This is a genomic window from Pseudomonas sp. 20P_3.2_Bac5, assembly GCF_025466035.1.
Classification (GTDB): domain Bacteria; phylum Pseudomonadota; class Gammaproteobacteria; order Pseudomonadales; family Pseudomonadaceae; genus Aquipseudomonas.
Genome location: NZ_JANLOA010000095.1, coordinates 57,089 through 142,799, shown reverse-complemented (window position 1 = coordinate 142,799; position 85,711 = coordinate 57,089). Strand labels below are relative to the sequence as shown.

General features: G+C 61.0%; 87 protein-coding genes (1 of these 87 only partly in view). 67 read left to right on the top strand and 20 right to left on the bottom strand.

Annotation, left to right across the window (positions count from 1 at the left end):
• Window positions 1–97: 97 nt before the first annotated feature.
• From NTD88_RS17095 to pncA, 5 genes are all read right to left on the bottom strand, one after another.
• The gene (locus NTD88_RS17095) at window positions 98–508 is read right to left on the bottom strand and encodes a SufE family protein (RefSeq protein ID WP_262153566.1); all 411 of its coding nucleotides are present in this window, start codon (window positions 506–508) and stop codon (window positions 98–100) included.
• Entirely contained in the window at window positions 505–1,710 is a 1,206-nt protein-coding gene (locus NTD88_RS17090) for an aminotransferase class V-fold PLP-dependent enzyme (RefSeq protein WP_262153567.1), read from the bottom strand. The genes NTD88_RS17095 and NTD88_RS17090 overlap by 4 nt, the downstream gene beginning before the upstream one ends.
• Window positions 1,711–1,764: 54 nt before the next feature.
• Window positions 1,765–2,799, bottom strand: a complete 1,035-nt coding sequence (gene dapD, locus NTD88_RS17085) for a 2,3,4,5-tetrahydropyridine-2,6-dicarboxylate N-succinyltransferase (RefSeq protein ID WP_262129057.1) — start codon at window positions 2,797–2,799, stop codon at window positions 1,765–1,767.
• 39 nt (window positions 2,800–2,838) lie between these two features.
• Window positions 2,839–3,186 carry an ArsC family reductase gene (locus tag NTD88_RS17080; protein WP_095154103.1) on the bottom strand — a complete coding sequence of 116 codons (348 nt, stop codon included), beginning with the start codon at window positions 3,184–3,186 and terminating at the stop codon, window positions 2,839–2,841.
• Between the two features lie 129 nt (window positions 3,187–3,315).
• Window positions 3,316–3,966: a bifunctional nicotinamidase/pyrazinamidase gene (pncA, locus tag NTD88_RS17075; protein WP_262153568.1), complete on the bottom strand. Its 651-nt coding sequence runs from the start codon at window positions 3,964–3,966 to the stop codon at window positions 3,316–3,318.
• A 213-nt stretch (window positions 3,967–4,179) separates the two neighbouring features.
• Here pncA and NTD88_RS17070 point away from each other — a divergent pair, with 213 nt between their 5' ends.
• Entirely contained in the window at window positions 4,180–5,826 is a 1,647-nt protein-coding gene (locus NTD88_RS17070; protein ID WP_262129060.1) for a Na+/H+ antiporter, read from the top strand.
• Between the two features lie 51 nt (window positions 5,827–5,877).
• Here the strand turns inward: NTD88_RS17070 and NTD88_RS17065 are convergent, their stop codons facing one another.
• Window positions 5,878–6,495, bottom strand: coding sequence for a type II secretion system protein GspJ (locus NTD88_RS17065; protein ID WP_262153569.1), 618 nt, complete (start codon window positions 6,493–6,495; stop codon window positions 5,878–5,880).
• On the bottom strand, window positions 6,492–6,953 hold the full coding sequence (gene gspH, locus NTD88_RS17060; protein WP_262153570.1) for a type II secretion system minor pseudopilin GspH: 462 nt from the start codon (window positions 6,951–6,953) through the stop codon (window positions 6,492–6,494). Before gspH ends, NTD88_RS17065 begins: the two co-directional genes overlap by 4 nt.
• A 67-nt stretch (window positions 6,954–7,020) precedes the next feature.
• On the opposite strand from gspH, the gene NTD88_RS17055 reads away from it, so the two are divergent.
• A complete protein-coding gene (locus NTD88_RS17055; RefSeq protein ID WP_262153602.1) occupies window positions 7,021–7,452 on the top strand; it encodes a general secretion pathway protein GspC in 432 nt (143 codons plus the stop codon).
• Window positions 7,453–7,466: 14 nt separating this feature from the next.
• Here NTD88_RS17055 and gspI read toward each other — a convergent pair whose 3' ends face one another.
• The gene (gspI, locus tag NTD88_RS17050) at window positions 7,467–7,844 is read right to left on the bottom strand and encodes a type II secretion system minor pseudopilin GspI (RefSeq protein WP_262153571.1); all 378 of its coding nucleotides are present in this window, start codon (window positions 7,842–7,844) and stop codon (window positions 7,467–7,469) included.
• 146 nt (window positions 7,845–7,990) lie between these two features.
• Between gspI and gspG the strand changes: the two genes are divergently transcribed.
• Genes gspG through gspF form a run of 7 tightly spaced genes read left to right on the top strand, consistent with a single transcriptional unit; the run spans window position 7,991 to window position 16,107 of the window.
• Window positions 7,991–8,440: a type II secretion system major pseudopilin GspG gene (gspG, locus tag NTD88_RS17045; protein ID WP_262153572.1), complete on the top strand. Its 450-nt coding sequence runs from the start codon at window positions 7,991–7,993 to the stop codon at window positions 8,438–8,440.
• Window positions 8,441–8,448: 8 nt separating this feature from the next.
• The gene (gene gspK / locus NTD88_RS17040; protein ID WP_262153573.1) at window positions 8,449–9,435 is read left to right on the top strand and encodes a type II secretion system minor pseudopilin GspK; all 987 of its coding nucleotides are present in this window, start codon (window positions 8,449–8,451) and stop codon (window positions 9,433–9,435) included.
• Window positions 9,432–10,604 carry a type II secretion system protein GspL gene (gene gspL, locus NTD88_RS17035; protein WP_262153574.1) on the top strand — a complete coding sequence of 391 codons (1,173 nt, stop codon included), beginning with the start codon at window positions 9,432–9,434 and terminating at the stop codon, window positions 10,602–10,604. The genes gspK and gspL overlap by 4 nt, the downstream gene beginning before the upstream one ends.
• Entirely contained in the window at window positions 10,597–11,145 is a 549-nt protein-coding gene (locus NTD88_RS17030) for a type II secretion system protein M (RefSeq protein ID WP_262153575.1), read from the top strand. Before gspL ends, NTD88_RS17030 begins: the two co-directional genes overlap by 8 nt.
• Window positions 11,142–13,493: a type II secretion system secretin GspD gene (gene gspD, locus NTD88_RS17025; RefSeq protein WP_262153576.1), complete on the top strand. Its 2,352-nt coding sequence runs from the start codon at window positions 11,142–11,144 to the stop codon at window positions 13,491–13,493. The genes NTD88_RS17030 and gspD overlap by 4 nt, the downstream gene beginning before the upstream one ends.
• A complete protein-coding gene (gene gspE, locus NTD88_RS17020) occupies window positions 13,490–14,896 on the top strand; it encodes a type II secretion system ATPase GspE (protein ID WP_262153577.1) in 1,407 nt (468 codons plus the stop codon). Before gspD ends, gspE begins: the two co-directional genes overlap by 4 nt.
• On the top strand, window positions 14,896–16,107 hold the full coding sequence (gene gspF / locus NTD88_RS17015) for a type II secretion system inner membrane protein GspF (protein WP_262129064.1): 1,212 nt from the start codon (window positions 14,896–14,898) through the stop codon (window positions 16,105–16,107). Before gspE ends, gspF begins: the two co-directional genes overlap by 1 nt.
• 91 nt (window positions 16,108–16,198) lie before the next feature.
• Here gspF and dapC read toward each other — a convergent pair whose 3' ends face one another.
• Genes dapC through map form a run of 3 tightly spaced genes read right to left on the bottom strand, consistent with a single transcriptional unit; the run spans window position 16,199 to window position 20,923 of the window.
• Window positions 16,199–17,395, bottom strand: a complete 1,197-nt coding sequence (gene dapC / locus NTD88_RS17010) for a succinyldiaminopimelate transaminase (protein ID WP_262129065.1) — start codon at window positions 17,393–17,395, stop codon at window positions 16,199–16,201.
• Window positions 17,396–17,418: 23 nt separating this feature from the next.
• Complete coding sequence (locus NTD88_RS17005) at window positions 17,419–20,121, bottom strand: [protein-PII] uridylyltransferase (RefSeq protein WP_262153578.1); 2,703 nt, start codon at window positions 20,119–20,121, stop codon at window positions 17,419–17,421.
• Between the two features lie 19 nt (window positions 20,122–20,140).
• Window positions 20,141–20,923 (bottom strand): type I methionyl aminopeptidase, encoded by a 783-nt coding sequence (gene map / locus NTD88_RS17000; protein WP_095154087.1) that lies wholly within the window; start codon window positions 20,921–20,923, stop codon window positions 20,141–20,143.
• Between the two features lie 340 nt (window positions 20,924–21,263).
• Here map and rpsB point away from each other — a divergent pair, with 340 nt between their 5' ends.
• The 23 genes from rpsB (at window position 21,264) to ispD (ending at window position 47,222) form a co-directional block, all read left to right on the top strand.
• Window positions 21,264–21,995 carry a 30S ribosomal protein S2 gene (rpsB, locus tag NTD88_RS16995; RefSeq protein ID WP_095154086.1) on the top strand — a complete coding sequence of 244 codons (732 nt, stop codon included), beginning with the start codon at window positions 21,264–21,266 and terminating at the stop codon, window positions 21,993–21,995.
• 184 nt (window positions 21,996–22,179) lie between these two features.
• The gene (tsf, locus tag NTD88_RS16990; RefSeq protein WP_095154085.1) at window positions 22,180–23,046 is read left to right on the top strand and encodes a translation elongation factor Ts; all 867 of its coding nucleotides are present in this window, start codon (window positions 22,180–22,182) and stop codon (window positions 23,044–23,046) included.
• A 182-nt stretch (window positions 23,047–23,228) separates the two neighbouring features.
• Entirely contained in the window at window positions 23,229–23,972 is a 744-nt protein-coding gene (gene pyrH, locus NTD88_RS16985; RefSeq protein ID WP_095154084.1) for a UMP kinase, read from the top strand.
• Entirely contained in the window at window positions 23,969–24,526 is a 558-nt protein-coding gene (gene frr / locus NTD88_RS16980) for a ribosome recycling factor (RefSeq protein ID WP_095154083.1), read from the top strand. The genes pyrH and frr overlap by 4 nt, the downstream gene beginning before the upstream one ends.
• A 17-nt stretch (window positions 24,527–24,543) precedes the next feature.
• Entirely contained in the window at window positions 24,544–25,299 is a 756-nt protein-coding gene (uppS, locus tag NTD88_RS16975; RefSeq protein WP_095154082.1) for a polyprenyl diphosphate synthase, read from the top strand.
• Window positions 25,299–26,114 (top strand): phosphatidate cytidylyltransferase, encoded by an 816-nt coding sequence (locus NTD88_RS16970; RefSeq protein ID WP_262153579.1) that lies wholly within the window; start codon window positions 25,299–25,301, stop codon window positions 26,112–26,114. The genes uppS and NTD88_RS16970 overlap by 1 nt, the downstream gene beginning before the upstream one ends.
• Complete coding sequence (gene ispC, locus NTD88_RS16965; RefSeq protein WP_262153580.1) at window positions 26,111–27,301, top strand: 1-deoxy-D-xylulose-5-phosphate reductoisomerase; 1,191 nt, start codon at window positions 26,111–26,113, stop codon at window positions 27,299–27,301. Before NTD88_RS16970 ends, ispC begins: the two co-directional genes overlap by 4 nt.
• A 57-nt stretch (window positions 27,302–27,358) precedes the next feature.
• Window positions 27,359–28,711 carry an RIP metalloprotease RseP gene (gene rseP / locus NTD88_RS16960; RefSeq protein WP_175651249.1) on the top strand — a complete coding sequence of 451 codons (1,353 nt, stop codon included), beginning with the start codon at window positions 27,359–27,361 and terminating at the stop codon, window positions 28,709–28,711.
• 74 nt (window positions 28,712–28,785) lie between these two features.
• Entirely contained in the window at window positions 28,786–31,137 is a 2,352-nt protein-coding gene (bamA, locus tag NTD88_RS16955; RefSeq protein ID WP_262153581.1) for an outer membrane protein assembly factor BamA, read from the top strand.
• A gap of 45 nt (window positions 31,138–31,182) precedes the next feature.
• Window positions 31,183–31,686 (top strand): OmpH family outer membrane protein, encoded by a 504-nt coding sequence (locus NTD88_RS16950; protein ID WP_095154077.1) that lies wholly within the window; start codon window positions 31,183–31,185, stop codon window positions 31,684–31,686.
• A 1-nt stretch (window position 31,687) separates the two neighbouring features.
• Window positions 31,688–32,743 (top strand): UDP-3-O-(3-hydroxymyristoyl)glucosamine N-acyltransferase, encoded by a 1,056-nt coding sequence (lpxD, locus tag NTD88_RS16945; RefSeq protein WP_175651250.1) that lies wholly within the window; start codon window positions 31,688–31,690, stop codon window positions 32,741–32,743.
• Between the two features lie 110 nt (window positions 32,744–32,853).
• Window positions 32,854–33,294 (top strand): 3-hydroxyacyl-ACP dehydratase FabZ, encoded by a 441-nt coding sequence (gene fabZ / locus NTD88_RS16940; protein ID WP_095154075.1) that lies wholly within the window; start codon window positions 32,854–32,856, stop codon window positions 33,292–33,294.
• Window positions 33,291–34,067, top strand: a complete 777-nt coding sequence (gene lpxA / locus NTD88_RS16935) for an acyl-ACP--UDP-N-acetylglucosamine O-acyltransferase (protein ID WP_095154074.1) — start codon at window positions 33,291–33,293, stop codon at window positions 34,065–34,067. The genes fabZ and lpxA overlap by 4 nt, the downstream gene beginning before the upstream one ends.
• A 1-nt stretch (window position 34,068) precedes the next feature.
• The gene (gene lpxB / locus NTD88_RS16930) at window positions 34,069–35,196 is read left to right on the top strand and encodes a lipid-A-disaccharide synthase (RefSeq protein WP_262153582.1); all 1,128 of its coding nucleotides are present in this window, start codon (window positions 34,069–34,071) and stop codon (window positions 35,194–35,196) included.
• Window positions 35,197–35,826 carry a ribonuclease HII gene (gene rnhB / locus NTD88_RS16925; protein ID WP_175651253.1) on the top strand — a complete coding sequence of 210 codons (630 nt, stop codon included), beginning with the start codon at window positions 35,197–35,199 and terminating at the stop codon, window positions 35,824–35,826.
• 105 nt (window positions 35,827–35,931) lie between these two features.
• A complete protein-coding gene (dnaE, locus tag NTD88_RS16920; RefSeq protein ID WP_262129067.1) occupies window positions 35,932–39,453 on the top strand; it encodes a DNA polymerase III subunit alpha in 3,522 nt (1,173 codons plus the stop codon).
• 98 nt (window positions 39,454–39,551) lie between these two features.
• Window positions 39,552–40,499, top strand: a complete 948-nt coding sequence (locus NTD88_RS16915) for an acetyl-CoA carboxylase carboxyltransferase subunit alpha (protein ID WP_095154070.1) — start codon at window positions 39,552–39,554, stop codon at window positions 40,497–40,499.
• Window positions 40,500–40,592: 93 nt separating this feature from the next.
• Window positions 40,593–41,900 (top strand): tRNA lysidine(34) synthetase TilS, encoded by a 1,308-nt coding sequence (gene tilS, locus NTD88_RS16910; protein ID WP_262153583.1) that lies wholly within the window; start codon window positions 40,593–40,595, stop codon window positions 41,898–41,900.
• Window positions 41,901–42,172: 272 nt separating this feature from the next.
• Window positions 42,173–43,801, top strand: a complete 1,629-nt coding sequence (locus NTD88_RS16905) for a CTP synthase (protein ID WP_095154068.1) — start codon at window positions 42,173–42,175, stop codon at window positions 43,799–43,801.
• A 3-nt stretch (window positions 43,802–43,804) separates the two neighbouring features.
• On the top strand, window positions 43,805–44,650 hold the full coding sequence (kdsA, locus tag NTD88_RS16900; protein ID WP_175651256.1) for a 3-deoxy-8-phosphooctulonate synthase: 846 nt from the start codon (window positions 43,805–43,807) through the stop codon (window positions 44,648–44,650).
• 142 nt (window positions 44,651–44,792) lie between these two features.
• Window positions 44,793–46,082 carry a phosphopyruvate hydratase gene (eno, locus tag NTD88_RS16895; RefSeq protein WP_095154066.1) on the top strand — a complete coding sequence of 430 codons (1,290 nt, stop codon included), beginning with the start codon at window positions 44,793–44,795 and terminating at the stop codon, window positions 46,080–46,082.
• 157 nt (window positions 46,083–46,239) lie between these two features.
• The gene (gene ftsB, locus NTD88_RS16890; RefSeq protein ID WP_095154065.1) at window positions 46,240–46,518 is read left to right on the top strand and encodes a cell division protein FtsB; all 279 of its coding nucleotides are present in this window, start codon (window positions 46,240–46,242) and stop codon (window positions 46,516–46,518) included.
• A complete protein-coding gene (gene ispD, locus NTD88_RS16885) occupies window positions 46,515–47,222 on the top strand; it encodes a 2-C-methyl-D-erythritol 4-phosphate cytidylyltransferase (protein WP_175651257.1) in 708 nt (235 codons plus the stop codon). Before ftsB ends, ispD begins: the two co-directional genes overlap by 4 nt.
• A 4-nt stretch (window positions 47,223–47,226) precedes the next feature.
• On the opposite strand, the gene NTD88_RS16880 is transcribed toward ispD, so the two are convergent.
• Window positions 47,227–48,123, bottom strand: coding sequence for a LysR substrate-binding domain-containing protein (locus tag NTD88_RS16880; protein WP_262153584.1), 897 nt, complete (start codon window positions 48,121–48,123; stop codon window positions 47,227–47,229).
• Window positions 48,124–48,229: 106 nt separating this feature from the next.
• On the opposite strand from NTD88_RS16880, the gene NTD88_RS16875 reads away from it, so the two are divergent.
• From NTD88_RS16875 to rpoS, 8 genes are all read left to right on the top strand, one after another.
• Window positions 48,230–49,342 carry an S-(hydroxymethyl)glutathione dehydrogenase/class III alcohol dehydrogenase gene (locus tag NTD88_RS16875; protein ID WP_095154062.1) on the top strand — a complete coding sequence of 371 codons (1,113 nt, stop codon included), beginning with the start codon at window positions 48,230–48,232 and terminating at the stop codon, window positions 49,340–49,342.
• Window positions 49,343–49,349: 7 nt separating this feature from the next.
• Window positions 49,350–50,204 (top strand): S-formylglutathione hydrolase, encoded by an 855-nt coding sequence (gene fghA, locus NTD88_RS16870; protein ID WP_410017288.1) that lies wholly within the window; start codon window positions 49,350–49,352, stop codon window positions 50,202–50,204.
• A gap of 71 nt (window positions 50,205–50,275) precedes the next feature.
• Complete coding sequence (gene ispF / locus NTD88_RS16865) at window positions 50,276–50,749, top strand: 2-C-methyl-D-erythritol 2,4-cyclodiphosphate synthase (RefSeq protein WP_262153586.1); 474 nt, start codon at window positions 50,276–50,278, stop codon at window positions 50,747–50,749.
• Window positions 50,746–51,804 (top strand): tRNA pseudouridine(13) synthase TruD, encoded by a 1,059-nt coding sequence (truD, locus tag NTD88_RS16860; RefSeq protein ID WP_262153587.1) that lies wholly within the window; start codon window positions 50,746–50,748, stop codon window positions 51,802–51,804. Before ispF ends, truD begins: the two co-directional genes overlap by 4 nt.
• Window positions 51,792–52,541 carry a 5'/3'-nucleotidase SurE gene (gene surE, locus NTD88_RS16855; RefSeq protein WP_095154058.1) on the top strand — a complete coding sequence of 250 codons (750 nt, stop codon included), beginning with the start codon at window positions 51,792–51,794 and terminating at the stop codon, window positions 52,539–52,541. The genes truD and surE overlap by 13 nt, the downstream gene beginning before the upstream one ends.
• Before the next feature lie 38 nt (window positions 52,542–52,579).
• On the top strand, window positions 52,580–53,218 hold the full coding sequence (locus NTD88_RS16850) for a protein-L-isoaspartate(D-aspartate) O-methyltransferase (RefSeq protein ID WP_175651925.1): 639 nt from the start codon (window positions 52,580–52,582) through the stop codon (window positions 53,216–53,218).
• A gap of 186 nt (window positions 53,219–53,404) precedes the next feature.
• The gene (locus NTD88_RS16845) at window positions 53,405–54,265 is read left to right on the top strand and encodes a peptidoglycan DD-metalloendopeptidase family protein (protein ID WP_095154056.1); all 861 of its coding nucleotides are present in this window, start codon (window positions 53,405–53,407) and stop codon (window positions 54,263–54,265) included.
• A gap of 107 nt (window positions 54,266–54,372) precedes the next feature.
• Window positions 54,373–55,380, top strand: a complete 1,008-nt coding sequence (rpoS, locus tag NTD88_RS16840) for an RNA polymerase sigma factor RpoS (RefSeq protein ID WP_262129073.1) — start codon at window positions 54,373–54,375, stop codon at window positions 55,378–55,380.
• Between the two features lie 489 nt (window positions 55,381–55,869).
• Here rpoS and fdxA read toward each other — a convergent pair whose 3' ends face one another.
• Entirely contained in the window at window positions 55,870–56,193 is a 324-nt protein-coding gene (gene fdxA, locus NTD88_RS16835) for a ferredoxin FdxA (protein ID WP_095154054.1), read from the bottom strand.
• 140 nt (window positions 56,194–56,333) lie between these two features.
• Entirely contained in the window at window positions 56,334–58,907 is a 2,574-nt protein-coding gene (gene mutS, locus NTD88_RS16830; RefSeq protein ID WP_095154053.1) for a DNA mismatch repair protein MutS, read from the bottom strand.
• 180 nt (window positions 58,908–59,087) lie between these two features.
• On the opposite strand from mutS, the gene NTD88_RS16825 reads away from it, so the two are divergent.
• From NTD88_RS16825 to recX, 22 genes are all read left to right on the top strand, one after another.
• Complete coding sequence (locus tag NTD88_RS16825) at window positions 59,088–59,831, top strand: helix-turn-helix transcriptional regulator (RefSeq protein ID WP_095154352.1); 744 nt, start codon at window positions 59,088–59,090, stop codon at window positions 59,829–59,831.
• Window positions 59,832–60,302: 471 nt separating this feature from the next.
• On the top strand, window positions 60,303–60,659 hold the full coding sequence (locus NTD88_RS16820; protein ID WP_095154052.1) for a phage holin family protein: 357 nt from the start codon (window positions 60,303–60,305) through the stop codon (window positions 60,657–60,659).
• The gene (locus NTD88_RS16815) at window positions 60,656–61,168 is read left to right on the top strand and encodes a hypothetical protein (RefSeq protein ID WP_262129074.1); all 513 of its coding nucleotides are present in this window, start codon (window positions 60,656–60,658) and stop codon (window positions 61,166–61,168) included. Before NTD88_RS16820 ends, NTD88_RS16815 begins: the two co-directional genes overlap by 4 nt.
• The gene (locus NTD88_RS16810; protein ID WP_262129075.1) at window positions 61,165–61,725 is read left to right on the top strand and encodes a phage baseplate assembly protein V; all 561 of its coding nucleotides are present in this window, start codon (window positions 61,165–61,167) and stop codon (window positions 61,723–61,725) included. The genes NTD88_RS16815 and NTD88_RS16810 overlap by 4 nt, the downstream gene beginning before the upstream one ends.
• 132 nt (window positions 61,726–61,857) lie before the next feature.
• On the top strand, window positions 61,858–62,184 hold the full coding sequence (locus NTD88_RS16805) for a GPW/gp25 family protein (protein ID WP_095154049.1): 327 nt from the start codon (window positions 61,858–61,860) through the stop codon (window positions 62,182–62,184).
• On the top strand, window positions 62,181–63,062 hold the full coding sequence (locus tag NTD88_RS16800; RefSeq protein WP_262129076.1) for a baseplate J/gp47 family protein: 882 nt from the start codon (window positions 62,181–62,183) through the stop codon (window positions 63,060–63,062). The genes NTD88_RS16805 and NTD88_RS16800 overlap by 4 nt, the downstream gene beginning before the upstream one ends.
• Window position 63,063: 1 nt before the next feature.
• The gene (locus NTD88_RS16795) at window positions 63,064–63,669 is read left to right on the top strand and encodes a phage tail protein I (RefSeq protein WP_262129077.1); all 606 of its coding nucleotides are present in this window, start codon (window positions 63,064–63,066) and stop codon (window positions 63,667–63,669) included.
• Complete coding sequence (locus tag NTD88_RS16790; RefSeq protein WP_262153588.1) at window positions 63,666–65,426, top strand: phage tail protein; 1,761 nt, start codon at window positions 63,666–63,668, stop codon at window positions 65,424–65,426. The genes NTD88_RS16795 and NTD88_RS16790 overlap by 4 nt, the downstream gene beginning before the upstream one ends.
• Window positions 65,427–65,429: 3 nt before the next feature.
• Window positions 65,430–65,858, top strand: coding sequence for a phage tail assembly chaperone (locus NTD88_RS16785; RefSeq protein ID WP_262153589.1), 429 nt, complete (start codon window positions 65,430–65,432; stop codon window positions 65,856–65,858).
• A gap of 411 nt (window positions 65,859–66,269) precedes the next feature.
• On the top strand, window positions 66,270–67,811 hold the full coding sequence (locus tag NTD88_RS16780) for a hypothetical protein (RefSeq protein WP_262153590.1): 1,542 nt from the start codon (window positions 66,270–66,272) through the stop codon (window positions 67,809–67,811).
• A gap of 111 nt (window positions 67,812–67,922) precedes the next feature.
• Window positions 67,923–69,089 carry a phage tail sheath family protein gene (locus NTD88_RS16775; RefSeq protein ID WP_262153591.1) on the top strand — a complete coding sequence of 389 codons (1,167 nt, stop codon included), beginning with the start codon at window positions 67,923–67,925 and terminating at the stop codon, window positions 69,087–69,089.
• A 12-nt stretch (window positions 69,090–69,101) separates the two neighbouring features.
• Window positions 69,102–69,611, top strand: a complete 510-nt coding sequence (locus NTD88_RS16770) for a phage major tail tube protein (RefSeq protein WP_262153592.1) — start codon at window positions 69,102–69,104, stop codon at window positions 69,609–69,611.
• Between the two features lie 17 nt (window positions 69,612–69,628).
• The gene (locus tag NTD88_RS16765) at window positions 69,629–69,928 is read left to right on the top strand and encodes a phage tail assembly protein (RefSeq protein ID WP_095154044.1); all 300 of its coding nucleotides are present in this window, start codon (window positions 69,629–69,631) and stop codon (window positions 69,926–69,928) included.
• A 139-nt stretch (window positions 69,929–70,067) separates the two neighbouring features.
• Window positions 70,068–72,350 carry a hypothetical protein gene (locus tag NTD88_RS16760; RefSeq protein ID WP_262153593.1) on the top strand — a complete coding sequence of 761 codons (2,283 nt, stop codon included), beginning with the start codon at window positions 70,068–70,070 and terminating at the stop codon, window positions 72,348–72,350.
• A 9-nt stretch (window positions 72,351–72,359) separates the two neighbouring features.
• Entirely contained in the window at window positions 72,360–73,205 is an 846-nt protein-coding gene (locus NTD88_RS16755; protein ID WP_262129084.1) for a phage tail protein, read from the top strand.
• Window positions 73,180–73,386 carry a tail protein X gene (locus tag NTD88_RS16750; RefSeq protein ID WP_095154041.1) on the top strand — a complete coding sequence of 69 codons (207 nt, stop codon included), beginning with the start codon at window positions 73,180–73,182 and terminating at the stop codon, window positions 73,384–73,386. The genes NTD88_RS16755 and NTD88_RS16750 overlap by 26 nt, the downstream gene beginning before the upstream one ends.
• Window positions 73,387–73,448: 62 nt before the next feature.
• Complete coding sequence (locus NTD88_RS16745) at window positions 73,449–74,504, top strand: phage late control D family protein (RefSeq protein WP_262153594.1); 1,056 nt, start codon at window positions 73,449–73,451, stop codon at window positions 74,502–74,504.
• Window positions 74,501–75,052, top strand: coding sequence for a glycoside hydrolase family 19 protein (locus NTD88_RS16740; protein WP_095154039.1), 552 nt, complete (start codon window positions 74,501–74,503; stop codon window positions 75,050–75,052). The genes NTD88_RS16745 and NTD88_RS16740 overlap by 4 nt, the downstream gene beginning before the upstream one ends.
• Complete coding sequence (locus tag NTD88_RS16735) at window positions 75,049–75,543, top strand: lysis system i-spanin subunit Rz (protein WP_410017287.1); 495 nt, start codon at window positions 75,049–75,051, stop codon at window positions 75,541–75,543. Before NTD88_RS16740 ends, NTD88_RS16735 begins: the two co-directional genes overlap by 4 nt.
• 40 nt (window positions 75,544–75,583) lie before the next feature.
• Window positions 75,584–76,066, top strand: a complete 483-nt coding sequence (locus tag NTD88_RS16730) for a CinA family protein (protein WP_262153596.1) — start codon at window positions 75,584–75,586, stop codon at window positions 76,064–76,066.
• A 104-nt stretch (window positions 76,067–76,170) separates the two neighbouring features.
• On the top strand, window positions 76,171–77,238 hold the full coding sequence (gene recA, locus NTD88_RS16725; RefSeq protein ID WP_110968359.1) for a recombinase RecA: 1,068 nt from the start codon (window positions 76,171–76,173) through the stop codon (window positions 77,236–77,238).
• A 10-nt stretch (window positions 77,239–77,248) separates the two neighbouring features.
• Window positions 77,249–77,716 carry a recombination regulator RecX gene (gene recX / locus NTD88_RS16720; RefSeq protein WP_095154035.1) on the top strand — a complete coding sequence of 156 codons (468 nt, stop codon included), beginning with the start codon at window positions 77,249–77,251 and terminating at the stop codon, window positions 77,714–77,716.
• Window positions 77,717–77,722: 6 nt separating this feature from the next.
• On the opposite strand, the gene NTD88_RS16715 is transcribed toward recX, so the two are convergent.
• On the bottom strand, window positions 77,723–78,844 hold the full coding sequence (locus NTD88_RS16715; RefSeq protein ID WP_095154034.1) for an LOG family protein: 1,122 nt from the start codon (window positions 78,842–78,844) through the stop codon (window positions 77,723–77,725).
• Between the two features lie 417 nt (window positions 78,845–79,261).
• Between NTD88_RS16715 and NTD88_RS16710 the strand changes: the two genes are divergently transcribed.
• A complete protein-coding gene (locus tag NTD88_RS16710; RefSeq protein WP_095154033.1) occupies window positions 79,262–79,471 on the top strand; it encodes a hypothetical protein in 210 nt (69 codons plus the stop codon).
• A gap of 86 nt (window positions 79,472–79,557) precedes the next feature.
• Here the strand turns inward: NTD88_RS16710 and NTD88_RS16705 are convergent, their stop codons facing one another.
• Window positions 79,558–79,980: a quorum-sensing-regulated virulence factor family protein gene (locus NTD88_RS16705; protein WP_095154032.1), complete on the bottom strand. Its 423-nt coding sequence runs from the start codon at window positions 79,978–79,980 to the stop codon at window positions 79,558–79,560.
• A gap of 216 nt (window positions 79,981–80,196) precedes the next feature.
• Here NTD88_RS16705 and NTD88_RS16700 point away from each other — a divergent pair, with 216 nt between their 5' ends.
• The 3 genes from NTD88_RS16700 (at window position 80,197) to NTD88_RS16690 (ending at window position 82,247) form a co-directional block, all read left to right on the top strand.
• On the top strand, window positions 80,197–80,907 hold the full coding sequence (locus NTD88_RS16700) for a tRNA-uridine aminocarboxypropyltransferase (protein ID WP_262153598.1): 711 nt from the start codon (window positions 80,197–80,199) through the stop codon (window positions 80,905–80,907).
• A gap of 250 nt (window positions 80,908–81,157) precedes the next feature.
• On the top strand, window positions 81,158–81,808 hold the full coding sequence (erdR, locus tag NTD88_RS16695; RefSeq protein ID WP_095154030.1) for a response regulator transcription factor ErdR: 651 nt from the start codon (window positions 81,158–81,160) through the stop codon (window positions 81,806–81,808).
• Between the two features lie 76 nt (window positions 81,809–81,884).
• Window positions 81,885–82,247 carry a diacylglycerol kinase gene (locus NTD88_RS16690; protein WP_095154029.1) on the top strand — a complete coding sequence of 121 codons (363 nt, stop codon included), beginning with the start codon at window positions 81,885–81,887 and terminating at the stop codon, window positions 82,245–82,247.
• On the opposite strand, the gene NTD88_RS16685 is transcribed toward NTD88_RS16690, so the two are convergent.
• Window positions 82,244–83,170, bottom strand: a complete 927-nt coding sequence (locus NTD88_RS16685) for a LysR family transcriptional regulator (RefSeq protein WP_262153599.1) — start codon at window positions 83,168–83,170, stop codon at window positions 82,244–82,246. The two genes, NTD88_RS16690 and NTD88_RS16685, sit on opposite strands and share 4 nt — an antisense overlap.
• A gap of 120 nt (window positions 83,171–83,290) precedes the next feature.
• Between NTD88_RS16685 and fpr the strand changes: the two genes are divergently transcribed.
• Window positions 83,291–84,070 (top strand): ferredoxin-NADP reductase, encoded by a 780-nt coding sequence (fpr, locus tag NTD88_RS16680; protein ID WP_095154027.1) that lies wholly within the window; start codon window positions 83,291–83,293, stop codon window positions 84,068–84,070.
• A 68-nt stretch (window positions 84,071–84,138) separates the two neighbouring features.
• Here fpr and tsaA read toward each other — a convergent pair whose 3' ends face one another.
• The 3 genes in view from tsaA to NTD88_RS16665 are tightly spaced (at most 41 nt apart) and all read right to left on the bottom strand, a layout consistent with a single transcriptional unit that may run on beyond the window.
• A complete protein-coding gene (tsaA, locus tag NTD88_RS16675) occupies window positions 84,139–84,831 on the bottom strand; it encodes a tRNA (N6-threonylcarbamoyladenosine(37)-N6)-methyltransferase TrmO (RefSeq protein WP_262153600.1) in 693 nt (230 codons plus the stop codon).
• Between the two features lie 4 nt (window positions 84,832–84,835).
• Window positions 84,836–85,297 (bottom strand): DUF1456 family protein, encoded by a 462-nt coding sequence (locus tag NTD88_RS16670; RefSeq protein ID WP_095154025.1) that lies wholly within the window; start codon window positions 85,295–85,297, stop codon window positions 84,836–84,838.
• A gap of 41 nt (window positions 85,298–85,338) precedes the next feature.
• A protein-coding gene (locus NTD88_RS16665; protein WP_095154024.1) for an rRNA pseudouridine synthase crosses the window boundary here: on the bottom strand, window positions 85,339–85,711 show its 3' portion. The gene runs 338 nt beyond the window's last position; 373 of the gene's 711 nt are visible here — the last part of the coding sequence; the start codon falls outside the window, past its right edge; it ends in the stop codon at window positions 85,339–85,341.

Below are 85,711 nucleotides of genomic sequence, written 5' to 3'. Positions count from 1 at the left end.
TTTGGGGGGGGGGGGGGGGGGGGTGGTGGGGGGGCGGGGGGGGGGGGGGGGCGCGGGGGGGCCCCCCCCCCCCCCCCCCGGCCGAGCGCAAAAAGGCTCAGCCGCCCGAAGCGAGCTGAGCCATGCGTTGCAGCACGGCGTTCAGACCGTTGCTGCGCGAAGGGGAGAGCTGCCGGCCGAGGCCGAGCTGATTGAACCAGTCGGGCAGGTCCAGCGTGCGCAGTTCGGCGCTGGACAAGCCCTCGACCCGCACCAGCAACAACGCCAGCAAGCCGCGAATCAAGCGCGCATCGCTGCCCGCGGCGAAACGCCAGCGGCCGTCTGCTTCATGGGCCACCAGCCACACCTGGCTTTCACAGCCATGGACGCGATTGGCGTCGGACTTTTCCTCATCACTCAGCGGCGCCAGCCGTTCGCCCCACTGCATCAGCAGGCGGGCGCGCTGTTCCCAGCCCGCCGCGGCGTTGAAGCTGTCGAGTGCCTCTTGTGCACCGGGGGCGAGGCTCATCGCAGCAACTCCAGGGCTTGGTCCAGCGCGTTGAAGAAGTGCAGCAGGTCGTCCGAATCGTTGTACAGCGCCAGCGACACGCGGATCGCGCCGTCGAGCCCGAGGCGATTGACCAGTGGCATGGCGCAGTGATGGCCGGCGCGCACGGCGACACCCTGCTCGGTCAGCAGGTGCGATACATCGGCGTTGTGCACGCCATCCACCACGAAGCTGGCCAGGGCCGCCTGCGGAGCGCCGAGCAGGCGAACGCCTTCGCGATCCTGCAGGCCGCGCAGCAGATGGCGGTGCAGCGCGGCTTCATGTTCGGTGACGGCGTTCTGGTCGAGGCTGGCCAAGTAGTCGAGGGTCGCGCCGAGGCCGATCACGCTGGCGATCGGCGGCGTACCGGCTTCGAAGCCAAGTGGGGCGGGGCGGAAGCTCGACTCTTCGTAACCGGCCAGTTGCACCATTTCGCCGCCGAACTGCCAGTGGCGCAGCAGGGCCAATGCCTCGTGGCGCCCGTAGAGCACGCCGAGGCCGTCCGGGCCGTAGAGCTTGTGGCTGGAAAAGACGTAGAAATCACAACCCAGCCGGGCAACGTCGTGCCGGCCGTGGACCACGCCTTGTGCACCGTCGACCACAGTCAGCGCGCCTTGGGCGCGGGCATGGTCGAGCAACGGCTGCAACGGCTGCCAGGTGCCAAGGACATTGGAGAGCTGGCTGACCGCCAGCAAGCGAGTGCGCGGGCCGATGAGTTGCAGGGCGGCGTCGAGGTCGATCTGGCCGCGCCCGTCCAGCGGCAGGATCACCAGCTTCAGGCCGCGGCGCTTGGCCAGTTGCTGCCACGGCAACAGGTTGGCGTGGTGTTCGAGGGCGCTGACAGCGATTTCCTCACCGGCCTCGAAACGTCCTTCGAGGGCATAGGCCAGCAGGTTCAGTGCCGAGGTGGCGCCGTGGGTGAAGACGATTTGTCCGCTGGCACTGGCATTGAGCCAGAGCGCGACTTTTTCCCGGCTGGCCTCGAAGGCCTGGGTCGCCAGGGCGCCCGGCAGGTGCTGGGCACGGTGCACATTGGCTGCGCCATGGGCGTAGTAATGGCTCAGCGCATCGAGCAGGGCTTGGGGTTTCTGGGTGGTTGCCGCGCTGTCCAGATAGGTCTGGTGCTGGCGTTGCAGGGCGGCGATGGCGGGAAAATCCGCGCGCCAGGGAGAGGGTTGGAACATGATCGTAGGGCCTGAATATCGGGTCTGGCGAAAGGCCAGACCCGATCGTACCACTTAGTTGTGGGCGTGCAGCGCTTCGTTCAGCTCGATGGCCGACTTGTGCGTCTTGCACTCGACAGCGCCGGAAACCGAGTTGCGGCGGAACAGCAGGTCGGTCTGGCCGGCCAGGTCGCGGGCCTTGACCACTTTGACCAGTTGGTTCTGCTCGTCGAGCAGTTGCACCTTGGTGCCCGCAGTGATGTACAGGCCGGCTTCGACGGTGTTGCGGTCGCCCAGCGGGATGCCGATACCGGCGTTGGCGCCGATCAGGCAGCCTTCGCCCACTTTGATGATGATGTTGCCGCCACCGGACAGGGTGCCCATGGTCGAGCAACCGCCGCCCAGGTCCGAACCCTTGCCGACGAAGACGCCCGCGGAAACGCGGCCTTCAATCATGCCCGGGCCTTCGGTGCCGGCGTTAAAGTTGACGAAGCCTTCGTGCATGATCGTGGTGCCTTCGCCGATGTAGGCGCCCAGGCGGACACGGGCGCTGTCGGCGATACGCACGCCGGTCGGCACGACGTAGTCGGTCATCTTCGGGAATTTGTCTACCGAGAACACTTCCAGCAGCTCGCCTTTCAGGCGCGCTTCCAGTTGCTGCTCGGCCAGTTCGGCCAGGTCGATGGCGCCCTGGCTGGTCCAGGCGACGTTCGGCAGCAGCGGGAAGATGCCGGCCAGGCTCAGGCCGTGCGGCTTGACCAGGCGGTGGGAGAGCAGGTGCAGCTTGAGGTACGCCTCGGGCGTCGAGCTCAGGGTGGCGTCTTCGGCCAGCAGCGTGGCGACCAGCGGCTTGCTGCTTTCAGCAAGGCGGGTCAGCAGGGCGGATTGCAGCGGATCGACAGCCTTGATCGCTTCGGCCAGTTGCGCGGCCTGGGACGTGGTGAAGGTGATGGCCTGGTTGCCGCCTTCATAACCCAGCAATGGGGCGACGGCGGCGACCAGTTCGGCGGCCGGGTTGAGCAGTGGCTGGGCGTAGAAGACTTCCAGCCAAGCGCCTTGGCGGTTCTGGGTGCCGACACCGAAGGCCAGGCTGAACAGGGAAGTGGACATGCAGTTACCTCGTACTGAAATTGATGAAAAGCGTGCGGCTCACTTCAGCGCGGCCGCGTACAGGTCCGGTTTGAAACCCACCAGGGTCTTGTCGCCCAGGTCGAGTACCGGGCGCTTGATCATCGACGGTTGGGCGAGCATCAGTTCGACGGCCTTGGCCTGGTCGATGTCGGCCTTCTGGGCGTCATCGAGCTTGCGGAAGGTGGTGCCGGCGCGGTTCAGGATCACGTTCCAGCCGTGCTCGTCGCACCAGCGGTTGAGGCTGTCCCGGTCGATGCCCTGGGTTTTGTAATCGTGGAAGGCGTAGTCGATGGCTTGTTCTTCGAGCCAGCTACGTGCCTTTTTCATCGTGTCACAGGCTTTGATGCCGTAAAGAGTGTAAGCCATTGAACATTAAGGGTTGTCGGGCGTTCCCGCAGCAACCCCGCGACTCCTCGGAATTTTGGGTGGGCTGGATTATGCGGCAACAACGGGCACGGCGCCACGGCTGTGGCGCCGGCATCGGACATGCGTGTATCAGGGTGCGACGAGTAACTGCCGGGACTCGATGAAAATCACCCCGGCTTCCTGCATCTCCGCCATTGCCCGCTCCAGCGAGCCGTCGCTGTCGATGGCCCGGCAGGCGTCCAGCACCACATAAGTGACGAAACCCTTGCCCCGGGCATGCAGCGCCGTCCAGGCGACGCAGAAGTCCAGCGCCAGGCCGACCACGTAGACGGTGGAAATACCCTTTTCCTGCAAGTAGCCGGCGAGGCCCGTGGTGGTCTTCTGGTCGGCTTCGGTGAATGCCGAGTAACTGTCCACCGCCGGATTGCCGCCTTTGCGCACGATCAACTGGGTATGGGGGATGTTCAGCAACGGGTGAAACAGCGCGCCCTCGCTGCCCTGGATGCAGTGATCGGGCCACAGCACCTGCGGCCCGTACGGCAATTCGATGACCTCGAACGGCTTGCGGCCGGGATGGCTTGAGGCAAACGAGGCGTGACCGGCGGGGTGCCAGTCCTGGGCCTGGACCACATTGCGAAAACCGCCGGCGATGCGGTTGATCAGCGGCACGATCTGGTCGCCGCCGGTCACCGGCAGGGCACCGCCGGGAATGAAGTCGTTCTGCACGTCGATGACGAGCAGGGCGCGATCGGGGCTATCGTTGTTCAGGTCTGGGGCCATCGGACGCTCTTCCTTGTAATCACGGTATGGGAGGGTAAAACCGATGCAGCAGGATAAAAGTCTTGTGTAGCATGGTGTTACACATTCTCCGCCGACCTGCGACTTATGTTCAGCGGTCGCTCGGTGGTCGAGGTCGTTACTATATGTGTCCAATGGCACTCGGCTGTCCAGCGTGCCAGGGAATGCTTTCGAATCGAACAGGAAACACGCCGTATGCAGTCAGCCTATACCGTCCTCATCCTGCTGATGCTGGTCAGTGTCTCCAAGCTGGTGGGGCGAATGATCCCGCTGCCGTTGCCGCTGGTGCAGATCGCCGCCGGTGCCTTGCTGGCCTGGCCGACCCTGGGTTTGCATGTGGCGCTGGACCCTGAACTGTTTCTCTTCCTGTTCCTGCCGCCGCTGCTGTTCTCCGATGGCTGGCGCATGCCCAAGCGCGAACTGTGGCGCTTGCGCGGGCCGATCCTCACGCTCGCGGTGGGGTTGGTGCTGTTTACCGTGGTTGGCGCCGGTTACTTCATCCACTGGATCATTCCGTCCATTCCGCTGCCCGTGGCCTTCGCGCTTGCCGCGGTGCTGTCGCCGACCGATGCCGTGGCGGTGTCGGCCATCACCCAGGACCGCCTGCCGACGCCGTTGATGCACATGCTGCAAGGCGAAGCGCTGATGAACGACGCGTCGGGCCTGGTGACTTTCAAGTTCGCCCTGGCGGCAGCCATCACCGGGGTGTTTTCCCTGGCCGAGGCCAGCCTGACCTTCGTCCTGGTGGCGCTCGGCGGCCTGGCCATCGGCGTTGCCTTGAGCTGGCTGGTGGGCCGCCTGCGCACCTGGATGATCGCTCGCGGCTGGGACGACCCGGCTACCCACGTGGTGTTCATGTTGCTCCTGCCGTTCGCCGCTTATGTACTGGCCGAGCGCCTGGGCGCTTCGGGCATTCTCTCGGCCGTGGCGGCGGGAATGATGCAGAGCTGGCTCGACCTGCTGCCGCGGCAGACCAGTACCCGACTGCTCAACCGCAGTGTCTGGTCGCTGCTGGAATTCGCTTTCAATGGCCTGATCTTCCTGCTGCTGGGCCTGCAATTGCCGGACATCATCAAGGCGGTGACCAGCCACGAAGCCTCGCTCTGGCCGACCCTGGCCTGGCGCTGCCTGGAGGTGGTGGCGATCTTCGGCGTGTTGCTGCTGCTGCGCTATGTCTGGGTGCAGAGCATCTGGCGACTGATCGGCATGGTGCGTCGCTGGCGGGGCAAGGGCGAGTTGGTACTCGGCCCGAATGCGCGCTCCTGCTGGCTGCTGACCGTGGGTGGCGTGCGCGGGGCGGTGACCTTGGCGGGTGTGATGTCGGTGCCGCTTCTGATCAGTGCCGGCAAGGATTTCCCGGAACGCGACCTGCTGATTTTCATCGCCGCCGGGGTGATCCTGCTGTCGCTGGTGTCGGCCTGCATTGCCTTGCCGCTGTTGCTGCGCGGCGTCGAGAAAAGCGCGGACGACGCCCTGCAACAGGAAGCTGATGAAGCCTGGCGCCGCACTGCCGAGGCGGCGATTCACGCGCTGGAAGCAGAAGAAACCGCCGAACCTGGCGCACAGCAGGATGCTTCGCAGGCGGCACTGGCGGCTGAACTGAAAGCGCGCCTGATGGCCGAGTATCGCCAGCAACTCGATGCCTATAACGACAGCGCCGAGGCCCGCGCGCTGGCCGAACAGATGGATCAACTGGAGCGCCGCTTGCGTTTGCGTGCGCTGCGGGCGCAGCGTCTGGAGCTGTATCGGCTGCACCGTCATCACGAGATCGGCGACGATGTGGTGCGCAGGGTGCTGGGGGAACTGGATTTGAGCGAGGCCAACCTGGGGCAGGTGAAGTGAACCCGGCTTACGCTGCCCTTGAGCTCCATCGGTATGTAGAGGGTCAGCGAGTCAATTCAGTGGGCCCAGCACCTGTCGAAAACGCTCCTCACCCTGGGGCGTTTCCCGGGTCAATCGGATTTCCAGGCCTCGCGGGCCGTTTTTACGATTGCCGTTCAACTGGCGCCAGCCTGCGCCGGGCTCCCAGATACGCACCTGCAGGCTGGTGATATTACCCAGTACCGCCACGCCGTCGCGAGACGTGGGCGTCGGCAAGGGGAAGCGATCCCGGGCAGCAGCGCTGGCACGGTACAGCGTGTCCCCCTCCAGCCACCAGCGAACACGCTGCAAGCCACTGTCCGAAGTTGCCGCGCTGCGGATCACGTCGAGACGGAAGCTGTTGTTGTCGGTACTGCGGACGCTGATGACCTTCGACTTCGCGGCGTGTTGGGGGTCGTTGTTGTTCAGGTCCGGCGCCTGCAACTCGACGTTCGCCCGCAAAGCCACATCTCGCTCCAGTTGGTGCAGGGTGTGCAGGACCTCCCGGTTTTGTTCTGCGTCCCTCTGCAAATGACTGTCGGTGCGCGTCACGCTGTCCAGACCACGCCACGCAATCAGACTGACGATTGCCATCAGCAGAATCGCCACCATGACCTCGATCAGGGTAAGGCCGCCCTGTCTGCGCTTCATGGCTCGTTCACTACCCTGATTTGCCCGTCGGCCGTCCGCTGCACGGCGAGGGTGTTGCGACCGTCGGAGAGTGCCAGTTGCATGGGCGGGTTGAACCACTCCCCATTCAAGATCACTCGCTGTTTCGGTGTGACGCTTATCTTGAGGTCCGGCGTTTCCCAGGTGCGCGGATACAGGTGTGAATCCTGGGTGAAATGATCGAAGCCGAACCCCTGGTCACTGCGACGGCTGAAATGAAAACCCTTGCCATCGGATTCCAAGGTGATCGGGCGCCCATCGACTTGCGCCTCGGCCTGGGCAATTTGCAGCAACTGGACCAGCCGATTGGCATCCTTGCGCAAGCGTTGTTGCGGATCTGGCTTGATGCTGATGCTGACGGCCGCGCTGGCGATTCCAACAATGATGAGCACCACCATCAGTTCGATCAGGGTAAAACCCTTTTGTCCGTATTGGGGCATGGCCAACGTTCCGTCGTTGTTTATCGGTCCTGTAGACTGCAACACCAGACAACAGGGAGGTTTTGTCTTGGCATTCACTTTTCGTGTAGCGGCGCCGCACATTCTGCAAGGCGCGGCCCTGATCGCGGCGCTGGCGGGCGTGTTGGTCTGGTCAGCGCTGTTGCTGACGTCGGCCGAATCCAATGCACCGGCGGCAACGCGCCCTGATCCAGAGGCCCGCGCCGACACACCCGCATTGCGATGGTTTTCCAGCCAGCCTGTGATGATGGACATCAAGGTGTCCGGGGTGATGGCCGGTGCGCAAGGCGCGGTGGCCATCATCAGCCTCAACAACGGCCCGCCCCGCAGCTTTCTCACCGGTGACCGCCTGGCCAACGGTTTGCGCCTGCTGGCGATAGAAGGGGATGCGGTCATCGTCGAGCGAGGTTCGGAGCAGAGCCGATTCAAAGTCAGCACGCTGCCGGACTCCCCTGTATTACCTCGATTGACTCGTCCATGAACACGCTCCTGGCGTTATTCCATTGTCTGGCTGAGGAGCGTGTCGAGCCGAGCCAGCGGCGGTGCCTCGCGCAGGCCATCTGAAACCAGGACCGTGACGTGCATCAGCCGCCCATCGGCGCTTGGAGCAATGGTCTGCTCACAACGAAGTTGCAACCTTCCCTGATCACATTCAAAACGCTTCAGGCCCGCGGAAAAGCGTCCTTCAAGTCGTAGCTCGGCGATCTGGCTTTGCGCCGCCAGCAGCGCCATCGAGCGATCACGCAGCCGTTCGTTGATTTGAGTCATCAGGCCCGCGATGCGAACGGCCGCCGACATCGCAATGGCAATGATCGTCAAGGCCACAAGGACCTCGATCAAGGTGAATCCACGCTCCTTGCGCAACGTCTCCATGAATGACTCTTGGCTGAAAACAGGGGCGCAGAATAGCACCCGGGCCCGAGGAAATGGCGAGGCGCCCCAGGTGGTATTTGTATTTTTCATCGGACCGGTTTTGTTACACTGCGCGCCGAATCGCAACCAAGCCAAGGAAGGTGGAAATGGATTTCGCGCGCGCCAAATATCAGTCCGCAAACCGTCGCGGTCAACGTGGGTTCACGCTGATAGAAATCATGGTAGTCGTGGTTATCCTCGGTATCCTCGCGGCCATGGTCGTACCCAAGGTGCTCGATCGTCCTGACCAGGCCAGGGCCACGGCGGCGAGGCAAGACGTCGCGGGGCTGATGCAGGCGCTGAAGCTTTATCGTCTCGACCACGGTAGCTACCCCAGCATGAATCAGGGGCTCAAGGTGCTGGTGGAGCGTCCGGCCGACGCGAAAAATACCCACTGGCGTTCCTATCTGGAGCGCCTGCCCAATGACCCTTGGGGTCATCCGTATCACTACTTGAATCCCGGCGCCAATGGCGAAGTCGACATCTTTTCTCTGGGGGCCGACGGCCAGCCGGATGGCGAAGGCGCGAATGCCGATATCGGCTCCTGGCAGCTCTAAGCGCCGCCATGAAATCGTATTCGCGGACATTGCCCAGGCAGAGGGGCATGGCGATCATCAGCGCCTTGTTGATCGCGGCGGTAGTGGCGGTGATTGCCGCCGGCATGCTGACCCGCCAGAGTGTACTCACGCGGTCACTTGAGGCAGAACAGTGTCGCGTGCAGAGCCATGCGGTACTCCTGGGGGGGCTGGAAGTCAGCCGGTACGTCCTTCTGGATTCTCGCAAGCGAGATCGGCTGACCCGACCTGACCAGCCATGGGCACAACTCATTCAGACCGTCGTTCCGACCCCCCGGATGGGACCGTTCGAAGGTCGATTGGTCGATCAGCAAGGCAAGTTCAACCTGCGCAACTTGCTGGCTAATGAGCGCGTTGATGCCGATCAGGTGCGCAGTTTCGAGCGGTTATGCGAAATAATTGGCATCGATGCCGGTCTCGCGCAGCGTATCAGTCAACGGGTCATTGCTTCCTATCCGCGAGTTCCCGGGCCACAAGTGTCGGAGCAATCTGCTACCCAGAACAGCTTCGCCAGTGGTCGCTCCACCTCTCCTGGCTACATTCACAAACCGCTGCCTGCTGCCCTGCCGATGTTGCGCAGCCTGGAAGGTTTGCGTGGCCTCGATGGCATGAACGAGGCGCTACTTGCCCGGCTGGATCAATTCGTCAGCATCATTCCGGTCAATGCCTGGGTCAACGCCAATACCGCCAGTGCGGAAGTCCTGGCCGCGATGGTGCCGGGGTTGTCTCTGACGCAGGCCAGAGCAGCCGTGGCGGAACGTGACAGCGGTCTCTGGTTCATAGACCGAGGCGATATCGGCAATCGTCTGCGCTTGCCGCAGTTGAGTATCGACGGGCTCAAAGTCGGCATTAGCAGCGAGTGGTTCCTGCTTCATGGCCAGACCCGCTGCGAGAAGCGTCGCGTCGGCATGGACGCGCTTCTGCATAGTCCGGAACAGGGCGTGCCCAAGGTGATCTGGTCGAGGCCGGGAGTATGACGCTGCTGAGAATCGCATTGCCGCCACTGGAGCACCTGACGGCAAACACCGAGCTTGAATTCGCTTGTCTGGAACACCGCGGCCGTGTCGGGCAGACCGGCGTCAGCACGCTCATGCAGATAGGACAGCAAACCGGGTCGCGAGCCGTCGAGTGCTTTCTTCATCCTGCGGACAGCGTAATGACCAGCATCGAACTGCCGCCGCTTTCTGCCGCGAGAGTGCGGGCTGCGGTGGGGTGCGCTGTACAGACGCTGATCCTTGGGGACAAGGACCGCCTGCATGTCGCCCATAGCGCCCGGGATGGCAACGGGCAGGTTCATGTGAGCTGGTTGGCCAAGGCTGAGCTGGATCGCCTCGCCCGGCTGTTGGCCCAGCATCGATTGACCTTGCGTGGCCTTTATCCCGCGCCTTACAGGCTTGCCTTGCCGCCTGCCGGACACATAAGCGCCTGCTTGCTGGACGACCACTTGCTGTTACGCCAGAGCGCTGAGCAAGGGGCCGTGGAGCCATTGATGGAAGACCGCCTGGATGACTTGCTGGCGGATGGCGACAGGGTGAATTGGATTGGCCAAGGCGCTCGCGGCGAGAGCCTCGACGAAAAGCCTGCAGCGCTTTATTGGTCAGGTATTGCGCCGAATTGGGGGCTTCACGGAGGTGTTCGGCAAGCGGATACCGGGCGGCGAAGCTGGGGGCGGGCGCTCGCTTGCTGCGCAGTGGCATTGGCTGTCTGGGGGATCGGGTTGAATCTGTACGCCGCCCGTGAAGCCCTCCAGGGCCAGCAGCTCAAGGCGCAAATGACACAGCGGGTGAAGCAGGCGTTCCCCGAATTGCCGGTGATCCTCAATCCGCTGCAACAGGCCCGGCAGCAACTCACTGCCCGCCAGCAAGGCACGGCGGACGATCCCGCCCAAGGCTTCAATCGTCTGGTGTTGCAGGCTGGCAGCAGCATGCCGTTCATGAGGGGCAGCGTACAGCGGCTGGTGTTCGCCGACGGTGCGTTGCAACTGAGCCTGCTGGCCGAGGCCAGCCGATCGGACAACGACAAGGGCTGGCAAGGTGCACTGGCTCAGGCGGGCATCAGCGTCAGTGCCACTGATGACGGCTGGGTTTTGCGCCCGGCAGCCGAGGTGATCTCCACCGACGACAGCAGCGGAGCAGAGGATGAATAACCCAATCCTTGCCAGGCATCGGGCCGGGTGGCGGCGCCTGAACGTTCGATTGCAGACCGGTTGGCAGGCATTGACCCTGCGGGAAAAGCGCATGGTCGGCGGTATGGCGGTGCTGCTGCTGGGGCTGTTTTTCTGGGTGGCATTGATCCAGCCGCCGCTTGCGAAGATCGCTTATTGGCAAGCCGAGGCACCGAAACTGCGCGCCCAGACCGAAGCACTGGACGTGCTGCTGCGGGACGTCAGCCCCCGGCCCGACGGACAAAACCTCGAACACGCGCTGCAACAGACCTTGCAGGCCGGCGGGCTGGGCGGCCACTACCAGTTGCAGGCTGCACCGTCCGGGGGCTGGCAGTTGACCTTCGATGCCGCACCCGCCGATGCGGTGCTCGACTGGCTGCTGAGCCGCCCACGGCAATTTTCGCTGCAAGTGGTCGAGGCCCGTCTGCAACGTGCAGGCGGCGCTGCGACCGATGATACCGCCGGCACTCTGTCAGGCACTGTACGCATGGATCAGGCGCTGGGCGCTAAGGAAGCTTCATGAAGGGGTCAGGTTTCAACCCGGTGCGCAAGGCATTGCCAATGCTGTTGATGGCGTTGAGTGCGTGCAGTAGCACCACACCGCAAAACCAGCCGCCGTTGCTGGTGGACAGCGAGCTCGGCCGGCCCTTGGCCAATACCCAGCGCAGTGGCGACGCGGTGCTGGATCGCGAGCGGATGCAGGCCCAGGCCAGGCCCGTCCCCAAGCAACGGCACAACATCACCGAACGGCCCCGCACTGCTTCTACGCCACACGCGGCGGTCAATCCGCTGGGCGACCAGTTGGTGACCCTGAACTTCGTGGAGGCCGATATTCAGGCAGTGGTGCGGGCACTGTCCCGCTCCACCGGCCAGCAGTTTCTGGTCGATCCGCGGGTCAAAGGCAACCTGACGCTTGTGTCCGAGGGCCAGGTGCCGGCGCGCCAGGCTTACGAAATGCTGTTGGCGGTGCTGCGCATGCAGGGCTTCAGCGTGGTGGATGTCGGTGGCGTGGCCCATGTGGTGCCGGAAGTCGACGCCAAATTTCTTGGCGGACCGGTCTACAGCGCCGACAAGCCGGCCGGCAATGGCATGCTCACCCGCACTTTCCGCCTGCAGTACGAAAATGCAGTCAACCTGATCCCGGTGCTGCGGCCGATCGTCTCGCCGAACAATCCGATCAACTCCTATCCCGGCAACAATACCCTGGTGGTCACCGACTACGCTGCCAACCTTGAGCGGGTCGCAGAGCTGATCGCCACCATCGATATCCCGAGTGCCATCGACACCGACGTGGTACCGATCCACAACGGCATCGCCGCCGACATCGCGCCGATGGTGGCCGATCTGCTGGAGACATCGGGCAACGATCTGACCCAGAAAATCGTGGTGATCGGCGATCCGCGCTCCAATACCATCATCATCCGCGCCGGCAGCCCCGAGCGCACCGAGCTGGCCCGCAACCTGATCTACAAGCTCGACAACGCCCAAAGCAACCCGAGCAACCTGCATGTGGTTTACCTGCGCAATGCCCAGGCCGGCAAGCTGGCTCAGACCTTGCGGGGTTTACTGACCGGCGAAAGCGACAGCAACACCAGCGATAGCGCGCGCTCGGCACTCAGTGCCATGGGCGGCAATTCGAGCGGGCAGGGCAGCCAGAGTGGTATGCAAACCAACGGCACCGCTTCAACGGCCCATAACGGCAGCTCGGGCGGCAACTATGCCCAGGGCAGCAGCGGCGGCAGCAATGCGCAGGACAGTGAACAGAACGTCGCGTTCAGCGCGGGTGGCGTGACCATCCAGGCCGACGCCACCACCAACACATTGTTGATTTCGGCAGCGGAACCGCTGTACCGCAACCTGCGGGAAGTCATCGATCTGCTCGACCAGCGCCGTGCGCAAGTGATGATCGAAAGCCTGATCGTCGAGGTCGGCGAAGACGATGCCAGTGAATTCGGCGTGCAATGGCAGACCGGCAATCTCGGTGGCAAGGGTGTGATCGGCGGCGCCAATCTGGGCGGCTCCGGAATCAACCTCAACGGCAAGACCAGTCTAGATGTTCTGCCCCAAGGGCTGAATCTCGGCTACGTGAATGGCAGTGTCGACATCCCCGGCATCGGCAAAATCCTCGATTTGAAAGTCCTGGCCCGGGCCTTGAAGAGCAAAGGCGGCACCAACGTGCTGTCGACACCGAACCTGCTGACCCTGGATAACGAAGCCGCGAGCATTTTCGTCGGCCAGACCATTCCGTTCGTCAGCGGCAGTTACGTTACCGGTGGCGGCGGAACCAGCAACAACCCGTTCCAGACCGTGACCCGTGAAGAGGTCGGGTTGAAGCTCAACGTGCGACCGCAGATTTCCGAGGGCGGCACGGTCAAGCTCGATATCTATCAGGAAGTCAGCAGCATCGACGAGCGGGCATCGGCCTCCGCTACGTCGGCGGGGGTCGTCACCAGCAAGCGTGCGATCGACACCAGCATCCTGCTCGACGACGGCCAGATCATGGTGCTCGGCGGTCTGTTGCAGGACGGCTACAGCCAGAGCAACGAAGCGGTGCCATGGCTCGGCAGCCTGCCGGGGATCGGCGCGCTGTTTCGTAACGAACGCCGCTCGATCAACAAGACAAATCTGATGGTATTCCTGCGCCCGTACATCATTCGCGACAGCGCGGCGGGGCGCAGCATCACCCTCAATCGTTACGACTTCATGCGTCGCGCCCAGGGCGGATTGCAACCGGAGCGCAACTGGGCGATGCCAGACATGCAGGCTCCGCAGCTGCCGACCGCAGCGCAGGGCGTCCCGGCTCCGGGGGCAGTTTCAGCGCCGAGGGCGACCATCAGGGCGGTGCCGCTGGATGGAGGCCCGAACCTGTGAGCGCACTGCCCTACGCCTGGGCCAAGGCCCAGCGCATTCTGTTGCGTGAAGGGGTGCTGACGGTGTGCCCGTCGACACCGGGTTGGTCGATCAGCGAGGTGCGTCGCCAGTTCGGCCCGGCCAGGCTGGAGCGGGTGCGCGATGACGAACTCGACGGTCTGCTGGCCACGGCCTACGCCGATACCGGCAGCGCGGCGGCAGTGGTCGGTGCGGCAGAGAACGAAGTCGACCTCGACCGCCTGATGCAGGACATGCCGGAAATCACCGACCTGCTCGACACACAGGACGGCGCGCCGGTGATTCGCATGATCAACGCCTTGCTCACCCAGGCGGCGCGTGACGAGGCCAGCGACATCCATATCGAACCCTTCGAAACCCATTCGGTGGTGCGCTACCGGGTCGACGGCACCCTGCGCGACGTGGTCTCGCCGCGCAAGGCACTGCATGGCGCGCTGGTGTCACGGATCAAGATCATGGCCCTGCTCGACATCGCTGAAAAGCGCTTGCCCCAGGACGGTCGTATCACCTTGCGCGTGGCCGGGCGGCCGATCGACATCCGCGTCTCGACCGTGCCCACCGGTCATGGCGAACGGGTGGTGATGCGCCTGCTCGACAAACAGGCTGGGCGATTGCATCTGGAAACGCTCGGCATGGACGCGCAGGTGCTGGCCAGGCTCGACCAACTGATCTGCCAGCCCCACGGCATCGTGCTGGTCACCGGCCCGACCGGCAGCGGCAAGACCACCAGTCTCTATGCGGCACTGGCGCGGCTCGACGCCAGCACCAGCAATATCCTCACCGTGGAGGACCCGGTGGAATATGACCTGCCGGGCATCAGCCAGATCCAGGTCAACGCCAAGATCGACATGACCTTCGCCCTGGCCCTGCGGGCGATTCTCCGGCAAGACCCGGACATCATCATGATCGGCGAGATTCGTGATCTCGAAACCGCGCAGATCGCCGTGCAGGCTTCGTTGACCGGTCACCTGGTGCTGGCGACCCTGCACACCAACGATGCCGTGTCGGCGGTCAACCGGTTGGTCGACATGGGCGTCGAACCGTTTCTGTTGGCGTCGTCGATGCTCGGCGTGCTGGCGCAACGACTGGTGCGGCGCCTGTGTTCGCAGTGCAGGCAGCAAGACCCGGCAACCCCCGGCACCTGGCGTCCAGTGGGCTGTGAGGCCTGCAACCACACGGGTTACAGCGGTCGTACCGGGATTCATGAGTTGTTCTGCATCGACGACGATATCCGCACCCTGATCCATCAAGGCGCCGGAGAGCAGGCCTTGCGGGCAGCCGCGCAGCAAGCCGGGATGCTCAGCTTGCGCGAGGACGGCGAGCGCTGGATCCGCAGCGGTGTCACGGCCCCTGAAGAAATCTTGCGTGTGACACGGGACACCTGATGAACCGCTACCGTTTTGAAGCTGCTGATGCCAGCGGCAAGATCGAGTCCGGACACCTCGAGGCCGATAGCCAGAGTGCGGCGCTAGGCGTGCTGCGCAGTCGGGGTCTGACGGCGCTGTCGGTGCAACAGGAGAATCCTGCGGCCCATTCCGGTTCCGACAGTCTGTTCAGCCCGCGGCTTTCGGACAACGACCTGGCCTGGGCCACCCGGCAACTGGCGAGCCTGCTCAGTGCCAGCCTGCCGCTGGAAGCTGCGCTGAGCGCTACGGTGGAGCAGTCCGAGAAAAAGCATATCGCCCACACCCTCAGTGGCGTGCGTGCCGATGTACGCAGCGGCATGCGCCTGGCCGAGGCGCTGGCGGCGCGGCCTCGGGATTTTCCCGAAATCTACCGGGCGTTGATCGCGGCGGGGGAGGAGTCCGGGGACCTGGCGCAGGTGATGGAGCGGCTGGCGGATTACATCGAGGAGCGCAACAACCTGCGCAGCAAGATACTCACGGCGTTCATTTATCCCGGCGTGGTCGGACTGGTGTCGATCGGGATCGTGATTTTCCTGCTCAGCTACGTGGTGCCGCAGGTGGTGAGTGCGTTTTCCCAGGCCCGTCAGGATTTGCCGTGGCTGACGCTTGCGATGCTCAATGCCAGTGACTTCATCCGCACCTGGGGCTGGTTATGCGCTGCCGTCATGACCGGTGCGTTTTGGAGCTGGCGACTTTATTTGCGCAACCCGACGGCGCGTTTGAGCTGGCACCATCGGGTGCTGAAGCTTCCCCTGATCGGTCGTTTTGTCCTGGGATTGAACACGGCAAGGTTCGCCTCCACGCTGGCGATTCTTGGCGGCGCCGGGGTGCCGCTCTTGCGGGCGCTGGAGGCGGCACGTCAGACCCTGTCCAACGAACGCCTGAGCCTGAGCGTCAGCGAGGCCACGGCCAGGGTACGAGAAGGCGCGAACCTGGCGGCGGCGCTCAAGGTGGAGAATGTGTTTCCGCCGCTGTTGATTCATTTGATTGCCAGCGGTGAGAAAACCGGGTCGCTGCCGCCGATGCTCGAGCGCGCTGCACAAACCTTGTCCCGCGACATCGAGCGCCGGGCCATGGGCATGACCGCGTTGCTTGAGCCGCTGATGATCGTGGTGATGGGCGGGGTGGTGCTGGTGATCGTCATGGCGGTGCTGTTACCGATCATCGAGATCAACCAACTGGTGCAATAGGATGAACAGCCCTCGTCGCCGAGCGCTATTTTGGGTGCACAACTGACAGAAACATCAGTTGTGCACCGGGCGGGATGCTAGCGCAGATTGTTCAACCTTCGATAAACGCCCGAATACGCTTCGCCGCTTCCACACACTCCGCCAGCGGTGCCACCAGCGCCATGCGCACGCGGCCGGCACCCGGGTTGACGCCGTCAACGTCACGGGACAGGTACGAGCCCGGCACCACGGTCACGTGCTGTTGCTCGAACAGGTCACGGCAGAACGCGGCATCGTCGTTGCCCGGGACTTTCGCCCAGAGGTAGAAGCCGCCATCCGGTTTTTGCACGTCCAGCACCGGGCCGAGGATGTCCAGTACGGCGTCGAACTTCTCGCGGTACAGGTCGCGGTTGTCGCGCACGTGGGCTTCGTCGTTCCAGGCAGCGATGCTCGCCAGTTGGGTCTGCACCGGCATCGCGCAGCCATGGTAGGTGCGGTACAGCAGGAAGCCCTTGAGGATGTCGGCGTCACCGGCAACGAAACCGGAACGCAGGCCCGGCAGGTTGGAGCGCTTGGACAGGCTGTGGAACACCACGCAACGCTTGAAGTCACTGCGGCCCAGTTCGGCGCAGGCGCTGAGCAGGCCCGGCGGCGGGGTTTGTTCGTCGAAGTACAGTTCGCTGTAGCACTCGTCGGCGGCGATGACGAAGTCGTATTGGTCGGCCAGGGCGATGAGTTTCTTCAGGGTTTCCAGCGGCACCAGGGCGCCGGTCGGGTTGCCGGGCGAGCAGAGGAAGAGGATCTGGCAGCGCTGCCAGACGTCCGCCGGCACCGCGTCGAAGTCCGGGTTGAAGCCGTTCTGGTCCAGGCATGGCAGGTAGTGCGGCTTGACGCCGGCCAGCAGCGCCGCGCCTTCGTAGATCTGATAGAACGGATTCGGGCTGATGATCAGGCCGTCATCGCTGCGATTGACTACGGCCTGGGTGAAGGAAAACAGCGCTTCACGGGTGCCATTGACCGGCAGCACATGGCGGGCGGCGTCGAGCCAGCCGGCCGGCACGCCGAAGCGGCGCTCGCACCAGTGGGCGATGGATTCGCGCAGGGCCGGCAGGCCGAGGGTGGTCGGGTACACCGCCATCTGGTCGAGATTGTCGGCCAGGGCCTTGGCCACGAAAGCCGGCGAGGTGTGCTTCGGCTCACCGATCGACAGGGCGATGGCGCGCTTGTCCGCCGCAGGGGTGACGCTGCCCAGCAGGGCGCGCAGTTTCTCGAACGGGTAGGGCTGAAGCTGGTTCAAAGCGGTGTTCATCGGCGCGGGTTCTCGTCAAAGCATTAAATGGTCAGGCGAAAGGGTTCATTGCCACTGGCCTGGTCGACGCGCAACTGTTCGACGATCGCGTCCTGCAGGCGGCTGCACAGTTGTGGGTCGGAAAGCGGTTGGTTGTCGGCGTCGGTAATGAAGAACACGTCTTCCACGCGCTCGCCGAGGGTGGCGATCTTGGCGTTCTGCAGCGACAGGTCGAAGTCCAGGAAGATCTTGCCGATCCGCGCCAGCAGGCCCGGGCGGTCGGGCGCGATGATTTCGAGGATGGTCACCGGGCGCTGGGCATCGTTGAGGATGGTCACCTGCGGCGCGAAGGAGAAGTGCTTGAGCTGGCGCGGCACCCGGCGATGGATGATGTTCGGGTAGTCGTCCGGGTTGCGCAGGGCTTCGGTCAGGCCGTCGCGGATCTGCTTGATGCGCTGCGGGTTGTCGCCGATCGAGCCGCCGTCGTTGTCGAGCACGATGTAGGTGTCGAGGGTGAACTGGCTGCTGGAGGTGATGATCCGCGCGTCATGGATGTTCAGGTTGAGCTGGTCCATCGCCGCCACGGTCACGGCGAAGAAATCATGCTGATCGGGTGCGTAGATGAAGATCTGCGTGCCGCCTTCGAATTCGCGCTGGGTGGTTTCCTTGATCAGCACCAGCGGGCCGCCATCGGCGGGCTGCTGGAGGATCGCGTCGGAGTGCCAGGCGACATCGGCGGCGGTGTGGCGCAGGAAATAGTCGTCGCCCAGTTGCGACCAAAGCTGTTCGACGTCGTCCTGGTCGGTGCCTTCGCGCACCAGAATGTCGAGGGCGGCGCTTTGCGTCTGGCGGATCTGCTCTTCACGGTCCAGCGGGTTTTCCAGGCCGCGGCGCAAGGCGCGCTTGGTCTCGGTATAGAGCTGGCGCAGCAGGCTGGCGCGCCACGAGTTCCACAGGCTGGGGTTGGTGGCGTTGATATCGGCCACGGTCAGCACGTAGAGGTAGTCCAGATGCACCTGGTCGCCGACCATCTGGGCGAAATCGTGGATCACCTGCGGGTCGGAAAGGTCTTTGCGCTGCGCGGTGGTGGACATCACCAGGTGGTTCTGCACCAGCCAGACGATCAGGCGGCTGTCCCAGGCCGGCAGTTGATGGCGCTCGCAGAAGGCTTGCGCGTCCACCGCGCCCAGCTCCGAGTGATCGCCCTGGCGGCCCTTGCCGATGTCGTGGTAGAGCCCGGCGAGATACGCCAGTTCCGGCTTGGGCAGCCGGCCCATGAGCTTGCTGGCCAGCGGAAACTTCTCCGACACCGGGGTGTACTGGAGTTTGCGCAGGTGCTTGATCAGGTTGAGGGTGTGGGCATCGACTGTATAGATGTGGAAAAGGTCGTGCTGCATCTGCCCGACGATCAGGCCGAACTCCGGCAGGTAGCGCCCGAGGATGCCGTAGCGATTCATTCGGCGCAGGTTACGGTGGATGCCGATCTCGCACTTGAACAGCTCGATGAACAGGCTGGTGTTGCGGATATCGTTGCGGAAACTGTCGTCGATCAGGTGACGGTTTTCCCGCAGCAGACGGATGGTGTCGGCGCGAACGCCCTTTATTTCCGGGTGCTGCGCCATCAGCACGAAGATTTCCAGCATGGCGAACGGCGTGCGCTTGAACACGTTCGGGCGCACGGCCTCGATATAGCCATCGTGCAACTGGAAGCGCGCGTTCAGCGGCTGGGTGGTGCTGCTGGAGTCGTCGGCGAGGATGACTTCCTCGAAGTGCTGGATGATCAGGTCGCTGAGCTCGGCAATGCTCATGACCACCCGGTAATACTGCTGCATGAACTGCTCGATGGCGCGTTTCGGGTTGTCATCCTTGAAGCCGAGCAGGGCAGCAATGCTGCGCTGGTGGTCGAACAGCAGGCGGTCTTCGGAGCGCCCGGCGAGCATGTGCAGGGCGTAGCGCACTTTCCAGAGGAATTCCTGGGACGAGGCCAGCAGCTTGTTCTCACTTTCCAGCAGGAAACCTTCGCCCGCGAGGGCGTGCAGGTTCAGGGTGCCGTATTGGCGACGGGCGACCCAGAGTACCGTCTGGATGTCGCGCAGGCCGCCGGGCGAGCCCTTCACGTTGGGTTCGAGGTTGTATTCGGTGTCGTTGTACTTGTGGTGACGGGCTTTCTGCTCGGCACGCTTGGCCAGGAAGAACTCCTTGCTCGGCCACATGTGCTCGGGGCTGGTGACCTCCAGCATGCGCAGGCGAAGGTGCTCGGGGCCGCTGATGGTGCGGCTTTCCATCAGGTTGGTGACCACCGTCAGGTCGGCGCGGGCCTGTTCGGCGCATTCATCGACGGAGCGCACGCTCTGGCCGACTTCCAGGCCGATATCCCAGAGCAGCGTCAGAAAACGCTCGATCGAGTCGCGGAAAATCTCATGATCGGCGCTGTCCAGCAGGATCAGCAGGTCGATGTCCGAGTGCGGGTGCAGCTCGCCGCGACCGTAGCCACCGACCGCGACCAGGGCGATATCGGCATCTTCGCTCCAGTCGAACTGGTTCCAGGCCTGTTGCAGGATGTTGTCGACGAACCAGGCGCGGTCCTCGATCAACCGGCGGATATCACGGCCCTGGCGAAACCGTTCATCGAGCACTTCGCCGGCACGACGAATGGCTTTCTTGAAGGCCGCGATCGGGCTTGACTTGAGGGCCAGTTCCGCCTGGAACTGGCCGCGGTCGAACAGCTCGGGATCCACCTGTGGCATCGAGTCGCGTCCTGTCTGGTCAGGCTGAAGTACGGGGAATGGTGTCGTCTTTGCGCAGGGTGAAGATTTCGTAGCCGGTCGCGGTGACCACCATGGTGTGCTCCCACTGGGCGGAAAGCTTGCGGTCCTTGGTGATGGCGGTCCAGCCGTCGCCCAGCACCTTGGTGTCGGCCTTGCCCTGGTTAATCATCGGCTCGATGGTGAAGGTCATGCCTTCCTTCAGTTCCATGCCGGTGCCGGCGCGGCCGTAGTGCACGATCTGCGGCTCTTCGTGGAACACCTTGCCGATGCCGTGGCCGCAGAACTCGCGGACGACCGAGAAGCCGTTCTTTTCTGCGTGCTTCTGGATCACTTCGCCGATATCGCCCAGGCGGCAGCCCGGTTTGACCAGCTCGATTGCCTTGTACAGGCATTCCTGGGTGACTCTCGACAGGCGCTCGGCCCAGACCGGCACTTCGCCGACATGGAACATGCGGCTGGTGTCACCGTGGTAGCCGTCCTTGATGACGGTCACGTCGATGTTCAGCGTGTCGCCGGCCTTGAGCGGCTTCTCGTTGGGGATGCCGTGGCAGACCACATGGTTGATCGAGGTGCAGATCGACTTGGGGAAGCCTTTATAGTTGAGCGGCGCCGGAATGGCCTGCTGCACGTTGACGATGTAGTCGTGGCAGAGGCGGTCCAGTTCTTCGGTGGTCACGCCGGGCTTGACGTGTTCTTCGATCATTTCCAGGACTTCGGCGGCAAGGCGGCCGGCGATGCGCATCTTTTCGATGTCTTCGGCGGTTTTGATGGTAACGGTCATTGCAGGCTCTCTACGGCGCGCAGCGGCGCTGGCAAACAGGAAAGGCGCGATTCTAGCAGAGCGTTGGCGGTTTCAGGGCCCCGCGCCACGGCTGGTGCCTCATGAATGCTGGCATTCTGGCGCGATTGCGCCCGGGGTGCAAAAGGCCGCTAAGGCGATGGTATTGCGGGTTTCGTTCATCGATCGAGTGTGGTATAAAATGCGCCGCTTTCCGGGGATAGCCCCGTCAAGCTCAAACCCACACACGTATCGACACGATGACCTGGGTGCTCCGATCGACAGATCGCGGGTTGGTCATTGGGATGCGTGGAGGCCCAACCCGACTTATCAAGGAACTATCATGTCCCAAGTCAACATGCGCGATATGCTGAAGGCCGGTGTGCACTTCGGCCACCAGACCCGTTACTGGAACCCGAAAATGGGCAAGTTCATTTTCGGCGCGCGCAACAAGATTCACATCATCAACCTGGAAAAAACCCTGCCAATGTTCAACGACGCTCTGAGCTTCGTAGAGCGCCTGGCCCAGGGCAAAAACAAGATCCTGTTCGTCGGCACCAAGCGTTCCGCTGGCAAGATCGTTGCTGAAGAAGCAGCACGTTGCGGTTCACCGTACGTCGACCATCGCTGGTTGGGCGGCATGCTGACCAACTACAAAACCATCCGCGCTTCGATCAAACGTCTGCGCGAGCTGGAAGTCCAGGCTGAAGACGGTACCTTCGCCAAACTGACCAAGAAAGAAGCGCTGATGCGCTCCCGTGATCTGGAAAAACTGGATCGCAGCCTGGGCGGTATCAAGGACATGGGCGGCTTGCCTGATGCACTGTTCGTGATCGACGTTGACCACGAGCGCATCGCTATCACCGAAGCCAACAAGCTGGGCATCCCGGTCATCGGCGTTGTCGATACCAACAGCAGCCCTGAAGGTGTTGACTACATCATCCCAGGCAACGATGACGCCATTCGCGCCATCCAGCTGTACATGGGTTCGATGGCTGACGCCGTCATCCGTGGTCGCAACAACGTTGCCGGCGGCACCGAAGTCTACGCTGAAGAAGCGCCAGCTGCCGAGTAAGTGACGCTTAGCGTCGACTTGGCACGCAAAAAGGGGGCTAGGCCCCCTTTTTGCCACCTTGAAATCCTCCTGTCGCCAAGTGTCCGCATTATCGACGCGCCGCATACAGGTAGTGGATTTCCAGAATTTAGCGCCCGTGAGTATCGGGTGGAATGGTTGAAAACCTATCCAAGAGGATTTTGAAATGGCAGAAATTACTGCAGCGTTGGTCAAGGAACTGCGTGAGCGTACTGGCGAAGGCATGATGGACTGCAAGAAAGCCCTCACCAAAGCCGGCGGCGATATCGAAAAAGCCATTGACGACATGCGCGCCTCGGGTGCCATCAAGGCTGCCAAAAAGGCTGGCAACGTTGCCGCCGAAGGCGCCATCGCCATCAAGGACGACGGCAAAGCCGCCGTTCTGCTGGAAGTCAACTCGCAGACCGACTTCCTGGCTCTGCAAGACGACTTCAAGGCATTCGTTACTGCCAGCGTCGAGAAAGCTTTCAATGACAAGCTGACCGATGTTGCTCCGCTGATCGAAGCTCAGGAAGAGGCTCGCCTTGCCCTGGTTTCCAAGGTTGGTGAAAACGTCAACATCCGTCGCCTGGTGCGCGTTGAGGGTGACGTTGTCGGTACCTACCTGCACGGTAACAAGATCGGTGTTGCTGTTGTCCTGAAAGGCGGTGACGTCGAGCTGGCCAAAGATGTTGCAATGCATGTTGCTGCCAGCAACCCTGAGTTCCTGCTGCCATCGGAAGTTTCCGCTGAAGCGATCGAGCGCGAGAAAGGCGTATTCCTGACGCTCAACGAAGACAAGATGAAAGGCAAGCCAGCTGAAATCGTCGAGAAGATGATTGCTGGTCGTATCACCAAGTTCCTGGCCGAGGCCTCGCTGGTCGAGCAAGCTTTCGTCAAGAACCCGGAAGTCACCGTTGGTGCTCTGGTCAAGAAAGCTGGTGCTGAAATCGTTTCCTTCACTTACTTCAAAGTAGGCGAAGGCATCGAGAAGAAAGAAGACAACTTCGCTGAAGAAGTTGCTGCTCAACTGGCTGCTGCCCAGAAGCAATAAGACGGATTCACATCTGTCGCCCCAAAGAGGCTGCCCGCTCACGCGCGCAGCCTCTTTGTCAAAGCGCGAGCGGTTTACAAGATCTGCTTTCGCTCTGGCGCTATTCAAGCGCCACGCTACAGTTGGCGCAGGCTGAAAACAGCCCGCCCGGAATTTTACAAACGCCGCAGGAGAGATTCGCAATGGCTCAGCAGGTGAGTGGTCGTCAACCTCGCTATAAACGCATTTTGCTCAAACTTAGCGGCGAGGCCCTGATGGGCTCGGAAGACTTCGGGATCGACCCGAAGGTGCTGGATCGCATGGCGCTGGAAGTGGGTCAGCTCGTTGGTATCGGTGTCCAGGTCGGCCTGGTTATCGGTGGTGGCAACCTCTTCCGTGGTGCGGCTCTTAGCGCGGCCGGCATGGATCGCGTCACCGGCGACCATATGGGTATGCTGGCGACCGTGATGAACGCCCTGGCCATGCGCGACGCGCTGGAGCGCTCGAATATCCCCGCCATCGTCATGTCGGCCATTTCCATGGTCGGTGTCACTGACCACTACGACCGCCGCAAAGGTGTTCGCCATCTGAACTCTGGCGACGTGGTGATCTTCGCTGCCGGTACCGGTAACCCGTTCTTCACCACCGACTCGGCCGCATGCCTGCGTGCCATCGAAATCGATGCTGACGTCGTGTTGAAGGCGACGAAGGTCGACGGCGTGTACACTGCCGATCCATTCAAGGATCCGCATGCCGAGAAATTCGACCGTCTGACGTACGATGAAGTACTCGACCGCAAGCTCGGCGTAATGGACCTGACCGCAATCTGCCTGTGCCGTGACCACAAGATGCCATTGCGGGTTTTCAACATGAACAAGCCTGGCGCCTTGCTGAACATCGTAGTGGGCGGCGCTGAAGGAACTCTGATCGAGGAAGGCGAACAATGATCAACGAAATCAAGAAAGACGCCCAGGAACGCATGGGCAAATCGCTGGAGTCGCTGCACCACGCTTTCGGTCGTATCCGTACCGGCGCCGCGAACCCGCAGATTCTGGCTGGCGTGATGGTGCCTTATTACGGCACCGATACGCCGATCAACCAAGTCGCCAGTGTCACGGTCAAGGATTCGCGTACCCTGCAAGTCGTGCCTTTCGAGCGCAGCATGCTGGGTGCCGTGGATAAAGCCATCCTCAACTCAGGCCTGGGCTTCAACCCGACCAACCTGGGTGAGCTGCTGCTGATCTCCATGCCGGCCCTGACCGAGGAAACCCGCAAGGGCTTCACCAAGCAGGCGCGTGATGCCGCTGAAGACGCTCGGGTTGCCGTGCGCAATATCCGCCGTGATGCCCTGAGCCAGCTCAAGGATCTGGTCAAGGAGAAGGAAATCAGCGAAGACGAAGAGCGTCGTGCCGCTGATGATGTTCAGAAGCTGACTGACAAGTTCGTTGCTGATATCGAAGTTGCCGTGAAAGCAAAAGAAAAGGACCTGATGGCCGTTTAAGGTCGGGGCTTTTTTTAATGGAAAAGAGCAAGCAGGGTGTGCCTCCATCGGTGCCGCGTCATGTCGCGATCATCATGGATGGAAATAATCGCTGGGCGAAGAAGCGCCTGTTGCCCGGCGTTGCCGGGCACAAGGCTGGCGTGGACGCGGTGCGGGCCGTTATCGAGGTCTGCGCCGAGGCCAAGGTCGAGGTGCTGACCCTGTTCGCCTTCTCCAGCGAAAACTGGCAACGCCCGGCCGAAGAGGTCGGTGCGTTGATGGAGCTGTTCTTCTCGGCCTTGCGCCGGGAAGCCAAGCGGCTCAATGAGAACAACATCAGTCTGCGGATCATCGGTGATCGCTCCCGCTTTCACCCTGAACTGCAGGCGGCCATGCGCGAGGCCGAGGCGCTGACCGCTGGCAGTAACCGTTTCATCCTGCAGATCGCCGCCAACTATGGTGGTCAGTGGGATATCGCGCAGGCCGCTCAGCGCCTCGCGCGCGAAGTCCAGGCCGGGCATCTGCGTCCGGAAGACATCACTCCCGAACTCCTGCAAACCTGCCTGGCTACTGGCGACCTGCCGTTGCCGGACCTGTGTATCCGCACCGGGGGCGAGCACCGCATCAGCAACTTCCTGCTGTGGCAACTGGCTTACGCCGAGCTGTATTTCTCCGACCTGTTTTGGCCGGACTTCAAACACGAGGCCATGCGTACCGCGCTGGCCGATTTTGCTTCGCGCCAGCGCCGCTTCGGTAAAACCAGCGAGCAGGTCGAAGCTGGAGCCCGTGCTTAATGCTCAAACAACGCATCATTACCGCGCTGATTCTGTTGCCGATCGCCCTGGGCGGGTTCTTCCTGCTCGAAGGGGCTGGCTTTGCCCTGTTCATCGGGCTGGTGGTCACCCTTGGCGCCTGGGAATGGGCTCGCTTGGCTGGCCTGATGGCGCAGGTTTTGCGGGTTGCCTATGCCGCAGTCATCGCCGGTTTGCTGATGCTGCTCTACCTGATGCCGGATCTGGCGCCCTGGGTGCTCGGTGCTTCGGTGCTGTGGTGGGGCGTGGCAACCTGGCTTGTCATGACTTATCCGCGCACCAGTGAGCTGTGGGCCAGCGCGGCCTGTCGGTTGCTGATCGGTACGCTGATCCTGCTGCCTGCCTGGCAAGGGCTGGTGCTGCTCAAGCACTGGACAATGGGCAACTGGCTGATTCTCGCGGTCATGGTGCTGGTCTGGGGGGCCGACGTTGGTGCGTACTTCTCCGGCCGGGCGTTCGGCAAGCGCAAACTGGCGCCGCACGTCAGTCCCGGCAAGAGCTGGGAGGGCGTCTATGGTGGCCTGGCGCTGAGCCTGGTCATCACGCTGGCTGTCGGTCTGACCCGGCATTGGAGTGTGGGCGAACTGGTACTCGGATTGTTCGGTGCCGCGCTCCTGGTAATGGGTTCGGTGGTCGGCGACTTGACTGAAAGCATGTTCAAGCGCCGTTCCGGGATCAAGGACAGCAGCAACCTGTTGCCGGGTCATGGCGGTGTGCTGGACCGTATAGACAGCCTGACCGCGGCCATCCCGCTGTTCGCCGTGCTGTTGTGGGCGGCTGACTGGGGCGTCCTGTGAGTCGCGTACAGCGCATTACCGTGCTTGGGGCCACTGGCTCCATCGGTCTGAGCACCCTGGATGTCATTGCTCGGCACCCGGATCGCTACGAAGTCTTCGCCGTGACTGGCTACTCGCGTTTGAACGAGTTGTTGCAGTTGTGCCTGCGCCATGCGCCCGTGTTTGCCGTGGTGCCGGACGAGGCGGGGGCTTGCACCCTGCGCGAAGGGCTCAAGGCGGCGGGCTCGTGCACTGAAGTGTTGGTGGGCGAGCAGGGCTTGTGTGCGGTCGCGGCCGACCCGCAGGTCGATGCGGTAATGGCGGCGATCGTCGGTGCTGCGGGCTTGCGCCCGACGCTGGCGGCAGTGGAGGCGGGCAAGAAGGTGCTGCTCGCCAATAAAGAAGCGCTGGTGATGTCCGGCGCCTTGTTCATGCAGGCGGTGCGCCGCAGTAATGCGGTGCTGCTGCCGATCGACAGCGAGCACAACGCCATCTTCCAGTGCCTGCCAGGTGACTATGGTCGCGGGCTGGCTCAGGTGGGTGTTCGCCGGATTCTCCTGACTGCTTCGGGTGGGCCTTTCCGTCAGACCCCAGCCAGCGAGCTCGCTGCTGTGACCCCGGAGCAGGCCTGCGCGCATCCCAACTGGTCCATGGGGCGGAAGATTTCCGTCGATTCGGCCAGCATGATGAACAAGGGGCTGGAACTGATCGAGGCCTGCTGGCTGTTCGATGCTCGCCCTTCGCAGATCGAGGTCGTGGTGCATCCGCAGAGTGTGATTCACTCGCTGGTGGATTACGTCGACGGTTCGGTGCTTGCCCAGTTGGGTAACCCGGACATGCGTACCCCCATCGCCAGCGCACTGGCCTGGCCGGAGCGAATCGATTCCGGTGTGGCGCCGCTGGACTTGTTTGCCATCGCTCGTCTGGATTTCCAGTCGCCCGATGAGCAGCGTTTTCCTTGCCTGCGCTTAGCGCGGGAAGCTGCGGAGGCCGGCAACAGCGCGCCGGCGGTGCTTAATGCAGCCAATGAAATCGCGGTGGAGGCGTTTCTTCAGCGACGCATCCGCTTCCCGGAAATCGCGAGTATGATCGAGCAGGTGCTTGACCAGGAGCCAGTGGTGGCCGTGGATACACTGGATGCGGTGTTTGCCGCCGACCAGCGGGCCCGGGTGCTTGCCGGGCAGTGGTTGGCGCATCACGGGCGCTGAGGTGCGACACCGCAAGGCGTCGTGCCGGGCCCTGTTGAACGTTATTCGGAGAAAGACATGAGTGCGCTCTACATGATTATCGGCACCCTGGTTGCACTGGGTGTTCTGGTTACCTTTCACGAATTCGGGCACTTCTGGGTGGCTCGGCGCTGCGGCGTCAAGGTGTTGCGTTTCTCCGTCGGCTTCGGCACGCCGCTGCTTCGCTGGCACGACCGTCAGGGTACGGAGTTCGTGATCGCCGCGATTCCACTGGGCGGCTACGTCAAGATGCTCGACGAGCGCGAGGGCGATGTTCCGCTCGCGCAGGCCGAGCAAAGTTTCAATCGAAAAACCGTTGGCCAGCGCATCGCGATCACTGCGGCGGGGCCGATCGCCAACTTCCTGCTCGCTATCGTGTTCTTCTGGGCGCTGGCGATGCTTGGCAGCCAGCAGGTACGTCCGGTCATCGGCGGGGTCGAGGCGGGTAGCCTGGCAGCCGTCGCCGGGTTGAGTTCCGGGCAGGAAATCGTTTCGATCGACGGCGAGCCGACCAATGGTTGGGCCGCGGTCAATCTTCAACTGGTTCGCCGTCTGGGCGAAAGCGGAGCGCTACAGGTCGGTGTGCGCACTGAAGGCGCCACCGTTGACAGCGCTCACACGATTACCCTCGATCATTGGCTCAAGGGCGCTGACGAGCCTGATCCGATTCGCTCCCTGGGTATCCGCCCATGGCGCCCGGCGCTTGCGCCGGTGCTGGCCGAGCTGGATCCGAAGGGGCCGGCCCAGGCCGCCGGGCTGAAAACCGGTGATCGCCTGCTGGCGCTGGATGGTCAGGCGCTGAATGACTGGCAGCAGGTGGTCGACACCGTGCGGGGGCGTGCTGACAGCCGCATCGTGCTCACCGTCGAGCGCGATGGTGCTCGCATCGAGTTGCCGGTCACCCTGGCCAGTCGCGGTGAGGGCAAGTCTGCCGCCGGTTACCTCGGCGCTGGTGTCCAGGCGGTCGAATGGCCGGCGCAGATGCTGCGCGAGGTCAGTTACGGGCCGCTCGAAGCAGTCGGTGAGGGTCTTTCCCGTACCTGGAACATGAGTGTTCTGACCCTCGATTCACTGAAGAAAATGCTCTTCGGCGAGCTCTCGGTAAAAAACTTGAGCGGACCGATAACCATTGCTAAAGTGGCGGGCGCTTCGGCCCAGTCCGGCCTTGGGGATTTCCTGAATTTCCTTGCCTATCTGAGCATTAGCCTAGGAGTTCTTAACTTGCTGCCCATTCCAGTTCTGGATGGGGGGCATTTGCTGTTTTACCTGATCGAGTGGGCGCGTGGCCGCCCACTGTCGGACCGGGTGCAAGGTTGGGGTATCCAGATCGGTATCAGTTTGGTAGTCGGGGTGATGTTGCTAGCCCTGATCAACGATTTGGGTCGACTGTAACGCTTCGCTCAATTGCGAACCTGCCGCCTTTCGCGGCGGGTCGTTTATTGCCAGTTGGAATAAGAAAGGACTTCATGAAACGTCTGCTGCTAACTGCGGCTCTCGCCGCACTGATGATCGCTGAAGTTCACGCCGAGTCCTTCACCATCTCCGATATTCGTGTCAATGGTCTGCAGCGGGTTTCCGCGGGCAGCGTATTTGGTGCATTGCCGCTGAACGTTGGCGATCATGCCGACGACGGCCGCCTGGTGGAATCTACCCGTTCGCTGTTCAAGACCGGTTTCTTCCAGGACATCCAACTGGGCCGTGATGGCAATGTCCTGATCATCAACGTCGTTGAGCGCCCGTCGGTGTCGAGCATCGAAATCGACGGTAACAAGGCGATCAGCACCGAAGACCTGATGAAAGGCCTGAAGCAATCCGGTCTGGCGGAAGGCGAAATCTTCCAGCGGGCGACCCTCGAGGGCGTGCGTAACGAACTGCAGCGTCAGTATGTCGCTCAGGGTCGCTACTCCGCCGAGGTCGATGCTGAAGTGGTTCCTCAGCCGCGCAACCGCGTTGCCTTGAAGATCAAGATCAACGAAGGCACGGTCGCTGCCATCCAGCACATCAACGTCGTGGGCAACACTGTGTTCTCCGACGAGGATCTGGCCGGTCTGTTCGAACTCAAGACCACCAACTGGCTGTCGTTCTTCAAGAACGACGACAAGTACGCCCGTGAAAAACTCTCCGGTGACCTTGAGCGCCTGCGTTCCTACTACCTGGACCGCGGCTATATCAACATGGACATCGCCTCCACCCAGGTGTCCATCACCCCGGACAAGAAGCACGTCTACATCACCGTCAACGTCAACGAAGGCGAGAAGTACACCGTACGCGACGTCAAGTTGTCCGGTGACCTGAAAGTGCCTGAAGACCAGGTCAAGGCGCTGCTGCTGGTGCAGCCGGGCCAGGTCTTCTCGCGCAAGGTGATGACCACCACTTCCGAGCTGATCACCCGCCGTCTGGGTAACGAAGGCTATACCTTCGCCAACGTCAACGGTGTGCCGCAGCCGCACGATGACGACCATACCGTCGACATCATGTTCGTCGTGGATCCGGGCAAGCGCGCCTACGTCAACCGCATCAACTTCCGTGGCAACACCAAGTCCGAAGACGAAGTGCTGCGTCGTGAAATGCGCCAGATGGAAGGGGGCTGGGCTTCGACCTACCTGATCGACCAGTCCAAGACCCGTCTGGAGCGCCTGGGCTTCTTCAAGGAAGCCAACGTCGAGACCCCGGCTGTTCCGGGTACCGATGACCAGGTCGACGTCAACTACACCGTTGAAGAGCAGGCTTCCGGTTCGATCACCGCCAGTGTCGGTTTCGCCCAGAGCGCCGGTCTGATCCTCGGTGGTTCGATCAGCCAGAACAACTTCCTGGGTACCGGTAACAAGGTCTCCATCGGTCTGACCCGTTCCGAGTACCAGAGCCGATACAACTTCGGCTTCGTGGACCCCTACTGGACTGCCGATGGTGTCAGCCTGGGCTACAACGCCTTCTACCGCACGACCAACTACGATGACCTCGACGTCGACGTGGCAAGCTATGCCGTGGACAGCATGGGTGCCGGTGTCAACGTCGGTTACCCGATCAGCGAAACGTCGCGCCTGACCTTCGGCCTGACAGTTCAGCAGGACAAGATCAAAACCGGTACTTACACCGTTGATGAGATCTTCGACTTTCTGGACAAGGAAGGCGGCGACAGCTTCCTGAACTTCAAGGCCTCGGCCGGCTGGTCCGAGTCGACGTTGAACAAAGGTACCCTGGCAACCCGCGGTCACTCGCAAAGCCTGGTGCTGGAAGCAACTACGCCTGGCAGCGACCTGTCGTTCTTCAAGCTCGACTACCGCGGCCAGCTGTTCAAGCCAATCACCAACGACTACACCCTGCGTCTGCATACCGAGCTGGGTTATGGCGACGGTTACGGTTCGACTTCCGGTCTGCCGTTCTATGAAAACTACTACGCGGGTGGTTTCAACTCGGTACGTGGTTTCAAAGACAGCAGCCTCGGTCCACGCAGTACGCCAAGCAAAGGCACCCGACCAGGAACTGCAGAAGACCCGGATCAGGATCCACTGCCGTTCGGCGGCAACGTTCTTGTTCAGGGTGGTGTAGAACTGCTGTTCCCGCTTCCGTTCATCAAGGACCAGCGTTCGCTGCGTACCTCCGTGTTCTGGGACGTGGGTAACGTGTATGACACCAATTGCGGCTCCAAGCCTGATTGCGAGAAGCTCGGCCTTTCCGGCCTGGCCAGCTCCGTCGGCCTGGGTGTGACCTGGATTACCGCACTGGGTCCGTTGAGTTTCAGCCTGGCGATGCCGGTGAAGAAACCGGACGATGCTGATACCCAGGTGTTCCAATTCTCTCTGGGTCAGACCTTCTAAGGGTCTGGTCCACGTAAATGACAACGGATTCTGTAGGAGTGCATCGTGCGTAAGTTGACTCAACTGGCGGTACTGGCAGCGGCTCTGGTCGCGACCCCGGCGTTTGCCGAAATGAAGATTGCTGTCCTGAACTATCAAATGGCGCTGCTCGAGTCGGACCCGGCCAAGCAGTACGCGGTTGATGCCGAGAAGAAATTCGGCCCACAACTGACCAAGCTGAAGAACCTGGAAAGCAGCGCCAAGGGCATCCAGGATCGTCTGGTCAAGGGCGGCGACAAAATGGCCCAGGGCGAGCGTGAGCGTCTTGAGCTCGAGTTCAAGCAAAAAGCCCGTGACTTCCAGTTCCAGTCCAAGGAACTGAACGAAGCCAAGGCCGTTGCTGACCGTGACATGCTCAAGCAGCTCAAGCCGAAATTGGATGGCGCTGTAGAAGAAGTCATCAAGAAAGGCGGCTTCGATCTGGTTCTCGAGCGTGGCGCGGTCATTGATGTCAAACCTCAGTACGACATCACCCGCCAGGTCATCGAGCGCATGAACCAGTCCCGTTGATATGACGGCGACCATGAAACTCGGCCAACTGGCCGAGTTCCTTGGAGCGACCCTTCAGGGTCCCGAGGAACTTGAGATCGTTGGTCTCGCGACCTTGCAGGAAGCTGGCCCCGGCCAACTGAGCTTCCTGGCTAATCCCCAGTACCGCAAATACCTGGTTGATACCCAGGCTGCTGCGGTGCTTCTGCGTGCTGCAGACGCCGAAGGTTTTGTCGGCAACGCCCTGATCGTGCCGGACCCTTACCTGGCCTACGCCCGCATCTCTCACCTGTTCGACCCCAAACCCAAGGCTGTGGCGGGAATCCATCCCAGCGCCGTGGTTGCGGCGGACGCTCAGGTCGATGCCGGCGCCAGTATCGGTCCCTTCGCTGTCATCGAGAGCGGCGCGGTCATTGCGGCCGGTGTCACCGTTGGTGCGCACTGTTTCGTCGGTGCTCGTTGCGTGATCGGCGAGGGCGGCTGGCTGGCCCCGCGTGTGACCCTGTACCACGATGTTCGCATCGGCAAGCGGGTGGTCATCCAGTCCGGGGCTGTGCTGGGTGGTGAAGGTTTCGGTTTCGCCAATGAGAAAGGCGTCTGGCAGAAGATCGCCCAGATTGGCGGTGTCACTGTCGGCGATGACGTCGAAATCGGTGTCAACACTGCCATCGACCGCGGTGCTCTTGCCGATACCTGCATCGGCAATGGCGTCAAACTCGACAACCAGATTCAGATCGCCCATAACGTACAGATCGGCGACCACACCGCCATGGCGGCGTGCGTGGGCATCTCCGGTAGCACCCGGATCGGCAAGCATTGCACGATCGCCGGTGGTGTCGGAATGGTTGGACACATCGAAGTCTGCGACAACGTGTTCGTCTCTGGCATGACCATGGTCACCCGCTCCATTACCGAACCGGGTGGCTATTCGTCCGGGACGGCGATGCAGCCGTTGGGAGACTGGCGCAAGAGCGCGGCGCGAATTCGTCAACTGGACGAAATGGCCAAGCGCCTTCAACAGGTAGAAAAGCGTGTCGATGCCGTGACCTCAGGCAGCCAGCCTTCATCTGATGGCTGATACCCTTTCCTGATCAAGGCCGCTCGATAGCTGTACGGCTTTCTTGATTCGCAAAAGGTGCATGGCGCCCAGCGCATGCTCCCTATCTTTACTACAGGCTTCCCCCAGAAATGATGGACATCAACGAGATTCGCGAATACTTGCCTCACCGTTACCCGTTCCTGCTCGTGGATCGCGTGGTGGAACTGGACGTCGAGGCCCAGCGCATTCGTGCCTACAAGAATGTCAGCATCAACGAGCCCTTCTTCAATGGTCACTTCCCGGCGCATCCAATCATGCCGGGCGTGCTGATCATCGAGGCCATGGCCCAGGCAGCCGGCATCCTCGGTTTCAAAATGCTCGATGCCAAGCCGACGGACGGCACCCTCTATTACTTCGTCGGTTCCGACAAGCTGCGCTTCCGCCAGCCGGTTCTGCCAGGGGATCAACTGATCCTTGAAGCGAAATTCATCAGTTGCAAACGCCAGATCTGGAAGTTCGATTGCCAGGCATCGGTCGACGGCAAGCCAGTGTGCAAGGCCGAGATCATCTGCGCGGAACGCAAACTATGAGTTTGATTGACCCTCGGGCAATCATCGATCCTTCGGCCAAGCTGGCCGATGGTGTCGAGGTCGGCCCTTGGTCGATCATCGGCCCGGATGTCGAGATCGGGGAAGGGACCGTCATCGGTCCACACGTTGTGCTCAAAGGGCCGACCCGGATTGGGCGGCACAACCGCATCTATCAGTTTTCGTCAGTTGGCGAAGACACCCCTGACCTCAAGTACAAGGGCGAGGCCACTCGCCTGGTAATTGGTGACCACAACGTCATCCGCGAAGGTGTGACCATTCACCGCGGCACGGTGCAGGACCGCTCGGAAACCACCCTGGGCGATCACAACCTGATCATGGCGTATGCCCATATCGGTCATGACAGCGTCATCGGCAACCACTGCATCCTGGTCAACAACACTGCGCTGGCTGGTCATGTGCATGTTGCCGACTGGGCAATCCTTTCCGGTTTCACCCTGGTTCACCAGTTCTGCCATATCGGCGCCCATAGTTTTTCCGGCATGGGCACTGCCATTGGCAAGGACGTTCCGGCGTTCGTCACCGTATTCGGCAACCCGGCCGAAGCGCGCAGCATGAACTTCGAAGGCATGCGTCGCCGTGGTTTCAGCGAAGATGCGATCCATGCGCTACGTCGTGCCTACAAGGTTGTCTACCGTCAAGGCCTGACCGTCGAGCAGGCTATCGTCGAATTGGCCGAACCGGCCAGCCAGTTCCCCGAGGTCGAGATGTTCCGCCAGTCGATCCAGAATTCCGCCCGCGGCATCACCCGCTGATATGTCCGAACTCTGCGTAGCGCTGGTGGCCGGTGAGGCCAGCGGCGACATTCTTGGTTCCGGTCTGATGCGGGCGCTCAAGGCGCGTCATCCGGCTGTCCGCTTCATCGGTGTTGGTGGTCCCCTGATGGAAGCCGAGGGGCTCGTCTCCTACTTCCCCATGGAGCGCCTGGCGGTCATGGGCCTGGTCGAAGTACTGGGGCGGCTGCCTGAGCTACTCAAGCGCCGCAAGCAGCTTGTTCAGACGCTTATCGATGAAAAGCCCGACGTGTTCATCGGCATCGACGCACCTGACTTCACGCTGAATATCGAATTGAAGCTGCGCCGCGCCGGCATCAAGACCGTGCACTATGTCAGCCCGTCGGTCTGGGCCTGGCGTCAGAAGCGCGTGCTGAAGATCCGCGAAGGCTGCGACCTGATGCTCACCCTGTTCCCCTTCGAGGCGAAGTTCTACGAAGAGCAGGGCGTTCCCGTGCGTTTCGTTGGCCATCCGCTGGCTGACACCATTCCCCTGGATGCTGATCGACAGGCCGCCCGCGGTGCTCTGGGCTTGCCCGATGGCCCGCTGGTCGCCTTGATGCCGGGCAGCCGGGGAGGCGAAGTCGGCCGGCTGGGTGCTCTTTTCCTCGATACCGCTCAGCGTCTGCGCGAGCTGGTGCCGGGGGTGCGTTTTGTTACGCCGTGCGCGAATGCCGCGCGGCGTGCGCAGCTTGAACAGATGCTCGAAGGCCGTGACCTGCCGCTGACGCTGCTCGACGGTCAGTCCCACCAGGCCCTGGCGGCTTGCGATGCGGTACTGATCGCTTCCGGTACTGCCACCCTTGAAGCGCTGCTGTTCAAGCGCCCCATGGTGGTGGCCTACCGCCTTGCGCCGCTGAGCTACTGGATTCTCAAACGCCTGGTCAAAAGTCCCTACGTCTCGCTGCCCAACCTCCTGGCCCAGCGCTTGCTGGTTCCGGAACTGTTGCAGGAGGCCGCGACCACTGAGTCCCTGGCCCAGACCCTGGCGCCGCTGGTGACCGATGGCGTGCAGCAGACCGAAGGTTTCGATCAGATTCACCGCACACTGCGTCGCGATGCCTCGAACCAGGCCGCTGAAGCAGTGCTGGCCTTGCTGGAAACCCGATAAATGCAAATGGGACTGGACTTCAACCTGGTCGAAGACCTTGTCGCCGGTGTCGATGAGGTCGGTCGTGGGCCGCTGTGTGGCGCGGTAGTGACCGCTGCGGTGATCCTTGACCCGAATCGCCCGATTCTTGGCCTCAATGATTCGAAGAAACTGACCGAGGCTCGCCGCGAAAAGCTGTTCGACGAGATCTGCGAAAAGGCCCTGAGCTTTCACATCGCCCGGGCCGAAGTCGATGAAATCGACGAGCTGAACATTCTCCACGCTACCATGCTCGCGATGCAGCGGGCGGTGGAGGGCTTGCACATCACCCCCCGCTTGGCGCTGATCGACGGCAATCGCTGCCCCAAGTTGAACGTGCCGTCCGCTCCCGTGGTGAAAGGCGATAGCCAGGTACCGGCCATCGCGGCTGCGTCTATCCTGGCCAAGGTCACCCGTGATCGGGAAATGGCGGCGTTCGAGCTGATCTATCCTGGGTACGGAATGGGTGGCCACAAGGGGTATCCGACCCCGGTGCACCTTGAGGCGCTTGCCCGCCTTGGTCCGACGCCGATTCACCGGCGCTCCTTCGCGCCTGTGCGGGCGGCCTTCGAGGCCCGGGCCCTGATGGCTGACCAACTAATCCCGGGCTGAGCCATCGGCTCCACCTTCAGTCAGGATCAGAATCCCCCGGCTGTTGTTTTGATCGAGGCCCGGTACAATCCGGGCCTTGTCGTTTTGCGCTGCTATAGGACCATCATGTCGGTTTCATTCGTTCATCTTCGCCTGCACACCGAATTCTCGCTGGTCGACGGCCTGGTACGGATCAAGCCGCTGGCCAAGGCCCTGACCGCGATGAACATGCCGGCAGTGGCGGTGACTGACCAGAGCAACATGTGCTCGCTGGTCAAGTTCTACAAAACCGCGATGGGGGGCGGGATCAAGCCGATCTGCGGTGCCGACCTGTGGCTGGCCAACGACGACCCCGATGCGCCGCTGTCGCGCATCTGCTTCCTGGCGATGAATGCCCAGGGCTATCGCAATCTCACCGAATTGATTTCCCGTGGTTGGGTCGAGGGCCAGCGCAATGGCCTGGTGATTATCCAGCGCGAGTGGATTGCTGCCGCCTCCGAGGGGCTGATTGCTCTGTCCGCGGCCAAGGAAGGTGACATCGGCATGGCCTTGCTGGCTGGTAACGCGGTGGACGCCGAAGCGCTGCTGCGGGACTGGATGGCGATGTTCCCCGATCGCTTCTACGTCGAGGTGCAACGCACCAATCGCGCCGGCGACGAAGAATACCTGCATGCTGCCGTCGAACTGGCTGATCGCCTGGGTGCACCGCTGGTGGCCACCAACGATGTCCGCTTCATCAAGCAGACCGACTACGACGCCCACGAAACCCGCGTATGCATCGGCGAGGGCCGGGCGCTGGACGATCCGCGTCGCTCGCGTAACTACAGCGATCAGCAATACCTGAAAAGCGCCGAGGAAATGGCCGAGCTGTTCAGTGACTTGCCCGAGGCGCTGGAAAACACCGTCGAGATTGCCAAGCGCTGCAATATCGAAGTGCAGTTGGGCAAATACTTCCTGCCGGACTTCCCGACGCCCAACGGCATGGGCATCGACGATTACCTGCGACACGTCTCCCACGAGGGTCTGGAAGAGCGCCTGGCGGTGCTCTGGCCGAAAGAAACCACGCCGAATTACGAAGAGAAACGCCAGACCTACCTGGACCGGCTCAAGTTCGAGCTGGACATCATCATCCAGATGGGATTCCCCGGTTACTTCCTGATCGTTATGGACTTCATCAAGTGGGCCAAGAACAACGGCGTGCCGGTTGGCCCGGGCCGGGGTTCGGGTGCCGGCTCGCTGGTGGCCTACGTGCTGAAGATCACCGACCTCGACCCGCTGGCGTATGACCTGCTGTTCGAACGTTTCCTCAACCCGGAACGGGTTTCCATGCCCGACTTCGACGTCGACTTCTGCATGGACGGTCGCGACCGTGTGATCGAGTACGTTGCCGAAGCCTACGGCCGCAACGCGGTAAGCCAGATCATCACGTTCGGCACCATGGCGGCCAAGGCGGTGGTGCGTGACGTGGCGCGGGTCCAAGGCAAGTCCTACGGCCTGGCCGACCGGCTGTCGAAGATGATTCCGTTCGAAGTCGGCATGACCTTGGAAAAGGCCTACGAGCAGGAAGAAATTCTCCGCGATTTCCTCAAGGTCGATGAAGACGCCAAGGAAATCTGGGACATGGCCCTCAAGCTGGAGGGGGTCACCCGGGGTACCGGCAAGCACGCCGGTGGTGTGGTTATCGCACCGACCAAACTGACCGATTTTTCGCCGATCGCCTGCGACGAAGAAGGCGGCGGCCTGATTACCCAGTTCGACAAGGATGACGTCGAAGCCGCGGGTCTGGTGAAGTTCGACTTCCTCGGCCTGCGTACGCTGACGATCATCAAGTGGGCGATGGAGACCATCAACCGCGAGCAAGCCAAGGAAGGTCTGCCAGACCTCAACATCGATTTCATCCCGCTCGACGACAAGCGCACTTACGACCTGCTGCAGAAAGCTGAAACCACTGCGGTGTTCCAGCTTGAATCGCGGGGCATGAAGGAGCTGATCAAGAAGCTCAAGCCCGACTGCCTCGAAGACCTTATCGCACTGGTGGCACTGTTCCGTCCCGGCCCGCTGCAATCGGGCATGGTTGACGACTTCATCAACCGCAAGCACGGTCGCGCGGAACTGGCCTACCCGCACCCGGATTACCAGTACGAAGGTCTGAAGCCGGTTCTGGCACCGACCTACGGCATCATCCTGTATCAGGAACAGGTGATGCAGATTGCCCAGGTCATGGCCGGCTACACCCTCGGCGGTGCGGACATGCTGCGTCGCGCCATGGGTAAAAAGAAGCCCGAGGAAATGGCCAAGCAGCGCGGCGGTTTCATCGAGGGCTGCGCGGATAACGGCATCGACGGCAACCTGGCGGGTAACATCTTCGACCTCGTGGAGAAGTTCGCGGGCTACGGCTTCAACAAATCCCACTCCGCCGCCTATGGCCTGGTTTCCTACCAGACCGCCTGGCTCAAGACGCACCACCCGGCGGCCTTCATGGCGGCGGTACTGTCGGCGGATATGCACAACACCGACAAGGTCGTGACGCTGATCGAGGAAGTGCGCAGCATGAAGCTGCGCCTGGACGCGCCGGACGTGAACTCCTCGGATTTCAAGTTCACCGTCAACGACGACGGCCGTATCGTGTATGGCCTTGGCGCGATCAAGGGCGTCGGCGAGGGGCCAGTGGAGGCGATCGTCGAGGCGCGCGCCGAGGCGCCGTTCAAGGACCTGTTCGATTTCTGCCACCGCGTCGACCTCAAGCGGATCAACAAGCGGACCCTCGACGCGCTGGTGCGCAGCGGCGCGCTGGACCGTCTCGGTCCTTACTTCCACGACGAGATCAAAGCCTATCAGGCCAACGTCGACCTCAACCGCGCTGTGTTGCTCGCGTCCATGGAAGAAGCGATCAAGTCTGCCGAGCAGACCGCACGCACGCATGACAGCGGGCATGCCGACTTGTTTGGCGGGCTGTTCGACGAGGCGGATGTCGACGTGTATGCCAAGCACCGTGCAGCTCGTGAGCTAACACTCAAGGAGCGCCTGCGCGGCGAAAAAGACACCCTCGGCCTGTACCTGACCGGCCACCCGATCGACGAATACGAAGGCGAAATCCGCCGCTTCGCCCGTCAGCGCATCATCGACCTGAAGCCGGCGCGCGACACCCAGACCGTCGCGGGGATGATCATTGCCCTGCGGGTCATGAAGAACAAGAAGGGCGACAAGATGGGCTTCGTCACCCTCGACGACCGCTCGGGGCGTATCGAGGCGTCGCTGTTCGCCGATGCCTTCATGGCCGCGCAGTCGCTGTTGCAGACCGACGCCATGGTGGTGATCGAGGGCGAAGTCAGCAACGATGATTTCTCGGGCGGTCTGCGCCTGCGGGTCAAGCGGGTGATGAGCATGGAAGATGCGCGCACCAACCTGGCCGACAGCCTGCGTCTCAAGATCCACGCCGAGGCGCTCAAGGGCGACCGTCTGGCCTGGCTCGGCGACTTGTTCAAGCGTCATCGCGGGGCCTGCCCGATCAGCATGGAGTACACCGGCAGCGACGCGAAAGCCTTGCTGCAGTTCGGCGAGAACTGGCGTATCGACCCGGCTGATGGCTTGATTCAAGCCCTGCGTGACCAGTTCGGGCGTGAGAACGTCTTTTTGCACTATCGATGAATTTTTAATCTCGACCTGAATGCGCCTGATCCCTTAAGGTAGGGCGCCAAACGGATCAACCGGCCGGCCGCCTGGCCGTCGACCCTAGACGGATGCCTATGAACCCGAATTTTCTGGATTTCGAACAGCCGATTGCTGACCTGCAAGCCAAGATCGAAGAGCTGCGCCTGGTCGGCAATGACAACTCGCTGAACATCGGCGACGAGATTGGCCGCCTGCAAGACAAAAGCAGCGCGCTGACCGAGAGCATCTTCGGCAACCTGACCAGCTGGCAGATCGCCCGCCTGGCGCGTCACCCGCGCCGGCCGTACACCCTCGATTACATCGAGCACATCTTCACCGAGTTCGACGAACTGCACGGCGACCGTCACTTCTCCGACGACGCCGCGATCGTCGGCGGTATTGCCCGCCTGGAAGACCGTCCGGTAATGGTCATCGGTCACCAGAAGGGCCGCGAAGTCCGCGAGAAGGTTCGCCGTAACTTCGGCATGCCGCGTCCGGAAGGCTACCGCAAGGCCTGCCGTCTGATGGAAATGGCCGAACGCTTCAAGATGCCGATCCTGACCTTCATCGACACCCCGGGCGCCTATCCGGGCATCGACGCCGAAGAGCGCAACCAGAGCGAGGCAATCGCCTGGAACCTGCGCGTCATGGCACGCCTGAAAACCCCGATCATCGCGACCGTTATCGGCGAAGGTGGTTCGGGTGGTGCGCTGGCGATCGGCGTCTGCGACCAACTGAACATGCTGCAGTACTCGACCTACGCGGTGATCTCGCCGGAAGGTTGCGCCTCGATTCTCTGGAAAACCGCCGAGAAAGCCTCCGATGCCGCTGAAGCCATGGGCATCACTGCCGAGCGTCTGAAAGGCCTGGGTATCGTCGACAAGGTCATTGGCGAGCCACTGGGTGGTGCGCACCGTGATCCGGCCACCATGGCCGCATCGATTCGCGGCGAATTGACCCAGCAACTGGACATGCTGAAGAAATTCGACAACGAAGCGCTGCTCAAGCGTCGCTATGATCGCCTGATGAGCTACGGGCTCTGATCTGACGCCATCGTGGCATCTGAACGCGGGGCGGGTACGCTTCCACTAGGTGGAGCGGGCCCGTCCCGCGTTTTCATTTGAGGGCTGGCCGCCATGACTGATCTCGCCTCCCGGCTGCTTTCACGTCTTGCGCCGTGGCGCAGTGCGCGGTCGTGGTGCGTGGGCCTTTCCGGTGGCCTGGATTCCAGCGTCCTGCTGCACCTGTTGGCGGAGCTCAAGCGCCGTCATGATCTTCCCGTTCTCCGCGCCCTTCATGTTCACCACGGTTTACAGGTGGCGGCCGACGCTTGGCCGGCGCACTGCCAGCAGCTTTGTGATTTGCTGGGTATCGAGTTGCAGGTCTGTCATGTGCAGGTGGAGGAGGGTGCGAGCCTTGAGCAGTCGGCGCGTAATGCCCGCTATTCGGCCTTCATCGAGGTCTTGGGTGCTGGCGACGTCTTGTTGACCGGCCAGCATCGTGATGATCAGGCGGAAACCCTGCTGCTGCGCTTGCTTCGCGGTGCAGGGGTGCGCGGCTTGTCGGCGATGCCGGTGCAAAGACGGCTGGGGGCGGGGGAACTGGTCCGGCCTCTACTGGACATTTCCCGTGATCAGTTGCTGGCGTACGCGACGGAGCAGGGCCTGCAATGGATCGAGGACCCGTCGAATCGCGATGCACGGTTTTCTCGCAACTATCTGCGTCACCAAGTCCTCCCCGCGTTGACCGCGCGCTGGCCGCAAGCGCATCGCAGCCTTGCGCGCACGGCCGCGCATCTGACTGAGGCGCGGGAACTGCTCGATGAATTGGCGCAGCAGGATCTGGCCTGCGCTCGGGAGGGTGATGAATTTCCCTGGCTTGAACTGCCTTCGCTGGATCTGCGCAGTCTGGCGCGATTGTCTGCGGCTCGTCAGCGTAATGCCCTGCAATGCTGGCTGGCGCCGTACACGCGTTTGCCGGACAGCGACCATTGGGCCGGTTGGGATGATTTGCGCGACGCCCGCGTCGATGCCTCGCCGGTGTGGCGACTGACCGATGGCGAATTGCATCGAGCGGGCGAGCGGATTTACTGGCTGAGTGGTAACTGGCTTGTGCCTTTGAGTGAGCCCGCACCTTGGACGGAGCTTCTGGAGCCATTGCCGTTGCCCGATAACGGCAGCGTCAGCCTGAGCGGTAGTTCTCTGTCACAAACCCTGCGTATTGGTTATCGCCGTGGCGGCGAAACCCTTGAATTGGCGGGGCGCGGCCGTCGCGATCTGAAGCGCTTGCTCAACGAGCGGCATGTCCCGTCCTTTGTCCGCGGGCGCCTGCCATTGCTGTTCGCGGGGGAGCGTCTGGTGGCCGTGGCAAATCTGCCAGGGCTGGCTGATGGCGATTTGCAACTGACGTGGCGTGCGCCGACGAGCGAGCAAGGTTTGAGATGAAAGGGACATTCCGGTAGACTACGCTCCCTTCTTGATACAGCTTCTGTGACATCGTTTCGAGTCACTGGAGTTGCCGATTACCAAGCAGTTTTTTGCTGGGCGATTCTCAAAATGTGTAGCGAGCTTAGTACCGGGCTTTTCAACCCCGGTCTGTACAGGCGCGGCAGTATTTTCGGATGCACTGTAATTGACGCAGGTGATCGGGGGCTTCGGCCTTCCTTCGCTTTCCCCGGCGGCGCAGACCGCTTTAACGCAGACTTCTAGGGTTTTTCATGACGCGCTACATATTCGTCACGGGCGGTGTTGTTTCTTCATTGGGGAAAGGCATTGCCTCGGCTTCATTGGCGGCCATCCTGGAGGCGCGGGGGCTCAAGGTCACCATGCTCAAGCTGGACCCGTACATCAACGTCGACCCGGGCACCATGAGCCCGTTCCAGCACGGTGAAGTGTTCGTCACCCACGACGGCGCCGAAACCGACCTGGACTTGGGCCACTACGAGCGGTTCATCCGCACGACCATGACCCAGAACAACAACTTCACCACCGGCCGTATCTACGAGCACGTGCTGCGCAAGGAGCGTCGTGGTGATTACCTGGGCGCCACCATCCAGGTCATTCCGCATATCACCGACGAAATCAAGCGTCGCATCATCAAGGGCGCCGGCGATGCCGACGTGGCCCTGGTCGAGATCGGCGGCACCGTGGGTGACATCGAGTCGCAACCGTTCCTCGAAGCCATCCGCCAACTGCGGGTCGAAGTCGGCTCCAAGCGCGCGATGCTGATGCACCTGACGCTGGTTCCGTACATCGCCACCGCTGGCGAGACCAAGACCAAGCCAACCCAGCACTCGGTCAAGGAACTGCGTTCCATCGGCCTGCAGCCTGACGTGCTGATCTGCCGTTCCGACCATCCGGTCGATGTCTCTTCCCGTCGCAAGATCGCGCTGTTCACCAACGTTGAAGAGCGTGCGGTGATCTCCCTGGAAGACGTCGACACCATCTACAAGATTCCTGCCGTGCTGCACGCCCAGGGCCTGGACGATTTCGTCGTCGAGCGCTTCGGCCTGCAATGCAATGGCGCCGACCTGTCCGAGTGGGAAAAGGTCGTCGATGCCAAGCTCAATCCAGAGCACGAAGTCACCATCGCGATGGTCGGCAAGTACATGGAACTGCTGGATGCGTACAAGTCGCTGATCGAAGCGATGAGCCACGCCGGTATCCAGAACCGCACCAAGGTCAACCTGCGCTATATCGACTCCGAAGACATCGAGAACCAGGGCACCGGCCTGCTGGAAGGCGTCGATGCCATCCTGGTCCCGGGCGGCTTCGGTCTGCGCGGTGTCGAAGGCAAGATCACTGCCGTTCAGTACGCTCGCGAGAACAAGATCCCGTACCTGGGTATCTGCCTCGGCATGCAAGTGGCGGTCATCGAGTTCGCTCGTAACGTCATGGGCTGGAAAGACGCCAACTCCACCGAGTTCGACCGCAACAGCGGCCACCCGGTCGTCGGCCTGATCACCGAGTGGGAAGATTCCACCGGCGCCGTGGAAACCCGCACCGAGGCTTCCGACCTGGGCGGCACCATGCGTCTGGGTGCTCAGGAATGCCAGCTGGAGAGCGGTTCCAAGGTTCACGATTGCTACGCCAAGGACGTGATCGTCGAGCGTCACCGCCACCGTTACGAAGTGAACAACAACCTGCTGCCGAAGCTGGTTGAAGCCGGCCTGAAGGTTTCCGGTCGTTCCGGCGACGGCGCGCTGGTTGAAGTGGTCGAGTCCCAGGATCACCCATGGTTCGTCGCTTGCCAGTTCCACCCTGAGTTCACCTCGACCCCGCGTGACGGCCATCCGCTGTTCAGCGGCTTCGTCAAGGCGGCTCTGGCTCAGAAGAACAAGGCCTGATCCATGACCCAGAAGATCATTCGCGTCGGTAACATCGAGATCGCCAACGACAAGCCGTTCGTCCTGTTCGGCGGCATGAACGTACTGGAATCCCGTGATCTGGCCCTGAAGGTCTGCGAAGAGTACGTGCGGGTTACCGAGAAACTCGGTATCCCCTACGTGTTCAAGGCCAGCTTCGACAAGGCCAACCGTTCGTCGATCAATTCCTACCGTGGTCCGGGCCTTGAAGAAGGCATGCGGATCTTCGAGGAAGTGAAGAAGACCTTCGGCGTGCCGGTCATCACCGACGTGCACGAGCCTCATCAGGCACAGGCTGTCGCCGATGTCTGCGACATCATCCAGTTGCCGGCCTTCCTGTCGCGCCAGACCGACCTGGTTGTCGCGATGGCCAAGACCGGCGCGGTGATCAACATCAAGAAAGCCCAGTTCCTCGCACCCCAGGAGATGAAACACATCCTGACCAAGTGCGAAGAGGCCGGTAATGATCAGTTGATCCTCTGCGAGCGTGGTTCCAGCTTCGGTTACAACAACCTGGTTGTGGACATGCTCGGCTTCGGCATCATGAAGCAGTTCGAGTACCCGGTGTTCTTCGACGTGACCCATGCCCTGCAGATGCCGGGCGGTCGCTCCGATTCTGCTGGCGGTCGTCGCGCCCAGGTGACCGAGCTGGCCCGTGCCGGCCTGAGTCAGGGTCTGGCGGGTCTGTTCCTGGAAGCTCACCCGGACCCGGACAACGCCAAGTGCGACGGTCCTTGCGCCCTGCGCCTCGACAAACTGGAGCCTTTCCTGGCCCAGCTCAAGCAACTGGATGACTTGGTCAAGAGTTTTCCGACAGTAGAAACCGCATAACGCTCGTTTCTCCGGTACAGTACCGCCCCCTGGTCCATGGCCAGGGGTTTTCTCCGCGGCAGGCCTGCCCGTGCCCCGTGCCTGCGAAAGAGCGGATTCTTCAAGCTGCGTTGTTTTCGTCAATTCTGGAGTGCTTACAACAATGGCAAAAATCGTCGACATCAAAGGTCGTGAAGTTCTCGATTCTCGGGGCAACCCTACCGTGGAAGCAGACGTCCTGCTCGACAACGGCATCATTGGCAGCGCTTGCGCGCCGTCCGGTGCTTCCACCGGTTCCCGTGAGGCACTGGAACTGCGTGATGGCGACAAGAGCCGTTACCTGGGCAAGGGCGTGCTGAAAGCCGTCGCCAACATCAACGGCCCGATCCGCGACCTGCTGCTGGGCAAGGATCCTGTTGACCAGAAAGCTCTGGACCGCGCCATGATCGATCTGGACGGTACCGAGAACAAAGCCAAGCTGGGCGCCAACGCCATCCTGGCCGTCTCCCTGGCTGCCGCCAAAGCCGCCGCCCAGGATCAGGATCTGCCGCTGTACGCGCACATCGCCAACCTCAATGGCACCCCAGGCCAGTACTCCATGCCGGTTCCGATGATGAACATCATCAACGGTGGCGAGCACGCCGATAACAACGTCGACATCCAGGAGTTCATGGTCCAGCCGGTTGGCGCCAAGACCTTCTCCGACGGCCTGCGCATGGGCACCGAAATTTTCCACCACCTCAAAGCCGTGCTGAAGGCCCGTGGCCTGAACACTGCCGTGGGTGACGAGGGTGGTTTCGCGCCTAACCTGGCCTCCAACGAAGACGCCCTGGGCGCCATCGCTGAAGCCGTAGCCAACGCTGGCTACAAGCTGGGCACCGATGTGACCCTGGCCCTGGACTGCGCTGCCAGCGAATTCTACGAAGACGGCAAGTACAACCTGTCCGGCGAAGGCAAGTCCTTCGACGCCGAAGGTTTCGCCGACTACCTGAAAGGCCTGACCGAACGCTTCCCGATCATCTCCATCGAAGACGGTCTGGACGAGTCCGACTGGGCTGGCTGGAAGATCCTCACCGACAAGATCGGCGAGAAAGTACAGCTGGTGGGCGACGACCTGTTCGTTACCAACACCAAGATCCTGAAGGAAGGTATCGACAAGAACATCGGTAACTCCATCCTGATCAAGTTCAACCAGATCGGCTCGCTGACCGAAACCCTGGAAGCCATCCAGATGGCCAAGGCTGCCGGTTACACCGCGGTGATCTCGCACCGTTCGGGCGAAACCGAAGATTCCACCATCGCCGACCTGGCCGTGGGTACTGCTGCTGGTCAGATCAAGACCGGTTCGCTGTGCCGTTCCGACCGCGTTTCCAAGTACAACCAACTGCTGCGTATCGAAGAGCAATTGGGCGCCAAGGCGGTGTACCGTGGTCGCGCCGAGTTTCGCGGCTAAGCGATAGATGGTAAAAAGACAGCACTGCGCTGCGCCATGGTCGTCCTGACCGGTGCTGCGCAGGCGCTGCGAGCGTTTGAATCACAAAGCCTGGCTTCGGCCAGGCTTCGTGCCATCAGCCCTTCGCAGATGCGGTCTTTAGCCACTGGATGTCCTGATGCGTAGTCCTTATTGGTTGTTCCTCGTCCTTCTCGCACTGCTCGGTGGCTTGCAGTATCGCTTGTGGGTGGGCAATGGCAGCCTGGCCCAGGTGGCTGAGCTGCAACAGCAGATCGCCGACCAGCACGCCGAAAACGAACGTTTGCTGGAGCGCAACCGCGTGCTCGACGCGGAAGTTCTGGAGTTGAAAAAAGGTATGGAAACCGTCGAAGAGCGGGCTCGCCACGAGCTGGGCATGGTCAAGGAGGGCGAAACCCTCTACCAGTTGGCCCAATGAACTCTTCCCTGCCTGCCTTCTGGGCAGTGATCCCCGCCGCCGGCGTGGGTGCGCGAATGGCCGCCGATCGGCCGAAGCAGTACCTGCAACTGGGCGGACTTACGATTCTCGAACACAGCCTCAACTGTTTTCTCGACCATCCCTGTGTGAAAGGGGTGGTGGTCAGCCTTGCCGCTGACGATCCTTTCTGGCCCGACCTGCCGTGTGCCGGCGACCCGCGTATCCAGCGGGCCGCGGGTGGGCGCGAGCGCGCCGACTCGGTGCTCAATGCCTTGTTGTTACTGCATGCCCAGGGCGCGTCCGACAGCGATTGGGTGCTTGTGCATGACGCCGCGCGGCCGAACCTGGCTCGCTCCGACCTGGACCGGCTGCTGCTGGAACTGGCGGATGACCCGGTGGGCGGCCTGCTCGCGGTGCCGGCCCGTGACACCCTCAAGCGCGCCGACGCCGATGGCCGCGTCAGTGCGACGGTCGACCGCAGCACCATCTGGCAGGCCTACACGCCACAGATGTTCCGCCTCGGCGCCCTGCATCGGGCGCTGGCCGATAGCCTGGTAGCGGATGTTGCGATTACCGACGAGGCTTCGGCCATCGAATGGTCCGGGCAGGCGCCACGTTTGATCGAAGGGCGCAACGACAACATCAAGGTCACCCGTCCTGAAGACCTGGAGTGGCTGCGTCAGCGTTGGGCGATGCGCGGCTGACGGCTCAGGCCCGCCGATATTCCGGCCTCAGTGCCAGCCCTTCACGCAAGTGATCCACCAGCTTGCGCACTTTCGGCGACAGGTGCCGTTGCTGCGGGTAGAGCGCCCATACCGCCGTATTCGGTGGCTGATGGGCCTCCAGCAGTGAAACCAGGGCGCCACTGCCCAAGTGTTCCAGCACGTAATAGTCCGGCAATTGACACAGCCCCATGCCCTGTAACGCGGCATCCAGCACCGCCTGGCCGCTGTTGCAACGCCAGTTGCCCTGAACCCGTTGCGCGATTTCCCGACCCTCCTGCTGCACCGCCCAGATATCCGAACTGCCGATCAGGCAATTGTGCCGCGCCAGCTCCGACAGGCTGTGCGGTCGGCCATAGCGACTGAGGTAATCCGGCGAGGCGCACAGGAACATGCGCCTCGGCGCGATTCGCGCGGCCACGAGCCTTGATTCCTGCAGGCGTCCAAGACGAATCGCCAGGTCCATGCCTTCGTGGAGCAGGTCGAGGGTGTTGTTGGTGAGTTCGATATCCACCCGCAGTTGCGGGTACTGGGTCATGAAGCGCGTGACCAGCGGCACGATAAAGCGTTCGCCATACGCCACCGCGCAGGTCATGCGCAGCAGCCCCTTGGGTTCGCTGTTGAGGTCGCCCATGGCGCGCAAGGCTTCTTCGCGACCGTCCTGCAGCCGCTGGCAGTGTTGCAGGAAGGTTTGTCCGGCTTCACTCAGGGTGACGCGTCGTGTACTGCGGTAGAGCAACCGCGTTTGCAGGCGTTCTTCAAGGCGTGCCACCTGGCGGCTGATATGCGAAGAAGAAACGCCAAGGCGCTCGGCGGCGGCGGTGAACTGTCCGGATTCGGCCACCGCCACGAACTCGTCGATGCCTTCCCAGCGGTTGCTCATTGATTATCCCTGCATGGCAATAATGTTTTGTCTTTGGCCGGATTATTCATCAAAAGCGCTTGAATTACACTGCGTGCTTGAACTGTCCCTCAGTTGGAGAAGATTGATGATCAAGTCCCGTGCCGCCGTTGCCTTCGAGGCCAAGAAACCGCTGGAAATCGTCGAAGTCGACGTCGCCATGCCGAAGGCCGGCGAAGTGCTGTTGCGCGTGGTCGCCAGCGGTGTCTGCCACACCGACGCCTACACCCTGTCCGGCGCCGACCCGGAAGGTATCTTCCCGTCGATCCTTGGTCATGAAGGCGGCGCGATCGTCGAGGCCATTGGCGAGGGCGTGACCTCGGTAGCGGTGGGTGATCACGTGATCCCGCTGTACACCCCGGAATGCGGCCAGTGCAAATTCTGTCGTTCGGGCAAGACCAACCTCTGCCAGGCCATCCGCGCGACCCAGGGCAAGGGCCTGATGCCAGACGGGACTACCCGTTTCTCCTACAAAGGTCAGCAACTGTTCCACTACATGGGCACCTCGACCTTCTCCGAGTACACCGTGCTGCCGGAAATTTCCGTCGCCAAGATTCAAAAAGAGGCGCCGCTGGAAAAGGTCTGCCTGCTCGGCTGCGGCGTGACCACCGGTATCGGCGCTGTGCTCAACACCGCCAAGGTCAAGCCCGGTGACACCGTGGCAGTCTTCGGTCTTGGCGGCATCGGTCTGTCGGCGATCATCGGTGCGGTGAAAGCCAAGGCGTCGCGAATCATCGCGGTCGACATCAACCCAAGCAAATTCGAAATCGCCCGCCAATTGGGTGCGACCGACTGCGTCAATCCGAAGGACTACGACCGCCCGATCCAGGAAGTGATCGTCGACCTCACCGACGGCGGTGTGGACTTCTCCTTCGAGTGCGTAGGCAACGTGCAACTGATGCGTGCGGCACTGGAATGCTGCCACAAGGGCTGGGGTGAGTCGGTCATCATCGGCGTTGCCGGTGCCGGGCAGGAAATCGCCACCCGCCCGTTCCAACTGGTCACCGGCCGCGTCTGGCGTGGCTCGGCCTTTGGTGGCGTGCGTGGCCGCAGCGAACTGCCGAGCTACGTCGACATGGCGGAAAAAGGCGAGATCCCGCTGGATACCTTCATCACCCACACCATGGGGCTGGAGGACATCAACAAGGCCTTCGACCTGATGCACGAAGGCAAGAGCATCCGCAGCGTCATCCATTTCTGAGGTGCTCATGAGCCTGGAAAATATTTCCTGTCAGAAGAGTTCCGGTGGCTGGCACAAGCGTTACCGCCACCGCTCCGAAGTACTCGGTTGTGACATGGTTTTCGCCGTCTACCTGCCTCCGCAGGCCGAGCAGGGCGGCAAGCTGCCGGTGCTGTACTGGCTGAGCGGCCTGACCTGCACCGACGAAAACTTCATGCAGAAGGCCGGCGCGCACAAGCTCGCCGCCGAACTGGGGATGATCATCGTCGCGCCGGACACCAGTCCGCGCGGCGCACAGGTGCCGGGCGATCCTGACGGTGCCTGGGATTTCGGCCTCGGCGCGGGTTTCTACGTGAACGCCACGCAACAGCCGTGGGCGGCCAACTACCGCATGTACGATTACGTGGTGAGTGAATTGCCGGCACTGATCGAGGCGCATTTCCCGGCCTCGACCCAGCGTGCCATCAGCGGTCATTCCATGGGCGGGCACGGTGCGCTGGTGTGCGCGTTGCGCAATCCGGGTCGCTATGTGTCGGTGTCGGCCTTCGCGCCCATCAGCAATCCGATGGATTGCCCGTGGGGTCAGAAAGCGTTCAGCCGCTATCTGGGCGAAGACCGTTCGCGCTGGCGCGAGTGGGATGCCAGCGTTCTGATCGCCCAGGCCAGCGAGCGCTTGCCGTTGCTCGTAGACCAGGGTGATCGCGACGACTTCCTGGAAAACCAGCTCAAGCCGCAGGTGCTGCAACAGGCCGCGCAAGCCGCGGGCTACCCGCTGCAACTGCGCTTGCAGCCGGGCTATGACCACAGCTATTACTTCATCGCCAGCTTCATCGATGACCACCTGCGACATCACGCCATAGCCTTGGGGATTGGCCAGGACTGAGTCCTACAATTCAAGCCCAAGGCCCGGCAAAGTAGGTAGAATCACGCCCTGACTCAATCAGGGCGTTTTTTATGCGTATTGGCCACGGCTACGATGTGCACCGCTTCGCGGACGGCGATTTCATCACCTTGGGAGGCGTGCGGATCCCGCACAAGGTCGGGCTGCTCGCCCATTCCGATGGCGACGTGCTGTTGCATGCCCTGAGCGATGCCTTGCTTGGCGCCGCCGCGCTGGGTGATATCGGCCGCCACTTCCCTGATACCGACCCGCAGTTCAAGGGCGCTGATAGTCGCGTTCTGCTGCGTCATGTGGTTGGCATCGTCCAGGCCAAGGGCTGGAAGGTCGGCAACGTCGACGCAACCATCGTTGCCCAGGCACCGAAGATGGCTCCGCATATCGAAACCATGCGCGAGCTGATCGCCGAAGACCTGCAGGTCGAGCTCGACCAGGTCAACGTCAAGGCCACCACCACCGAAAAACTCGGCTTTACCGGGCGTGAAGAAGGCATTGCCGTGCATGCCGTCGCGTTGTTGCTGCCCGCATGACCGAACTCGATCTTCTCGGTCCGCGCGCCAGCGGGCCGGCACTGGGTAGCGCAGTGCTCAAGGCCGTTGCGGAAGACTTCCAGGTCGATGAAGTGCTCGACATCCCGCTGTCGGGAGAGGGTGAGCACCTTTGGCTGTGGGTCGAGAAGCGTGATCTCAACACCGAAGAGGCTGCCCGCCGTCTGGCCCGTGCTGCAGGCGTTCCGCTGAAGACCATCAGCTACGCCGGGCTGAAGGACCGCCAGGCCCTGACCCGTCAGTGGTTCAGCCTGCATTTGCCAGGCAAGGCCGATCCGGACCTGAGCGCCGCCGAAAACGAAACCCTGCGCATCCTCAAGCGCACTCGCCATTCGCGCAAGTTGCAGCGTGGCGCCCATTCGGCCAACGGCTTCACCCTGCGACTGACCCGGCTCCAGGCGGATCACGCGGCGCTGGATGCTCGTCTCGAACAACTGAAAGCCGAGGGTGTTCCCAACTACTTTGGCACCCAGCGTTTTGGGCATCAGGGAGGCAACGTCGAAGAGGCGCGCCACTGGGCCGAGCGCAAGGCCCTGCCGGAGCAGCGCAACCTGCGTTCCCGGGTACTTTCCAGTGCTCGCAGCTATCTGTTCAACCGGGTGCTGGCCGAGCGTGTGAGCGACGGTAGCTGGCAGCGTGCCCAGGTTGGCGATCTTCTGGCATTCACTGATAGCCGTAGCTTCTTTCCGGCAGGCGAGCCGGAATGCAGCGATCCACGATTGGCAATTCTCGACCTGCATCCTACCGGGCCGTTGTGGGGCGAAGGGTTACCCGCGACGCAGGGGTTGGGCGGCGCCATCGAGCAGCGTATCGCCACCCAGGAAGCAGCCCTTTGCGAATGGCTTGGCAATGCTGCGCTGAAGCAGGAACGACGCATTCTGCGACTGCCCATTGGGCGTCTGACGTGGCATTATCCAGAGCCTGATACCCTGCAACTGGAATTCATCCTGCCGGCCGGATGTTTCGCCACCGTCGTGGTGCGCGAACTCATTGACCTGGTCCCGGTAGGGCAGACGGACAGCCCATGCGTATTCTGATTTCCAATGACGACGGGGTCATCGCACCCGGACTCGCCGCGCTCCACGATGCGCTGGCGGATTACGCCGAATGTGTGGTGGTCGCCCCGGATCAAGACAAGAGTGGCGCCAGCAGCTCGCTGACCCTCGATCGTCCGCTGCACCCGCAAACCCTGCCCAACGGCTTTATCAGCATCAACGGCACACCGACCGACTGTGTTCACCTGGGCCTGAATGGCCTGCTTGATCGCGTGCCGGATATGGTCGTGTCGGGGATCAACCTCGGCGCCAACCTGGGTGATGATGTGCTGTATTCAGGCACTGTCGCTGCAGCGCTGGAAGGCCGGTTCCTGGGGGGCACCTCGTTCGCGTTCTCGCTGCTGTCGCGCCTGCCCGACAACCTGCCGACCGCCGCCTACATCGCGCGCAAGCTGGTCGAGGCGCAACAGCGCCTGGAGCTGCCGCCGCGGACGGTGCTCAACGTCAATATTCCGAACCTGCCGCTTGATCGCATTCGCGGCATCCAGCTGACCCGACTGGGGCACCGCGCGCGGGCCGCGGCTCCGATCAAGGAGGTCAATCCGCGTGGCAAGGAAGGCTACTGGATTGCGGTGGCCGGTGATGCCGAGGACGGTGGTCCGGGTACGGACTTCCATGCGGTCATGCAGGGCTATGTGTCGATCACGCCACTGCAACTGGACCGCACCTTCCATGATGCCTTCGAACGCATGGATGGATGGTTGGAGGGCGTGCTTTGATGCGTGATCAGGGCGACATGATGCGCCGTGGTATCGGCATGACCTCCCAGCGGACCCGCGAGCGGCTGATCCAGCGCCTGTGTGAGGAAGGGGTGTCCAATCCCCGGGTGCTGGATGTACTGCGTCTTACGCCGCGGCATTTGTTCGTCGATGAAGCGCTGGCGCATCGCGCCTATGAAGACACCGCCTTGCCGATCGGCCATAACCAGACCATTTCACAGCCTTTCATGGTCGCTCACATGAGCGAAGTGCTGCTTGAGGCGGGACCTTTGGACAAGGTGCTGGAAATCGGCACCGGCTCCGGCTACCAGACCGCTGTGCTGGCGCAGTTGGTGGAGCGGGTGTTCTCGGTAGAGCGCATCAAGGTGCTGCAGGATCGCGCCAAGGAGCGTCTGACCGAACTGAACCTGCGTAATGTGGTGTTTCGTTGGGGCGACGGCAGCGAAGGCTGGCCGGCACTGGCTCCGTACAACGGGATCATCGTCACCGCGGTAGCACCGGAAGTGCCTCAGGCGCTGCTGGATCAATTGGCACCAGGCGGACGCATGGTGATCCCCGTAGGCGCCGTCGGCGAGGCCCAGCAGCTACTGCTGATCGTCCGCGAGGAACATGGATTCTCCCGGCGTGTGCTGGGCGCCGTGCGCTTCGTTCCGCTGCTCAACGGAACCCTGTCCTGACCGGTCTTTATTTTCAGAATCGGCGAATTCTCGGGTCGACGCCGGGTCTATGAGGCGGGCACTGTAAACCTGAGTCTGCAACGGTTCACGTTTTGCACCTGTTCAGAGCGCGCAAGACGCTCATGCCTGGTTATAATTGCAACGTTATTGCATTTTCAAACTCGACACCATTTAAGGGAGCGGCGGGTGAGTCAAACAGTCATTGGGCAGCGTATGGGTCTTTCAAGCATCAGGCTTCTGGTGGTTGCACTTGCCTTTGGCACGCTGGTGACAGGTTGCTCCAGCACCTCTTCTTCTTCCAGCAGCGCACGCGTGGTTGATCGCAACAGTGCAGCCGCCAAACGTCCTGCGGTCACTTCCGGGCAATATGTCGTACGCCCCGGGGACACGTTGTTCTCCATTGCCTTCCGCTACGGCTGGGACTACAAGGCCCTGGCCGCCCGCAACAGCATCGCGCAGCCCTACACCATCCGTCCTGGCCAAACGATCCGTTTCGACGAGCCCGGTTCCACCTCTTCACGGGTCGTTTCGTCAACGTCGCCGTCGAGCAAAACCACGGTGACACGGCGTCCCGCCGGCACCCCACCGCCGGTGAAATCGACAGGTACGGCCACGACGGCCCCGATCATCACACCTTCCACAGCGCCCACGCAGGTGCCCGCCGCAGAGCGTTCCAGTGGCGGTTGGGCGTGGCCGGCAAACGGCGTGTTGATTGGAAAATTTGCTTCAAACGGTAGTTTGAATAAAGGCATTGATATCGCCGGGGATTTGGGACAGCCTGTTTTTGCAGCGTCTGATGGTTCGGTGGTGTACGCCGGTAGTGGCTTGCGGGGCTACGGTGAACTCGTAATCATCAAGCACAATGAAACCTACGTTAGTGCCTACGGTCATAACCGCAGGCTTTTGGTTCGGGAGGGACAGCAGGTCAAGGTCGGGCAGACAATTGCCGAAATGGGGTCCACTGGCACAGATCGGGTGAAACTTCACTTTGAGATTCGCCGATTGGGCAAACCGGTAGACCCCTTGCAGTTCCTGCCAAACCGCTGATTGGTTGGTACCCGGCCTGTTCCTTAGCGTAATGGGGACAGGCTCTAGCGATGCCATGGATAAGGTACGCTCGAGTCTGAGTTCGAACTCAGCAAAGGACTATAACAATGGCTCTCAGTAAAGAAGTGCCGGAGTTTGACATCGACGATGAGGTTCTCCTCATGGAGACCGGCATCGTTTTGGAAACGGACGTGGTGTCAGACGAACCTGCTGTATCTCCGGTTCGGACAAGGGCCAAACAAGGCTCTTCGCTCAAACAGCACAAGTACATCGATTACACCCGAGCACTTGATGCGACCCAGTTATATCTGAATGAAATCGGTTTCTCCCCTCTGCTTACGCCCGAAGAGGAAGTCCATTTTGCGCGCCTGTCGCAAAGCGGCGACCCGGCGGGACGCAAGCGGATGATCGAGAGCAACCTGCGGCTGGTGGTGAAGATCGCCCGGCGCTACGTCAACAGGGGGCTTTCCCTGCTCGACCTGATCGAAGAGGGCAACCTCGGTCTGATCCGTGCGGTCGAGAAGTTCGATCCTGAGCGCGGCTTCCGTTTCTCCACCTATGCCACCTGGTGGATCCGGCAGACCATCGAACGCGCGATCATGAACCAGACGCGGACCATTCGCCTGCCCATCCATGTGGTCAAGGAACTGAACGTCTATCTGCGCGCCGCGCGCGAGCTGACCCAGAAACTCGACCACGAGCCTTCCCCGGAAGAGATCGCCAATCTACTCGAGAAGCCGGTTGCCGAGGTCAAGCGGATGCTTGGGCTCAACGAGCGGGTTTCCTCGGTGGATGTATCGCTGGGTCCGGATTCGGACAAGACACTGCTCGACACCCTGACAGATGATCGCCCAACGGATCCTTGCGAGCTGTTGCAGGACGATGATTTGTCCCAGAGCATCGATCAGTGGCTAAGCGAGCTGACTGACAAGCAGCGTGAGGTGGTGATTCGCCGCTTCGGCCTGCGCGGTCATGAGAGCAGCACCCTGGAAGATGTAGGGCTGGAGATTGGCCTGACCCGTGAGCGGGTGCGTCAGATTCAGGTCGAAGGGCTCAAGCGCTTGCGTGAGATCCTGGAGAAGAATGGCCTGTCCAGCGAGTCGCTGTTTCAATAATTAAAACGATCCGCCTTGCCCACAGAACGCCCCGACCTGATCGGGGCGTTCTTGTTTATGCGGCTGCCTGAGTGAGTTCCGTCAGAGCTGAGTGTTTTTGTGTAAGTCATCACTTACATCGCATGTAAGCATTTGCAGTAAATAGGGGTAAATTTTACGTTTAATATGGTCTGAATTTTTTATAAATCATTGAAAAATAAGCATTTATAAGAGTGCGTCGACAACCCATGTGTCTTTTTTTGAGAGCCATTGCCAGTTGCGGCGGCGGCGGCAAACGTTAATATTTGACCTGTGTCTACGGACTGACACAGGTTTTCAACGGATGAAGACCAAGGACATCGCAAGACGCGATTCATCAGGATGATGATAGGGAATACAGGGACTACGGAAAAAAATGTGGGCGGGTCAAACCGCCCCTTTTTTTGTCTGCGAAAAATGAAAAAAGGCCCGTCAGGGCCTTTTTTGTTGATCGGTGCGCAAGTCTGGGACTCAGCGCTCCAGATCCTTGATCTTGCCTTTGACGCCGTCGAACTCTTCGGCTTCCGCCAGAGCGTCTTTCTTTTCGGTGATGTTCGGCCAGATTTCCGCCAGCTCGGCGTTCAGCTCGATGAACTCCTGCATGTCATCAGGAACTTCATCTTCCGAGAAGATGGCTTGGGCGGGGCATTCAGGCTCGCACAGTGCACAATCGATGCACTCATCCGGGTGAATGACCAGGAAGTTCGGGCCTTCGTAGAAGCAGTCCACCGGACAGACTTCTACGCAGTCGGTGTACTTGCACTTGATGCAGTTGTCGGTGACGACGAAGGTCATTTCTAATTCTCTCCTCAGGCGACGGCAGCGGTGCCCTTCCAGTCAGGGCCGCTCGGTTTGGTAGGTTGGCGGCGAGCCAGGCTAATAACTCGCCGCTCCGCCAAACCGCGCGGGATTCTAACAGCTTGTAAGGCCGCGCGTTATAACAGAGTCTTCAGTTCATAGAGCATTTCGATAGCTTGGCGCGGCGTCATGTTGTCCATGTCGAGTTTGCCGATCCTTTCAATCGCCGGGTGCGGCAGGCTGGCGAACATGTCGCTCTGGTGCGGGACTTGTGGCGCGCTTGGGCTGGAGACCGCCTTGGGCACGTCATGAGGCAGGCTGGAGGTCTCCAGTCGGCCGAGGTGCTCGCGGGCCCGTTGAATCACCACGGACGGTACGCCCGCCAGTTGCGCTACCGCCAGGCCATAGCTCTGGCTGGCTGGGCCTGGGAGCACGTGATGCAGGAAGACGATGCGCTCGTTGTGCTCGGTGGCGTTCAGATGCACGTTGGCCACCAGCGGCTCGCTTTCCGGCAACACGGTCAGCTCGAAATAGTGCGTGGCGAACAACGTGTAAGCGCGCAGTTGAGCCAGTCGCTCGGCAGCGGCCCACGCCAGCGACAGACCGTCGAAGGTGCTGGTGCCACGACCCACTTCGTCCATCAGCACCAGGCTGCGTTCGGTGGCGTTGTGCAGGATATTGGCGGTTTCGCTCATTTCCACCATGAAGGTGGAACGGCCGCCGGCCAGGTCATCGCTGGAACCGATGCGGGTGAAGATCCGGTCCACCAGCGACAGTTGGCAGCCGGCTGCGGGCACGTAGCTGCCAATATGAGCCAGCAGCACGATCAATGCGGTCTGACGCATGTAGGTGGACTTACCGCCCATGTTCGGACCGGTGATGATCAGCATGCGGGTGCTGTCATCCAGGGACAGGTCGTTGGCCACGAAGGGGCTGGTCAGCACCTGTTCGACCACCGGGTGGCGTCCCTGGTCGATCTTCATGCACGGCTCGTCCACGAAGGTCGGGCAATTCAGGTCCAGGGTCAGGGCGCGCTCGGCCATGTTGCTCAGCACGTCCAGCTCGGCCAAGGCCGCAGCGGTGTCCTGCAGTGGTGCGAGATGGCTGATCAGCGTTTCCAGCAGCGCGTCATAGAGCATCTTCTCGCGGGCCAGGGCGCGGCTCTTCGCCGACAGCGCCTTGTCTTCGAAGACCTTCAGCTCAGGCGTGATAAAGCGCTCGGCGCCCTTGAGGGTCTGGCGACGGATATAGTCCGCCGGCGCTTGCTCGGCCTGTTTGCTGGGCAGTTCGATGAAATAGCCGTGAACGCGGTTATAGCCGACCTTGAGGTTGGCAAGGCCGGTGCGGGCCTTTTCGCGGGCTTCCAGGTCGATCAGGAACTGGCCGGCGTTCTCGCTGATCGACAGCAGTTCGTCCAGTTCGCTGTCGTAGCCGGTCTTCAGCACGCCGCCGTCGCGGATGACGGCCGGCGGGTTGTCGATGATGGCTTTTTCCAGCAGATCGGCCAGTTCCGGATAAGTCCCGGCGATGGCTGCCAAGCGTGCCAGATGCGGCGCTTCCAGCTCGGCCATGGCGTTCTGCAGCTCGGGCAGGGCGCCGAGTGCATCACGCAGGCGTGCCAGGTCGCGCGGTCGAGCGTTGCGCAGGCCGATACGGGCGAGAATCCGCTCGATATCGCCGATGTCTTTCAACTGAGGTTGCAGCCGTTCGAAGCGATAGCTGTCGAGCAGGCAGCGAATCGAACCTTGGCGTGCTTGCAGGACTTTAAGGTCGCGCAGCGGTCGGTTCAGCCAGCGGGTCAGCAAGCGGCTGCCCATGGCGGTCTGGCAGCGATCGATCACCGATTGCAGTGTGTTGTCGCGTCCACCGGCGAGGTTGACGTCCAGCTCCAGGTTGCGCCGGCTGGCGCCATCGAGGATAACGGTGTCATCCAGGCGCTCATGCTTGAGGCTGCGCAGGTGGGGCAGGGCGGTGCGCTGGGTTTCCTTGGCGTAGCCCAGCAGGCAGCCGGCGGCGCCGATCGCCAGGGTCAGCTTGTCGCAACCGAAGCCTTTGAGGTCCTGGGTCGAGAACTGCTGGCAAAGGCTTTTGCGGGCTGAATCACGGTCGAAATCCCACGGAGCGCGGCGGCGTGAGCCACGGCGTTTCTCGGCGGGCAGACCTTGCGGCCAATCGTCCGGGATCAGCAGCTCCACCGGGTTGATCCGCTCCAGCTCGGCTAGCAGGTTTTCCCAGCCTTTGAGCTCTTGCACCGTGAAGTTACCGCTGGTGATATCCAGCACCGCCAGGCCAAACAGTCGCTCATCGCCGAGAACGGCGGCGATCAGGTTGTCGCGGCGCTCATCCAGCAGTGCTTCATCACTGATCGTTCCGGGCGTGATGATCCGCACCACCTGGCGTTCCACCGGGCCCTTGCTGGTGGCCGGGTCGCCGATCTGCTCGCAGATCACCACCGACTCGCCCAGCTTCACCAGCTTGGCCAGATAGCCTTCGAGCGAGTGGAAGGGGATGCCACACATGGGAATCGACTGCCCGGCCGACTGACCGCGGGCGGTCAGGGTGATATCCAGGAGTTTTGCGGCTTTCTTCGCGTCTTCGTAGAAGATCTCGTAGAAGTCGCCCATGCGGTAGAACATCAGCTGTTCGGGATGCTGATTTTTCAGCTTCCAGTATTGCTGCATCATCGGGGTGTGTGCGGAGAGATCAGACATTCAAGGCCTTACAGCGGGTGTCTTTTGGAAGGTAGTGAAGGGCGCTAATACTACAGGGATTTCTCCTGCGACGCTGAGACGGGGGTATGTCAAATTCTCGCAGGCACAAGGGCGAGCGTGTCTTTCAGGTTGAACGACCAATGCATATTCGCATTGCTTTTCCTGTTGACCCTCGGCAGTATGCGTTCCATGCAAAAGCGCAATGTAGCCACCGTCCTTAAATCACTGCTGGACCGCCACGGGATCTCCGCCACGGAGTTGCACCGGCGAACCGGCGTACCCCAATCCACGCTGTCGCGGATTCTCGGCGAGAAGATCGTCGACCCTTCGGACAAGCATGTGTCGAAAATCGCCGAGTATTTCGGCGTGAGCACTGACCAGCTACGCGGTCGTGTCGACCTGGGCGACAGCCGCGAGCCGGGCCTGTCTGTCGATCATGCCGAATTGCGCGATATCAGCCTGTGGGACGATGAAACCCCCGTCGAGGACGACGAGGTTTCCGTTCCTTTTCTTCGTGAGGTCGAGTTGGCAGCAGGATCAGGAAGATTCGTCATCGAAGAAAGCGAGCGCGCGCGTTTGCGTTTCGGTAAGCGCAGCCTGCGTCACAACGGCGTGCAGTTCGATCATGCCAAGTGCGTGACGGTGCGTGGCAACAGCATGCTGCCGGTATTGCGCGATGGCGCCACGGTGGGGGTCAACACTGGTAAGAGCTCCATCGGCGACATCGTCGACGGCGACCTTTATGCGATCAATCACAACGGGCAGTTGCGGGTGAAGCAGCTTTACCGCTTGCCCACCGGTATTCGCCTGCGCAGCTTCAACCGCGACGAGCATCCTGACGAGGACTACAGCTTCCAGCAGATGCAGGAAGAGCAGATTGCCATCCTCGGTCATGTGTTCTGGTGGGGCATGTACGCCCGCTGAATCCTATTCGGCATCACCCAAAACCCGCTTCGGCGGGTTTTTTTTCGCCTGTCGAAAACCCTTCGCGACCAATGCGGGCGGGGATTTGATGCGTTAGCGCAAATCCATCAGTGCAAATATTTCCAAAAATGCATTGACTGTATATGCATCCATGCATAAAGTTTGTCTCAAGCCGGCCAGACACCGGTGGTGAGACAGGCAGCGATGAACAGGCCTCAACTGTTCAGAGGGTTGGCAACTGACCCGGGTGTGCAGCGTAAAGCACCGTAAGCAGTTATCCGGCGGGCAGGTGGCCGCGGTCGGAGGAACAATCTGAAGCGGAGGCGCCCTGCACACCAGTCGTGGCAGGCGTTTCGACAACGCATTACTGAAAAGCCTGGATGCACCGGGCTTTTTGGAATGCCGAGTGACAACTCGGTCCCATCCCCGTCCGGCCCGTCGCTGTGCGGGAAGAACAAAGGAGGCAGGACCGTGACAAGCGAGCAACAGACGTTGCTGGAAATGCCGATCTGGCTGGTGATCGTCCTGGCGTTGCTGGGCGGAGTCTCCGGTGAGATGTGGCGAGCAGACAGGGCCGGTGCCCGCGGCGGAGCGCTGTTCAGGCGGTTGGCGCTGCGGTCGGGAGCCTGCATGGTCTGCGGTGTATCGACGGTGATGTTGCTTTATGCCAGTGGCCTTTCGATCTGGGCGGCCAGCGCCTTCGGTTGCCTGACCGCGGTCGGCGGTGCGGACGTGGCCATCGGCCTATACGAACGCTGGGCTGCGAAGCGACTGGGCCTGGAGCAGCCGAACGGACAAGCAGGCAACGACAGTAAGGAGAGACCGTGAGCGAACTGAGCAGGCTACATGAGGCCATCACCGCGACCATCAAGGCTGCCATGCCGCAGCTCGAGACTGTCGGCAGCTACTCCACAGTGCAGCAGGACACGACACTGCCCGCGCTGTTCCACACCATCACCGCCTTGAGGCCGAGCACTGATCCGGGCGATGGCCACTCGTGCATCGTCGCGACATTCGAGGCGCGCATCGCCGTCGATGTCCATCGCCCGGATGCGGCGCTGGAAAGCACCGCGCTGGCTGCGCAACTGATGGTGCTGCTGCGCAAACAATATTGGGGCATCGATTTCGTCGAAGAGGCCAGTGCCATCCAGGCCTTGCCGCAAGCGACGGATTTGCCGACGGCAATTTGGGTGCTGCAATGGCAGCAGGTGCTGCACTTGGGTGAAGCCCAATGGCTCTGGCCGAATCAACCGCCAGGATCTTTGGTATTTGCTTTCGACCCGGACAGTGGTCCTGGCAAGGAAGGGGACTACAAGGCGCCGGAGGATTTCGCATGAGCTACGCAAGCGCCATGCATGACCGGATGATTTCCGCCTTGTTGATTCCTTGCCGGGTGGTGGCGGTGGACCTGGCCGCGGCCCGCGTACGGGTTTCCGATGGCGCCGGCTGGACCAGCGCCTGGGTTCGCTGGCACAGCCAGGCCGCCGGCAAGGCGCGCCACTGGCGTGCGCCGAGCATCAATGAACAGGGCGTGCTCATCAGCCCTAGCGGCGAGCCGGCGCAGGGCACCTTCGTTCCCGGCCTTTATGGCAACGCCGGCGATCAACCGGACAACCGCGAACACGTCGAAGTCTGGCGCTTCGACGACGGTGGCTCACTGATTTATGACTGGCAGGCGAGCAGCTACAGCATCGACCTGCCGCGCGGAACCCTCACCCTCAAGGTCGGCGGCAGCACGCTGGTGGCCACGCCTGATGCAATCGAACTGACCGCCGCCAACATGACCTTGAATGGCCCGGTGCGGATCAACGGAGCGCTGCAGGTAACAGGGGACATCCACGGCGGCGGCGCGATCATCGACACCGCCGGCAACACCCCGAACCACAAGCACTGAAACCTGCCCGCCGACGCGGGCTTTTTTATGCCAAGGAGAACGCCATGGCGAACCTGAATCACAACATCGCAGTCGACACCGGCCTTCCGTATGTCCACTGCCTGTCGAGTGCTGACCTACGGGAGTGACGCGATGATCGGAATGGATCGCCGGACCGGTCAGCCGTTATCCGGCATTGCACATTTGCGGCAGTCCATCGAAGACATCCTCGGCACGCCGCTGGGTAGCCGGCGCATGCGTCCGGACTACGGCAGCAAGCTGCGGCGCTTCGTCGACCTGCCGGTCAACGAGGGCTGGAAAAGCGCGGTACAGGCCGAAGTAGCCCGTGCCCTGGTGCGCTGGGAACCACGCCTGAAACTGGAGCGGGTCCGGGTGCTGTCAGTGGTGAACGGGCAAGTGAGCCTGCAACTCACCGGACAATACCTGGGCGATAGCCAGATCCTGGAGGTGACGGCATGAGTGGTATCGAACTCTCGGCGCTGCCCGCGCCGCAGGTGTTGGAAGATCTGGATTTCGAGGACATCTTCCAAGGCGACCTGGCGGCCTTCAAGGCGCACATGGGCGAGAGCTGGAACGCGCAGTTGGAAAGCGACCCGGTGACCAAGCTGTTGGAAGTCGGCGCCTATCGGACCCTGCTCAACCGGGCTCGGGTCAATGATGCGGCCAAGGCGTTGCTGCTGGCCTATGCCATTGGCAGCGATCTCGACCAACTGGCGGCTAACGTTCGTTTGCAACGTTTGGTGGTGCAGGAGGCGGATCCCAACAGCGTACCGCCGACCGAACGCATTCTTGAAGAAGACGACGCGCTGCGTGAGCGTATTCAACTGGTTTACGAAGGGCTGACCACCGCGGGCCCGCGCAACAGTTACATCCTCCATGCTCGTAATGCCGCGGGAATGGTGGCCGATGCTACGGCGGAGAGTTCTTCGCCGGCGGTCGTGGATGTCACGGTGCTGAGCCTTGACGGCTGGGGTGTCGCCAGCGCTGAGCTGCTGGCACAGGTGACGGCGCATTTGAACGCGGACGATGTTCGGCCCGTGGCCGACCGCCTGAATGTTCGCAGCGCCGAAATCCTGCCGTACCAGATCAACGCCGTGCTGCACATGGTCGGCAACGGTCCGGAGAACGAGGCGACCTTGGCCGAGTGTCGGCGCCGCTTGCAGGCCTGGATCAATCCGCGGCGGCGTTTGGGTGTTGAGGTGCCGCGCTCGGCCATCGACGCACAATTGCACATCAGCGGCGTGGCCCGGGTCGAGCTGACAGGCTGGACCGATATCCGCCCGAGCAAGGCGCAAGCGGCATGGTGTACCGGCTTCGATCTAAAGCTGGGAGGCTGACATGACTAGCCTCCTGCCTATCAACAGCACATTGCTGGAGCGGGCCATCGAGGCGGCATCGACCGACGCTCCCGAGATCCCGCTGCGTGTGCTGTACAACCCCGACACTTGCCCGTCGCACCTGTTGCACCAACTGGCCTGGGCCTGGTCGGTGGACCGCTGGAATGACAGTTGGTCCGATCCGGTCAAGCGCGCGGTGATCCGTTCCTCGTTCGACGTGCATGCCCGCAAGGGCACCCTCAGTGCGTTGCGCCGGGTGGTCGAGCCCTTCGGTTACCTGATTGAAGTGGCCGAGTGGTTCAACACCGTGCCGCAAGGCGTGCCGGGGACGTTCTCGCTGAAGATCGGCGTGTCCGAAAGCGGCATCAGCGAAGAGACCTACGAGGAGCTAACCGCCCTGATCGACGATGCCCGGCCTGTCAGCCGGCACCTCATCGGCCTGGCCATTGCCCTTGATACCAAGGGCTACCTACGCGTTGCCCTGGGCCTGAGCGAAGGCGACGACATCGACATTTACCCGCCCATCCTTCGAGACATCGAGGTGCGCGGCAACCACGGCTTCATCGGCCGTGACCATCAAATCGAAACCCTGGACGTTTACTCATGACTGACCAGAACAGCCAGTTCTTCGCGATCCTCACTGCGGTGGGGGAGGCCAAACAGGCCAACGCGAATGCTTTGGGCGTGCCCTGGACCTTCGCCCAGATGGGCGTGGGCGATGCCAACAATACCGACCCGGTGCCGTCGCGCACTCAGACCAAGCTGATCAATGAGCGGCGTCGTGCGCCGCTGAACCAGCTCACGGTCGATCCGAAAAACGCCAGCATCATCATTGCCGAGCAGGTGATTCCGCCGGATGAGGGTGGTTGGTGGATTCGCGAAATTGGTCTCTACGATGCCGCTGGCGACCTGGTCGCGGTGGCCAACTGTGCGCCGAGCTTCAAACCGCTGCTGAGCCAGGGGACTGGCAAGACGCAGGTGGTGCGGTTGAACCTGATCGTGACCAGTACGGCCAATGTGCAGTTGAAGATTGATCCTTCAGTGGTATTGGCAACACGGGATTACATCGAGACGGTGATCATGACCGTGCTGCCGCCGACGCGACCAGCGGGAACGTACACCAAAGTTCAGGTCAACAATCGCGGTGTGTTGATTGCAGGTGATAATCCAACAACGCTGGCGGGCTATGGCATTACCGATGCGATGCCTAAATTTGCCGGGGGCCTTCTGACTCGGCCCGATGCAGTCCAGGGCAAACTCAGGGAGGTGGCCGATACTCGTTTCGTCACTCTTACTGACGCGACCACAGATCGGCCTGCTGGTCTTACCTATGGCGTTGGTATGCATGTGGCGTGGGGTGCAGGCGAGCAAGGCATCGACTTTATTGGAAGCCTGGAGGGCGAGGAGAACTTTTACGTTCGTCATTACACAAAATGGGGAACTGAAACATATCGTAGGCTTTGGACTGAGAAGAACTTTAACCCCGACAGCAAGGCTGACAAGGCAAAGACCCTTGTGGGCTACGGTATTACTGATGCGCTGTCCAATCGAGGGGGAGAGGTTAATGGCAATCTTACTTTTCTCTCCGCGCATAACCTTTATATGCGTGCTGGCCAGACGCAATCGTTCGCATCAGGGCTTACAGCATTGTCCGATACCGATGTCACTCAGGCTGGCATAGGGTTTTGGGGGAGCCAGGCAGCAGGTTTTATCAAGGCTTATTTGGGGCTTGGTCCTACACCTTGGGCAAACGGTCTTGGCATTCGGGTGGACAATGATGGTGTGGAGATAACCGGTGCCACCAGATTCAATGGCGTAATTTCCGGGAATGGCTCCGGGCTTCACAGTCTGCCAATGGCGACGCAAGTGGAAGCCGAGGCTGGGACGGACGCGACGAAGCCAATGAGTTCTCTGCGAGTCTTTCAAGCCGTTGCCAAGATTGTCAGGCAGGCAACAGAAAGTGCTGCTGGTGTATTCAAAGTTGCGACGTTGGAACAAGTGAACGCCGGGCTTAGTGATGACGTCGCTGTGACACCGAGCAAAATGCGCTGGGGTTTTCGCATGCTTGTTGGCGGTAACGGTTATGTGGTTCTACCGAAGTGGCTGGGCGGATTGATCCTGCAATGGGGCGCCACTTCGGCGCAACTCGTCAATACCATTGGAACAACGACCGCTTATTTCGCCTACCCCATTCAGTTCCCCTCTGGCGCATTGTTCGTCACCACCAGCAATGTAGGAACATCCGAACCGCGCAGCAGCGGTGTTGCATCAAACGTTTATGACGCGTCCGGTTTCTTCGCCTCGTTCGAGAACACCAGATCGGACCAGTCCGTGGCTGCCCGCTGGTTCGCGATAGGGAGTTAACACATGACAAGATTCATCACGTTCGACGATCAAGGGGTGTTGAAGGCACGCCTGATCGAAAACCTTCACACGATCCCCGAGGACGCCGTTGCGGTTTCGGAGGACTTGTGGAATCAAACTATCCAGGAAGTCGATGGCGTCTGGCGGGTCGACGATGAAGGCAACATCGCCAAGCACCCGCACGCCGTGATCGTTGACCTACCTGCTGTAGAGCGTGCCTGGCGGAACAGCGAACTGGAGCGCATCAAATGGCTCCGCGAACGCCATCGCGACCAGCAGGAGTTGCAGACAGTCACCACCCTGAGCAATCAGCAATTCAGCCAGTTACTGGCTTATCTTCAGGAACTGCGTGATTGGCCCCAATCCGACGCATTCCCGGATGCCGAGCAGCGTCCGATCGCCCCTTCCTGGATAATCGAACATATCAACTAAAAGTCCGTATCGCGGGTGCCGTCCAGCCGTAAAACTCCATTACCGCCATCGAGAAGCAAGTGATTCCGGTGGATGAGGTTGCTGGTGACTTCCTTGACCTTCCTGAAGTTAGCTGAATTGTTGGATTGGAAGGAAGCTTTGCGCGATTGGCCATTAGTTAAAGTGTTTTCATGTCCCGTTTTATAGTAAATCTCACTCAGTTAAGCTTTGTCGTTCCCGCCGGCCTCATATCGCTAATATTCTGAATATACGCCAGGCAGTGCTTTTTTTGGGGCGATAGTAATCAGTAGATGATAATGCATTTCTACGCCGTCTGGCTGTCGTTGATGTGCCCGGAATTGGCCTTGAATGATGCTCTACTGAAGGTTCTTATTGAGGGCTGATTAATCATGTCTTCTTCTTGGGGTAAGTATGACGAAAAATACCGAAATTTTTGTTGGCACAAGTGGAGTTGGTGGTTCGCCCTCGCCAGAGGCGAAGGTTTTATCGCGCAGTGCTAATTTGACGCTGAACAATTTTGGTGTATCGCCCGATGACTTTGGTGCTGTTGGGGATGCGGTCACTGACGATCTTGATGCATTGTACCTGGCCCTCAATGAAGCGGTCACTAGGCGGGTTCCGTTAAACCTCAATAAGACCTATGGGGCTCGTGATGTTTTCCTCATTGAGGACGTAAATGGTTTAGTTATTCAGGGCTCAGGTGGTATTCGCAGTCGTAGTGCTATCGCAACATCCGTTCTTGAAATAAAAAACTGCACCTCGATTGTTGCAAGGCCAGGCCTATATATTGATGGTGAGTCTAGGGAGAACATACAATCCGCAGTAAAGGTCTGGGCTTCAGGTTCAAAAACCTGCTCGCTTCACTCGCTTGGGTTCAGCGTCATCAATGCGACGATAGGTTGGCAGTTTGGAGATTTTTCGGCGCCTGAAAACTTGTTGTCGGAAATCGTTGTCCATAATGGTTACACTTACAATACGCCGCAGCCTATTGTTGTGATTGGTGCGCAGGCGGTAATTGAGGTAGCAAGTTATCAACTTGTTAGCCATGGTCTAGAGACGCTTGCTTCAAAAGCACATGTCATTGCATGCGTATATGGCTCGGTTCTGGTAATCAATTCAGGTGAGAGCTTGATGCCAGCAGTCAATACCGGGTTTGGCTTTCTTTCTTGCCCGCTGGAGTCTCCTACTGGCTTCAATTCGTATGGGGACATCATTGTTCAAGGTACGTCAGTCGAAAATGCAAGTATTATGTTCCTTGCTTACAATCCGAGATCTGTTCCGTCGGTCAGATCTGGCAGTGGCGGGCTCAGAATGTCAGGATGCCGTGGCTATTACACTTACTCTGGGACATCTTTTCAAGGTGCGGCGGATTTTAACGGAAAAGTAATTATCGATAGTACAAATAATTTTTTCCGTGGTAACACGAATACTTCAAAGCTCGCTTCGTGGCAAGGGCCTGTAGAGTATTACATTGACCCAGTAGCATTCGATGATAACTGGCAGCGAGGCTTAGCTGGAAGCACCGGTGGAATTGCTATCTTCCCCTATCAGAAGATATTTGATGCTGGATACCTGGCTGGTGCAGCGTTAAACTCCGGTGTGTCAGAACTCATTTTTAAAAGTGTGCCGGCTATTCCTGAAAATTCACATTTTTTCGAATGTTACAACTTGTCTGATGGAGTGTTCACTGTCCCCGAAGGCGGCCTGAAGAGTGTGGGGTTAAATATTTCCCTCAAGTGTTCTCAGCCGTCTCCAGCATCCTCCGTTCAGGTCTATGTGAATGGTGCTATTTTTGATGAGTTTGGCGCCAATGCAATATATTGCAATGGATCTATTTCAATTGGCGACCTTTCGGCCGGTACGACTATTTCCGTCAAGTACTCCAACGCGGCGGGAGCGTTTATTTCGTCAGGCGGCAGTAAAGATAGAATCACCATCTATGCTCGACGCTGATGTTTGTCATGAATAATTAAATTTTTAGCCCGGCCCTGCCGGGAACTTTCTTTTGCTCAACCCATGAAGGCCCCGCACTGACGGGGCCTTCTCATATCTGGAGAAATACCAATGAGTGGATTCTTCCACGGCGTTACCGTAACCAGCGTTGACACCGGTTCGCGCAGCATTGCGCTGCCTTCCTCTTCCATTATCGGCCTGGTGGACACCTTCACCGAAGGTCCGACCGCCACTGCCAAGGCCAATGACCTGGTGCTGATCACCAGCGAGCGTGAAGCCATCGCGGCGTTTGGCGCCGATGCGGCCATCACCAAGGCGTGCCAGGCAATTTATGCCCGGGCCAAGGCGGTCATCGTCGCTTGTGGCGTGGCCAAGCTGGCCGACGCCGCCGAGCAGACGTCGGCGATCATCGGTGGCGTGCTCGCCGACGGTAAGCGCACCGGCCTGCAGGCGCTGCTGGACGGCAAGAGCCGTTTCAACGCCCAACCACGTTTGCTGGTGACCCCGAAACACAGCGCCACCCAGGCCGTGGGCACCGCTCTGGTCGCCCTGGCCGACAAACTGCGCGGCCTGGCCATCATCGACGGTCCGAACAGCACCGACGAAGCCGCCCTGGCCTACGCCGAAAACTTCGGCGCCAAGCGTGCCTTCCTGGTCGATCCGGGCGTGAAGTACTGGGACACCGGTGCTGACGCCACTGTCGATGCACCCGCGTCGGCCTGGGTTGCCGGCCTGTTCGCCTGGACCGACAGCGAGTACGGCTTCTGGGCCTCGCCGTCGAACAAGGAATTCGTCGGCATCACCGGCACCACCCGCCCAGTGGAATTCCTCGACGGCGACGAGACCTGCCGCGCCAACCTGCTGAACAACGCCAACATCACCACCATCATCCGTGATGACGGCTTCCGCCTGTGGGGCAACCGCACCCTGTCCAGCGATCCGAAGTGGGCCTTCGTCACCCGCGTGCGGACCATGGACATCGTCATGGACGCGATCCTCTACGGCCACAAATGGGCGGTGGACCGCTCGATCACCGCGACCTACGTCAAGGACGTGACCGAGGGCCTGGAGAACTTCATGCGCGACCTGAAAGCCCAGGGCGCGATCATCAACTTCGAGGTCTACGCCGACCCTGAACTCAACACTGCCAGCCAGCTGGAGCAGGGCAAGGTGTACTGGAACATCCGCTTCACCGACGTCCCGCCTGCAGAAAACCCCAACTTCCGTGTCGAGGTCACCAACCAGTGGTTGACCGAAGTCCTCGACCAAGCCGCTTAAGGAGCACTACCCATGGCAATGATTCCGCAAACCCTCGCCAACCTGAACCTGTTCGTCGACGGCGTAAGCTTCCAGGGCGACGTCACCAGCCTGACCCTGCCCAAGCTCGCCATCAAGGTCGAAACCCACCGCGTCGGTGGCATGGACACCGCCATCGAGATCGACCAGGGCATGGAGGTACTGAGTGCCTCCTTCAAAACCACCGGTATTCGCCGCGAAGCGCTGAAGTTCTTCGGCCTGGCCGATAGCTCCGGTTTCAACGGCACCTTCCGCGGTGCCTTCAAAGGCCTGAAGGGCGCCATCACCCCTGTGGTGGTTACCCTGCGCGGCATGCTCAAGGAAGTGGAAATGGGCGACTGGAAAGCGTCCGAGAAACCCGAGACCACTCACGTTGTTTCCCTGACCTACTACAAGCTCGAAATCGATGGCCGACTGATGTACGAAATCGACCCGCTGGGCATGAAGCGCGTCATCAACGGCGTCGACCAACTCGCCGCCCAACGTTCGGCCCTGGGCCTCTGAGATAAGGACAAGCTCGTATGACGCAAGCAACGAAAATTCCTGCCTGGCTGACCGTGAGTGCTGACCGTGTCGTGGTCAAACTCAGCCGTCCAACCGAAGCCAATGGCGTGCAGGTCGACAGCCTGTCGCTGCGCGCGCCCACTGTACGTGACCTGCGTGCCGCGCAGTCCGGCGGCGCCGACGACGAAACCCGGGAGCTGAACCTGTTCGCCTCCCTTGCAGAAGTTGGCACCAAGGACCTGGAGGGGCTGACGCTGAAGGACTACAGCCGTTTGCAGGCCGGCTATTTTCGCTTGGTGCAAGACGACGAGCTTTGATCCCTCAAGGCACAAGGCGGCAGCGAAGCGGCTCGCGAAAGAGCTGAACTTCTCTGCCGCCGAAATCATGACCATGTCGTACAGCGACATGGTCTGGTGGCTCACAGAGTGAGTCGGGTTTGCGCGCAGGGAGGAACTTATGGCGGGCGAACTGATAGTTGAGATGAGGATCGGAGGCGCTGTTGATCCTGCCTTGGGGCAGGTTTTCAGCCAGATCGAGCAGCAGATAGGTCAGCTTGAATCGTTTGCTGTTCGAATTGGCGAGGCCTTGAGGTTGACTACCCAGAGTGCTTTGCCTTTGGCGACGGCATTCAAGACGGCCAACGACACTGCTGCGGAGTCAGCCGGGAAATGGCAGACGGCGCTGGGTGACATTGGCAAGAAATTGTCCGAGCAGAAAGACATATTGCCCATGTTGACCAAGGCATACGATGACCTTGGCAAGGCGATGGGGGCTGCTCGATTACCTGCTTCTGGTCAGCCAACGGAGAAAGATTCGGCTCGCGGAAAGATTTCCGATACTTCGCGGACTGTACTGAAGTCTGCGAGTAGTTCGGTCGATCGGTTCGCGAACTATGAAGGGATCATCAGCAAGCTGGTGCTCCAAGGGGAGAAAGACCGGAAGAAATGGGCGGCGCAGCGGGAGAAGGTCGAGACGCAAATTGCCAGGATGACCTATGGGACAAGCCTGAGCAAAACCGAGGCATCCAGCCAGCTCTTGAGCATGTTCAACGCAGGCATGGATCTGGACGAGCTGGTACCGGAAGGGCGACTTGCAGCCCGCTTCACCGACAGTCAACAGCTGGACGAAGGTGTTACCTCAGGCCTTTTCCGCACCCTGTCCAATGGCCAGGGGACTGATGAGCTTGAGCGTTTGCTGAACCAAATCATTGGTCAGGCTGGCCGAGGAACGTTCGGTATCACCAATACTGCGGAAGCAATCACACGGTTGCTTCCTCAAGTTGGAGGCGCTCCTGCAGATGCTGTCCGTTTAGCCGCGATTATTCAGCAGGAGTCGAAGAAGACCGGCAACTACAATGATGTGCTCAGTTCGTCCAAGGCGCTCTTTCTCGAGTACAAGCGCGAGGGCGGGAGCAGTGCGGCCGATCTTGGCCGGTATGGCCAAGAATTTATGCCCGGGAAAACTGGTGGTCCTGGTCCTAACTACATTGAAGACAAGCTGGAGGGCCGTCGACAAACCCTGGAGTGGAAGCAGAAAGAGCGTGAGTCATCCTATGAGGGTGTGTCGATTGCAGTAGGCGACGCACTCGCGCCGATTTACTCGCACTGGACGAGCTTCATGACTAAAGGTGCCAATACTCTTGGCGCCGCCGTCGAGAAGTTAAGTGTCGTTGTAACGGTCCTGGCTGGGGCCGTTGTAGCGGGCGCCGCCCTGCTGACCGCGCTCGCGGCCATTGCCAAAGGCAAAGTCTTGCTTGGCGCTGCGAAAGCGGTCTTTGGGCCGCAAAGCAGAGTCCTTTCTGATGCTACCAAGACGATCTTCGATCCGCCTGTCGATGCTTCGGGTGACAAGCCAGGGATCAGGGCGCGTACGAAGCAAGCCGCGGCCAAGGTCGGGACGCTTGTTCCGGACGCGCTGCGTCCCTCGAAAGTCTCCCCAAGGGCAAGGGCGGGCGGTGCTTTTGTGGCGGTGGTAGGCAGCGCACTTAGTGCTGCCGATACCTACCAGAACGCCGAATCTGCCAAAGAAAAGAGCGAGGGCTATGGCGAGGCCGCCGGTGCGCTCGCTTTTGGCCTGCTAGGTGCGATGCTGGGGCCGGTGGGAGCGATGGCCGGAGGTTACATTGGCGGTCAGCTTGGAAAGCTCGCCGGCCGCAAGATTTATGAAACCTGGGGAGAGGGCAGCGAGAAAGAGGTCAGCGTCACACCACCTCTTGCGGAACTGCCTGGAGCCGATGCAGGAAAGCTGCTCACGGTGACCAAGGCACCCATGCCCGGAGCCCTTCTGCTGAAGAACTCCGGCGAAACGGGTGGCGCGACTTCCCGTTCAGGTCAGGGGGCTCCTACTCTGGCGCCGGTAATTCCTCTTCGGAGCGCGGCGATCGATAGTTCTCGCGCGGCGTTGGGGCAGTACGGCGGCGAGCATGCCCTTCAGGCTCAACGAGTAGCGCCCTTGGAAAGCGGTGATGTCGCCCGGTCCTTGGCGGGCACTGCTCCTGCGGTACTTGCCTTGCCGGAGCCTGGCTCCTCCACACCTTTGTCGATCACAGCCACCACGCCACAGCACTTCGCTGTCTCGCCCAATATCGCCATCAATGTCCAGGGTAGCGTTACCGATCCTGCCGAACTCGTCCGCGCTTTGCAGCCGGAAATCCAGCGGATGTTCAATGGATTTGCAGCCCAGGCGAACGCAGGCGGCCAGATGTATGACCGCACTGACGATCTCTATGGCTATGCCTGAGGAAAACCCATGGCCTACATGGAATCAATGCAATCCAGCCTGCGCTCGCTGGTAGCCGCGGGTGAGGCCGGACGGCGTAGCGCCGATGAAATGCTGGGGCCTTTGAATGGCGCCGTCAGCGATATCACCGGTGCAGCCACCGAGCTGGAAAATCTGCCCTTCGTGGGTGAAATCATTGGCAAGAAACTTCAACGCACCATGCGCGCCATCGAGGTGGCGCATTCGGCAGTCGGTGAGGTCGCCGCCAAGTACAGCCAGGCGGTGACAGTCATCAGCGAGGTGCAAGGGCGCCTGGAAACCTTTTCGGACCAGGCCTCCAAGGCCGCCACCGCAATTAACCGGGTAGCCGGGAAAATCAGCCCGTCCCTGGGCGCAATCCTGCCTACCGGCGGATTTGCGCCGCAGACGACACCACCCGAGGAAGCGGTCAAACCCTATCCTCATCTCCTGATTCTGCAACCGTTGCAGGCAGAGTCCGAAGCCTTCTACTTCAACCTCGATACCGCTGCGTTTCATCAATTGAAACGGACCAAGGTCTTCACCTGGGCGGGACAAGAGCGCCTTTCGCGCAGTAAGGCGCAGCAGGCGGTCGGCCAAGGGGATGACAAGATCACGATTGACGGGGTGGTGTTCCCGACCTTGAAAGGGGGGATCGGTCAAATAGAGCGGTTACGCAGCATCGGTCAGCAGTTGAAACCGCTGAGCCTGAGTACCGGCTATGGGGAAATTCTCGGGACATGGTGCCTGACCAGCGTGGCTGAAACTCAGAACAACCTGTTGGCGGGTGGCATTCCGGGAAAACAGGCTTTCACATTGGAGCTCGTGAGTTATGGCGACGATATGCAGAACGTCTGAAGGGGATCAGCTCGATACCCTCTGTCATCACTATTACGGTCATTTGAATGGCAGCCTCGAGGCGGTGCTGGATGCCAATCCGGGACTTTCCGGCGAGGAGCAGCCGCTTCGTGCCGGTGTGCTGATCAGGCTGCCCGAGTTGCTCACGGCCACCTCCACGACGGTGTTGCTGTGGGACTGAACCCTCGTTTGCACCATCAGGCCCCGCCATGTGCGGGGCTTGTCTTTTCTGGAGCCTGAATCATGCAACCTGTGTTTCGTATCGTTGCCGATGGCAAGGACATCACCGCGTTGATCAACGATCGCCTGTTGCTGATGCGCACGACCGACAAAGCGGGCATGGAATCCGATGACTTCGAACTGAAAATCGACGACCGTGACAGCGCCCTGGCCTTGCCTGCGCGCGGCGCGGAATTGGAAGTCTACCTGGGTTACGCCGGTCAGGAACTGACACGGTTGGGGCGATACATCATCGATGAAATCGACCTGAACGGTCCGCCTGCCGTTATGGAGCTTCGCGGTAAAGCCTGTGATATGCGCGGAACGGGCAAGAGTATCCGCAGTGGTAGTTGGGAGAATGTGCCCTTGCAGCGAATTGTCAGGGATATCGCCGCGCGCAACGGCTGGCAACCTCAGTGTCCGGTGACCACCGTTGTTCCGCGGGTCGATCAGTTCAATGAGTCGGATATCAATTTCATCACCCGTCTGGCGCGGCAATACGACTGCACCGCGAAGATTGGCGATGGCGGCTTATTGGTTCTGCCCCGTCAGGGCGGAGTGAGCGGCACTGGCAAGGCGTTGGGTGTTGTCACGGTTATGCCGCGGGACGTTCGGCGCTGGAAGTTTCATCTTAAGGATCGCGGCTCCCACGGAACGGTGCAGACCCGGCACCAGGACAGCAAGACGGGGGAGCAGAAGGTGGTTGAGCAGAAGAACGACGACAAGTCCGTGGACAACAACGCGGTTTTTGTCGACAGGCATGTCTATCCGAACAAATCTGCTGCCGAGCAGGCCGCCAAGGCCCGGTTGGCAGAGTTCAACCGTAGTACTGCGACCGTGAATCTGGAGATGAGCGGGCGTACCGATGTGTTCGCCGAAAGAATGATTCGGGTGGAGGGTTTCAAGGATGGGCTCGATGGCGAGTACTTGATCGACACCGTGACCCAGCTCTTCACCGCCACTGGCTGGGATACCTCCGTGCAATGCAACGGCGGCAAACAAGGCAAGGCCAAGGCGAAGAGCCAGAAGTCCAGTCAAACCAAATCGCTCAAGGTCGAGCAGCGCGAGGGCCAGAAATGAATCTGAATGAAACCGAACTCTTCCGCATTTATCCAAACGCCCGCCCGACAGCGGGCGTTTTCGTTCCTGCCCTGAACGCCGCGATGGCGCATTGGGGCATCGATACCCCACGCCGCATGGCCGCCTTTCTCGCCCAGATCGGCCATGAGTCCGGCCAACTGCGCTACGTGAAAGAACTGGGCAGCGACCAGTACCTGGCCCGCTACGACACCGGCAACCTGGCGCTGCGTCTGGGCAACACCCCCGAGCCGGACGGCGATGGCCAGCGTTACTGCGGCCGTGGCCTGATCCAGATCACCGGGCGCAACAACTACCGCGCGTGCAGCATGGCGCTGTTCGAGGACGAGCGCCTGCTGGCGAAGCCGCAGATGCTCGAGGAACCCCAGTGGGCCGCTGAGTCGGCGGCCTGGTTCTGGCACTCGCGGGGGCTCAATCAACTGGCGGACCGTGGCGAATTTAATCGCATTACCCGACATATCAACGGCGGCCTCAATGGCCTGGAGGACCGTCTGAAACTCTGGGCCCGCGCCCGTGAGGTGCTGTGTTGAGCGCGGGGCGTTCCATCGGGTTGTGGCTGCTGCTTCTGACGGTCGCGGCGCTGACCTGGCAGGTCCAGGCGTGGCGCTACGGTCAACGGCTAGCGGTGCAGGAGGGCGACTATGCCCGTGAACGCCAGCAACTGGCGGAGGCCGCCAACGCACGTTTGCAGGACGAGCGGCAACAGCGGCTGGCGCTGGAGCAGCGTTTGCTATCCCTCGACCAGACCCATTCCAAGGAGCTTACCGATGCCCAACAGGCTCAGGCACGCCTGCGTGACCGGCTGGCTACTGCTGATCTGCGGTTGTCAGTCCTCATCGCCAGTGACGCCGCCCCCTCTGTGCCAGCCGCCTCCGGTGCCGGCGGCGTGGTTCATGACCCCCCGCGAGCCCGACTTGACCCGGCGCATGCTCAACGAATTGTCGCCGTCGTCGCCGACGGTGACGAAGGACTGATCGCCTTACGCGCCTGTCAGGCGTACGTGCGGGCGCTGGCGTTCTGACTGGTGTAGGGTAGGCGCCAGTTTTTCCAAGGAGCCCGCCATGGACCCGATCACCGCTCTTTCCGCCCGGCTGGGGGAACATCTGCGTCGTTTCAATGCCCAAGTGACCACCGCCGAATCCTGCACCGGAGGCGGCATCGCCGAGGCCATCACCCGCATCCCCGGCAGTTCGGCCTGGTTCGAGGCCGGTTACGTGACCTATTCCAACGCCCAGAAGACCCGGCAGTTGCAGGTGCCGGAGGTGCTGTTCGGTCAGGTCGGTGCGGTCAGCCAGGAGGTGGTCGAGGCGATGGTCCGTGGCGCCCAGGTGGCGAGCGGCGCACGTTTTGCCGTGGCGGTGAGTGGCGTGGCCGGGCCCGATGGCGGTTCGGCGGCGAAACCGGTGGGCACCGTCTGGCTGGCCTGGGGAGACGCGGGACGCGTTTTCAGCGAGCGCCGGCACTTCGACGGAGACCGCGAACAGGTACGCCGACAAACGGTAATCGCCGCGCTAGAGGGCTTGTTACATCTTGGCGTCGAGTAAATCGCGAGTCGGGGGTAGGCGGAAATAAATCCCTGTGGAATAATACTGGCTACTTATACAGTTGTTTCTGGCCGTCAGGCCCTATCGATTACGTGAGGACTTCAATGGACGACAACAAGAAGCGTGCCTTGGCTGCGGCCCTGGGTCAGATCGAACGTCAATTCGGTAAAGGCGCGGTCATGCGCATGGGCGATCACGAGCGCCAGGCGATCCCAGCCATCTCCACTGGCTCGCTGGGCCTGGACATTGCCCTTGGCATTGGCGGTCTGCCACGAGGCCGTATCGTTGAAATCTATGGTCCGGAATCGTCCGGTAAAACCACGCTGACCCTGTCGGTGATTGCCCAGGCGCAAAAAATGGGCGCCACCTGCGCCTTCGTCGACGCCGAGCACGCGCTGGACCCTGAATACGCTGGCAAGCTGGGCGTCAATGTCGACGACCTGCTGGTCTCGCAACCGGACACCGGTGAGCAGGCCCTGGAAATCACCGACATGCTGGTGCGCTCCAATGCCGTTGACGTCATCATCGTCGACTCCGTGGCAGCCCTGGTGCCAAAGGCCGAGATCGAAGGCGAAATGGGCGACATGCACGTCGGCCTGCAAGCTCGCCTGATGTCCCAGGCGCTGCGCAAGATCACCGGTAACATCAAGAACGCCAACTGCCTGGTCATCTTCATCAACCAGATCCGCATGAAGATCGGCGTAATGTTCGGCAGCCCGGAAACCACCACCGGTGGTAACGCCTTGAAGTTCTACGCTTCGGTCCGTCTCGACATCCGCCGTACCGGCGCGGTGAAGGAAGGCGACGAAGTGGTTGGTAGCGAAACCCGCGTCAAGATCGTCAAGAACAAGGTTGCCCCTCCGTTCCGTCAGGCTGAATTCCAGATCCTCTACGGCAAGGGTATTTACCTTAACGGCGAAATCATCGACCTGGGTGTGCTGCATGGCTTCCTGGAGAAATCCGGTGCCTGGTACAGCTACCAAGGCAGCAAGATCGGTCAGGGCAAGGCCAACTCCGCCAAGTTCCTGCAGGACAACCCGGAAATCGGTGCGGCCCTCGAGAAGCAGATTCGTGACAAGCTGCTGAACACCGGTGCTGTTGACGCCGCAGGTAAAACTGCTGCTGCGCAAGCTTCCGCTGAAGACCTGGCTGACGCTGACGCCGACTTCTGATCTCGCGCTTATGTCCGTCGTACTCGATACCCCCGTCGCCGTAAGGCGGACTGCTATGGACCTGCTCGCACGCCGCGAGCACGGTCGTGCCGAGCTGGCGCGCAAGCTGCGCCAGCGCGGTGCTTCTCCTGAAATGATCGAGCACGAACTCAACCGCCTGGCGGATGAGGGGCTGCTAAGCGAATCCCGTTATCTGGAAAGTTTCATCAGTTCCCGTGGTCGTTCGGGTTATGGCCCGGCGCGTATCCGCGAAGAACTGACCCAGCGTGGTCTGCCACGGGCTGATGTGGAGCAGGCGCTACGTGAGGCGGGTATCGACTGGCAGTCGCAGTTGAGCGATGTCTGGCGGCGCAAGTTTGCCGGGCAATTGCCGGCCGACCCGCGGGAACGCGCGAAACAAACCCGTTTTCTGGTCTATCGCGGTTTTTCGATGGAGATGGTCGGCCGCTTGTTGAGCGGCCGAAGCCTGGACGATTGATCTGTTTCAAGTGACCTTGAGCGGTTCCCGTGCGCGTTGAGTCACTTGTGAGGACGGTTGGGCGTTGGCCCAGTTTTCCGGCAGGTTGATGAAGTCCACCAGCTCTCGTAGCCGACCCTGGTCGCGGCCATTGAATGCAAACACAAGTCGGTGCAGATGGCTGAACTGGACATCGTCCTGGTCCTCGCCTGTGTAGGCGTGCTGGACGAAGTTACCGCTCAGTCGCAGATCGGCAAAACCGTTCTCGATATCCTCTACAGCGGCCTCACTCAACGGATGCTGCATGCGCAGGACGAACTGGTTTTTCAGCCAGCGGCTGGAGTGGTAGTTGCGGTAGAACTGGTTGATTTCCTCGACAGCCTGATCGGCGCTGTGCACCAGACGCACCAGTTTCAGGTCGCTTGGCAGGATGTAGCGGTTCTCTTCCAGTTGTCGGGTAATGAAGTTCAGCGCGTCTTGCCAGAAGGTGCCTCCTGGTGCATCCAGCAACACCACCGGAACCAGCGGGCTCTTGCCGGTCTGGATCAGCGTCAGGACTTCCAGTGCTTCGTCCAGCGTGCCGAAGCCACCAGGGCAGAGCACCAGAGCATCGGCCTCCTTGACGAAAAACAGCTTGCGAATGAAGAAAAAGTGGAACGGCAGCAGTTTGTCGGTGCCGTCGACCGTCGCGTTGGCATGTTGCTCGAAGGGCAGGGTGATGTTGAAGCCGAGGCTGTGTTCTACGCCGGCGCCCTCATGCGCTGCCGCCATGATGCCGCCACCGGCACCGGTAATGACCATCAGATCGGAACGGGCCAGTGTCGCGCCCAGTTCTCGGGCCAGCGCATAGATTGGATGTTCGACCGGCGTTCGTGCCGAGCCGAATACCGTTACCTTGCGTCGCCCTTTGTACTGTTCCAGCACGCGGAAGGCATGGTCGAGTTCGCGGAGGGCCTGGAGGGTGATCTTGGCGTTCCAGCGGTTGCTATCGTCGTGGGCCATGCGCAACACGGTGAGCATCATGTCCCGGTACAGCGGCAGGTTCGGGCTGTTGGCAGCGACCAGATTCAATTGCTGGTCGATATGTTCGAGGTCGATTCCCTCATTCTTGAAGTGGCTGGCGAGCAGCTCGTTAGGTTTGTAAGGCATTCAAACGTCTCCTTTCTGCAGCAAAACCTCAGACCAGATCAGGATCGGGACCTGGCCGCGACACTACTTGAGTCGCTGGCTGCGCAGGCCGGGGCTGGATGGCCCCGGCGTTGCAGTGGACCTTGAAAGGTCTCGTCGCAGTGATGATTTCGATCCCTTTGCTTGTCATCCTGGCAAGTGCAACACAACCGTCTCGGACGACCCTTTACCTGTCCGAAAGATGAAAGGTATTTGTAATCAATCTAGACCCTGCGGTGTGTTTGCGCTTGGATCAACATGTGCGCATAAGGTCATGACAGATAATCGTTTTATTCGCTTTCGCAATCAGTGCGGGACCGCTCGTCAGATGGGATCCAATCTTCCGACTTGTCTGGTTAACTGATCAATAGCGACGAGTGCATCGCAGGGAGGCTGCTAATGCAAAGAGTCCAACGCGTCATTCTTGAAATCGACAGCCAGTTGTTTCGACTTCTGCAAGGGTCGGCCCAGGCAAACAACCTGAGCCTTGAAGAGGAATGCCTGCGCAGGCTTTCAGGAGGAGAGCGGCGCTCTCGCTACCTGCAGGCGCTGGTAGCAGAGTTGCGCGCCGACGAGGAACAAAGGCGCGAAAGCAGCCAGTTGATGTAGGCTCTGTGCGATATGCATCCGAACTCGGTCATGCTGCGTTGAAAACAGGCTCGAATACATCTCACACAGAGCCTGGCGCGGCACCATCACTTTTTCTTCTTGCCATTGAGCCCACAGCTCTGCGCATTGAAGTTCTCGGTCGCTACCGGGCGATTGGTCTTGTACTCGGTGAACTGATAAGTCAGCACAGCGCCGCGTGCCAGCAATTGGCGATAACCGGTATTGCTGCAAACACTGGAACCCAACTGATCACGCACTTTGTCAGGGTTGGCGCGCATCTGCTGAGCGTGGCTTGCCCGCACACTGAGGTGGTTGATCAGTTGCGGCCCGTGGACGGTGTAGCCCTGGTCAAGAATGTCTTCGTTGATGGCCCGTGGGGTACCGACGCTGCTGTCTTGGGCAACCTTCTCCAGCATTTGGGTCAATTCATATTCCTGCTTGGACGCGGCATTGGCGGCAAGAGGCAGGACCAGCAGCAAGCCCAGGGTAGGGGCGATAAAACGCAGCATTCATTTCTCCAGATTCGGTAACTGGCGCTTTGACCTGCATCCGCACGCCGTGTTCCCTCACCGGGTGCAGGCAGTGGCAGCCATCAATAGGTGCGGGATTATAGTGGAGTAGGACAATTACCTGCACGGCAAAGCCGTTGTGCCGTAAACTTCGCGCCTTTCGCCCCGCCGAGTCTGTGCTGTGCTTTCCCTCATCTGTTCTCGCCGTATCCCGTCATGAGCCACGCCGTATCGCGCCTGCGTACTGAGCGCCTGTCCCGCAGTATCAAACCCTTTGTTGCTCGTGGGGCGCGGGCGCCGCGCTGTGCGGATTGCCGGGTAATCGCCGATTACTGCCTGTGCGCCTGGCGTCCTCGGACCGCCGCCGAGTCGGCCGTGTGCCTGCTGATGCACGACACCGAGCCCCTCAAACCGACCAATACCGGTTGGCTGATCGCCGATGTGATCGCCGATACCACGGCGTTCGGCTGGCAACGCACTGTCGTCGAACAGGACCTGCTGGCGCTGCTTGACCACCCGCAATGGCAGCCTTACATCGTCTTCCCGGGAGAGTTTGTCGAGTCGCAACGGGTGGTGACCGGTGTCCAGCCGGGGGAGGGCAAGCGTCCGCTGTTCATCCTGCTGGATGCGACCTGGACGGAAGCGCGCAAGATGTTTCGCAAGAGCCCGTATCTGGACCGTTTCCCGGTGCTGAGCCTGCAACCGGAGCAAATTTCCCGCTATCGGCTGCGCCGCTCCAAGCGTGACGACCACTTCTGCACCGCCGAAGTGGCGGCGATGTGCCTTGAGCTGGCAGGCGATCAGGCTGCGGCGCAAGCGCTGGACGCCTACCTGGACGTGTTCAGCGCTCACTACCTGGGGGCCAAGTTTCAATTGCCGCTGGATCTGGACGACGCCGTCCATCAGCGTCTCAAGCCCTTCCTATAGTCCAAGGGGCAAGTGTTACGCTTTGCTTCATAATGATGGAGTCGGCACCAGAATGAGCCGGGGGCGAACTTGACCACCCCGTCCCGCCTCGTCATCCTTGGCGCCGATTCGGGCACGTCGAGGGCTTGAATGCTGTATTCACTGGCCCCGCTGTGCCTTTTTGGCGTACGGCATTGCCGCTGTCGCCTTGAGTTGCTCCGACAGGTTCCGGCCCCTCCCGGCACCTGCACAGAACAGGATCATTAGATCGATGGCCACATACGAAATCCTGATTGCCGATGACCACCCTCTTTTTCGCAGCGCCTTGCGCCAGGCCGTGACCCTGGGGCTAGGGCCCGATATCCGTCTGGTGGAAGCCGCCAGCATCGCCGAACTGGAAACCCGCCTCACTGAAAAATCCGACTGGGACCTGGTGTTGCTCGACCTGAACATGCCCGGTGCCTATGGCTTCTCGGGCCTTGTGCTGCTGCGTGGGCAGTACCCGCAGATCCCGGTTGTCATGGTCTCGGCCCAGGAGGAAGCCTCCGTCGTGGTCAAGTCGCGCGAGTTCGGTGCCAGCGGCTTCATTCCCAAGTCCAGCCCGCTGGAGTCCATCCAGGACGCGGTGCGCAAGGTGCTCGACGGCGAGGTCTGGTGGCCGCCGCAGGCGTTCGAGAAGGTCGATGTTTCCGCTGAGGCCAAGGCCGCCAGCGAAGGTCTGGCCAGCCTCACGCCACAGCAGTTCCGGGTGCTGACCATGGTCTGTGAAGGGCTGCTGAACAAGCAGATCGCGTATGAACTGAGCGTTTCGGAGGCGACCATCAAGGCGCACGTCACCGCTATTTTCCGCAAGCTCGGCGTCCGCACGCGGACCCAGGCGGCGTTGCTTCTGCAACAACTTGAATCCGTTTCCGCCGGATGAGGCCATTGGCCTTCACGGTTTTTTGACCCGCGGTGTACTAGCCTGCACCGCTTCCCAACAGTTCGAACGGCACTCTATGTCTCCTTTCAAGGGCCAGACCGGCCTCAAACGTATCTTCAATGCTGCGGGTTATTCCCTGGATGGATTGCGTGCGGCATTTTCCGGCGAAGCGGCGTTTCGTCAGCTGGTGCTGCTGAACGTGATCCTCGTGCCGCTGGCGTTCTGGCTGGATGTCAGTCGCGCCGAGCGGGCGATCTTGATCGCGGTCTGCTTGTTGGGGCTGATTGTCGAGCTGCTCAATTCGGCGGTAGAGGCTGCCATTGATCGCATTTCCCTGGATCGCCACCCGCTGTCGAAAAACGCCAAGGACATGGGCAGCGCCGCGCAACTGGTAGCGCTGACCATGGTCGCAGTGACCTGGGGCGTCATTCTTCTCTAGGCAATACTCGGCAGCACGATCTCGTCGCTGCGTTTTACCCCGGCGGTAAAGGTCCGGCACAGTTCCAGGAACTCTCGCATGGCTGAAGTCTGATACTTCTGCTTGTGCCAGATGAAGTAGAACTGCCGCGCCAGGTCCAGGTCCGGCGTTTCGACCGCCACCAGGCTACCGCGGCGGAAGGCATCACGCAGCGCGAGGCGGGAAATGCAGCCGATGCCCAGCCCGGACTCCACCGCGCGCTTGATGGCTTCGGTGTGTTCCAGCTCCAGGCGGATATTGAGAATCGAGCGGTGATGACGCATGGCCTGGTCGAAGGTCAGGCGCGTGCCGGAGCCTTCCTCGCGGAGAATCCAGGCTTCCCGGGTCAGTTCCTCGAGGCTGGCTTGGCCGCGCTGGGCCAGCGGATGCTGCGGGGCGCAGAACACCACCAGTTCGTCCGCCACCCACGGCTGGACTTCCAGCTCAGGGTGGTTGCAGTCACCCTCGATTAGACCCAGATCAATTTCGTAATGAGCGACCTGATGCACGATATGTGCAGTGTTCTGCACATGCAGCTTGACCTGGCTTTCCGGGTGGACCTGCATGAAGCTGCCGATCAGCAGCGTCGCCAGGTAGTTGCCGATGGTCAGCGTCGCGCCCACCGCCAGCGAGCCGAAACCGGACTTGCCGTTGAGCAGGTCTTCGATTTCCTTGGCCTGGTCGAGCAGCGCCACCGCCTGGGGCAACAACTGATGGCCCAAGGCGTTGAGGCTCAGACGCTTGCCGGCGCGGTCGAACAATTGGCAACTGGATTGCCGCTCGAGTTCGGTAATGGATGTACTGGCGGCCGACTGCGAAAGGGCCAGGATATTGGCCGCGCGAGACACGCTTTGATGCTGTGCAACGGCCACGAAGACCTGAAGCTGACGAAGTGTAAATCGCATATCTATATAACCGATAAGACATATCTTGATAATTCAGTTAACAGATATTGTCCTCCGCACTAAACTATCGCGCAATCGCGCTCACGGTTTAGCGCTGCGTTTTTTTCAGGAGCCCCCTACATGAGCAACATGAACCACGAACGTGTCCTCAGTGTGCACCACTGGAACGACACCCTGTTCAGCTTCAAGTGCACCCGCGACCCGGGCCTGCGCTTCGAGAACGGTCAGTTCGTGATGATCGGCCTGCAGCAGCCTAATGGCCGCCCGCTCATGCGCGCTTACTCCATCGCCAGCCCGAACTGGGAAGAGCATCTGGAGTTCTTCAGCATCAAGGTGCCGGATGGCCCGCTGACTTCGCAGTTGCAGCACCTGAAGGAAGGCGATGAGGTCATCATCAGCAAAAAGCCTACCGGCACGCTGGTGCTCGACGACCTGAATCCTGGCAAGCACCTGTACCTGCTCAGCACCGGTACTGGCCTGGCGCCATTCATGAGCGTCATCCAGGACCCTGAAACCTACGAGCGCTTCGAGAAAGTGATCCTGGTTCACGGCGTGCGTTACGTGAACGAAGTCGCCTACCGCGAGTTCATCACCGAGCACCTGCCACAGAACGAGTTCTTCGGCGAGGCGCTGCGCGAAAAACTGATCTACTACCCAACCGTTACCCGCGAGCCGTTCGAGAACCAGGGCCGTCTGACCGACCTGATGCGCAGCGGCAAGCTGTTCAGCGACATCGGTCTGCCACCGATCAACCCGCAGGACGACCGTGCGATGATCTGCGGTAGCCCGAGCATGCTCGACGAAACCAGCGAAGTGCTGGACAGCTTCGGCCTGAAGATCTCCGCGCGTATGCGTGAGCCGGGCGACTACCTGATCGAGCGCGCCTTCGTCGAGAAGTAAGCGTTACGCACCATGAAAAACGCAGGCCTTGCGGCCTGCGTTTTTTTTTGCCTGTCGAAAAGCGGGAGCTAGCCGGCCACCACTTCCAGCACCCGGATACGCTCCGGCTGCGGGTAGTGCCAGCGCACCTGCACATCCCATAACTTCACGCCATACACCCGCTCTGCGGGCGGCACCTGATAGGCCGGGCGCGGATCCTGGGCCAGGCACTGCTCAATCAGCTCAACCAGCGGCTCGCCGAGACGTTGGGCATGGCTGTGAGCCTGGGGCAGGGCGCTTTCGCTCCATTCCACGTCGATCGCAGTAGGCGGGGCGCTGGCCATGGTGTTGCTGGCCTCGGCGACGCTGTCGGCGTACGGCACGTAGGGCTTGATATCCAGCACTGGCGTGCCGTCCAGCAGGTCGATTCCCGAAAGCAGAAGCCGACCCGGCTCGACTTTCTCCAGCCTGACCACCGACTGGCCAATCCCATTGGGCCGGTGAGTGGCCCGGGTGGCGAAAACGCCCATCGAGGTGTTGCCGCCCAGTCGCGGTGGACGCACCTTCAGGCGTGGTTTGTCTTCCAGCGCCTGGTGGAACAGGAACAGCAGCCACACATGGCTGCTCTGCTCCAGTCCTGCGACGGCGTCACCGGTATCGAACGGCGGCACCAGTTCCAGCACGCCCCGCGCCGCGGGCGCCAGTTGAGGCTGACGCGGAATGGCGAACTTTTCCTTGAAGCAGGAGCGGACGAAGCCGACGGGCGAGACGTTGTAGTGCATGGGCTCAGCCACGGATCCGCAGGGTCAGGCCCTTGAGGAAGTTGCGCAGCAACTGGTCGCCGCAAGGGCGGTAGTTGTTGTGCCCGACCTTGCGGAACAGGGCGCTCAGCTCCGGCTTGGACACCGGGAAGTCAGCGGCCTTGAGGATGGCGTGCATATCGTCTTCCTTGAGTTCGAACGCCACCCGCAGTTTTTTCAGGATGACGTTGTTGCTCACCGGCAGCTCGATCGGCAGCGGCGGGCGGCTTTCATCGCGACCGCGGCGGAACACCACCAGGCCGTCGAGGAAGTGCGCCATCGCCTCGTCGGGGCAGTGGACGAAGCCTTCGTCCTCGTCCTTTTTCAGGTAGCTGGAAATCTCTGCGTCGCTGACCTTGAAGCCGTTGCTGCGAGTGATCTGGGCCACTTTCGTGTCGGAAATGTCCAGCAGGTAGCGCAGGCTGCGCAGTACATCGTTGTGAATCATGTGAAGTGTCCTGATCGGGAGCTTCGCCAGCGTGGCGAGGCTTAGAATTTTTCTTTGCTGTCCAGATAGCGCCACTGCCCGGCTGGCAGTTTGCTCATGGACACGCCGCCCACACGGATGCGGCGCATGCTGACCACCTGCAGGCCGACACTGCGGCAGAGCAGGTCGATCAGGCCGGAGGCGGGGTTCTTCAACACCATGCGCAGGCGGGTCTCGTTCTGCCAGCTCGCCTTGATCTTCGGCAGTTCGTGGCCTTTCCAGTTGAAACCGCGGTTCAGTCGCTCGAGGCCGTGCTGGATGATCTGGCCGCTGACTTCCACCACGTATTCCTGTTCCAGGCGATTGAGGTCCACCGTGACCTTGCGTACGGTCCGCCAGTCCTGGCTGTACACCTGGAGTCCGCTGGCGCCTGGT

Coding starts and splice junctions, on each gene's coding strand:
- dapD (WP_262129057.1), bottom strand. CDS start 2,799: ATGTCCACTTCCCTGTTCAGCCTGGCCTTCGGTGTCGGCACCCAGAAC.
- NTD88_RS16810 (WP_262129075.1), top strand. CDS start 61,165: ATGAGCTACGCAAGCGCCATGCATGACCGGATGATTTCCGCCTTGTTG.
- NTD88_RS16875 (WP_095154062.1), top strand. CDS start 48,230: ATGATCAAGTCCCGTGCCGCCGTTGCCTTCGAGGCCAAGAAACCGCTG.
- NTD88_RS16905 (WP_095154068.1), top strand. CDS start 42,173: ATGACGCGCTACATATTCGTCACGGGCGGTGTTGTTTCTTCATTGGGG.
- NTD88_RS16850 (WP_175651925.1), top strand. CDS start 52,580: ATGACCTCCCAGCGGACCCGCGAGCGGCTGATCCAGCGCCTGTGTGAG.
- map (WP_095154087.1), bottom strand. CDS start 20,923: ATGACCGTTACCATCAAAACCGCCGAAGACATCGAAAAGATGCGCATC.
- mutS (WP_095154053.1), bottom strand. CDS start 58,907: ATGTCTGATCTCTCCGCACACACCCCGATGATGCAGCAATACTGGAAG.
- fpr (WP_095154027.1), top strand. CDS start 83,291: ATGAGCAACATGAACCACGAACGTGTCCTCAGTGTGCACCACTGGAAC.
- NTD88_RS16795 (WP_262129077.1), top strand. CDS start 63,064: ATGACTAGCCTCCTGCCTATCAACAGCACATTGCTGGAGCGGGCCATC.
- NTD88_RS16755 (WP_262129084.1), top strand. CDS start 72,360: ATGGCCTACATGGAATCAATGCAATCCAGCCTGCGCTCGCTGGTAGCC.
- ftsB (WP_095154065.1), top strand. CDS start 46,240: ATGCGTAGTCCTTATTGGTTGTTCCTCGTCCTTCTCGCACTGCTCGGT.
- NTD88_RS16880 (WP_262153584.1), bottom strand. CDS start 48,123: ATGAGCAACCGCTGGGAAGGCATCGACGAGTTCGTGGCGGTGGCCGAA.
- NTD88_RS16785 (WP_262153589.1), top strand. CDS start 65,430: ATGACAAGATTCATCACGTTCGACGATCAAGGGGTGTTGAAGGCACGC.
- NTD88_RS16780 (WP_262153590.1), top strand. CDS start 66,270: ATGACGAAAAATACCGAAATTTTTGTTGGCACAAGTGGAGTTGGTGGT.
- pyrH (WP_095154084.1), top strand. CDS start 23,229: ATGGCTCAGCAGGTGAGTGGTCGTCAACCTCGCTATAAACGCATTTTG.
- NTD88_RS17080 (WP_095154103.1), bottom strand. CDS start 3,186: ATGGCTTACACTCTTTACGGCATCAAAGCCTGTGACACGATGAAAAAG.
- dnaE (WP_262129067.1), top strand. CDS start 35,932: ATGTCGGTTTCATTCGTTCATCTTCGCCTGCACACCGAATTCTCGCTG.
- NTD88_RS17030 (WP_262153575.1), top strand. CDS start 10,597: ATGAATAACCCAATCCTTGCCAGGCATCGGGCCGGGTGGCGGCGCCTG.
- NTD88_RS16730 (WP_262153596.1), top strand. CDS start 75,584: ATGGACCCGATCACCGCTCTTTCCGCCCGGCTGGGGGAACATCTGCGT.
- rpoS (WP_262129073.1), top strand. CDS start 54,373: ATGGCTCTCAGTAAAGAAGTGCCGGAGTTTGACATCGACGATGAGGTT.
- fabZ (WP_095154075.1), top strand. CDS start 32,854: ATGATGGACATCAACGAGATTCGCGAATACTTGCCTCACCGTTACCCG.
- ispF (WP_262153586.1), top strand. CDS start 50,276: ATGCGTATTGGCCACGGCTACGATGTGCACCGCTTCGCGGACGGCGAT.
- NTD88_RS16770 (WP_262153592.1), top strand. CDS start 69,102: ATGGCAATGATTCCGCAAACCCTCGCCAACCTGAACCTGTTCGTCGAC.
- NTD88_RS16670 (WP_095154025.1), bottom strand. CDS start 85,297: ATGATTCACAACGATGTACTGCGCAGCCTGCGCTACCTGCTGGACATT.
- NTD88_RS16970 (WP_262153579.1), top strand. CDS start 25,299: ATGCTCAAACAACGCATCATTACCGCGCTGATTCTGTTGCCGATCGCC.
- surE (WP_095154058.1), top strand. CDS start 51,792: ATGCGTATTCTGATTTCCAATGACGACGGGGTCATCGCACCCGGACTC.
- NTD88_RS17070 (WP_262129060.1), top strand. CDS start 4,180: ATGCAGTCAGCCTATACCGTCCTCATCCTGCTGATGCTGGTCAGTGTC.
- NTD88_RS16750 (WP_095154041.1), top strand. CDS start 73,180: ATGGCGACGATATGCAGAACGTCTGAAGGGGATCAGCTCGATACCCTC.
- erdR (WP_095154030.1), top strand. CDS start 81,158: ATGGCCACATACGAAATCCTGATTGCCGATGACCACCCTCTTTTTCGC.
- gspL (WP_262153574.1), top strand. CDS start 9,432: ATGACGCTGCTGAGAATCGCATTGCCGCCACTGGAGCACCTGACGGCA.
- NTD88_RS16775 (WP_262153591.1), top strand. CDS start 67,923: ATGAGTGGATTCTTCCACGGCGTTACCGTAACCAGCGTTGACACCGGT.
- gspF (WP_262129064.1), top strand. CDS start 14,896: ATGAACCGCTACCGTTTTGAAGCTGCTGATGCCAGCGGCAAGATCGAG.
- rseP (WP_175651249.1), top strand. CDS start 27,359: ATGAGTGCGCTCTACATGATTATCGGCACCCTGGTTGCACTGGGTGTT.
- recX (WP_095154035.1), top strand. CDS start 77,249: ATGTCCGTCGTACTCGATACCCCCGTCGCCGTAAGGCGGACTGCTATG.
- NTD88_RS16745 (WP_262153594.1), top strand. CDS start 73,449: ATGCAACCTGTGTTTCGTATCGTTGCCGATGGCAAGGACATCACCGCG.
- NTD88_RS17065 (WP_262153569.1), bottom strand. CDS start 6,495: ATGAAGCGCAGACAGGGCGGCCTTACCCTGATCGAGGTCATGGTGGCG.
- rpsB (WP_095154086.1), top strand. CDS start 21,264: ATGTCCCAAGTCAACATGCGCGATATGCTGAAGGCCGGTGTGCACTTC.
- NTD88_RS16800 (WP_262129076.1), top strand. CDS start 62,181: ATGAGTGGTATCGAACTCTCGGCGCTGCCCGCGCCGCAGGTGTTGGAA.
- gspG (WP_262153572.1), top strand. CDS start 7,991: ATGGATTTCGCGCGCGCCAAATATCAGTCCGCAAACCGTCGCGGTCAA.
- NTD88_RS16765 (WP_095154044.1), top strand. CDS start 69,629: ATGACGCAAGCAACGAAAATTCCTGCCTGGCTGACCGTGAGTGCTGAC.
- NTD88_RS16825 (WP_095154352.1), top strand. CDS start 59,088: ATGCGTTCCATGCAAAAGCGCAATGTAGCCACCGTCCTTAAATCACTG.
- rnhB (WP_175651253.1), top strand. CDS start 35,197: ATGCAAATGGGACTGGACTTCAACCTGGTCGAAGACCTTGTCGCCGGT.
- gspK (WP_262153573.1), top strand. CDS start 8,449: ATGAAATCGTATTCGCGGACATTGCCCAGGCAGAGGGGCATGGCGATC.
- lpxD (WP_175651250.1), top strand. CDS start 31,688: ATGACGGCGACCATGAAACTCGGCCAACTGGCCGAGTTCCTTGGAGCG.
- NTD88_RS17090 (WP_262153567.1), bottom strand. CDS start 1,710: ATGTTCCAACCCTCTCCCTGGCGCGCGGATTTTCCCGCCATCGCCGCC.
- NTD88_RS16715 (WP_095154034.1), bottom strand. CDS start 78,844: ATGCCTTACAAACCTAACGAGCTGCTCGCCAGCCACTTCAAGAATGAG.
- NTD88_RS16915 (WP_095154070.1), top strand. CDS start 39,552: ATGAACCCGAATTTTCTGGATTTCGAACAGCCGATTGCTGACCTGCAA.
- truD (WP_262153587.1), top strand. CDS start 50,746: ATGACCGAACTCGATCTTCTCGGTCCGCGCGCCAGCGGGCCGGCACTG.
- uppS (WP_095154082.1), top strand. CDS start 24,544: ATGGAAAAGAGCAAGCAGGGTGTGCCTCCATCGGTGCCGCGTCATGTC.
- dapC (WP_262129065.1), bottom strand. CDS start 17,395: ATGAACACCGCTTTGAACCAGCTTCAGCCCTACCCGTTCGAGAAACTG.
- lpxA (WP_095154074.1), top strand. CDS start 33,291: ATGAGTTTGATTGACCCTCGGGCAATCATCGATCCTTCGGCCAAGCTG.
- NTD88_RS16805 (WP_095154049.1), top strand. CDS start 61,858: ATGATCGGAATGGATCGCCGGACCGGTCAGCCGTTATCCGGCATTGCA.
- lpxB (WP_262153582.1), top strand. CDS start 34,069: ATGTCCGAACTCTGCGTAGCGCTGGTGGCCGGTGAGGCCAGCGGCGAC.
- NTD88_RS16690 (WP_095154029.1), top strand. CDS start 81,885: ATGTCTCCTTTCAAGGGCCAGACCGGCCTCAAACGTATCTTCAATGCT.
- kdsA (WP_175651256.1), top strand. CDS start 43,805: ATGACCCAGAAGATCATTCGCGTCGGTAACATCGAGATCGCCAACGAC.
- gspD (WP_262153576.1), top strand. CDS start 11,142: ATGAAGGGGTCAGGTTTCAACCCGGTGCGCAAGGCATTGCCAATGCTG.
- bamA (WP_262153581.1), top strand. CDS start 28,786: ATGAAACGTCTGCTGCTAACTGCGGCTCTCGCCGCACTGATGATCGCT.
- tilS (WP_262153583.1), top strand. CDS start 40,593: ATGACTGATCTCGCCTCCCGGCTGCTTTCACGTCTTGCGCCGTGGCGC.
- NTD88_RS16760 (WP_262153593.1), top strand. CDS start 70,068: ATGGCGGGCGAACTGATAGTTGAGATGAGGATCGGAGGCGCTGTTGAT.
- fghA (WP_410017288.1), top strand. CDS start 49,350: ATGAGCCTGGAAAATATTTCCTGTCAGAAGAGTTCCGGTGGCTGGCAC.
- gspH (WP_262153570.1), bottom strand. CDS start 6,953: ATGCCCCAATACGGACAAAAGGGTTTTACCCTGATCGAACTGATGGTG.
- NTD88_RS16705 (WP_095154032.1), bottom strand. CDS start 79,980: ATGCTGCGTTTTATCGCCCCTACCCTGGGCTTGCTGCTGGTCCTGCCT.
- frr (WP_095154083.1), top strand. CDS start 23,969: ATGATCAACGAAATCAAGAAAGACGCCCAGGAACGCATGGGCAAATCG.
- recA (WP_110968359.1), top strand. CDS start 76,171: ATGGACGACAACAAGAAGCGTGCCTTGGCTGCGGCCCTGGGTCAGATC.
- ispD (WP_175651257.1), top strand. CDS start 46,515: ATGAACTCTTCCCTGCCTGCCTTCTGGGCAGTGATCCCCGCCGCCGGC.
- NTD88_RS17005 (WP_262153578.1), bottom strand. CDS start 20,121: ATGCCACAGGTGGATCCCGAGCTGTTCGACCGCGGCCAGTTCCAGGCG.
- NTD88_RS16740 (WP_095154039.1), top strand. CDS start 74,501: ATGAATCTGAATGAAACCGAACTCTTCCGCATTTATCCAAACGCCCGC.
- NTD88_RS17095 (WP_262153566.1), bottom strand. CDS start 508: ATGAGCCTCGCCCCCGGTGCACAAGAGGCACTCGACAGCTTCAACGCC.
- tsaA (WP_262153600.1), bottom strand. CDS start 84,831: ATGCACTACAACGTCTCGCCCGTCGGCTTCGTCCGCTCCTGCTTCAAG.
- gspI (WP_262153571.1), bottom strand. CDS start 7,844: ATGGAGACGTTGCGCAAGGAGCGTGGATTCACCTTGATCGAGGTCCTT.
- tsf (WP_095154085.1), top strand. CDS start 22,180: ATGGCAGAAATTACTGCAGCGTTGGTCAAGGAACTGCGTGAGCGTACT.
- NTD88_RS16700 (WP_262153598.1), top strand. CDS start 80,197: ATGAGCCACGCCGTATCGCGCCTGCGTACTGAGCGCCTGTCCCGCAGT.
- NTD88_RS16685 (WP_262153599.1), bottom strand. CDS start 83,170: ATGCGATTTACACTTCGTCAGCTTCAGGTCTTCGTGGCCGTTGCACAG.
- fdxA (WP_095154054.1), bottom strand. CDS start 56,193: ATGACCTTCGTCGTCACCGACAACTGCATCAAGTGCAAGTACACCGAC.
- eno (WP_095154066.1), top strand. CDS start 44,793: ATGGCAAAAATCGTCGACATCAAAGGTCGTGAAGTTCTCGATTCTCGG.
- pncA (WP_262153568.1), bottom strand. CDS start 3,966: ATGGCCCCAGACCTGAACAACGATAGCCCCGATCGCGCCCTGCTCGTC.
- NTD88_RS16790 (WP_262153588.1), top strand. CDS start 63,666: ATGACTGACCAGAACAGCCAGTTCTTCGCGATCCTCACTGCGGTGGGG.
- NTD88_RS16710 (WP_095154033.1), top strand. CDS start 79,262: ATGCAAAGAGTCCAACGCGTCATTCTTGAAATCGACAGCCAGTTGTTT.